The organism is Shouchella phoenicis, from assembly GCF_047238345.1.
Lineage (GTDB): Bacteria > Bacillota > Bacilli > Bacillales > Bacillaceae_D > Shouchella.
Genome location: NZ_JBDFMQ010000001.1, coordinates 852,702 through 967,747 on the forward strand (window position 1 = coordinate 852,702; position 115,046 = coordinate 967,747).

At 40.7% G+C, this 115,046-nt stretch carries 116 protein-coding genes, 2 tRNA genes, 3 rRNA genes and 1 riboswitch (2 of these 122 cut by a window edge); of the genes, 79 read left to right on the forward strand and 42 right to left on the reverse strand.

What is annotated here, in order from left to right; genetic code table 11:
* The 3 genes from ABC361_RS04740 to ABC361_RS04750 all read right to left on the reverse strand — a co-directional run.
* Window positions 1-137, reverse strand: partial view of a hypothetical protein gene (locus ABC361_RS04740; protein ID WP_413072921.1) — the 5' portion only. Its footprint begins 166 nt before the window's first position; 137 of the gene's 303 nt are visible here — the first part of the coding sequence; the start codon lies at window positions 135-137; its stop codon lies beyond the left edge, outside the window.
* 67 nt (window positions 138-204) lie between these two features.
* Window positions 205-462, reverse strand: a complete 258-nt coding sequence (locus tag ABC361_RS04745; protein ID WP_413072922.1) for a hypothetical protein — start codon at window positions 460-462, stop codon at window positions 205-207.
* Between the two features lie 138 nt (window positions 463-600).
* The gene (locus tag ABC361_RS04750; RefSeq protein ID WP_413072923.1) at window positions 601-1,476 is read right to left on the reverse strand and encodes a LysR substrate-binding domain-containing protein; all 876 of its coding nucleotides are present in this window, start codon (window positions 1,474-1,476) and stop codon (window positions 601-603) included.
* Between the two features lie 103 nt (window positions 1,477-1,579).
* Here ABC361_RS04750 and ABC361_RS04755 point away from each other — a divergent pair, with 103 nt between their 5' ends.
* From ABC361_RS04755 to ABC361_RS04780, 6 genes are all read left to right on the forward strand, one after another.
* A complete protein-coding gene (locus ABC361_RS04755; protein ID WP_413072924.1) occupies window positions 1,580-2,569 on the forward strand; it encodes a YeiH family protein in 990 nt (329 codons plus the stop codon).
* 183 nt (window positions 2,570-2,752) lie between these two features.
* Entirely contained in the window at window positions 2,753-3,052 is a 300-nt protein-coding gene (locus ABC361_RS04760) for a lmo0954 family membrane protein (protein WP_099302270.1), read from the forward strand.
* A 24-nt stretch (window positions 3,053-3,076) separates the two neighbouring features.
* Window positions 3,077-3,682, forward strand: a complete 606-nt coding sequence (locus ABC361_RS04765) for a hypothetical protein (protein WP_413072925.1) — start codon at window positions 3,077-3,079, stop codon at window positions 3,680-3,682.
* A gap of 48 nt (window positions 3,683-3,730) precedes the next feature.
* The gene (gene liaF / locus ABC361_RS04770) at window positions 3,731-4,438 is read left to right on the forward strand and encodes a cell wall-active antibiotics response protein LiaF (RefSeq protein ID WP_413072926.1); all 708 of its coding nucleotides are present in this window, start codon (window positions 3,731-3,733) and stop codon (window positions 4,436-4,438) included.
* A complete protein-coding gene (locus ABC361_RS04775; RefSeq protein WP_413072927.1) occupies window positions 4,435-5,481 on the forward strand; it encodes a sensor histidine kinase in 1,047 nt (348 codons plus the stop codon). The genes liaF and ABC361_RS04775 overlap by 4 nt, the downstream gene beginning before the upstream one ends.
* A complete protein-coding gene (locus tag ABC361_RS04780; protein ID WP_413072928.1) occupies window positions 5,478-6,107 on the forward strand; it encodes a response regulator in 630 nt (209 codons plus the stop codon). The genes ABC361_RS04775 and ABC361_RS04780 overlap by 4 nt, the downstream gene beginning before the upstream one ends.
* A 2-nt stretch (window positions 6,108-6,109) precedes the next feature.
* Here ABC361_RS04780 and ABC361_RS04785 read toward each other — a convergent pair whose 3' ends face one another.
* Window positions 6,110-6,739 (reverse strand): copper homeostasis protein CutC, encoded by a 630-nt coding sequence (locus ABC361_RS04785; RefSeq protein ID WP_413072929.1) that lies wholly within the window; start codon window positions 6,737-6,739, stop codon window positions 6,110-6,112.
* Window positions 6,740-6,822: 83 nt separating this feature from the next.
* Here ABC361_RS04785 and ABC361_RS04790 point away from each other — a divergent pair, with 83 nt between their 5' ends.
* From ABC361_RS04790 to ABC361_RS04805, 4 genes are all read left to right on the forward strand, one after another.
* Window positions 6,823-7,623 carry a GNAT family N-acetyltransferase gene (locus ABC361_RS04790; RefSeq protein WP_413072930.1) on the forward strand — a complete coding sequence of 267 codons (801 nt, stop codon included), beginning with the start codon at window positions 6,823-6,825 and terminating at the stop codon, window positions 7,621-7,623.
* 194 nt (window positions 7,624-7,817) lie between these two features.
* Entirely contained in the window at window positions 7,818-8,621 is an 804-nt protein-coding gene (locus ABC361_RS04795; RefSeq protein WP_413072931.1) for an ABC transporter permease, read from the forward strand.
* 14 nt (window positions 8,622-8,635) lie between these two features.
* Window positions 8,636-10,234 carry a teichoic acids export ABC transporter ATP-binding subunit TagH gene (tagH, locus tag ABC361_RS04800; protein ID WP_413072932.1) on the forward strand — a complete coding sequence of 533 codons (1,599 nt, stop codon included), beginning with the start codon at window positions 8,636-8,638 and terminating at the stop codon, window positions 10,232-10,234.
* Between the two features lie 17 nt (window positions 10,235-10,251).
* Window positions 10,252-11,307, forward strand: a complete 1,056-nt coding sequence (locus ABC361_RS04805; protein WP_413072933.1) for a M20/M25/M40 family metallo-hydrolase — start codon at window positions 10,252-10,254, stop codon at window positions 11,305-11,307.
* 41 nt (window positions 11,308-11,348) lie between these two features.
* On the opposite strand, the gene ABC361_RS04810 is transcribed toward ABC361_RS04805, so the two are convergent.
* A complete protein-coding gene (locus tag ABC361_RS04810) occupies window positions 11,349-12,383 on the reverse strand; it encodes a hypothetical protein (protein WP_413072934.1) in 1,035 nt (344 codons plus the stop codon).
* 87 nt (window positions 12,384-12,470) lie between these two features.
* Between ABC361_RS04810 and ABC361_RS04815 the strand changes: the two genes are divergently transcribed.
* The 10 genes from ABC361_RS04815 (at window position 12,471) to ABC361_RS04860 (ending at window position 20,974) form a co-directional block, all read left to right on the forward strand.
* Window positions 12,471-12,947 (forward strand): GNAT family N-acetyltransferase, encoded by a 477-nt coding sequence (locus tag ABC361_RS04815; protein WP_413072935.1) that lies wholly within the window; start codon window positions 12,471-12,473, stop codon window positions 12,945-12,947.
* 13 nt (window positions 12,948-12,960) lie between these two features.
* Window positions 12,961-13,623 (forward strand): GNAT family N-acetyltransferase, encoded by a 663-nt coding sequence (locus ABC361_RS04820; RefSeq protein ID WP_413072936.1) that lies wholly within the window; start codon window positions 12,961-12,963, stop codon window positions 13,621-13,623.
* Window positions 13,624-13,815: 192 nt separating this feature from the next.
* Entirely contained in the window at window positions 13,816-15,882 is a 2,067-nt protein-coding gene (locus tag ABC361_RS04825) for a BglG family transcription antiterminator (RefSeq protein WP_413072937.1), read from the forward strand.
* Window positions 15,872-16,369, forward strand: coding sequence for a PTS sugar transporter subunit IIA (locus tag ABC361_RS04830; RefSeq protein ID WP_413072938.1), 498 nt, complete (start codon window positions 15,872-15,874; stop codon window positions 16,367-16,369). Before ABC361_RS04825 ends, ABC361_RS04830 begins: the two co-directional genes overlap by 11 nt.
* A gap of 13 nt (window positions 16,370-16,382) precedes the next feature.
* Window positions 16,383-16,667, forward strand: coding sequence for a PTS sugar transporter subunit IIB (locus ABC361_RS04835; RefSeq protein WP_413072939.1), 285 nt, complete (start codon window positions 16,383-16,385; stop codon window positions 16,665-16,667).
* A 78-nt stretch (window positions 16,668-16,745) separates the two neighbouring features.
* Window positions 16,746-18,005: a PTS galactitol transporter subunit IIC gene (locus tag ABC361_RS04840; RefSeq protein WP_413072940.1), complete on the forward strand. Its 1,260-nt coding sequence runs from the start codon at window positions 16,746-16,748 to the stop codon at window positions 18,003-18,005.
* 33 nt (window positions 18,006-18,038) lie between these two features.
* On the forward strand, window positions 18,039-19,076 hold the full coding sequence (locus ABC361_RS04845; protein WP_413072941.1) for a zinc-binding dehydrogenase: 1,038 nt from the start codon (window positions 18,039-18,041) through the stop codon (window positions 19,074-19,076).
* Window positions 19,077-19,141: 65 nt separating this feature from the next.
* Window positions 19,142-19,300: a hypothetical protein gene (locus ABC361_RS04850; RefSeq protein WP_413072942.1), complete on the forward strand. Its 159-nt coding sequence runs from the start codon at window positions 19,142-19,144 to the stop codon at window positions 19,298-19,300.
* Window positions 19,301-19,304: 4 nt separating this feature from the next.
* Window positions 19,305-20,360: a galactitol-1-phosphate 5-dehydrogenase gene (locus ABC361_RS04855; protein ID WP_413075719.1), complete on the forward strand. Its 1,056-nt coding sequence runs from the start codon at window positions 19,305-19,307 to the stop codon at window positions 20,358-20,360.
* 68 nt (window positions 20,361-20,428) lie between these two features.
* Window positions 20,429-20,974, forward strand: coding sequence for a GNAT family N-acetyltransferase (locus ABC361_RS04860; protein ID WP_413072943.1), 546 nt, complete (start codon window positions 20,429-20,431; stop codon window positions 20,972-20,974).
* Window positions 20,975-21,009: 35 nt separating this feature from the next.
* On the opposite strand, the gene ABC361_RS04865 is transcribed toward ABC361_RS04860, so the two are convergent.
* Both ABC361_RS04865 and ABC361_RS04870 read right to left on the reverse strand, forming a co-directional pair.
* Window positions 21,010-22,254, reverse strand: a complete 1,245-nt coding sequence (locus ABC361_RS04865; protein ID WP_413072944.1) for an L-lactate MFS transporter — start codon at window positions 22,252-22,254, stop codon at window positions 21,010-21,012.
* Window positions 22,255-22,314: 60 nt separating this feature from the next.
* Window positions 22,315-23,055, reverse strand: coding sequence for an SDR family NAD(P)-dependent oxidoreductase (locus ABC361_RS04870; protein WP_413072945.1), 741 nt, complete (start codon window positions 23,053-23,055; stop codon window positions 22,315-22,317).
* Between the two features lie 168 nt (window positions 23,056-23,223).
* Here ABC361_RS04870 and ABC361_RS04875 point away from each other — a divergent pair, with 168 nt between their 5' ends.
* The 5 genes from ABC361_RS04875 to ABC361_RS04895 all read left to right on the forward strand — a co-directional run bounded on the left by ABC361_RS04875 (window position 23,224) and on the right by ABC361_RS04895 (window position 29,525).
* Window positions 23,224-24,126, forward strand: coding sequence for a LysR family transcriptional regulator (locus ABC361_RS04875; RefSeq protein ID WP_413072946.1), 903 nt, complete (start codon window positions 23,224-23,226; stop codon window positions 24,124-24,126).
* 306 nt (window positions 24,127-24,432) lie between these two features.
* Complete coding sequence (gene abc-f / locus ABC361_RS04880; RefSeq protein WP_413072947.1) at window positions 24,433-26,022, forward strand: ribosomal protection-like ABC-F family protein; 1,590 nt, start codon at window positions 24,433-24,435, stop codon at window positions 26,020-26,022.
* A gap of 319 nt (window positions 26,023-26,341) precedes the next feature.
* Entirely contained in the window at window positions 26,342-27,346 is a 1,005-nt protein-coding gene (locus tag ABC361_RS04885) for an ABC transporter substrate-binding protein (RefSeq protein WP_413072948.1), read from the forward strand.
* A 92-nt stretch (window positions 27,347-27,438) separates the two neighbouring features.
* Window positions 27,439-28,299 carry an ABC transporter permease gene (locus ABC361_RS04890; protein ID WP_413072949.1) on the forward strand — a complete coding sequence of 287 codons (861 nt, stop codon included), beginning with the start codon at window positions 27,439-27,441 and terminating at the stop codon, window positions 28,297-28,299.
* Window positions 28,296-29,525: a quaternary amine ABC transporter ATP-binding protein gene (locus tag ABC361_RS04895; protein WP_413072950.1), complete on the forward strand. Its 1,230-nt coding sequence runs from the start codon at window positions 28,296-28,298 to the stop codon at window positions 29,523-29,525. Before ABC361_RS04890 ends, ABC361_RS04895 begins: the two co-directional genes overlap by 4 nt.
* Before the next feature lie 103 nt (window positions 29,526-29,628).
* Here ABC361_RS04895 and ABC361_RS04900 read toward each other — a convergent pair whose 3' ends face one another.
* The 3 genes from ABC361_RS04900 to ABC361_RS04910 all read right to left on the reverse strand — a co-directional run bounded on the left by ABC361_RS04900 (window position 29,629) and on the right by ABC361_RS04910 (window position 31,792).
* Entirely contained in the window at window positions 29,629-30,054 is a 426-nt protein-coding gene (locus ABC361_RS04900; protein ID WP_413072951.1) for a hotdog fold thioesterase, read from the reverse strand.
* 81 nt (window positions 30,055-30,135) lie between these two features.
* Window positions 30,136-31,059: a S66 peptidase family protein gene (locus tag ABC361_RS04905; RefSeq protein ID WP_413072952.1), complete on the reverse strand. Its 924-nt coding sequence runs from the start codon at window positions 31,057-31,059 to the stop codon at window positions 30,136-30,138.
* An 88-nt stretch (window positions 31,060-31,147) separates the two neighbouring features.
* On the reverse strand, window positions 31,148-31,792 hold the full coding sequence (locus ABC361_RS04910) for a hypothetical protein (RefSeq protein WP_413072953.1): 645 nt from the start codon (window positions 31,790-31,792) through the stop codon (window positions 31,148-31,150).
* 288 nt (window positions 31,793-32,080) lie between these two features.
* On the opposite strand from ABC361_RS04910, the gene ABC361_RS04915 reads away from it, so the two are divergent.
* A complete protein-coding gene (locus ABC361_RS04915; RefSeq protein WP_413072954.1) occupies window positions 32,081-33,352 on the forward strand; it encodes a S41 family peptidase in 1,272 nt (423 codons plus the stop codon).
* Window positions 33,353-33,364: 12 nt separating this feature from the next.
* Here ABC361_RS04915 and ABC361_RS04920 read toward each other — a convergent pair whose 3' ends face one another.
* Window positions 33,365-34,330, reverse strand: a complete 966-nt coding sequence (locus ABC361_RS04920) for an alpha/beta hydrolase (RefSeq protein ID WP_413072955.1) — start codon at window positions 34,328-34,330, stop codon at window positions 33,365-33,367.
* A 230-nt stretch (window positions 34,331-34,560) separates the two neighbouring features.
* Between ABC361_RS04920 and ABC361_RS04925 the strand changes: the two genes are divergently transcribed.
* Complete coding sequence (locus ABC361_RS04925) at window positions 34,561-35,118, forward strand: GNAT family N-acetyltransferase (protein ID WP_413072956.1); 558 nt, start codon at window positions 34,561-34,563, stop codon at window positions 35,116-35,118.
* A 13-nt stretch (window positions 35,119-35,131) separates the two neighbouring features.
* On the opposite strand, the gene ABC361_RS04930 is transcribed toward ABC361_RS04925, so the two are convergent.
* Together ABC361_RS04930 and ABC361_RS04935 are read right to left on the reverse strand one after the other, a co-directional pair.
* Window positions 35,132-35,584 (reverse strand): hypothetical protein, encoded by a 453-nt coding sequence (locus tag ABC361_RS04930; RefSeq protein WP_413072957.1) that lies wholly within the window; start codon window positions 35,582-35,584, stop codon window positions 35,132-35,134.
* A 12-nt stretch (window positions 35,585-35,596) separates the two neighbouring features.
* Window positions 35,597-36,025: a group-specific protein gene (locus ABC361_RS04935; protein WP_413072958.1), complete on the reverse strand. Its 429-nt coding sequence runs from the start codon at window positions 36,023-36,025 to the stop codon at window positions 35,597-35,599.
* A 301-nt stretch (window positions 36,026-36,326) separates the two neighbouring features.
* Between ABC361_RS04935 and ABC361_RS04940 the strand changes: the two genes are divergently transcribed.
* Window positions 36,327-37,193: a protein kinase domain-containing protein gene (locus ABC361_RS04940; protein WP_413072959.1), complete on the forward strand. Its 867-nt coding sequence runs from the start codon at window positions 36,327-36,329 to the stop codon at window positions 37,191-37,193.
* Window positions 37,194-37,209: 16 nt separating this feature from the next.
* On the opposite strand, the gene ABC361_RS04945 is transcribed toward ABC361_RS04940, so the two are convergent.
* Together ABC361_RS04945 and ytvA are read right to left on the reverse strand one after the other, a co-directional pair.
* The gene (locus tag ABC361_RS04945; RefSeq protein WP_413072960.1) at window positions 37,210-37,407 is read right to left on the reverse strand and encodes a hypothetical protein; all 198 of its coding nucleotides are present in this window, start codon (window positions 37,405-37,407) and stop codon (window positions 37,210-37,212) included.
* 63 nt (window positions 37,408-37,470) lie between these two features.
* The gene (ytvA, locus tag ABC361_RS04950) at window positions 37,471-38,247 is read right to left on the reverse strand and encodes a YtvA family blue-light photoreceptor (RefSeq protein WP_413072961.1); all 777 of its coding nucleotides are present in this window, start codon (window positions 38,245-38,247) and stop codon (window positions 37,471-37,473) included.
* Between the two features lie 146 nt (window positions 38,248-38,393).
* Between ytvA and ABC361_RS04955 the strand changes: the two genes are divergently transcribed.
* The 7 genes from ABC361_RS04955 (at window position 38,394) to ABC361_RS04985 (ending at window position 45,610) form a co-directional block, all read left to right on the forward strand.
* Entirely contained in the window at window positions 38,394-38,903 is a 510-nt protein-coding gene (locus tag ABC361_RS04955) for a hypothetical protein (RefSeq protein WP_413072962.1), read from the forward strand.
* Window positions 38,900-39,529 carry an HD domain-containing protein gene (locus ABC361_RS04960; protein WP_413072963.1) on the forward strand — a complete coding sequence of 210 codons (630 nt, stop codon included), beginning with the start codon at window positions 38,900-38,902 and terminating at the stop codon, window positions 39,527-39,529. Before ABC361_RS04955 ends, ABC361_RS04960 begins: the two co-directional genes overlap by 4 nt.
* A 145-nt stretch (window positions 39,530-39,674) precedes the next feature.
* Window positions 39,675-40,979: an ABC transporter substrate-binding protein gene (locus ABC361_RS04965; RefSeq protein WP_413072964.1), complete on the forward strand. Its 1,305-nt coding sequence runs from the start codon at window positions 39,675-39,677 to the stop codon at window positions 40,977-40,979.
* On the forward strand, window positions 40,972-41,889 hold the full coding sequence (locus ABC361_RS04970; RefSeq protein WP_413072965.1) for a carbohydrate ABC transporter permease: 918 nt from the start codon (window positions 40,972-40,974) through the stop codon (window positions 41,887-41,889). Before ABC361_RS04965 ends, ABC361_RS04970 begins: the two co-directional genes overlap by 8 nt.
* Window positions 41,886-42,704 (forward strand): carbohydrate ABC transporter permease, encoded by an 819-nt coding sequence (locus ABC361_RS04975; RefSeq protein ID WP_413072966.1) that lies wholly within the window; start codon window positions 41,886-41,888, stop codon window positions 42,702-42,704. Before ABC361_RS04970 ends, ABC361_RS04975 begins: the two co-directional genes overlap by 4 nt.
* A 124-nt stretch (window positions 42,705-42,828) precedes the next feature.
* Window positions 42,829-43,506 carry a class I SAM-dependent methyltransferase gene (locus tag ABC361_RS04980; protein WP_413072967.1) on the forward strand — a complete coding sequence of 226 codons (678 nt, stop codon included), beginning with the start codon at window positions 42,829-42,831 and terminating at the stop codon, window positions 43,504-43,506.
* 1 nt (window position 43,507) lies between these two features.
* Window positions 43,508-45,610 carry a glycosyltransferase family 2 protein gene (locus ABC361_RS04985; RefSeq protein WP_413072968.1) on the forward strand — a complete coding sequence of 701 codons (2,103 nt, stop codon included), beginning with the start codon at window positions 43,508-43,510 and terminating at the stop codon, window positions 45,608-45,610.
* A gap of 71 nt (window positions 45,611-45,681) precedes the next feature.
* Here ABC361_RS04985 and ABC361_RS04990 read toward each other — a convergent pair whose 3' ends face one another.
* Window positions 45,682-46,374 carry a cytidylyltransferase family protein gene (locus ABC361_RS04990; RefSeq protein WP_413072969.1) on the reverse strand — a complete coding sequence of 231 codons (693 nt, stop codon included), beginning with the start codon at window positions 46,372-46,374 and terminating at the stop codon, window positions 45,682-45,684.
* Window positions 46,375-46,557: 183 nt separating this feature from the next.
* On the opposite strand from ABC361_RS04990, the gene ABC361_RS04995 reads away from it, so the two are divergent.
* The gene (locus ABC361_RS04995; RefSeq protein WP_413072970.1) at window positions 46,558-47,784 is read left to right on the forward strand and encodes a multidrug effflux MFS transporter; all 1,227 of its coding nucleotides are present in this window, start codon (window positions 46,558-46,560) and stop codon (window positions 47,782-47,784) included.
* Between the two features lie 89 nt (window positions 47,785-47,873).
* Here the strand turns inward: ABC361_RS04995 and ABC361_RS05000 are convergent, their stop codons facing one another.
* A complete protein-coding gene (locus ABC361_RS05000; RefSeq protein WP_413072971.1) occupies window positions 47,874-48,011 on the reverse strand; it encodes a hypothetical protein in 138 nt (45 codons plus the stop codon).
* A gap of 176 nt (window positions 48,012-48,187) precedes the next feature.
* Here ABC361_RS05000 and ABC361_RS05005 point away from each other — a divergent pair, with 176 nt between their 5' ends.
* Window positions 48,188-49,039: a methyltransferase domain-containing protein gene (locus ABC361_RS05005; RefSeq protein ID WP_413072972.1), complete on the forward strand. Its 852-nt coding sequence runs from the start codon at window positions 48,188-48,190 to the stop codon at window positions 49,037-49,039.
* Between the two features lie 19 nt (window positions 49,040-49,058).
* Here the strand turns inward: ABC361_RS05005 and ABC361_RS05010 are convergent, their stop codons facing one another.
* The gene (locus ABC361_RS05010; RefSeq protein WP_413072973.1) at window positions 49,059-49,658 is read right to left on the reverse strand and encodes an NUDIX hydrolase; all 600 of its coding nucleotides are present in this window, start codon (window positions 49,656-49,658) and stop codon (window positions 49,059-49,061) included.
* 59 nt (window positions 49,659-49,717) lie between these two features.
* Between ABC361_RS05010 and ABC361_RS05015 the strand changes: the two genes are divergently transcribed.
* The 3 genes from ABC361_RS05015 to htpX all read left to right on the forward strand — a co-directional run bounded on the left by ABC361_RS05015 (window position 49,718) and on the right by htpX (window position 51,715).
* Window positions 49,718-49,993: a hypothetical protein gene (locus ABC361_RS05015; protein WP_413072974.1), complete on the forward strand. Its 276-nt coding sequence runs from the start codon at window positions 49,718-49,720 to the stop codon at window positions 49,991-49,993.
* A 66-nt stretch (window positions 49,994-50,059) separates the two neighbouring features.
* Window positions 50,060-50,701: a pentapeptide repeat-containing protein gene (locus ABC361_RS05020; protein ID WP_413072975.1), complete on the forward strand. Its 642-nt coding sequence runs from the start codon at window positions 50,060-50,062 to the stop codon at window positions 50,699-50,701.
* A 105-nt stretch (window positions 50,702-50,806) separates the two neighbouring features.
* Window positions 50,807-51,715 carry a protease HtpX gene (htpX, locus tag ABC361_RS05025; RefSeq protein ID WP_413072976.1) on the forward strand — a complete coding sequence of 303 codons (909 nt, stop codon included), beginning with the start codon at window positions 50,807-50,809 and terminating at the stop codon, window positions 51,713-51,715.
* A gap of 37 nt (window positions 51,716-51,752) precedes the next feature.
* Here htpX and ABC361_RS05030 read toward each other — a convergent pair whose 3' ends face one another.
* From ABC361_RS05030 to ABC361_RS05050, 5 genes are all read right to left on the reverse strand, one after another.
* Window positions 51,753-52,682 carry an aldo/keto reductase gene (locus ABC361_RS05030; RefSeq protein WP_413072977.1) on the reverse strand — a complete coding sequence of 310 codons (930 nt, stop codon included), beginning with the start codon at window positions 52,680-52,682 and terminating at the stop codon, window positions 51,753-51,755.
* Between the two features lie 60 nt (window positions 52,683-52,742).
* Window positions 52,743-53,573, reverse strand: coding sequence for an N-acetylmuramoyl-L-alanine amidase family protein (locus ABC361_RS05035; protein ID WP_413072978.1), 831 nt, complete (start codon window positions 53,571-53,573; stop codon window positions 52,743-52,745).
* A 109-nt stretch (window positions 53,574-53,682) separates the two neighbouring features.
* Window positions 53,683-55,527 carry an LTA synthase family protein gene (locus ABC361_RS05040; RefSeq protein ID WP_413072979.1) on the reverse strand — a complete coding sequence of 615 codons (1,845 nt, stop codon included), beginning with the start codon at window positions 55,525-55,527 and terminating at the stop codon, window positions 53,683-53,685.
* Window positions 55,524-57,131 (reverse strand): GNAT family N-acetyltransferase, encoded by a 1,608-nt coding sequence (locus ABC361_RS05045; protein WP_413072980.1) that lies wholly within the window; start codon window positions 57,129-57,131, stop codon window positions 55,524-55,526. The genes ABC361_RS05040 and ABC361_RS05045 overlap by 4 nt, the downstream gene beginning before the upstream one ends.
* Window positions 57,132-57,680, reverse strand: coding sequence for a glycerol-3-phosphate acyltransferase (locus tag ABC361_RS05050; protein ID WP_413072981.1), 549 nt, complete (start codon window positions 57,678-57,680; stop codon window positions 57,132-57,134).
* A 117-nt stretch (window positions 57,681-57,797) separates the two neighbouring features.
* Between ABC361_RS05050 and ABC361_RS05055 the strand changes: the two genes are divergently transcribed.
* The 3 genes from ABC361_RS05055 (at window position 57,798) to ABC361_RS05065 (ending at window position 59,941) form a co-directional block, all read left to right on the forward strand.
* Window positions 57,798-58,271 carry a GNAT family N-acetyltransferase gene (locus ABC361_RS05055; protein ID WP_413072982.1) on the forward strand — a complete coding sequence of 158 codons (474 nt, stop codon included), beginning with the start codon at window positions 57,798-57,800 and terminating at the stop codon, window positions 58,269-58,271.
* Window positions 58,272-58,367: 96 nt separating this feature from the next.
* Entirely contained in the window at window positions 58,368-58,940 is a 573-nt protein-coding gene (locus ABC361_RS05060) for a TetR/AcrR family transcriptional regulator (RefSeq protein ID WP_413072983.1), read from the forward strand.
* 68 nt (window positions 58,941-59,008) lie between these two features.
* A complete protein-coding gene (locus ABC361_RS05065) occupies window positions 59,009-59,941 on the forward strand; it encodes an SDR family NAD(P)-dependent oxidoreductase (RefSeq protein ID WP_413072984.1) in 933 nt (310 codons plus the stop codon).
* Between the two features lie 5 nt (window positions 59,942-59,946).
* Here the strand turns inward: ABC361_RS05065 and ABC361_RS05070 are convergent, their stop codons facing one another.
* From ABC361_RS05070 to ABC361_RS05085, 4 genes are all read right to left on the reverse strand, one after another.
* Window positions 59,947-60,582, reverse strand: a complete 636-nt coding sequence (locus ABC361_RS05070) for a DUF6944 family repetitive protein (RefSeq protein WP_413072985.1) — start codon at window positions 60,580-60,582, stop codon at window positions 59,947-59,949.
* Between the two features lie 139 nt (window positions 60,583-60,721).
* Window positions 60,722-61,105, reverse strand: a complete 384-nt coding sequence (locus ABC361_RS05075) for a thiol-disulfide oxidoreductase DCC family protein (RefSeq protein WP_413072986.1) — start codon at window positions 61,103-61,105, stop codon at window positions 60,722-60,724.
* 43 nt (window positions 61,106-61,148) lie between these two features.
* Window positions 61,149-62,162 carry a Gfo/Idh/MocA family protein gene (locus ABC361_RS05080; RefSeq protein WP_413072987.1) on the reverse strand — a complete coding sequence of 338 codons (1,014 nt, stop codon included), beginning with the start codon at window positions 62,160-62,162 and terminating at the stop codon, window positions 61,149-61,151.
* Between the two features lie 77 nt (window positions 62,163-62,239).
* Entirely contained in the window at window positions 62,240-63,142 is a 903-nt protein-coding gene (locus tag ABC361_RS05085; RefSeq protein ID WP_413072988.1) for an AraC family transcriptional regulator, read from the reverse strand.
* Between the two features lie 112 nt (window positions 63,143-63,254).
* Between ABC361_RS05085 and ABC361_RS05090 the strand changes: the two genes are divergently transcribed.
* The 5 genes from ABC361_RS05090 (at window position 63,255) to ABC361_RS05110 (ending at window position 68,203) form a co-directional block, all read left to right on the forward strand.
* On the forward strand, window positions 63,255-64,007 hold the full coding sequence (locus ABC361_RS05090; protein ID WP_413072989.1) for a sugar phosphate isomerase/epimerase family protein: 753 nt from the start codon (window positions 63,255-63,257) through the stop codon (window positions 64,005-64,007).
* Window positions 64,008-64,018: 11 nt separating this feature from the next.
* The gene (locus ABC361_RS05095; RefSeq protein ID WP_413072990.1) at window positions 64,019-65,134 is read left to right on the forward strand and encodes a Gfo/Idh/MocA family protein; all 1,116 of its coding nucleotides are present in this window, start codon (window positions 64,019-64,021) and stop codon (window positions 65,132-65,134) included.
* A 141-nt stretch (window positions 65,135-65,275) separates the two neighbouring features.
* On the forward strand, window positions 65,276-66,844 hold the full coding sequence (locus ABC361_RS05100; protein ID WP_413072991.1) for an acetate--CoA ligase: 1,569 nt from the start codon (window positions 65,276-65,278) through the stop codon (window positions 66,842-66,844).
* 225 nt (window positions 66,845-67,069) lie between these two features.
* A complete protein-coding gene (manA, locus tag ABC361_RS05105) occupies window positions 67,070-68,020 on the forward strand; it encodes a mannose-6-phosphate isomerase, class I (protein ID WP_413072992.1) in 951 nt (316 codons plus the stop codon).
* Window positions 68,021-68,041: 21 nt separating this feature from the next.
* On the forward strand, window positions 68,042-68,203 hold the full coding sequence (locus ABC361_RS05110; protein ID WP_413072993.1) for a hypothetical protein: 162 nt from the start codon (window positions 68,042-68,044) through the stop codon (window positions 68,201-68,203).
* 9 nt (window positions 68,204-68,212) lie between these two features.
* Here the strand turns inward: ABC361_RS05110 and ABC361_RS05115 are convergent, their stop codons facing one another.
* Window positions 68,213-69,730: a BCCT family transporter gene (locus ABC361_RS05115; RefSeq protein WP_413072994.1), complete on the reverse strand. Its 1,518-nt coding sequence runs from the start codon at window positions 69,728-69,730 to the stop codon at window positions 68,213-68,215.
* Window positions 69,731-69,947: 217 nt separating this feature from the next.
* Here ABC361_RS05115 and ABC361_RS05120 point away from each other — a divergent pair, with 217 nt between their 5' ends.
* The 9 genes from ABC361_RS05120 (at window position 69,948) to ABC361_RS05160 (ending at window position 77,138) form a co-directional block, all read left to right on the forward strand.
* A complete protein-coding gene (locus ABC361_RS05120) occupies window positions 69,948-70,790 on the forward strand; it encodes an ABC transporter ATP-binding protein (RefSeq protein WP_413072995.1) in 843 nt (280 codons plus the stop codon).
* Complete coding sequence (locus tag ABC361_RS05125; protein ID WP_413072996.1) at window positions 70,723-71,511, forward strand: ABC transporter permease; 789 nt, start codon at window positions 70,723-70,725, stop codon at window positions 71,509-71,511. The genes ABC361_RS05120 and ABC361_RS05125 overlap by 68 nt, the downstream gene beginning before the upstream one ends.
* Before the next feature lie 15 nt (window positions 71,512-71,526).
* Window positions 71,527-72,498 carry an ABC transporter substrate-binding protein gene (locus tag ABC361_RS05130; protein ID WP_413072997.1) on the forward strand — a complete coding sequence of 324 codons (972 nt, stop codon included), beginning with the start codon at window positions 71,527-71,529 and terminating at the stop codon, window positions 72,496-72,498.
* A gap of 95 nt (window positions 72,499-72,593) precedes the next feature.
* Window positions 72,594-73,118: a hypothetical protein gene (locus ABC361_RS05135; RefSeq protein ID WP_413072998.1), complete on the forward strand. Its 525-nt coding sequence runs from the start codon at window positions 72,594-72,596 to the stop codon at window positions 73,116-73,118.
* Between the two features lie 72 nt (window positions 73,119-73,190).
* Window positions 73,191-74,060, forward strand: coding sequence for a glucose-1-phosphate thymidylyltransferase RfbA (gene rfbA / locus ABC361_RS05140; protein ID WP_413075720.1), 870 nt, complete (start codon window positions 73,191-73,193; stop codon window positions 74,058-74,060).
* Window positions 74,061-74,063: 3 nt separating this feature from the next.
* Complete coding sequence (rfbC, locus tag ABC361_RS05145) at window positions 74,064-74,609, forward strand: dTDP-4-dehydrorhamnose 3,5-epimerase (protein WP_413072999.1); 546 nt, start codon at window positions 74,064-74,066, stop codon at window positions 74,607-74,609.
* A 10-nt stretch (window positions 74,610-74,619) separates the two neighbouring features.
* Window positions 74,620-75,606: a dTDP-glucose 4,6-dehydratase gene (gene rfbB, locus ABC361_RS05150; RefSeq protein ID WP_413073000.1), complete on the forward strand. Its 987-nt coding sequence runs from the start codon at window positions 74,620-74,622 to the stop codon at window positions 75,604-75,606.
* Window positions 75,603-76,463, forward strand: coding sequence for a dTDP-4-dehydrorhamnose reductase (rfbD, locus tag ABC361_RS05155; RefSeq protein WP_413073001.1), 861 nt, complete (start codon window positions 75,603-75,605; stop codon window positions 76,461-76,463). The genes rfbB and rfbD overlap by 4 nt, the downstream gene beginning before the upstream one ends.
* A 105-nt stretch (window positions 76,464-76,568) precedes the next feature.
* Window positions 76,569-77,138 carry a VanZ family protein gene (locus ABC361_RS05160; RefSeq protein ID WP_413073002.1) on the forward strand — a complete coding sequence of 190 codons (570 nt, stop codon included), beginning with the start codon at window positions 76,569-76,571 and terminating at the stop codon, window positions 77,136-77,138.
* A gap of 42 nt (window positions 77,139-77,180) precedes the next feature.
* Here the strand turns inward: ABC361_RS05160 and ABC361_RS05165 are convergent, their stop codons facing one another.
* The gene (locus ABC361_RS05165; RefSeq protein WP_413073003.1) at window positions 77,181-77,762 is read right to left on the reverse strand and encodes a hypothetical protein; all 582 of its coding nucleotides are present in this window, start codon (window positions 77,760-77,762) and stop codon (window positions 77,181-77,183) included.
* 225 nt (window positions 77,763-77,987) lie between these two features.
* Between ABC361_RS05165 and ABC361_RS05170 the strand changes: the two genes are divergently transcribed.
* Window positions 77,988-78,239 (forward strand): HPr family phosphocarrier protein, encoded by a 252-nt coding sequence (locus ABC361_RS05170; protein WP_413073004.1) that lies wholly within the window; start codon window positions 77,988-77,990, stop codon window positions 78,237-78,239.
* 50 nt (window positions 78,240-78,289) lie between these two features.
* On the opposite strand, the gene ABC361_RS05175 is transcribed toward ABC361_RS05170, so the two are convergent.
* Window positions 78,290-79,201 carry a phosphotransferase gene (locus tag ABC361_RS05175; protein WP_413073005.1) on the reverse strand — a complete coding sequence of 304 codons (912 nt, stop codon included), beginning with the start codon at window positions 79,199-79,201 and terminating at the stop codon, window positions 78,290-78,292.
* Window positions 79,202-79,417: 216 nt separating this feature from the next.
* Here ABC361_RS05175 and ABC361_RS05180 point away from each other — a divergent pair, with 216 nt between their 5' ends.
* The 4 genes from ABC361_RS05180 to ABC361_RS05195 all read left to right on the forward strand — a co-directional run bounded on the left by ABC361_RS05180 (window position 79,418) and on the right by ABC361_RS05195 (window position 83,540).
* Entirely contained in the window at window positions 79,418-81,058 is a 1,641-nt protein-coding gene (locus tag ABC361_RS05180; protein ID WP_413073006.1) for a glycosyl hydrolase family 18 protein, read from the forward strand.
* Between the two features lie 330 nt (window positions 81,059-81,388).
* The gene (locus ABC361_RS05185) at window positions 81,389-82,390 is read left to right on the forward strand and encodes a YdcF family protein (RefSeq protein ID WP_413073007.1); all 1,002 of its coding nucleotides are present in this window, start codon (window positions 81,389-81,391) and stop codon (window positions 82,388-82,390) included.
* A 62-nt stretch (window positions 82,391-82,452) separates the two neighbouring features.
* Complete coding sequence (locus tag ABC361_RS05190) at window positions 82,453-83,214, forward strand: CpsB/CapC family capsule biosynthesis tyrosine phosphatase (RefSeq protein WP_413073008.1); 762 nt, start codon at window positions 82,453-82,455, stop codon at window positions 83,212-83,214.
* A gap of 29 nt (window positions 83,215-83,243) precedes the next feature.
* Window positions 83,244-83,540, forward strand: coding sequence for a hypothetical protein (locus ABC361_RS05195; protein WP_413073009.1), 297 nt, complete (start codon window positions 83,244-83,246; stop codon window positions 83,538-83,540).
* 40 nt (window positions 83,541-83,580) lie between these two features.
* Here the strand turns inward: ABC361_RS05195 and ABC361_RS05200 are convergent, their stop codons facing one another.
* From ABC361_RS05200 to ABC361_RS05215, 4 genes are all read right to left on the reverse strand, one after another.
* Window positions 83,581-84,012 carry a DUF948 domain-containing protein gene (locus tag ABC361_RS05200; protein WP_413073010.1) on the reverse strand — a complete coding sequence of 144 codons (432 nt, stop codon included), beginning with the start codon at window positions 84,010-84,012 and terminating at the stop codon, window positions 83,581-83,583.
* 23 nt (window positions 84,013-84,035) lie between these two features.
* On the reverse strand, window positions 84,036-84,386 hold the full coding sequence (locus tag ABC361_RS05205) for a DUF5665 domain-containing protein (protein WP_413073011.1): 351 nt from the start codon (window positions 84,384-84,386) through the stop codon (window positions 84,036-84,038).
* Window positions 84,387-84,458: 72 nt separating this feature from the next.
* Window positions 84,459-85,145, reverse strand: a complete 687-nt coding sequence (locus tag ABC361_RS05210; protein WP_413073012.1) for a class I SAM-dependent methyltransferase — start codon at window positions 85,143-85,145, stop codon at window positions 84,459-84,461.
* 56 nt (window positions 85,146-85,201) lie between these two features.
* The gene (locus tag ABC361_RS05215) at window positions 85,202-86,233 is read right to left on the reverse strand and encodes a DmpA family aminopeptidase (RefSeq protein ID WP_413073013.1); all 1,032 of its coding nucleotides are present in this window, start codon (window positions 86,231-86,233) and stop codon (window positions 85,202-85,204) included.
* Between the two features lie 107 nt (window positions 86,234-86,340).
* Between ABC361_RS05215 and ABC361_RS05220 the strand changes: the two genes are divergently transcribed.
* The 5 genes from ABC361_RS05220 to ABC361_RS05240 all read left to right on the forward strand — a co-directional run bounded on the left by ABC361_RS05220 (window position 86,341) and on the right by ABC361_RS05240 (window position 92,285).
* Window positions 86,341-87,213: an ROK family protein gene (locus tag ABC361_RS05220; RefSeq protein WP_413073014.1), complete on the forward strand. Its 873-nt coding sequence runs from the start codon at window positions 86,341-86,343 to the stop codon at window positions 87,211-87,213.
* Window positions 87,214-87,377: 164 nt separating this feature from the next.
* Entirely contained in the window at window positions 87,378-89,027 is a 1,650-nt protein-coding gene (locus ABC361_RS05225) for a M20/M25/M40 family metallo-hydrolase (protein WP_413073015.1), read from the forward strand.
* Window positions 89,028-89,294: 267 nt separating this feature from the next.
* Window positions 89,295-90,800 carry an MDR family MFS transporter gene (locus ABC361_RS05230; RefSeq protein WP_413073016.1) on the forward strand — a complete coding sequence of 502 codons (1,506 nt, stop codon included), beginning with the start codon at window positions 89,295-89,297 and terminating at the stop codon, window positions 90,798-90,800.
* A gap of 121 nt (window positions 90,801-90,921) precedes the next feature.
* Window positions 90,922-91,929, forward strand: coding sequence for a 3-oxoacyl-ACP synthase III family protein (locus ABC361_RS05235; protein ID WP_413073017.1), 1,008 nt, complete (start codon window positions 90,922-90,924; stop codon window positions 91,927-91,929).
* 17 nt (window positions 91,930-91,946) lie between these two features.
* Window positions 91,947-92,285, forward strand: coding sequence for a hypothetical protein (locus ABC361_RS05240; protein WP_413073018.1), 339 nt, complete (start codon window positions 91,947-91,949; stop codon window positions 92,283-92,285).
* A gap of 202 nt (window positions 92,286-92,487) precedes the next feature.
* Here the strand turns inward: ABC361_RS05240 and ABC361_RS05245 are convergent, their stop codons facing one another.
* Together ABC361_RS05245 and ABC361_RS05250 are read right to left on the reverse strand one after the other, a co-directional pair.
* On the reverse strand, window positions 92,488-94,011 hold the full coding sequence (locus ABC361_RS05245) for a UDP-glucose--hexose-1-phosphate uridylyltransferase (protein WP_413073019.1): 1,524 nt from the start codon (window positions 94,009-94,011) through the stop codon (window positions 92,488-92,490).
* Window positions 94,012-95,187: a galactokinase gene (locus ABC361_RS05250; RefSeq protein WP_413073020.1), complete on the reverse strand. Its 1,176-nt coding sequence runs from the start codon at window positions 95,185-95,187 to the stop codon at window positions 94,012-94,014. It abuts the gene before it with no gap.
* 218 nt (window positions 95,188-95,405) lie between these two features.
* On the opposite strand from ABC361_RS05250, the gene guaC reads away from it, so the two are divergent.
* On the forward strand, window positions 95,406-96,389 hold the full coding sequence (gene guaC, locus ABC361_RS05255) for a GMP reductase (protein WP_413073021.1): 984 nt from the start codon (window positions 95,406-95,408) through the stop codon (window positions 96,387-96,389).
* Between the two features lie 81 nt (window positions 96,390-96,470).
* Here the strand turns inward: guaC and ABC361_RS05260 are convergent, their stop codons facing one another.
* The 3 genes from ABC361_RS05260 to ABC361_RS05270 all read right to left on the reverse strand — a co-directional run bounded on the left by ABC361_RS05260 (window position 96,471) and on the right by ABC361_RS05270 (window position 97,932).
* Window positions 96,471-96,761: a CotD family spore coat protein gene (locus ABC361_RS05260; protein WP_413073022.1), complete on the reverse strand. Its 291-nt coding sequence runs from the start codon at window positions 96,759-96,761 to the stop codon at window positions 96,471-96,473.
* A gap of 281 nt (window positions 96,762-97,042) precedes the next feature.
* Entirely contained in the window at window positions 97,043-97,540 is a 498-nt protein-coding gene (locus ABC361_RS05265; RefSeq protein WP_413073023.1) for a phosphatidylglycerophosphatase A family protein, read from the reverse strand.
* A gap of 29 nt (window positions 97,541-97,569) precedes the next feature.
* The gene (locus ABC361_RS05270; RefSeq protein ID WP_413073024.1) at window positions 97,570-97,932 is read right to left on the reverse strand and encodes a hypothetical protein; all 363 of its coding nucleotides are present in this window, start codon (window positions 97,930-97,932) and stop codon (window positions 97,570-97,572) included.
* Window positions 97,933-98,087: 155 nt separating this feature from the next.
* Window positions 98,088-98,189: riboswitch (purine riboswitch) on the forward strand.
* A 75-nt stretch (window positions 98,190-98,264) separates the two neighbouring features.
* On the opposite strand from ABC361_RS05270, the gene ABC361_RS05275 reads away from it, so the two are divergent.
* The 9 genes from ABC361_RS05275 to ABC361_RS05315 all read left to right on the forward strand — a co-directional run bounded on the left by ABC361_RS05275 (window position 98,265) and on the right by ABC361_RS05315 (window position 108,755).
* A complete protein-coding gene (locus ABC361_RS05275) occupies window positions 98,265-99,569 on the forward strand; it encodes an NCS2 family permease (RefSeq protein ID WP_413073025.1) in 1,305 nt (434 codons plus the stop codon).
* A 393-nt stretch (window positions 99,570-99,962) separates the two neighbouring features.
* Window positions 99,963-101,510: ribosomal RNA gene (locus ABC361_RS05280) — 16S ribosomal RNA — on the forward strand.
* Between the two features lie 99 nt (window positions 101,511-101,609).
* Window positions 101,610-101,686 (forward strand) — tRNA-Ile (locus ABC361_RS05285).
* Window positions 101,687-101,698: 12 nt separating this feature from the next.
* Window positions 101,699-101,774, forward strand: a tRNA-Ala gene (locus tag ABC361_RS05290).
* Window positions 101,775-102,119: 345 nt separating this feature from the next.
* Window positions 102,120-105,055: ribosomal RNA gene (locus ABC361_RS05295) — 23S ribosomal RNA — on the forward strand.
* A 121-nt stretch (window positions 105,056-105,176) separates the two neighbouring features.
* Window positions 105,177-105,292: ribosomal RNA gene (gene rrf, locus ABC361_RS05300) — 5S ribosomal RNA — on the forward strand.
* Together the 16S, 23S and 5S rRNA genes with 2 tRNA genes alongside form the textbook arrangement of a ribosomal RNA operon.
* Window positions 105,293-105,946: 654 nt before the next feature.
* Complete coding sequence (locus tag ABC361_RS05305; RefSeq protein ID WP_413073026.1) at window positions 105,947-108,382, forward strand: heavy metal translocating P-type ATPase; 2,436 nt, start codon at window positions 105,947-105,949, stop codon at window positions 108,380-108,382.
* Window positions 108,372-108,536, forward strand: coding sequence for a hypothetical protein (locus tag ABC361_RS05310; RefSeq protein ID WP_413073027.1), 165 nt, complete (start codon window positions 108,372-108,374; stop codon window positions 108,534-108,536). Before ABC361_RS05305 ends, ABC361_RS05310 begins: the two co-directional genes overlap by 11 nt.
* A 12-nt stretch (window positions 108,537-108,548) precedes the next feature.
* Window positions 108,549-108,755 (forward strand): copper ion binding protein, encoded by a 207-nt coding sequence (locus ABC361_RS05315; RefSeq protein WP_413073028.1) that lies wholly within the window; start codon window positions 108,549-108,551, stop codon window positions 108,753-108,755.
* Between the two features lie 68 nt (window positions 108,756-108,823).
* Here the strand turns inward: ABC361_RS05315 and ABC361_RS05320 are convergent, their stop codons facing one another.
* Window positions 108,824-109,894: an exosporium glycoprotein BclB-related protein gene (locus tag ABC361_RS05320; protein ID WP_413073029.1), complete on the reverse strand. Its 1,071-nt coding sequence runs from the start codon at window positions 109,892-109,894 to the stop codon at window positions 108,824-108,826.
* A gap of 216 nt (window positions 109,895-110,110) precedes the next feature.
* Window positions 110,111-111,034 (reverse strand): proline dehydrogenase family protein, encoded by a 924-nt coding sequence (locus ABC361_RS05325; RefSeq protein WP_413073030.1) that lies wholly within the window; start codon window positions 111,032-111,034, stop codon window positions 110,111-110,113.
* Window positions 111,035-111,199: 165 nt separating this feature from the next.
* Here ABC361_RS05325 and ABC361_RS05330 point away from each other — a divergent pair, with 165 nt between their 5' ends.
* Entirely contained in the window at window positions 111,200-112,732 is a 1,533-nt protein-coding gene (locus ABC361_RS05330) for a sigma-54 interaction domain-containing protein (RefSeq protein ID WP_413073031.1), read from the forward strand.
* A 78-nt stretch (window positions 112,733-112,810) separates the two neighbouring features.
* Here ABC361_RS05330 and pruA read toward each other — a convergent pair whose 3' ends face one another.
* Window positions 112,811-114,361 (reverse strand): L-glutamate gamma-semialdehyde dehydrogenase, encoded by a 1,551-nt coding sequence (gene pruA / locus ABC361_RS05335; RefSeq protein WP_413073032.1) that lies wholly within the window; start codon window positions 114,359-114,361, stop codon window positions 112,811-112,813.
* Between the two features lie 120 nt (window positions 114,362-114,481).
* On the opposite strand from pruA, the gene ABC361_RS05340 reads away from it, so the two are divergent.
* Window positions 114,482-115,046 carry the 5' portion of an NAD(P)-binding domain-containing protein gene (locus ABC361_RS05340; protein WP_413073033.1) on the forward strand. 134 nt of this gene lie beyond the right edge of the window, so the window shows 565 of its 699 coding nt (coding positions 1-565); it begins with the start codon at window positions 114,482-114,484; its stop codon lies beyond the right edge, outside the window.

The following is a 115,046-nucleotide window of genomic DNA, read 5'->3' on the forward strand; positions in this document are numbered from 1 at the left end:
AATACTTTCACGTGCTCGCCACGCGCGATATTTTTGAAGAACGTATCACAGTTACAGTCACCAGATCCATAATTGTTTGAACCATAATCGCCACAACCACAAGAGTCATATCCGTAAGAATTTCTTCCGTAACCCATTAATATTACTCCTCTCAATTTTAAAAAATAGTTTTTTTGGTTTCTATCATGTGGTTCTATTCATTTCTTAAACTTCAACAGCTGCGATATCATCACAACAAATTGTAACGATTCTCGCTTTTTTACACTTATCATCACAATCAACGTTTGCTAGGTTTACAACATTCCCACGAACGTCAATGAATTCTCCAGATACTTTACCGCCGCCTTTAAGAATAACTTTTACGTATTCTCCGCGAGCGATGTGTTTGAAGAAACTTGAACAGTCACAACCATTTGAATAAGAGTAATCAGAGTAGCTTCCTCCGTAACCGTAACCCATCACGTGTCGCCTCCCTTCGCTTTGCTATGTTAATACTGTATGTAGCAAAACCTTTGGTGCATAGGCAATAGAAAGGGGACAAACGCTCGTTTTTGCTAGATTAGGTCATATGCGGACATAGAAGCGTGAAGAATACAGGGTTTAGAATTGTTGTAAAGCGTGATTCATAAACAGCGTGGTGTTTTTGGTCAGAGGAACTCCTTCTCGCTGGATAAAGGTGAATTTCCGCGCGTTGCTAATACGGAGGTGAGTTAAAACATGAAGAGACCCGTGACGTAGTTCTTCTTGTACAGCAGCCTCAGATATTAATGCTAGCCCTAAGCCGTTTTTAACCCCTTCTTTCATTCCTTGAGTTGAACTAATAACCATTGAAGACTGAATCTTTAAATGGTAAGTTTCAACTAATTCCTCAAACGACTGCCTCGTTCCAGATCCTTCTTCGCGAATGATCCATGCTTGATTTTGGAGATCTTCAATGGTGTTAAAGTGTTGAACGTCTTGATCAGAACAAACGACAACTAAGCGATCGTCTTTAAACGGGGTTTGATCGATATTCTTCGCGTGTACGGAACCCTCCACGAGTCCTAAGTCAACATCAAAATGTTGGACTGCATGAAGAACGGCATCAGTGTTAGCGATCATGATGTCAAAGGTTAGGTTTGGATACGATCGTTTCAATGCTGCGATCATTTTTGGTAATAAATATTCGCCAATTGTAAAGCTCGCTCCAATTTTAAGTAAGCCAGAGGCCTCATGGTTGCGGGCATACAAGCTTTCGTGGAGATGTCGATAAATGTTCTGTATTTTCAAGGCTTCCTCATAAAAAAATTGTCCGTCTGGTGTTAATATAATTTGTCGCGTTGTTCTTCGAATAAATTGTGTCTGGAATTGCGTCTCCAAGTTTTTTATTTGCACACTAACAGTTGGTTGAGAGAGGGCTCGTTTTTCCGCGGTTTTTGTGAAGTTTTTTTCTTGTACAAGCGTAATAAATGTCTCGATTTCGTCTATATTCATCATCAATCATCGCCTTTTTATTAAAAGTTTTAATAAATGTTATTATACTTATTCATTTCACAAATAGCGATTTTCTCCTTATGATTGTGAATGAGGAGTGAACATCATGAAAACACATACTTTAACAGGCATAGGCTTAACGGCTTTTTTAGCTCTTATTGCTGTAGGGCTGGGAAAATTGCCGGGATTTGCGCTTGTGGGTCCCCTAATCATCGCGATGTTACTTGGAATGTTAATTGGGAATTGGACGAATCTTGGTAAGGGATTGGATAACGGGATTACATGTTCAACAAAAACATTATTACGGCTCGGGATTGTATTATTAGGGCTGCGCTTAAATTTGGTTGATATCCAAGCGCTGGGATGGAATGGCTTTCTTTATGCTGTCACGTTAACGATTGTTGCATTTTTTTCTGTTTATTTCATTAGTCGGAAATTAAAGATTGACCATACATTATCGCTTCTTATTGCAAGTGGCACAGCTATTTGTGGGGCTGCCGCCATAGCGGCTGTAGCGCCTGTTGTGCAAGCGAAAGATCGTGTTGTTGCGTTAGCCATCGCCACGATTGCTTTAGTAGGAACGTTCTTTACATTGATCTATACAGGGTTGTTTCCGCTTATACAACCGAATCCTGAAATATACGGCATGTTTGCAGGTGGAACGTTGCATGAAATTGCTCATGTGGTGGCGGCATCATCAATTGGTGGGGAAGAGGCTGAAAATCATGCGATTATTATTAAAATGCTCCGTGTGATGCTTCTGATACCGGTAGTGTTCATTCTCTTGTTTGTGTATGAGCGTAAAAAGAATGTGGGTCGACCATCTGTATCTTTAAAAACACTACCGATTCCGTATTTTATAGTGGGTTTCTTGGCGATGAGTCTGATCCAAACGTTCAGCCTCTTACCAGAAAGTCTTGTTTCGATTTTAATTGACTTGGCCTATTTCTTGTTAGCAATGGCGATGGCTGGCTTAGGGATGAAAGTGAAATTTCATTCGTTTAAAGCAGTTGGATCTCGGTTAGTTTTTGCGGGTCTCGGAGGCACAATTATTCTCGTTTTGGCTGGTTGGCTGCTTGTTGGTGTCATCTTTTAATGAAGTGGTCTAAGAAATTTTAGTAGGATTGGTGCTGTTAAGTACCGATCCTTTTTTCATTGCCGTTAACAGTTACAGATAGATATCGGTCTAGAGTCGTAGACGCAAATCATGCTTCAGCTCGTTTCAACAATGTCGTGCACATCGTAAGCTAGAAAGAACAAACCGACAGGAGGTGAAGACATGACGACAAAAGGCTGGATCATTCTTGGTGCGGTAGCTCTATCAATTGTTTTGCTATCGTCTTTAGGTGCGATGCTTGGACTTCTCGCTGGAGCCGGGCTTGCATATTTAGGCTGGAGACAAGCGACATTAAGTGAAACCATTATCATGAAAATTTTATGGTGGATTGTTCTCATTATTGGGGTCTTGCTAGGAATTGGAAGCTTACCAGGAATTATTGGGGTCATTGCGCTTTATTTATTAATAAAGCTTTATGACAAATGGAAAGAAACAAAAGATTACTCGTATGACAAATTTTAAGGAATAGTGTATAGGAGGAGAACGATGTCCATTTTAAAACAAATAAAAGATCAAGTTTCGGCGGATATAGAAGCGGTGCTTGAGAAAAGTAAGAAGAAGCCAGTAACTGAAGACAAACGAAGTCATGAAACAAAACATCTCGACAAGCAAATGAAAATGTGGAAAGAGACCGTTAAAAAACAGCAAGAGCTTGAACAGTATTTTTATACTGAATGGCAAGAAGCTGAAAAAATGTTAGCGAAACGAAAGGAACAACGTGAGGTAGCTGAGCAGGCGCACGCAACTGAATTGATGGAAAGAGCAACCGTAGAAATGAATGGATACGGAGAATTAGCGCGTGAATACAAAGAATCTTATGATGAACAGCGAGAGCGTGTTAATAAGCTTGAAGAAAAAGGCAGATCGCTTTATTTCTTAAAGAAAAAGATGGAGCGAATGAAGTTAACCGATTTTGCACGAGCTGAGGAATCGAAAGCGGAAGAGAGTGCATCAAAATGGACGTACTATGTTGAAGAAAACGGCGATTTACATGAGCAAGAAGAAAAGGATGAAGTGGACACAGTGTCACGTCAAGTCCTAGATTTTGATAAGGAAATTGAAAAACTTGCTGAAAAACATGAGAAGGCATAACGCTTTATAGTATACTAACGGTGATTAAAGAGCGGAGGAGGGCAAAGGATGAAACGAAATCGAACAGATATTGTCGCGTATATCTTCTTTGCCCTACTGGCTGCGACAGCACTTGAATTATTAATTAAAGTAGGGCCATTCATCTTATTAGTAGGGTCTGCTGCAATGATTTATTACGGATTAAAACGAATGAGTAGGCAAAAAGGGAAGTTTTTGTTTTATGGTGGTCTCGGTATTTTTATTTTAACGCTTCTTTCCTCGTCTTTCTTTCTTCTGATCCTGTTCGGTGGAATGTTTTATATGCTGTATTTATTTTGGGAAAAAGCGAGTAAGCCGAATAAGCTGGAAGTCAAAATAAATGAAGATGTTCCAATTGATAGACGAACACCCTTTGTTAAAAATGTCTTACTAGGAGATCAACAGATTGATCATGAAGGTTTTCGAAGTGATGATATCAACATTCACACTGGAATTGGTACGACAGAAATTCATTTTGAAAAGACCGTTCTTCCAAAAGGAGATACAGTCGTTGTTATTCGTGGTTTTATTGGTAGGGTAAAGCTATACGTGCCGTATGATGCTGGTGTATCTGTTGAGCACGCATCTTTATTTGGCCAGTCCGATTTACTCGGAAAGCATAAAATCGGTTTTAATCAAAACGTCAAAATTGAAAATGACTCTTACGAGGATGCACCTCGTCGGCTTCGTATTTATACATCACTTGTAGCTGGAGATATTGAGGTGATGTACCGATGAAGACAATTCGTACAGCTGGACTCATTGTTTTCTTTCTTCCGATCTTTCTAATAGGTACCGTATTATTCTACTTCCAAACAAATGGGTGGTTTGATTGGGAGCAACTTCTTATTCGTAATAGCTTAACGTATCACATCCCTATTTTTGTATGGCTGTTAGCATTTTTCTTCATTGTCGCAATCGTTGTGCATCTGACTTTATCGATGATCTGGAAAAAAGATGTTCGAGCGCTGCATGTGTCACTGAAACACGTCGTCAGCGGCAGTACAAAGGAAAGTAAGCAACAGTTAGGGCAAGTATCAACTGATTTCAAGCAAACGAAAGCGCTGATTCAGGACCTTGAAACAAGGGTACGAAATCAGGCTGAACGTTCTCAACGAGTCTTGGAGCAGTGGACCGAAAATGAAACGAAATTAAAAAATGAACTTGTGTTTAAAGAACGACACCGCATTGCAAGAGAGCTTCATGATTCGGTTTCGCAACAATTATATGCCGCTTCTATGCTATTATCAGCAGCAGTGAACCAGAAAAATGTTGAGGTAAGTGATTTGCAAAAACGATGCGAGAGCATTGAAAAAGTAGTAAACGATGCGCAAAACGATATGCGCGCGCTCCTTTTACAACTACGACCCATTCAACTGGAAAACCAAACGTTTAAAGAAGGTGTCGAACAATTAATTACTGATTTAGCAGAAAAACATCAAATTGATTTTTCGGTTCGTATTAGTTCTTTATCATTAAAACCAGGAGTGGAAGATCAGCTGTTTCGTATCACCCAAGAAGCCATTGCGAATGCGTTGCGGCATGCAGAAGCAAACGAAATCAGTGTGTTTTACGAGCGCTATGATGATTTTGGGTTATTAAAAATCACCGATGATGGCAAAGGATTTAATCAAAGTACCTCTCCCTATGGCTATGGATTACATAGTATGGAGGAGCGAGCGGAGGAAATTGGCGGTACACTAAAAATGATTAGTGTCGAAGGTCAGGGAACGAGTATTGAAGTCAGGGTACCAGTTATAGAAGGGGGGCAACATGTGTGATTTCTGTATTGCTTGTAGATGATCATGAAACGGTGCGGTTAGGGGTATCAGCGTTTTTATCAACGCAAGACGATCTTATGGTTGTGGGAGAAGCAAGTAATGGCAAGGACGGAGTCAGCAAAGCGCTCTCTTTAAAGCCAGATATCATATTGATGGATTTGGTTATGGACGGAATGAACGGCATTGAAGCGACAAGAGACATTCTATCGCAATGGAGAGATGCGAAAGTCATTATCGTAACGAGTTTTCTTGATAATGAAAAATTACGACCAGCTTTAGAAGCAGGTGCAAAGAGCTATGTATTAAAAACATCGACAGCCATGCAAATAGCCGATGCGATTAGGAAGACGGCTCAAGGCATGTCTGTACTAGATGAAAAAGTTCAAACACAAATGATCTCAGCGTTCCAAACTGATGAACCGTTGCACCATACCCTCACAAATCGAGAAAAAGAAATTTTGAAATGGATGAGCGAAGGCAAGACTAATCAACAAATTGCCGAACAGCTCTTTATTACCATAAAAACGGTTAAAACCCATGTGTCGCATATCTTATCAAAATTAGATGTGGCTGACCGGACACAAGCAGTCGTTTATGCGTATCAGCAAGAGCTCTTTAAGGAATAGCCTTACCATAAAATGCGCGTACCGTGAAGCTCAGAGGTTCCGGTGTTTTTAGCAATGCTGGCTACATTTTCTGTTGTGATACCACCACCTGGCATGATAATAATACGACCTGCTGCGTACTCGTTATAAGCTTTTAGGACGGGTATGTTATCGTCAATGGCTTGATGAGGACCGTGAGTAAGGATGCGCTTAACGTGGAGCGAACTTAACTGGTCAATGGCATTGAAGGGGTCCTTGATAGCATCAAAAGCCATATGAAATGTGACCTTCCTAGGATCGATGTTGGATAAGAATGTCTGCAAATGCGGAAGGTCTAGCTTATTGTCCTTTGTTAAGCAACCGACCACGACTCCATCTACTCCTATCTCAGTAAAGGTTTTAATGGTTTGAGCCATCTCCTGCACATCTGCTTCATTATAGACAAAATCTCCTCCTCGTGGTCGAACCATTGCCATTACCCCAACACCAGTCCCTTTACACATTTGAACAACTTTTTCGCACGTGTCTGTTGAGACTGTGGTGCCTCCTACATGAAGGTGATCACATAATTCAATGCGATCTGCTTTGTACGCAATCGCTTTCTGGACGAACAATTCATTTTCTAAACAAACCTCTTTCACGATTGATTTCATAATCTTTCCTCCAAGTTCCAAAAAATGCTCGCAATGTTTACAGAATACTTGTAAACTATAGAATAATTCAAGGGGGGAGCCAGATGATTCGTCAATTGCAGAGAGAAGATCAAGCGACATGCCTTGCGTTTGTGAGGCAAAAGCCTGCCGAAAATCTTTTTATTATTGGAGACATTGAAGCGTTCGGTATGGAAACGGACTTCCAAAAAGTATGGGGACAGTTCAATGAAGCGAATGAGCTTGTTGCAGTGCTGTTAAACTATCATTCAAGTTATCTCCCCTATGCCGAGGGTACATACGATGCTGAAGGGTTTGCGTCCATCATAAACGCAGATCCGAATTTTAAAGCGATGTCAGGATTGAAGGGCGTCACGAGACAACTTGATTTATTCATTAAAAAGCCAATGAAAAAAAAGCAGACGTACTATGCAAAATGTAGCACGATCAAAACAACCGTTCCACCAGCCATCAACGAAGTTCAACCAGCTCAACCTGAAGATGCGAAAGTATTGCTCGATATGTTAAAACAAATTCCAGAGTTCAGCCAGTCGATGGCGACGTCTGTTGAGAAGAAGCAGCAAGATCTTCGAGATGGCTTTTCCCGGTCTAGTATCGTACGTCACAGTGAAATCGTTGTGTCTGCCGCTTCAACCACAGCAGAAAACTCGAGTTCAGCGATGATTGTTGGGGTAGCAACACTTGAAGACTTTAAGCGAAATGGTTATGCATCAGCATGTGTCTATGATGTGTGTAGGCAGTTATTCTCGGAAGGAAAAGAAGCGTGTCTTTTTTACGACAACCCAAGTGCTGGAGTGATTTACAAAAATATCGGTTTTGAAGATATCGGATTATGGATGATGTACAACGAAAAGATTGATTCATAAGTCATTTGTTCGCTTAAGCAATTTTTGCACCAGAACAGGCTTGCCAACAAACATTGTTGCAAGCTTTTTAAATTGTCAACGAACGTTAATAATGTTAAATGGCGATTTGATGAAGGAAGTGATATGATAGACAGGTGCAAAAAATGACGTGCACATGAATGAACGTATTTTTGAACGAATAAGGAGTACGGGTAATGAAAGCCTTATTACAATTGCTTAAAGAGCAATACGAAAATAAGCACTTAATTTGGAGGCTTGCAGCATTTGAACAAAAAAGTAAGTTTCAACTCCATTACTTAGGCGCTTTTTGGCAGTTATTTAGTCCGCTGATGCAAGTCGTGGTCTTTTTTGTTATTTTTGGGCTCGGTATTAGACAGGGACAAGATGTTGGAGATACTCCGTTTTTTGTGTACTTACTTTGTGGATTAATTCCGTGGTTCTTCATAAGCCCTACGGTTCTTCAAGGGTCGAACAGTATTCATAAAAAAATTAAAATGGTTTCAAAAATGAAATTCCCAGTCAGTGTACTACCTACTATAACGATTGCAGGAAACTCAATTAGCTTTTTTGTTATGTTAGGGATCTTATGTGTGGTACTAGCCATTTACTCTGTGTTTTCAGGCGTGTATTTGTTGCAGTTACCGTATTATTTCCTGTGCTTGTATGCTTTTCTCTATGTGTTTACGATTTTTAGTGCAACGCTTGCAACCGTTGTAAGAGACTATTATCAGTTTCTTGAAGCTGGGATGCGAATGATGTTCTTTTTAAGTCCAATTATTTGGGCACCAGATTCAATGGATGATCGCTTGCTTTCCTTTTTACAATTAAATCCGTTCTATTATATTCTAAACGGATTTCGAGATTCCTTTATTGGAGGTACGTGGTTTTTTGAAAATATCACGTATATGATTTATTTCTGGGCATTAATCCTTTTAATTGGATTCCTTGGTGCAACGGTCTTTAAGAAATTTAAAAATAGCTTTGTTGATTATTTATAAAGGGGATTTTGCGAATGAATCCTAAGATGAAATTAGAAGGCGTCACAAAAAAATACACGCTTTTTACCAGCAATAGTGAGAAGTTAAAAGCGATGTTTTTGCCGAAAATGCAAAAAGAAAATCGTGACTTTTATGCATTAAAAGATATTTCCCTGGAAATTTACGAAGGGGAGACAATCGGAATTGTTGGTATAAATGGTTCAGGAAAATCAACCATTTCGAATATACTAGCAGGCGTGATCCCGCCTACAGAAGGAAGTCTAGACGTTCAAGGAGAGACGTCTTTAATTGCAATAAATGTTGGATTAAATAACCAGCTAAATGGATACGAAAACATTGAACAAAAATGTTTGATGCATGGGTTTTCAAAAAATGAAATTGAGCAGCTTCTGCCGTCTATTGAAGAATTTGCGGATATTGGTGATTTTATGAATCAGCCGGTAAAGAACTATTCTTCAGGTATGAAGTCTCGATTAGGGTTTGCGATTTCTGCTCATACAAATCCAGATATTTTAATTGTTGATGAAGCTTTATCTGTTGGTGATAAAACATTCTATCAGAAGTGTAAAGACAAGATTGAAGAATTTAAAGCGCAAAACAAAACGATTATCTTTATCAGTCATAACATCAAAGAAATCAAAAACATGTCGGATCGAGTGTTGTGGCTTCATAACGGTGAAACGCGTTCATTTGGCGATAAAACAAAAGTCGTAGAAGAGTACGAAGCGTACATTAATTGGTTTACGGCGTTATCAAAAGAAGAGCAGAAAGATCATAAAGAAGAATTGAAAATGCAACGTTCAGTGGCAAACGTTGAACTGGCTGAAAATGAAACGTATGGACCGCGAGGAAAGAAAAAGCAGGCCAAGCGTAAAGATCAAGAACAAAAAAAGCACTCAGTCTTATTTTTTAGTCAATTAGTTGTTCTTGTTGCAGTATTTGTCGTTGCGGCATACCTATTAGCTGTACAACCTCTTCTTTCAGCAGATGCTGAAGAAGAACAAGCGTCTACTGAAGAGGAAGTAACGATATCAGAAACCTCTGGAGATGATGAGGATAACGGCTGGCTTGAGTATAGTACTCCAGCTCGTGCTGTGGTTCAAGATGTGGATACGCCACTCTACACATCGAACGACAGCTCCACATCGGTGATGACACTCCCATTTGGATCAGAGGTGGCGGTAACAGGTGAAAATGAAGCGCAAACGATTGTTCAAATTGAGAATGACGGGGACGATTTATTTATTCAAGCAGACGCGATTCTGTATGTAGATGAGGCTGAAAGCGTGAATCGTGACACGGTTGAAGCTGAACTATTGGACAGACATAATGTATCCATTACCGACATTGAAACAACGATGAATCAACCATATGAAGAAGTAATGGGGACGGCTTCGTTTGAAGCTGCCGATGAGTTTGGCTTTGGCTACTATGCATATGTGAATGAAAATCTGTTAAAAATAGATCAGCAGAATGAATTAGCTGCCATTCTCCTCACCGCAAATGAAGAACCATTAATAGAAGAAACACCGTTCTTCTATTTAGAAGAAGACGAGATCTATTTTTTGTGGAATGAAGAAAATGGTGTATTACTCGTAGCGGAAAATGAATAGAAAAGAGCTGGTTACGTTTGGATAAATCCTTTTTGTTTGAATTGCTAAAAACCCCTTCTCCTTCTGGACATGAAGAAGCCATTCAGCATAAATGGCTCTCATACATGAGTGAACACGTGAAGGACCTCGATACAGATCTAGCGGGAAACGCGATTGCAACAATTAATCGGCAAGCGCCGTTTAGTGTGTTGCTAGCAGGTCATTGTGATGAGATTGGATTTATCGTGAAAGCGATTGATGATTCAGGCTTTCTTTACGTGGAAGAATTAGGAAGACTGAGTCCCTTACCAGCGCTCGGAATGGAGGTCACCATTCACGGGAAGCATGGAAACGTGCGAGGGGTTTTTGGAGCAAATGCACAGCATCATGGAGGTGCAAAAGCAGATTTAACAATGGATGACTTATTTATTGATTGCGGCGCACGCTCAGCAGAAGAGGTACAGCAATATGTTGAAATTGGTGATCCAATAACGTATAACATTGAGCCTGCTGAACTTCTCAATGGATGTATCCAAGGAAGAGGACTGGACAATCGCACTGGCGCGTTCATCGTGGCAGAAGTTATGAAGCGTTTGTCCAAAGATTTACCAGAAGTATGTGTACATGGTGTAAGTACGGTTAATGAAGAAACCAACATGGGTGGCGCATATTTTGCTGGTTCACGTTTAAAGCCGAACTTGGCAATTGCTCTTGACGTGACGTTTGCGACAGATTATCCGTCAGCTCAACTTGGAAAAGTTGGAGAAGTCGCACTAGCGGGAGGACCTGTGCTCGCAAAAGGAGCCCCTATTAATAAAAAAGCAAATGAACGATTGCTACAAGCAGCAGAAAAATTGGGGATCTCTGTACAATATGAATTGACGCCAAGAACGACAGGCACCGATGCTGATCAACTAAGATTAACAGGTGACGGCGTACCAATTGTTCTTGTTTCCCTCCCGCTTCGCTACATGCACGCACCTCGTGAAGTGGTGGCATTACAAGATATCGAACAAGAGATTGACTTGCTCGTTACCTTTATAAAAGAGCTAGATAAGGATGTTGATTTACGTCCAACTAGTTGGAAGAACTAGACAATCTAAAACATGGAGCGATGTTTATGCGCTCCGTGTTTTTACTGTTTTATCCGAGGATTTTTTGCAAGGATTTCTTCCGTCTGTTTCCAAAAATGTTCGAGGTTGTCCATTGTTATGGCTGCTAATCTACATAAATCACTACTCGCTTCAACCCCCATTTTTGCCAGAGTCTCGTTAAAATAAGGCAGTCTTTCTTGATGAAGGTGTGTGGCATCTTTTGCTAAAATGATATGACATCGACAATAAGTTGCGATAATCCAAAACAGGCTTTCACGGTGCAGATTTGCATGAATTAAAGCTTCACTTCCATCAATAGCGATTGGCCGGCCAATCTTTGAAATATCTGTGGAAAAGAAAAAGGGTGTTTTCCCATGCTTGGCTGCTAAATCGAATGTGACGGTCAAGTGTTCCAAACTTGATTGTACAAATGATCGAGTGACTTCACTGGCGCATAGGTGGTCAAGCAATTGCTCATAAACATCTGCTTTTCTATAGGAAGTTAAAACCTGTTTCACATCTACATACCGTTTCCGTACAGTCGGGTTTTGCAAGTCTGCTGTTAAAAAGAGATGTGTGAGCACACCTGTAGGAAAAAGCCACTTCATTACCTGCTCATGGAAAGGGAGCGAGGTTGGAAGAGTTGTTAAACCGTCCCGTATTTTATGTTTTACGTGTAAACATCGTTGGTTGACCCACTTTAGCTGAGTAAAATCATCTACGACTTGCTTTTGTAATGGAAGAAGGGTTTTGTCTATATCGGAAAGAATTGTCGTATGTGCAAAGCTATAGCTTAAATGGTAATCGGCCAGAATCGTCCCTTTATCTTGGAAAAGATTGTAGTCAAGATGGGTTACCTCTAGTAAACAATTGTAATATGTGAATTTTCCTAATTTGTAAGGAGGTACATTCGTTGAGACGACCATAATGTCAACATCGGATGATGGTGGCCATGAAGAAGTCGGTGCTTGACCAATAATGGAACCTGCTAGATAGGCACCTTTAAATCCTTGTTCATGAGACGCGATTTGCGTGACCCATTCGTTTGCTAATTGAATCGCTTGTGTTGTATTCAAAATAAAGACCCCCTTTCGCACGGTTTAGCTACATTCAACAAATTATGACGGCTTCCTGCTAAAATGACAAAAAAAGGAGCATGCAAATTGAATATTCGGTTGTTAAGAGAAAGCGATTTTGAATTTATCAATGGATCGATCAATGAATGGTGGGGAGGGAGACAGATGCAAGGGCTGCTGCCACGTTTGTTTTTTACTCATTTTTCAAATACTAGTTATGTTGTGGAAGAAAACAATGAATTAGTTGGTTTTCTCGTAGGGTTTCAGTCACCTGCTCAACCTGAGCGTGGTTACATCCATTTTGTTGGGATTGCGCCCGACGCCCGTCGTTCTGGAATTGGTTCTTTTCTGTATAAGGCGTTTTTTGAAAAAATGATCTCCCTTAAGGTGAGAGAAGTGTACGGCATTACATCGCCTGTAAATAAAAAGTCGATTGCCTATCATCAACAAATGGGTTTCTCAATTGTCAAAGGTACAAAAGAGATAGATGGGGTCTCCATTCACGAGAACTATGATGGAGCAGGTGTTGATCGCGTTGTCTTTAAAAAGGATTTGTTGGAATAGGAAGGACATTATCATGGAAAAACTGCACTTTTTAAAATTAGAAGCACAACAGGTTGAAGAGCTTTATACGTTACAACAACTTGTCTACGACCAGCTGGAGCACAAAGATCAACTGTCGACGTTAAATCGAAAAGAAATCGAGCACATTCTAGCAGGGAATGGCATGATTGTTGGCGTCTTTACTAACAATCATTTAGTTGCTGCGAGGGCACTCCTTGTGCCAGATGTCGATGAAGACGAGCATTTAGGGAAAGACGCTGGTCTATCAAGCGATCAATTGAAAGAAGTCATCTATCAAGAAATCTCTCTGGTTCATCCTGATTACAGGGGGCGGCGGTTGCAACAACAAATGGGCGAATGGTTAAATCGTAGACTGAGTAAAGAGGATCAGCCCTATCAATATGTATGCGCAACCGTTGCACCAATGAATTTGCCTAGTATGCTAGATAAACTGAAGCAAGGAATGGAGATTGTTGCACTTAAAGAGAAGTATGGAGGAAAACTTCGCTATATTTTCATAAAAGACATAAAAAATCCGTCTCCATCGTCCTATAAAACAAACAATAACGTTAGGTTAGACGATCTTGAAAAACAAAAAAATCTAATACGTCTTGGGTACAAAGGGGTTTCTCTTAAGAGGGAAAATGATACGTATTTCATGGTGTATGGAATGTAGAAAGTTGTCGAAAACAGCTGCTTTTTAGGGCTGTTTTTTTATTTTGGAAGGAATAGAAGAAAAATGGTTAAACTTGGAATGAGGAATGTAAAACACAATGATGTACAAAAGATGTTCGATAAGTTGGGATGAAAGCGCATTCTTTCATAAGAATATTGATGTTACAATCAAATCAAGAAGGGAGGGATTGCATTGGCATTGAATGATCGAAGCCAAAAAATTCTCAATGAGATCATCAGTAATCGACAAATTACGAGCGGCGTTATTGAAAATAAATACGAGTTAAGCCGTCGCCAGCTTGGATACACCATTCAAAAAATTAACGAATGGCTCCAATCCGAAGATCTCCCTGAGATAGAACGAACGAGGCAAGGTCATTTCATTGTTGATCAGTCTGTTTTTTCAAAATTATCTCGTCAACCAGCGGACGCAACAGCTGTAACCCAAGAACAAGGGTTTCTGACAGAAGAGCAGCGAAGTCATTACATTCTGTTTATGCTTCTAGCGAACAAAGAGGAATTATCGTTGTTTCATTTCCAATCCGAGTTAGGCTATAGCAAAAATACAATATTAAATGATTTAAAGCGTGTGCAGGAGCGGTTAAACGAATTTAACCTGGATATTCATTATTCAAGGCGAGACGGTTACTTGCTTCAGGGCAAAGAACTTCATATTCGAAAGCTTCTCATTCACCTTGTTGATCTAGCAATTCAATCGAATCAAGAGACGATGTGGTTAGAAGAAGTTGCAAGTATTCAAAAAGACGAGATAGACGATTTGCAGAAGCGAATTGAAAAGGTAGAACAACGATTAGGTATTCGTTTTACTGATGAGAAAATGTTGGCGATGCCATATATCTTTCTGCTCGTTTTAAAAAGAATCGCAAGTGGTTCTGTACTCGAACCATTCCCAATTGAATATGAAGAGTTGTCCGATACGAAAGAATATCAGGCAACGGAGTACATTTTTCAAAACATGGATAATGTACCTAAGCAAGAACGACTTTTTATAACTCTGCATTTACTTGCGGCTAATGTCCACTGGTCCGATTTACTAACAGAGGATGACTCGATTCCTGATTTAATTCCAGCCCTTTCAAATATGCTGCGGTCGTTTGAAAAGAGTGCCTGTATCTATTTACAAGAGCGGGAGTTGCTATTAAAGAAACTAGTGCAACATACAAAGCCGGCATATTATCGCATTCGTTATCAGTTAACAGAAATGGAAACGGTCCAAAATCCATTTAGCAAAGAATACCGAGAACTTCATCACTTAGTGAAAAGAAGTCTAGGGCCATTGGAAGAACTGTTTGGAAAAGAGATCCCGGAAACGGAAGCGATCTACTTAACGATGCTCATTGGTTCTTGGATGACTCGACAAGGTGAAAGTATAGACAAAAAAATAAAAGCCATTGTTGTGTGTCCACAAGGTGTGTCCGTTTCGCGATTAATGTTAAAGGAACTGAAGGAATTGTTTCCTGAATTTATCTTTCTTGATTCTCTATCTGTTCGACAGTTCAACTCCTATGAATTGTCTTATGATCTCATTTTCTCACAAACGTCTTTAGCAACAGAGAAACTGCTATATGTCACGAAAGCCTTTCTCAGTCGAGAAGAAAAGTATCGTTTAAAACAGCAAGTCATGCAAGATATTCATGGTTATAAGCCAACAGCGATTAATATTGATCACTTAATGGATATGATCAGTGGTTACGCGAAAGTTGAAAATGAAAACGATTTAAGAAAAGCCTTACATGGATATTTCTTTCCAGCTGAAAGCAATACGTACGCTGATGAGGCACTACAAGACAGTCTTAGTACTTTTTTGAAAAAAGGGGTCATGCAACAGCAAGAGTCTGTTCGAGATTGGGATGAGGCATTAAGGCAAGCCTCAAAACCTTTGGTAGACCAAGGGATTGTCGAGCCAAGATATGTTGATGCGCTTGTCGCGAATAAAGATCGTGATCCTTATATCGTTATAGGACCAGGTCTAGCGATCCCGCATGCTGCACCAGAAGAAGGTGCGATTCAAACTGGAATGAGTTTGTTGCAGCTAAAGAAGCCTGTTCATTTTACAGAAGAAGAACAGATTCAAGTCATCATTGTGATCGCTGCCAAAGACAAACATCAACATATTCGTGCATTAAGGCAATTAATAAAGTTAGCGGGTTCGACCAAGGATCGTCAAGCATTTTTACAAGCACCATCAATAGAGAAAATGGAAAATATCATCATGGCCTATTCGATGGATGAGGAGTAGAGAGAATAGAGGTGAAACCACATTGCGTCTAGATGAGTCAACGATCTTATTAGATATAAACGCGGAAAACAAAGAGAGCGTTTTAAAGCAAATGTCAGACAATCTGGTTAAAGAAGGTCTCGTTAAAACGAGTTTTGTCGATGCCATTATTGCCAGAGAAAACGAATATCCAACTGGTTTACCTACTGCTGGAGTGGCGGTAGCAATCCCACATACGGATGTTGAACATGTCAATGAGAAGACCATAAGTATTGGTCGCCTAAAAGAGCCTGTGCCTTTTGGCATGATGGGGGGCGATCCGTCTGAGCAAGTGGAAGTGAAAGTGGTCTTTATGCTTGCGATGAAGGAAGCGCATGCACAGTTAACGTTATTACAGCAACTGATGCAACTCTTTCAAAATGAAAGCAAGTTAATGCAAATTGTAAACGCAACATCTAAAGAAGAAGTAAAACTATTAATCGATGACAGTCTTGAACTGACTGTATAAGGAGGAACTAATCATGGCAAAGAAAAAAGTATTAGTCGCATGTGGAGCAGGAATCGCAACATCAACGGTGGTAAACAACGCAATCGAAGAAATGGCAAAAGAACACAAAATCGCCGTCGATTTAGTACAAATTAAAATTTCAGAAGTAGGCGGACACCGTGATACTGCAGACCTACTTGTCACTACAGCAATGACGCAAACAGAATACCCTTTCCCAGTTATCAATGCGCGCTCTTTCTTAACAGGAATTGGTACAGATAAGACAAAGCAAGAAATTTTGGATGCATTAAAAGCATAATTGTATAAAGACCAATATGAATATAGACGGAATTTCTAGGTTGACTAGGAATTCCGTTTCAATAAAGGGGGATCAACCATGGATGGATTTGTTGATTTCATTCAAGGATTCTTAGATCTAGGAGCTACGGTTATTTTACCGGTAGCAATCTTTATTCTAGGATTAGTATTTGGACAAAAACCAGGAAAAGCATTTCGTTCAGGTCTGACAATTGGAATTGCCTTTGTCGGTATATTCCTTGTTGTCGACTTGCTTGTTAATAACTTAGGACCAGCCGCTCAAGGGATGGTCGATCGATTAGGCGTTGAGCTAAACGTCATTGATGTTGGGTGGCCTGCATCGTCATCAATTGCGTGGGCTTCCGTTGTGGCAGCATTTATCATCCCGTTAGGACTTGCTGTTAACGTCATTATGTTATTAACAAAGACAACAAAAACAATGAACGTCGATATATGGAACTTCTGGCATTATACCTTTACAGCAGCAATGGTATATGTCGTATCGGGCAACATCTTCATCTCATTGCTTGCCGCAATCATCTTCCAAGTTGTTTGTCTAAAAGTTGCTGACTGGACTGCACCAATGATTAGTAAATTCTATGACTTACCAGGTGTATCCATTGCTACAGGTAGTACAATCTCTTATGCACCAGGAATTTTCTTAGTAAAAGGGTTGCAAAAAATTCCTAAAGTAAAAGACTGGAATGCTGATCCAGAGTCGATTGAAAAGCGTTTTGGTATTTTAGGTGAATCGATGTTTATTGGCCTTGTACTAGGTGCAACCATTGGGGCATTAGCAGGATATAGTGTAGGTGAAATTGTTGAAATTGGGATTGCCATGGCCGCTGTTATGGTTCTAATGCCAAGAATGGTAAAGATCTTAATGGAAGGATTACTACCAGTATCTGAATCTGCTCGTGAATGGTTAAATAAACGCTTCGGTGATCGTGAAATCTACATTGGTCTTGATGCGGCTGTTGCCCTTGGACATCCAGCGGTTATTTCAACAGCACTAATTCTTGTACCGATTACGGTTGCAATGGCGGTATTACTACCAGGAAATGCGCTTCTACCATTCGGAGATTTAGCGACTATTCCATTTATCGTTGCGTTCATCGTCGGTGCTGCTCGCGGGAATATTGTACATTCCGTTATCGTTGGTACGGTCATGATTGGGATTTCCTTATACGTCGCAACAGACATGGCACCTATTTTCACGACGATGGCACAAGAAGCAAGCTTCAACATGCCAGCAGACTCAGCTATGATTTCAAGTATCGACCAAGGTGGGAACATCGTGAACTGGGTTATTGTAAGATTCTTCGGTCTATTTTACTAAATGAACGGAATGCAATGAGGAGGATGAATCACCATGAAGGCACTGGTTAAAACAGACTATGGATTTGGACACTTAGAGATACAAGACAAACCAGAACCTATACCAGCAGCGGAGCAAGTTAAGATTAAAGTAAGGTACGCCGGTATTTGTGGAACGGATCTTCATACGTATGAAGGACATTATAAAGTAGGTGTACCTGTAACACTCGGACATGAATTTTCTGGCGATGTGGTTGAAATAGGTGAAGCAGTAACTTCTGTAGCTGTAGGGGATCGGGTAACATCTGAAACAACGTATTCAATTTGTGGTGAGTGCGAATATTGTCAAACGAAGGATTATAACTTGTGCAGCCAGCGTAAAGGTCTTGGCACGCAACAAGACGGTGGTTTCACAAACTATTTAATCGCAAGAGAAGCAAGTGTGCACAAATTACCTGATGGAGTCGATTACAAAGCGGCTTCCATGACGGAGCCATTGGCATGTACGTATCATGCTGTTGAGAAAACGGAAGTCAATCAAGGGGACATCGTTGTGGTGCTTGGACCCGGTGCGATTGGTCTTTTAACCGCTCAAGTGGCGAAAAGTAAAGGTGCCAAGGTCATCATCACTGGTTTGAATAGCGACAAGATTCGCCTTGAGAAAGCGAAGGAGCTTGGCATTGATTACGTGATCAATATTCAAGAGGAGAACCTGAAAGACGTTGTTGATGGGATTACAGGTGGTTATGGAGCAGATATCGTGTATGAATGCTCAGGAGCAGTACCAGCCGCCAAACAAGGATTAGACCTTCTTCGGAAAAAAGGACAATATTGCCAAGTTGGGATTTTTGCTACACCAGAAATTCCGTTTGACTTAGAAAAAATTGTTCAAAAAGAAATTCGCGTGGTTGGCACAAGAAGCCAAAAGCATGCTGATTGGCAGCCATCTCTTGAACTATTAAATCGCGGAGATGTCAATGCGAAAGCCCTTGTTACCCATGAGTATGACATTACACAGTGGGAAGAAGCGTATCAAGCAATAAAAAGTGGGGAAGCAATTAAAGTGTTGCTCACTCCTGTAAACGAAGGATAACAACCATATGGGAAAGAAGGAAGAGATCGCTCTTCCTTCTCCCATACTTGATGGAGGGAACAAAGATGACAGACATGTTTTTAGATTTTATGCTTGGACCAATACGAGGAATCGGTGATTTTTATTTTGAACATCAAATGATTTTTAACACGTTAGTCGTAGGGATTGCGTTTGTTGCTTTAATTCGTAAACGTAAAGGAAAGCAAGCAAAGGAGCAGTCGTAACGTGATGGAATCGCTGAAATTATATGGAGTTCAAGATATTCGTTATGAGGAAGCGGTAGTACCGAGGCTTGTTCATAACGATGATGTGCGCATTAAAATCTCTACCGTTGGGATTTGTGGATCGGACTTGTCTCGCTTTAAAAAGCTCGGCCCATACGTGCCAGGGACAATATTTGGTCATGAATGTACAGGCGTAATTATCGAAACAGGCTCATCTGTTACTCATCTTCAAGAAGGGATGCGTGTGGCGGTGTGCCCGACGTTTCATTGTGGTACGTGTCAACACTGTCTATCTGGTGAGCCAAGCAGGTGCAGTTCACTACATGTTGTTGGAGCAAAACAAGACGGCGCATTTGCAGAATACATCGTTTTGCCATCATCTCAAGTGTTGCCGTTGCCCGACGAAGTAGATGAGGAAAGTGCTGCACTTATTGAACCGTCTGCAGTAGTAGCCCATGGATTTTACCGCACAAAGATTAAGCCTGGAGCAACCGTAGCAATTATGGGATGCGGGAGTATTGGTTTGTTGGCCATCCAATGGGCAAAAATCTTTGGCGCTAGCCACATTTTTGCGATTGATATTGATGAAGAAAAATTGGACATCGCAAAGGAGATGGGTGCAGACGTTGCTGTTAATTCAAAAGATCGCCCGGCTTATGAGCAAATTCGAGAAATAACGAATGGATTAGGCGTAGATGTTGCAATCGAATCAGCTGGTTCACCAATCACGTCAGCACAAGTGCTTGCCTTACCTAAAAAAGGCGGCGAAGTGGTGTATTTAGGCATTCCATATGGAGATGTTCCGATTGAGCGGTTTTACTTTGAACAAATTGTTCGAAATGAATTAAGTATACATGGATCATGGAACGCGCTTTCAACACCGTTTCCTGGACGAGAATGGGAAGCCACAATTCACTATATGAAAACCGGGGCTCTGAACGTGGCGCCAATGATTAGCCACCGGCTCCCATTGGAGCAAGGACCAGACGTATTTAAACGAATGACGTCAGGAGAAAAAGGATTCGTGAAAGTCCTTTTTTATCCACAAGCCAGAGGATAAAAGATCATAAAGTCGAATGAGTATCTTATCGAAGGGTAAGGTACTTTTTTATGTGTGGAGGGACTAACTTGGAATTTAAGCCACTGGCTACATCACGATTAGATTTAATTCGTATCACGGAATCTTATACGGAAGACTTTTTCGCGATTATGTCGAGAGAAGAGGTTACAACATACTATGGATTAGAAGCGTTAACTTCAGTAAACGATGCGAAAAAAATCGTTCAATCGTTTGAAAAAACAAGGCAAATTGGGAAAGGAATGAGATGGGGAATAATAGTAAAGGAAAGCAATACGTTTATTGGGACAATTGGATTGAATCAGCTTAATATGGCGCATAAGCGTGCCGAAGTAGGGTTTGAGTTACATCCTGATTATTGGCGAAAACGCTATATGACAGAGGCGCTTCATGCAATAATTGATTACTCATTTCGCGACCTTGACTTACATAGACTAGGTGCTGTCACATTTTTAGAGAACAAAGCCTCTATTCAATTGTTAGTAAGTCTTGGCTTTCAGAAAGAAGGAATTCTTAGAGATTATCTTTTTCAGCGGAAACAATCCCATGATGCTAATGTCTTCTCGCTTATACAGAAAGAATGGGCGCATAAATAAAAACTTGCCAACGCACTGTTGGCAAGTTTTTTTGTTTAAGAAGATGCCTGTACGCGACGGGCTTTTCTTCTGTTCAGGTGAAGGATAAGTGCTACGAGAGCGAGTCCAATTCCACCTAAGATTGCAGCAATGACGTATGCTGTGGTGAATGACCCTGTTGTTTCCTGGAAATAGGTGGCGATTCGTGGACCCACAAAGGCACCGCCAGAATAGCCAAGAAAAACAATTGCATAATTCATGCCAAAATTCTTATCACCAAACGTGGTTTTTGTAAGTGGTGGAAAGACAACAAGCAAACCACCAAAAGCAAATCCAAGCAAGATGATACAGATGGTAAAGAATACCGTATTGCTAGCCATTGTCATCAATAAAAGGGCCGCAATCGTCATAATTAAATTGAGCGATAGAGAGGCATAGGAGCCGAAACGGTCATAAATAAAACCAAAGCTCAATCGTCCAACAAAGTTTGATAAGGTGCTAACACTTACAATAATGGCACCAGAAGCTGCGGTCATACCGACTTGAACTTGGGCAATAACGGAAGCTGAACTCACGAGCATGGTCCCCGCTGTACTTGCAAACACAAGCGTTAAAAATAAGAGATAAAAAATAGGTGAACGAAGCATTTCTTTCCAATTTAAATTAATGATATTCGTTGATCCATTCGTCTGCTGCGGAGGCGTGTAGCCAGGTGGCTGATAGCCTTTTGGCGCACTGTGCATTAACCAACCCACTGCAAAAATTCCTACTGCAAAGATGATTCCTAGAATTCGAAAAGCGCTTGTTACACCGACTTGCTCAATAAGCCAAGCGGAAAACGGCGAGAGCAAGAAAGGACCAATGGCAGCACTAGATAGTAAGAAGCCAGATACTTTTCCGCCTTTATCTGGAAACCAGCGCATAGCCGTTACGAGTGCAGAGTTGTACATCATTCCCGCACCTGTACCAGCAATTAAACTGAAAGTAACATAAAGCATGGGGATGGTTGTAACTGAACCAGTTAAAAACCAACCTAGCCCAAAGAGGAAACCCCCAACATACATGAGTGGTCTTGCTCCGTATTTATCAACAATGATCCCAGCAAAAATGGCTACGATCGCAAAAATTAGTGTATAAAGCGAATAAGCTAAGCTATAGTCACTTGGTGACCAACCATGTAAAGAAGTCATTGGTTCAGAAAATACGCTGAAAATCGCGATGGAAGCGACTAAAAAGATAATCAGCCATGCCGCACTAAAAATGAGCCAGCGATTTGGATGTGTGTCTTGGTTGTTTTTCATCGTTATCTCTCCTAACAAGAAACAGCCGATAAGACGAACTTATTGGCTGTTTTTAAACATTTATACGATCGTATACCCACCATCAATTGGTACAACAGCACCATTCATAAATTGAGAGTCATCAGAAGCTAAAAAGACTGCTAGTTCTGCAACTTCATAATCATTCCCGAAACGATCCAACGGAATTTTGTTGGTCGGACGTGTTTTTAACATTTCCTCTGTAAGAGGCGTACGAATCGTTCCAGGTGCAATCGCGTTAATTTTGACGCCTTTTGAAGAATAAACGGCAGCTAAATGTTTCGTATAGCCAACGACCCCGTGTTTTGATGCTGTATAAGCTGCGCCACCCATTTGCGCAACAAGACCAGCAATAGACGCGATGTTCACGATATTTCCTTTTCCACGCTCAATCATATGAGGTAAGACTAGGTTGGAAATTTGGAAAATCGCTTTTAAGTTGATGTTGAAAATCAGATCCCACTGCTCATCTGTTGTATCTAAGCTTGCAGTATATTTGTCGAAAATGCCTGCGTTGTTGATAACGATATCAATTTGCTTGTATTCAGCAATGGTTTTAGAAACCATCTCTTCTAAGTCGCTTTTCTTCGTGACGTCGACTTGAATGGCTAGTCCTTTTCCACCGTTTGCCTCGATCTGCTGAACAACTTCTTCAGCACCTTCTTTATTTAAATCTGCAACGACTACAGTCGCGCCTTCTTCAGCGAACTTAAGTGCTTCCGCTTTACCCATTCCTGAAGCTGCACCTGTAATAATGGCGATTTTATCTTGAAGTTTTCCCATGATGTTGTCCTCCTTTAAAATCTTGATACCTACTTCGTAACCGCTTACTTTTTCGGCAAGTGGCGAAAGTCATGTATCGTTACTTAAATCGTAACCGTTTCGACACATTCTGTATAATACATAAATAAGTATAATACGATAACATTAATGTTATAACGGAGCGTGATGATGATGGAACTTTTACAATTAACCTACTTTAAAGTTGTGGCAGAACTTGAGCATATGACGAAAGCTGCAAAAGTTCTTCATGTGTCTCAACCAGCTTTAAGCAAAGTGATTCAACGGTTAGAAAGTGATTTAGGTGTTACGTTATTTGAACGTACGCAAAAAGGATTACGTTTAAATGAAAATGGCAAGGTATTTCTTCACCGTGTTGAACGAATTTTTCTAGAAATGCAAGAAGGAAGAAAAGAAGTTCGTGACTTAGCAGAGTTATCGGAACGAACAATTTCGGTATCGATGGCGTTGCCTCATATCCTGCCTCATTTTCTTGATGACTATTTAAAAAAACACAAAGATGTGCATATCTTGCATTATTCAGCCTCTGCCCCTGAAATGGTGAAACAGCTTGAAGAAGGAGAAGTAGACCTTTGCATTAGTACAAGTCCAATTGAAGGAAAAGGGTTAAAGTGGCAAGTATTAATGGAAGAAGAAGTCTATTTATCGGTCCCTCTTAATCATCCACTCGCTCATCGTAAGCGTATTGAATTAGTTGACGTACAGGGAGAGAAAGTGATTAATCGAAATAAAGGGTACCACTTTCGCGAGTTAATTGATGATTTTTGTAGACAAGCAGGGTTTGAACCGACAACAACAATTGAACTTGAGGAAGCTGGAGCGATTTTACGAATGGTTGAACTTGGTCAAGGGGTGTCGTTTACTCCTCAATTGTCTTTACTTAGGGAGACGCTGCCAAAAACAGTTCAGCTTGAAATCACCAATCCAGTTTGCAAACGAGAGATCGGTATCGCTTGGAATGAAGATCGCTACCTCACACGAGCTGCTCAGGAATTCAAAGCGTTTGCCATTACATTTTTTGAGAAGGCGGCAAAGCAATATTACCAGTTGTGAGCACAAGGGTATAGTTGACAAGCGCAAACCTCTATGGCATGATTATAGCCAATATAGAAGAAAGGAAATTGGTGCCTAATACAATGAAGCAGTAATCGAATCGACCCAACGTAATTGAACAACGATTGATTCACTCGAATTCGAGTTGAATATCTTTTTTCATGAACGTTAGAGTAGGGATTCGTCTGTCTTCATAGATTAGGAAAAAATACGACCACCTTAACAAACCTGTAGGTGGAGTGTCTTTTTGTTGACTAATTTCTTACGGGCGAACTCTCTCTAACTGAACTAGAGGGGGTTTTTTGTATGCTATTGCTACAAACGACAAAATTAGAAAAACATTTCGGTGCAAGAGTAATGATAAATTGTGAACCTTTGGCCCTATACAAAGGGGATCGGATTGGACTAGTTGGAAAGAATGGAGCAGGAAAAACAACGTTGTTAAATGTGCTTGCGAAAGAAGATCAGCCAGATTATGGTCAAGTAACCTTTTACGACAAAGCTACCTACATCCAGCAACTTGATGAAGGGCCTAATCATGTGTCTGCAAAAGAAGGCAGTCAATGGCATGTACCATTGCATAATGAGAAAAGCGGTGGGGAAAAAACACGGGCAAAGATTGCACAAGCCTTTGAAGCACGTGCGGCAATTATATTAGCAGATGAGCCGACAAGTCACTTAGATATGGCTGGCATTCAACAGCTTGAAAAAACACTCAGCCAATTTTCAGGAGCGCTTCTCATCACATCTCATGACAAAGCTTTCCTCAATAAAGTCTGTACGACGATTTGGGAGATTGAAGATGGAGACGTGAAGGCATACGAAGGAAATTATGATGCCTATCAAGCACAAAAACAAATCGAGTTGGATCAAGCACAAAAGGCATATCAATCGTACCAGGCCGAAAAAAATAGGCTATTACAAGCTGCCAAACAAGCGCAACAACGCTCGGATGCGATTAAAAAAGCACCGTCACGAATGGGAAATTCGGAAGCGCGCTTGCACAAACGAAGTAGCGGTGTGCAGAAAGCAAAAATAAATCGCGCAGCTGAAGCGATGTTCACACGAGCAGCCCAATTAGAAAAGAAAGAAAAACCAAAGGAAGAAACAAACATTCAATTTGATTTAAGCCGTTTTCCAGTTATTCATAGTAAACGAATTATGCAGTTTGAAGGGTTTCAAGTAGAAATAGATGGGCGGTTGTTTAAAGAAGTTGATGGCGTGGTTCCCGCAGGTAGTCGTGTGGCTATAATAGGCAAAAATGGATCTGGGAAATCAACACTATTACAACAGATTGTCGCGCAAGCCGTGTCTATTGCTAAACCAGCGAAAATCGGTTATTTTTCTCAACATCAACAAGATATTTTAGACGAAGAGTCCATCCTCGAAAATGTAGGGAAGAATAGCCCTTATTCAGAAACGTTTATACGAACGGTCTTATCTCGGCTTGCTTTTAAAAAAGATGACGTTTTTAAAAAAGGATCTGACTTAAGTGGGGGAGAACGCGTTCGAACAGCGCTAGCAAAAGTGTTTTTGAGCGATGTGAACGTTTGGCTATTAGATGAACCAACAAATTATTTGGATTTAGCTACAAAAGAGTCTTTAAAGGATGTTATGCGTCAATTTCCAGGAACAATCTTATTCGTTACGCACGATCGGATGCTTGTGGAGGAAGTGGCGACACATCTGTTATCCTTTGAAGAGGAACGAGCAAAAGTAAAATCGGTTGAGCAAGAAAAAGAGCAAACGGAAAAACCGGATGAGTCGTTATTAACGATTGAGTTTAAATTATCAGCGCTATTGTCCCGCTTATCGACAGCTGTAGATGAAACGGAAAAAGCGGCGTTAGATAAAGAATTTCAAGAGTTAATTAAGAAGAAACGCACGCTCATGTAGAGAATGAATGCAGACAAAACAGCCATTGCTGTTTTGTCTTTTTTGGGGTTTAAAGTCGACAGAATACGGGAATGGGAATTCACATCTTAATTTGGGGAATTTTAAGAAAAATGAAGAATAATATCGGATCGTGTTGAGATTACTCGAATTTTAGATGATTTTTGAGGATTGAAGCCATCGTTTATCGTAAAGGGTCTCTCATGAAAGGATACACATGTATACTCTGTCATTTCGAGTTTGTGGATAAGAAACCGCTTTATTATAATAAAAGTTGGTCAAATTGCAAGTTGAAGAAAAAATAAGAAAAAGGGGTAATTCAATGAAAAAGAAGCGATTTGGTGTAAGTTTAGTAGCGACGATCGCCCTGCTGTCGGCATGCGGAAGTGATTCTGACAATGGCGGTGGAGATGAGATCTCAGTCATTACGTTTGCCGATGCAGGGTGGGAAAGTTTGCGGATTCATAACGCGATTGCCCAATTTATTGTTGAAGAAGGGTATGGGTATGATACGGAAACAACGATGGGTTCAACCCCCATTACCGTTCAAGGTCTTCGAGATGGTGATATTAACGTGTATATGGAAATTTGGACCGATAACATTCGTGAATTATATGATGAATCGATTGATTCCGGTGAGATTATTGAAGTATCAATGAATTTTGATGATAACGAACAAGGGTTTTACGTACCAACCTATGTGATTGAAGGAGATCCTGATCGAGATATTGAACCGATGGCTCCAGACTTACAGAGGGTTGAAGATCTTGTGAATTACCCTGATGTTTTTCCTGATCCAGAAGACTCAAGCATGGGAAGAATCTTAAATGCGCCAAGTGATTGGGCTGTTTATGAAGATATAGCTATGAAATTTGATTCTTATGGATTGGAAGAAACATTTAATTTATTTGCCCCTGGTTCAGATGCTGGCATGGTGACAGATTTGGTTCGGGCTTATGAAGATGGTGAAGGCTGGGTCGGCTACTACTGGGAGCCTACAGGGATTACAGCTCAGTATGACTTAACGTTGCTGGAAGAAGATGATTACGACGAAGAACAGTGGGAAGAAAATCGTACAACCGCATTCCCACCTAATGATGTGACAGTTGCTGTTAATCAGCATTTGCCTGATCAAGCACCGGAAGTAGTGGAATTTCTAGAAAACTATGAAACAAGCAGTGAATTAACCGAAGCAGCGCTTGCTTATATGGAAGAAGACGGTTTAAGTGAGCAAGAAGCAGCGATGCGCTGGATGGAAGAATATCAAGATATTTGGACAAGTTGGTTACCGGATGATATTGCTCAGGATGTTCTAGATGCATTGTAATAAGGAGTGCGGCTAGCAGTGCGCTAGCCTCCTTGTTGTTCAAAAATAGTATAAAGTGAGGTGAATAGGTACACAAGCGTGTATCTTAACGGATGTTTGATTTTCCTGATATTCGGATTCGTCTAGGTGATTATGCAGAAGCCGTTGTGCAGTGGCTTAGAGAAACATTTTCAGCATTTTTTGATTTTATTTTTCAAATCGGTGTGAGCACCATTAATGGAATCAATGATGTTCTTGAATTTTTCCCATGGTGGTTATTTATTCTGATTGTGGTTGCCCTTGGCTGGTATTTGCAAAAATGGAGTTCGGGTCTGTTGTATGGATTGTTTATTTTTATTATAGGAACCTTTAATTATTGGTCAGAAATGATGACGACACTCGCAATTATTATGAGCGCCGTCATTGTCTGTTTAATTATAGGAGTACCAATAGGAATTTTAATGGCGTTTAGTAAATGGTTTTCCATTATTATGCGTCCTATCCTTGATGCGATGCAAACAATGCCAAGTTTTATTTACTTAATTCCGGCGATCTTTTTCTTTGGCCTTGGAAACGTATCGGCTATTTTTGCCACGATTATTTATGCCGTTCCACCGGTTATTCGTTTAACTGAACTTGCGATTCGAGGTGTAAGTTCTTCCATGGTTGAATCAGCACAATCATTTGGTTCTTCAAAAGGGCAAACGTTGTGGAAGGTCCAACTTCCTCAAGCGATACCGACTATTATGGCTGGTGTAAACCAAACGACGATGATGGCATTAGCAATGGTTGTAATCGCCTCAATGGTAGGTGCGAGAGGTCTAGGGGAAGACGTATTAATTGCAATTAATACGGTGAATTTTTCTCTAGGGTTTGAAGCTGGACTGAGCATTGTGTTTATTGCAATTATTATTGATCGCCTAACGAGCGGTGTAGCAAATAAAATTCAACGACATAGGAGAGTGACGTCATGACCACACAAATCTCACTTAAAAATGTCTCTAAAATTTTTGGGCCGAAACCGAAGTCCGTCATCCCGATGATTAAAGACGGTATGACGAAAGAAGAAATCTTAGCGAAGACTAACCACACAGTTGGCGTATACGATGCATCGATGGATATAAAAAAAGGCGAAACGTTCGTTATTATGGGGCTGTCAGGAAGTGGGAAATCAACGTTAATTCGTTGTTTTAACTTGCTAAATAAGCCGACAGACGGTGAAATTATTTTAGATGGAGAGAATATCGTAAAATATTCAAACCAGCAGCTTAAGAAAGTTCGTCAAAATAAGATCGCTATGGTTTTTCAACATTTTGGCTTGTTTACCCATCGTACAATCTTGTCTAATGTTGAATATGGTCTAGAAATTAAGCAGATGCCAAAAGCAAAGCGCCGTGAAATTGCGATGAAAAACATTGAGATTGTAGGCTTAAAGGGTTATGAAGACAAGTATCCCGATGAGCTTTCAGGTGGGATGCAGCAGCGAGTCGGTCTTGCTCGAGCGCTGACAAATGATCCAGACATTCTTTTAATGGACGAGCCATTCAGTGCACTTGACCCTTTAATTCGTCGGGAAATGCAGTTAGAGCTGTTAGATATCCAAGAGCGTCTCCAAAAGACAATTATCTTTATCACTCATGATGTGAATGAAGCCTTTAAAATTGGCGATCGTGTTGCGGTTATGCGTGACGGAAAAGTCGTTCAAATTGGTACGCCAGAAGAAATTATGGAATCACCTGCTAACGACTACATTTCCGAATTTATTAAAGATATTGATCGATCGAAAGTTTTTCAAGCATCTCATATTATGATGAAACCAAATGCCATTGTGTCACTAAAAGACGGCTTAAACGTCGCAGTGAAAGAAATGCAGCAAAACGGGTTATCTAGCGTGTTCGTTGTGGATCGAGGTCGCATTTTAAAAGGCATTCTGACCATTGATCAAGCGATAAAAGGGATAAAAGAAAAACGAACATTAGCGGAAGTAATTTCCGAGGACATTCAACGAGTAAAAGCGGATTGCTATGTGACGGATTTAATTCCAAAAGCGCTTGAATCTGCTTTTCCATTGGCAGTTGTTAATGATGAGGGGCGTTTAGAAGGGATTATTCTCCGTGTTCATGTCTTATCTGGTTTAATCTCGGAAGAAGTTAAGGAGACGGAGGAATACCATCCTAAAGAAGAGTTAAGTCCTGTTTAAGATGTACATTCGTTTCAGAGCAGCTAAAATAAACGTCATGAATGGAATATGACCATTCATGACATTTTTTGCTGTTTTCTTTTACTATTGTATTCACGTAACGTTACTGTCTTTTTTCCATCACACTAACGGTACAGCGAGAGATACAGATGGTTTTTCCTTCTTCATTTGTTAAGTCAATATGCCACACCATTGTCGATCTTCCTTTATGAAAAGGCGTCGCCGTCGCAATTAGCGTACCTTCAGACATGGTTCGAATATGGTTTGCATTAATCTCCATCCCAAAACAAACGTGGGTCTCAGGATTAATGTTTACAGCTGTGGCGATTGAAGCGGCGGTTTCGGCTAACACAACTGAAGCGCCACCGTGTAGAACGCCATATGGTTGGTGGACGGGTGGACCGACCGGCATTGTCATAACGACTTTATCGGTTGACAGTTCTTGATATTCGATTCCAAGCGTTTCGATTAATGTGTTTCGAGCGTTTTCCTTTAACTGAACAAGCTGATCTTCTGTAAACTGTGTCATATGTACCTCCATCTATATATTAAGCGCTTACATTTAGTATACAGAAAAAATAGAAAAGAAAAAAGAGTGATTCATTCACTCTCATGATTGGACGGTATTTTCGACTATGGTAATCGTTCCATTAGTTCCATCTACTCGAACGTTTGCGCCAATCGGTAAGGTCGCTTTGTAATAATTATGTGCGGATTGGACATTTGTAATTAAAGGTTTTCCCAAAGGAACAATAAAAGAATTGATGACATCTTCATAGCTCGTGCTATAAGAAACGGGACAATCTGTACACGTTCCCATTAAAATTGCAGCACAATCATTAAATTTACCTGCTGCTTCTAACTGAGCCAAATAGCGATAAACAGTATTCGTAGGTTCATGAGTGTCTTCCAAAAATAGTACTTTTCCAGCTGTATCGATTTCATAAGCTGTCCCAAGGGAACCAACAAAAGAAGTTAAATTTCCGCCCATTAATTCCCCTATAGCGACACCAGAAACTCTGCCTTGTAAGGGGATAGAAGCAGGATTAGTAAAAGGATAAGGAGCAAAACCATTCATTGTAGTGGAGAAAAATTGTTCAACATTATAAGGAGGGGTATTTTCACGAAAATCAATAAGAAGCAACCCTTGATACGTAATTAAATCTGAAAACTGTGCAAGCACATTTAAGAGAATCGTAATGTCGCTATAACCAGAAATGATTTTAGGATTAGCTCGAATCTCTGCAAAGTTTAAGTAGGGAATTATTCCTGCAACACCGACTCCTCCTCTTGTAGGTAAAATCCATTTCACTTCGGGATTTCGTATCATGTTCATAAAATCGTTTGCCCGACTTTCAGCAGAACCAGCTAGAAAGCCAGTCCGTTCATACACACTATCTCCAACGATTACCGAAAACCCTAACTGTTCTAAGAATCGTATTCGCTCATTGATGGTATCGGCGGCGAGAGGACTGCCTAAGGTGACAATCCCAACTGTATCTCCTTGGTGCAGTCGAGGTGGAGCAATACTCACGTAGAATCCCTCCCTTTTTCTCATTGCTACTATGTATATGGACTCATTGTTAGATTAGACGAGAAAAAGCGTGCTGGTGAGCGGTTTTTTATGTGGATTCTTTTTTAGGGAAAAAGGTGTAAGACCATGAATAAATTGTATCGATTATGAAGACAATCCCCCAAACCATACTAATTTGATGTATCGAGTTATTGGGATATGGCGTAGATTCATATGAATCCTCGTTGAACCATGACCAGTCACTAAGGTACATAAGAGCATGGTCGAAGCTATTTGTACCGAAATAAAAAGCAGTGATTTGAAAGGCTAGAAAAAGAGTGGCGTGAACAATTGAGTAATAACGATAGTGTCTCGCTTGATAATAAGGATCTTTTTGCTTTTTCATTTTTCTATAGTCTTCTTCTGTTAAAAGTTCAATATTACGCCACTGCCCAATTTTTTGTTTCATCCAGCGATCTAGTTTAAGAAAATCTTGAATGCCAAACGTTACCGCATATAATACAAATATAGTTATAATAATTTGCAGTGTAGAAATTTCTCCTGTTTGACTATAGAGGATCCAAGCAAGAATGGCTTCAAGTGCAGTTATGACGATGAAAAGAAGGATAAACCAAATACTTAGTCTGTAGTGGTCGAACCAATACCGTGTTATACCAAACAAAATTAAGCAAATAAGAGATATAATTTCTAACGTAACAAATAAAAAAGTTCCAGATTGAACGATCCAATCCAATCGAATCCCTCCCTGTTTTCATCCGATCCAGCTTTTTTTAGTAAGTTATCCACACAGAGTCTGGTGAAAGTTCGGCAGGATCATAATATATGCCATTATCAGACTATTTAGTATAGCATAAATATAGTTTATGACGTAAGAAGAACTTAAATTAGACAGGAATATCATCAGAAAACTATGAAACCTGACTTTTTGTTAGAAGAGAAATGACAACAATAGATTCCCAACCATTCCATTCTATACTAGAATAGAAGAGTATCTTTTGTAGATAGGTGGGAGGTCATGCAGATGGAACAAGTGTTTAGCAACATTGTAAATGTCATGCATCAAGACTATGCAGGTTGTGAAGATAAAAAAGGCTGGGATCAACCTAAAGCATGTACAAGTAAAGTCCGAAAAGTAGAGAATCGAGAAGACTTTGTTGAGGCTGTACGGGATTACCTGCTCGATTTTAATGATCAGAATTTGCTCTTTTTAGATGAAAAGCAATCAAAAATCGAAACAAAAAAAGATGTTGGGTTTCGCGTACGCCGGTATGAGGATCGTCTCTACGTAACGAGTGTATATGAAGCGAATATCTTGAAAATTGGTACATATTTTCGCTCGTTGGATGGAGATCGGATCTTAGATAGTCGAAACAAATACGAACGTTATTTAAATGAACACCACCCTGAGCGAGAAGATTGGACGTTTATTTTGCAACAGTGTAAAACGGCAGAGGCCGTGACACCTGATGGAGAAGTATTTCAATATAAATTTAAGCATTATGAACAAAACCATCGACACCCTACTTACGCTGTTCAAGAAGTCATGAATGATCTCGTATTGCTGACTTTTACTGATTTTATGAACGCTGAAAGCATCGCTCAACTAGTAGAAAACCAGCGCGAGTTACTTGAACGTTCGAATAATTGGATTATTGATGTGCGCACGAATGGTGGTGGATCAACATCAAGCTTTGCACCCTTACTACCGTACATGTTGCCTGAAAAAGGCATAACGATCGACTCGACTTTTCACGAGATGAGCTTTAATTTTACTGAAGCTTCTGCCAAGAGACAGTTGGCTAGTATAGAACAGATGCTGGTTCAAGAAAAAAATGTAGAAACCATTGAACTGTTAAAACGGTACGATGCGATGTGGCAGGAACATAGAGGAACAGGCTTTGCTATATCTTCCTTAAACGTGGAGCCGGACTTATTCAAAAAAGGAACCGCTACACCAAAGCAGATCTTTGTTCTTACCGATGTGTATTGTGGAAGTGCAGGCGATGCATTTGTCGAGCTGGCAAAATTATCGCCAAAAGTGACGGTAGTGGGTCGTCCAACAAAAGGGTTAAATGATTATGCCAATGTTGTTCGAGCAGAGTGGGATGATTTTGCTTTATATTACCCTACCTCACGTTTAACGCGGATTGATAACGGTCAAGGAATGTCTAAAGTAGGGATTCATCCTAATCACTATATTCCATGGACGCCACAACATTTATATGAAGACGTTGATTTAACCCATGTGTTTAACCTACTAACAACCAATAAGAAAAACCTTGTTAAGCAATAACGTTAACAAGGTTTATGAATAATGAACGGGATCGGAAATAAACGGCTCATGGCGAATAAAATGACGATCAAGAAACTGTAAAACACGTTCTTCATATTCTGATTCAAAGTGAAAGTAGCTACGTATATGGCCACCTTTTTCTGGAAGCCAGAGCTCACTTCCTGCTGCGCTATTATGGATGGCTTCTGATTCAGAATATGGTATCGCACCGTCATGCATAGAATGAATTAAAAACAACCCTTTGTCATCAGGATAGGACTGTGCTGCATAAAGTGGCGTGACATCTGTTGGGTTAAAGCCAGGAACCATGACGCCAATAGCGCGGGTTGTACCTGTTGCAAATGATTTTGGTAGTCCGGTCCAATATTGAAAACTATCAGCAGCATATTCACTTAAGTTCGCAAAAGGTGAGTCAGCGATAACGGCCTTGACTTCTTCAGACTCAGCCCCTGCCATAATGGACGTGACAGCGCCCATTGACCAACCCATTAAAGCAATATCGTCAACATCGTGCGTTTCGCTAACGTAATCAATAGCGCTTAAAAGATCTGTTTTCTCATTTCCACCAAACGTTGTCGGTGCTTGTTCAGACATACCGGAGTTACGAAAATCAAACATAAACACATGGTAGCCTTCTTCGCTTAAACGGCTTGCCAATTGCAAGGGACTAAAAGGCATTTCCGTCCGGTTATACCCATACCCATGAGCGAAAATAACGGCTTTATCGGTATTGAAAATGGAATTATGTTCAGAAGGAATCCACCAACCACTTAAAGAGATATGATCAAATTTATTTGAAAACTGAACTTCCTCGTACTCAAGGTCGTAATGACTAGGATTACTCTCAAGGAGCCGAATAGCCGGGTTTGTGGCTTTATAGCCAACAAACATTAGTGCAGCGGTTAAAAGGACAAGTAAAGCCGCAAACGTTGTAACAGCATTCATTAGCCAGCTTTTCATGTTGAGTTGCTTCTTCATCCCTTCCACTCCTTATGCGTCGTTCGAAGATTCATAGATCATGCACATCGACTTCCTAAGCATCATGTTAGCATTATTATACGATCTTCATAAATTCTTTACAATTGGTATACCTCAAGTTTAACGTCAGAAAACCTTGCTCTCTCTATACATATAAAGAAGGTTACATTCTGGTAACAAATTTGAACGAAATGCTTTAAGAAAGTCTGAAAAAGAGGAGTCTGAACAGGGTGAAAAAAACGACAGAGCTGATTCAAGTACCGACTAATCGTTCACAGAAACCACAAATCATATTCGTTTCATTAAGCATGGCGCACGAAGTTGTACTTCATCAGTTTGAATTAGAAAACCGAACCTACTTTGAATCCATGGTGCCGAGCAGAGGCGATGCATTTTATAACAAAAATGAATTTAGACATAGATTAATGAGTTTATTAAAGGAAGAAGAGGAAGGGAAAGGAATCTTTTATCTTCTATTTGATGATGCAGATAATCTTGTAGGTCGATTCAATCTACTAATCGATGGGAAGAGCGCTGAGATTGGTTATCGAATTGGAGAGGCATTTTCAGGAAGAGGTTATGCAAAACAAGCACTTGGATTAGCGATTGAAGAAGTACGCGCGGCTAATCGAATAAACGAACTAACCGCGAAAACGACGTCCGCTCATCGAGCATCGCAGCAGATTTTGCTGAAGAATGGTTTCACAGAAGTTAAAGGAGACTCCGAGCCATTTATGTGGAAAGGGCAAAAGCAGTGGTTCGTTTACTATCAAATGAAGCTCAGTTAGCGAATTCAGTTGCTCACCTATTCATAAAGTTGTGAAGGCTATTCACTTCATAAATGTAGAGAGCGCCATAAAGGAAAAGCTGAACTGTGAAGAGGGAAATCGCGAAAATGTAATGGTTTTTCACGATCTTTTCTTTCCGTTTATGTAAGATATAAGAGCCGATGGATGTGCAACTGCCAGCTAACGATATGGACATAAATAGTAAGAAGCGATCGAGCCTCGTCAGAAAGTTATTCGTCATGGCAACCATTAGTTCAGAACCTGTCTTGTCCAACTCTCGATCAGAAAAGTCAATCGTAGTCTGTTGATTTAGAATGCGTGTTTCTAACACAATGGCATTTTGATCGGCCTCAACGAGTTGGTAATTATAAGGAAATAAACCTAACGTGACAAAAACAAACGAAAAGCCGAGAAACAACACGGTAAGGATTAATAATAATGATATGAGGCGTAAAAATACAGACATACTATTCTCCTTCTATATAGATAAAGGTGGTCTTGATCGCTCGTTAGAAAAAGAGGAGTGTTGTTGAACCCACTCTTTAATCGACAAGGCCAATTCGTTTAACGTTGATTGGACAGAGGTAATCGTATCTAGATAATAGAAAGTAGAGGGATCTATTTCATAGCCAGATAGCGAGTGAATGAAAATTTTTGTATTCGACGCTATGGCTAACCCTAATTCAACATGGCTCCCTTTTCCTCCAGGTAATAAAAGTATGAATGCATCTGCATCTTGTACAGCTTGTTTTTCCCTCTCGCCAATTGCTTTTAATTGCTGTACAGAGGTTGCTCGTTCATTTTTCGTCCAGTCGTAGGTTTGAACGTATCCTTCGTTTTGCAAAGACGAAGATAGCGCTCGAACAGAATCGATGTTTGTAAAAGATGAAGCAATATAAAAATTCAAAAAAATCACTCCTTTAACCCGATTATAAATGAAATCACTCGATTTCACTATAAAAAGGGAAGGGAGTGAGCGTTGTTTTTTAAAAAGTTTAGGGAGATGACCAAAAAATCGACCGAGGTACAAAGTCATTTGAATTTCTGTTAATAAGGATTCAAGAAATTGCTTAATCGAGCCAGTGCTCAGGGACAACTACGAAAACTGACTTGACTCTTAAATTACTAAATATCTCTTGAACATTTACACTACCACATTGCGTACGGGGAGCCGCTACGGAAATTAGTAAAAAGGGAGAGAAACGCTAATGGAAGGGAATTTTGTCACGCAAAGTATAGATGGACAAACGTTTCAACTTAAAGAACTGCATGATTTTCAGTGGCTTCAATCCTATGGAACTGTATTTAACGTTTTTGATCAACAAGATTCAGGAAATCTGAGTTTTGGTGTGAAAAAAGGAGCAGAGCGATATTTCATCAAGTATGCTGGTGCTAAAACCATCTACTATAACAACACACCTTTGGAGTCGATACAGAGGTTGAAAGAGGCTGAAAAGGTCTATCGTGATTTGCAGCATCCATCGTTAATTCAATTTATAGAGGCTATTGAGACACCAAATGGTTATGGGCTTGTTTTTGCTTGGACAAATGGAGAGAATTTGCATCCACACTGGGAATTCCCACCGCCGGAAAAATACACGCATCTGGATTCTCCTTTTTATCGTTTTAGACAGCTTCCATTTGAGAAAAAATCAAAAGCGTTTAAACAAATCCTTTCTTTTCATAGGTATGTAGAAGAGGAAGGCTATGTCTTAATTGATTTTTATGATGGGAGTTTATTGTATGATTTTTCATCTGATAGAATGACGATTTGTGATATCGACATGCATGCGAAAGTCCCGTACACCAATGAAGTGGGGCGGATGTGGGGGTCGTCTCGTTTTATGGCTCCTGAGGAATTTAAAAAAGGGTCTACAATTGACGGTCAGACGATGGTTTATACAATGGGGGCGATGGCATTTGCTTTATTTGGTGGGGAAACCGACCGTTCTATTGATAAGTGGCAGGCCCCAGAACGTTTTTATTCGATTTCGCTAAAAGCTGTTCAAACGGATAAACGTGCGCGATACGGTTCTGTAGGGGAATTTTTAGAAAAATGGCTTGAACAAGAATAAGAGGGGTCGTACCCTCTTATTCTTTTGTTTTTTCCATTGTATCAAGCCGTTCAAGGATTTGATCAAGCTTTTTGTCGATATCCTCGAACTCAGGTCCTATCCCTTGGCGCATTTCTAATTCTTTTAAATGAGCGCGGTTGCTAATTAATAGCGTAATAACGGGATATAAAATGGCAGCTAGCGGGATAAGCACCCACCACGGGAAATCAGCCATATTCCATCCTCCTCTTCTACATCTTTCCTACGTATACGTTCAGAAAAGAGAGAAGTTTCACTCCTATTCAAAATGATTTCGGAGAAAGTCCTGTACCGAACTAGCTGTTTTCATTCCTTTTAACTTGGTTTCGTTTAAGCTAATCGATTGTTTTGCAAGAATTGGCGATATCCCTGTTAGCACGGTGTCCGTTCCGACGAGTTGTAAAATATCTCGTAATCGAAAAATGCCCTTAACGACATATTCATCAAAATCTTCTAATCCTGAAACATCGACAATTAATGTTGATAGATCGAGTTTGGATGTCTCTTTTGTGACGGTATTGAACATATGGTCAAATCGTTCTTTACCAAACTCCCCTACGAGTGGAATAACTGCAATCCCGTTTACTAGTGGAACAATGGGTGTGGAAATCGTGTCAATTCGCTGTACGGTATCAAAATAGCTTAATTCTACTTCTTTTTGTACGGAAACATCTTTTTGAATGCCAATAAAGTATTTTATTTCCGGGTGATCAAGGGTGACACATTCAATGTTTAATTCATTCCAAAAAAAACTTCCGTCTTTGCGATAATTAATAATTTCAACTGAAATGGATTCATCGTTGCGAATAGCTTCTCTAATTTGATCGACTTTTTCTCTATCTGTATCTTCTCCTTGGAGAAAACGACAGTTTGTCCCAATGACTTCCGATTCTTCGTATCCAGTCATATCCGTAAATCCCTGGTTAGCATAGACAATGGGATTATCTTCTTGAGACGGATCTGTGACAAGAACACCTACCTTTGTTCGGTCTAGGAGTCGTGTTAAAAGTTGAGACTTATTGAACAACTGTTCCATATTAACACCTCGAATGTATTCATATTCAATAAAGATGTTTTCCCAACAAATCAATGAATTAAACAAATGCTTTCGTAGATTTAGACGCATCTTCATTCAAATTCATGTAAAATGGTACAGAATGATAATAGAGTGAGGGACTTAAGATGAGAGATTTTATGGAGCAAGCAAAGTTAAGTGTTCAACTACCTAAAAAGAAAGCCGTCTTTCAATTAAATCGGACTCGAATCGGTGTCCCGTTTTTTTACGTTGGCATTTGGCTTGTCTTTATTTGTATACCTTTATCGGTTCAATCGTATTGGAATGCGGAAGGTTTGCTAGGAGAGTTGGCAATACCTATTTATTTTGTTTATTTTTTGTTTGTTTTCTTCCCAATTTTCGCTGGTGCCATTTACTTTTTACTTGCCGCAATTGCCGCAATAGCACTGACACTAGCAAAATTGTTAGAACGAAAACTAACTTTTTTAATGATGTTTAAACTTGCATCATTTGCAGCAACTTTTCCGCTCATTGGATATGGAGTCTTTCTTTTTATTGACGAAGGGATTGCAACGCTATGGATATGGCCAAGCGTGGCGTTTCTATTCTTTGTTTTAGTTCGATCCATTTTCCATTATCCGAAGCAAAAAAATAAACGACAGGGACTGAGAAAATGATAATTGAACGAACAGAACATTGGGTGAAAGAACGTTTAGCCCACGATACGACGGGGCACGATTGGTACCATATTGATCGTGTGAGAAAAGTAGCAGTCATGTTGGCAGAAAAAGAGAATGCTGATCAACAAATTGTGGAACTATCGGCATTGCTACACGACATCATTGACGATAAAATTGTCGAAAATGAACAAGAAGCGGTTGAAGAGGTGGAGAAATTTTTAAATGAACAAGGGCTACTAGAACATTCCATACATCAAGTGGTTTCCATTATTCAGTCCATTTCCTTTAGCAAGGGGCATCAGCTTTCGCTACTTGAAGCCAAAATTGTGCAAGATGCTGATCGACTTGATGCAATTGGTGCGATAGGGATTGCGCGAACGTTTCAATACTCTGGGGCAAGGAACCAACCAATCTATGATCCTACTCTATCCGTGCGCGGACAAATGACAAAGGAAGAATACCGCCATGGAAAATCTTCAGCCATTAATCATTTTTATGAAAAGCTCTTACAATTAAAAGATGGACTACATACCCAAACGGCAAAAGAAGTCGCTGAAAAACGCCATGCACTTATGGAGCAATTTTTAGATCAATTTTTTCAAGAGTGGGAAGGAAACGCCTAGAACACTAGCTTATCGATGCATTCGATGAGCTATTTTTATATTGAAAAGGCAAATTGACAGGTATTAGAAGTTATGCAAAAATGAAAGCGATATCAATAGATTAAATTATTTTACTTTTTTTCATAATCAGACAGGAGGGGGTAAAATGAGAAATCGATTTGGATGGATGAGCGTTTGTGTTTCATCAATAATGCTAACAAGTTGTTTAGCACAAACGGAAACTGTAAGTGAGACAGACGTACCTGAAGGAGATGTCACGGTTTGGGCTTGGAACTTAGAAGCTGATTATTTAATTGATATAGTACCAGCATTTGAAGAGCAGTATCCAGACATTAATGTGAATGTGATGAAACTTAGTGGCGAGCAAGTATATCAGCGGCTTACGACAGGACTGGCGGCTGGAGTAGAGAGTCAGTTACCTGATCTAGTACAAGTTGAAAACCAACGGATCGATTTGTATATGGACAATTTTGCTGAGAGTTTTGTCAATCTTTCAGAAATGGGCTTTGACGAACATCGAGATAAATTTGTGGAAGGGAAAATTGCTCCGTTAATCAATGATAATGGAGGTGTGATGGCCTTTCCTCGAGACACTGGACCAATGGCAATCTTCTATCGTCACGATTTATTTGAAGAAGCTGGGATCGATCCCGCATCAATTGTGACATGGGATGACTACATTCAAACGGGAAAAGAAATGCGTGAAGACACGGGGATGTTCATGACCGGGATTCAGTTAAATGGCGACACCAGTTTTTATCGCGCAATGCTACAACAGCACGATTTGTTTTATTTTGATTTGGATGGCAACGTAACAGCGAATACCGAAGCCGCTCATAAATCAATGCACATATTAAAAGAAATGGATGATGTGAATATGCTGTTACACGCAGCTACTGGTGAAGAGATCAATGCGGCCATAAAGAATGATGCGGTTGCTTCCGTTATTAGTGGATCCTGGCAAAAAGGAATTATAGAAGACCAAATGCCAGAACAAGAAGGGTTATGGAGGGTGATGCATCTACCAGCATTTGAAGAGGGGGGAAGTACAGCGGCAAATGATGGTGGGTCAAATTTAGCGATAACGGAAGTGTCCACGAACAAAGAAGCGGCTTACTTATTCGGAGAATTTGCGAGTGTTCATGTGGACAATCAAGTTTATGGAGCTTTGGCTTATGGTGCTTATCCAGCTTTAATTGAGGCGATCGACCGTCCTGAAATGCGTGAAGGGATTGACTTTTATGGCGGACAAGAGATCTTTGATGTTTTTGCTGAAGAAGCACTGAATCTGCCTGTTGTGAATTTCACCGATGATTATTTAAGAGGACAGAACAATTTTAATGATGCAATTGGTCGGGTGATTTTACAAGATGTCGCAATAGAAGAGGCGCTTAATACGACAGCAAATCGGTTAGAGTCTGCAACAGGGCGGGGGTCGAGTAATGAGTGAGCGAGCATTATCAAACAAACCTACACCTATTCGTAAAAAGAAGAAAAACAACCGTTCAACAGGCGGGCTTGCGCCTTATGTCTTTATTGCGCCAGCAGTTATTTTATTTGTTTTATTCACAGGGTATCCGATTGTTTACTCGTTGATTTTAAGTTTTACGACAAATGAGGCAGGCGTCAATGTGTTTGCCGGATTTGATAACTACATTAGGCTCTTTCAAGACACGTTGTTTTATGAGTCGTTATTCAATACATTTATTATTTTGATTGTTCAAGTACCTGTTATGACGATGCTTGCAGTCATTCTTGCAAATGTTTTGCATAGTGGCATTCATAAGTATAAAGGGGTTTTACGAGTTGCATTTTTCACCCCTACGGTAACATCGCTAGTCGCTGCGGCGATTATCTTCCTACTTATATTAAATCAAGATTTTGGGATTTTGAATTATATGCTTGGCTTTGTCGGTGTGGATCAAATTCCTTGGCTTAATGACCCTTTTTGGGCAAAGGTGTCTTTGATCATGGTAACGATTTGGCGTTGGACAGGATACAATATGATTATTATTTTGGCAGGATTACAAGTGATTCCAAAAGATTTGTATGAAGCGGCAAGCATTGATGGTGCAAGTACAGTGCGTAAGTTTTTTTCTGTCACATTGCCACAGTTAAAACCGGTTTTATTATTTGCTGTTGTGATGTCAACGATTGGTACCTTCCAATTGTTTGATGAAGCATTTAATCTCACAGGTGGTGGACCAATTAACGCAACGACTACAGTTACGATGTATTTGTATGAAAATGGTTTTGAATACTTTGATTTTGGCTATGCATCTGCTATTGCCTACGTCGTCGTGATTATCATAGCGATTCTATCGTTTATTCAGTTTAGAGTGGCAGGTGATCGTGAATGAAGCTAGTTGGGAAGCTATTAAAATATCTTGTTTTACTCATAGGTCTTTTTATTACGTTAGGGCCTTTTTATTGGATGGTTGTTGGAGCGACTAATTCTTCAGGTGCGCTGCTGTCGGTACCGCCGAACTTAATTCCAGGAGATCAGCTTGTACAAAACTTTCAAAATCTAGTTGCGAATATCGATATCTTTCAAGCTCTGTGGAATTCAACGGTTATTACCGTTATCTTTACGAGTGTAGCGGGCATCATAAGTGCGGCAGCAGGCTATGCATTTGCAAAGTTTGAATTTAAAGGTAGAGGTCCGATCTTTGCGCTTTTGTTAGCTTCTATGATGATTCCTTATCAAGCGCTCATCATTCCACAATTTGAGTTGTTTGCAAATTTAGGTATCTTAAATACGTATAGCGCAATTATTTTACCTCAACTTGCTTATCCATTTGCCATTTTTCTTATGCGGCAAAGTATGAAGTCTATTCCAGATTCCCTTCTTGAATCTGCAAGAATTGATGGTTGCGGAGAGTACCGAATGTTTTTTCGGATTGCATTGCCGATGATGTTGCCGGCAATAGGCGCGGTCTCGATCTTTTTATTTACTCACCAGTGGAACAATTTCTTATGGCCTCTTGTGGCAATCGTGACGGAAGATATGTATACACTTCCGATTGTGTTGTCTATTCTAGGCGGGCAAGATAATCTTGATTATGGGCAGCTTATGCTAGCAGCAACCATTTCTGTACTGCCTATCTTTATCATGTTTTTGTTTTTACAACGGTACTTTATTGCGGGCATTGCAAGCGGCGCTGTAAAAGAATAATCCTTGAGGAAAGGCTGGATCAAAAGCGACATTTGCTTTAGGTCCAGTTCTTTTTTTGACGCACATGTATACAAGCGTTTGGCGCATATACTGAAGGATGTTGTCAGAGAAAGGAGCCAATAGGATGACTCAATCGGAGCGGAAAGAAATTGCTTATTATCGAGTGCTAAACCATGCGCTTTTACACTTAATTCAACCTACCGATGTAGCGGTGCTCGATATCGGTTGTGCGGCAGGGTATTTGGGTGAAGCAATCAAGGCGAAGACAGGAGGACTTGTCTCAGGGGTTGAAATTATATCAGAGGCTGCTGAAGAAGCGAAAGCGAGGCTCGATCAAGTCGTATGTGCAAACATTGAAACAGACAGACTTCCTTTTCACGACCAACAATTTGATGCTGTTGTGTTTGGGGATGTGCTAGAACATATGCTAGACCCTTGGCGTGTAGTGAGAAAAACAGCAACGTTACTTAAGCCTGCAGGTTCCATCTATGCAAGCATCCCAAACGTTGGACATATCACAATCATTGAACAGTTGTTGAAAGGGACATGGACATACGCGGAATCAGGCTTACTCGATAAGACTCATTTTCGATTTTTTACGAAAGAAGAAATTCGAAAGCTGTTTGAAGAGAATGGTTTTGCTATAGAATCAATCACCCAACTGATGAACACTGGGCAAAGAGAAGATCAATTCATTGAGGGTTTACGTTCTCTAGCGACAGCTTTTCAAATACCAGTAGATGATCTTCAAGAGCGGGCAACAGCTTATCAATACATCGTTCATGCTAGGAAGAAGGGATAAAATGAAGGCAACGTTTAGCCATGTCACTTCAAATAACCATGTCTTTTATCATGTTGAGGGGGACATTCCTTCTGGCTGGTATTATCTATCTTTTACCTACAAAGGCAATTATTCTGTACCGATTAGGCTTTACTGGGAGTTAAATCAAGCCGGTACTAAGCAGGTGTGGAGTGAAGAAATAGGCTTATTAGATAGCAGACTCGCAAACCAGCACCTGTTCTCTTGTTATCTTTCTCCTAATCTAACCAAGCTCCAAATTTCATTAGAATTTGAAGAAGAGTCGCCACATGAACTTACAATCACACAAGTGACGCCAATGTTGCTTGATACGTTTTTATCTCTCGCCTGGTCCAAAAAACATCAATATTTTAACGTTGAATGGGACGGCACAAACTATTTGATGAACTATAGGCGATATCGAGCATGCAAATTACTTGAAAATAAACGAGATCTAACCCCTCTCTTAACGGCTATGAGATATGATGTACCTGATGAACATGCATGTTATCTTATGCAAGAAAAAGAACCTCCACTTCGTTTAAGCGATGGGCCAATCGTCTCCATTGTTATTCCAGTGTTTGATGTGAATATAAGGTATTTATTAGAAGCCGTTCGTTCTATTCAAAACCAATCGTATCAAGCTGTTGATTGCATTGTTGTGATACATGAGAGTATCCCAGATAACCTAATTAATCGGTTTACAGAAGAAGTGAATGATCAAAGTCTTCGTATTGTTATAGGAAGCGGAATTGGTACGAGGGCTTCCTTAATAAATCAAGGTTTATCGGTTATTCGAGGAGAATACGTATTAATTCTACAGCCTGATGATCGTTTAGCGGAAAATGGAATTGCGTGGTTGGTGCAAATCGAGGCAGACGTTGTTTACAGTCATGATGCGTATATAAACGAAACCGGGACGTTTGTTAATGTGTATGAGAAGCCTGTATGGTCGCCTGAACTTCTTTTAGCACACAATTATTTAGGAAGTGGCGTAATGACTTCTACGAATCTACTTAAAAGAGCGGGTGCATTTCGTGCTCATTATGGGCAGGCAAGTGATTATGATTTCTACTTAAGAATAACGGAGGCAGCAGCTTCAATTCAAAGAGTGGATAAGTATGCCTATCATAAGCGCTTGGCTTCTGATTTGTGTGAATGGGAAAGCGACGAAATCGATCAACAAGGAACCGTTCAGCTTGGGAAAAAAGCGTTAGAGGAGGCGCTGGTAAGAAGAACGTTAAGTGGCAAAGTATTGATAAAAGACGAAGCGTCCAATCTTTATGCCGTACGTATGAACGTACCGGATCAAGTGAAAATAAGCATTCTTATATGTACTCGAGACCAAGCAGAGTTACTAGAACGTTGTTTAGTATCCATTTTTGAAAAAACGACCTATCAACATTTTGAAGTCCTTGTTGTTGATAATGGATCTGTTGAAAACGAGACAGCTGCTTTGTTTGAAAGATGGAAGCAGCAAGAGTCAGGTAGGTTTCGTGTGATTCGAGATGACCAACCATTTAATTTCTCTGCTTTAAATAACGAAGCAGTAAAGAAATCAACTGGTGAATTAATCGTCTTACTAAATAACGACATCGAAGTTCGATCTCCCATGTGGCTTGAAAATATGGCGGGGTATGCTATTCAAGAAGAGATTGGTGCGGTCGGGGCGTTGCTTTACTATCAAAGTGGCCATGTTCAACATGCTGGAGCCATCTTTAATGATGTGGCGCCTATTCACTCGTTCTATAAAGGGATGCTGGGCGACGATGCGGTTTCAAAACTTGTGCAGTTACAAAGGAACTTTTTAGCTGTAACAGGAGCATGTCTGATGGTAAAGCGATCGCTTTATGAAGAAGTTGGTGGACTGGACGAAGCATTTGAATCGTCTTACAACGATATGCATTTTTGTATGGAACTTTATGCCCGCGGCAAACGAAATGTATTGATACCAGAAGCTAAACTATATCATCATGAATCGATTTCAAGAGGGCGCTTGCAAACGATCGACAAGCAAGAAGAGTGGATGCGGGAACTGGGGCGATTTCGGTCATTATGGGGATACTATTTTCAAAAAGATCCTTTTGTTAGTAGCCACACGTTTTGAGTGTTCATTGAACAGAAACCTAGCGGAATCGCACGAAAAGAATCTTCATGATCATTCATGAAGATTCTTTTTTAGTTATCGTTTCTAGTATGGTCAGAAAAGTCCTCTTCTTTTTCATCGCTATTTTCCATTGTTTCTTCTTGTTCTTTTGTATAACTCTTTTCATTGTCGTCTTTGTTTGGATTTGAATGGTCGTCTCGCTCTTGTCGATCTTTGTCCCTATTTTTCATCGTTTCCTCCTGTGAATCGGTATACGAGCGCTCTTCATTTTCTTCCTGCTTCTTTTTTAAGTAATCGGACCGTTCACCGTGCCAAATTAAATCAAATAGCGCACGACCATTCGTCGGTTGACCATCTGGTAAATAAACGGGAATAATATCGAAGAACACAAAGTAAAAAATGTAAAACATAAATGTACTCCAAAACATGTTCTCAGGCAAGATGGATGCGGATAAGAGTGAATTAATGATAATGGCAACAATCATACAAGATAAGATTGGCGATGCATAAATAAAGCCGTGCCAAAAACGATTTTTCGGATTTACTTCATCATAATCCATCCAGCTATACATAAAAAAATAACGACGAACTTCAATCGTTTTTAATGAAAAAAGTTTGGGGCCACTACCAACAACTAAATTTTTATTTGATGCTCCAAGTAATACAGCTGTTAAATAATAGCCAGACTCTCGAATAACTGTAACAATAGGTAAGATGACTAACGCAGACATAATGAGTCTTCCTAAATCAATGAGTGTAAACAACGGCATATAGCTCCTTTCGTACGTTCCTCTACTAACGTACCCGATTTATATAGACAACAATCCACATTTTTAAATCCGAAATACATCTTTCTTTTCCCTTAAAAGCGTGGCAAAATAGGAAAGAAGCGATAAAAACAGACTTTTATGAGAACGATTTCACATTATTGGGAGAGAAGGGGTAATTTGGAGCAAACAGCAATTACGGGTAAAAGAAGGTTTGGTTTAGCCTTATTACTCGGGACGTTGGCAGCTTTTGGACCACTAACGATTGATATGTATTTACCTAGCTTTCCGTCTATTGCATCGGATTTAGGCTCACCAGCTTCGTTGGTACAGCTAAGCTTAACGGCATGTTTGTTAGGGCTAGGTGCAGGTCAACTAGTCGTTGGACCGATGAGTGACTCGAAAGGGAGGAAAAAACCGCTTGTCATATCAATCTTTTTGTATGTGCTCGCGTCTTTAGCTTGCGCGATGGCACCAAATATTACAACACTGATCGTGGCGAGGTTTATGCAAGGCTTCACAGCAGCAGCAGGAATTGTCATTTCAAGAGCGATTGTTCGTGATTTATTTAATGGAAGAGAATTAACGAAATTTTTCTCGTTATTAATGCTTATTAATGGGTTAGCGCCAATTTTAGCTCCTGTTTTTGGAAGTGCGGTATTGTTATTACCAGGTGCTAATTGGAACTGGATTTTTATTACACTAGCTATACTTGGTCTTGTTATTGTTCTTATTGTGATAAATCGCTTAAAAGAGACGTTACCTGAAGAGAATCGAACGCAAAGCAGTATCGGTCATACATTACGGACATTTAAGAGCTTACTATTAGACCGGACATTTATGGGTTTTGCATTTACTCAAGGTTTAATGATGGGGGGGATTTTTGCATACGTGTCAGGAACTCCTTTTGTCTATCAAGGCATTTACAATGTATCGCCTCAGGTATTTAGTCTCTTGTTTGCAGTAAATGGGTTAGGGATTATTGTTGGTACCCATTTAGTCGGACGTTATGCAGGAATTATACCGGAGCGTTCGTTTCTTCGTTTTGGGCTAATAACAGCTAGCATTGCCAGTAGCGTGTTGCTCATTATGACGATTCTGAATGGGCCATTATTTACGATTGTCATCCCCATTTTCTTATTTGTTTCCATGATCGGTATGATTGGAACGACTTCATTCTCATTGGCAATGGAAGCACAAGGGGGAAGAGCGGGTAGTGCCTCAGCGCTACTTGGGTTATTGCCGTTTGTAATTGGAGCGATAACAGCGCCACTTGTCGGTATTGCAGGTGAAGATACAGCTGTCCCAATGGGATTAATCATGTTCCTATCAAGCATTGCGGCTTTAGCAGCGTTTTATTTCCTTGCAAAAGGCGGAAAAGACGTTCAGGAGGCAAAGGATCTTTAAAGTGGGAAGACAAAAAGCGCTAGCGACAACTCTCTTTAAATGGAGAGGCTTGTCGTAAAGCGCTTTTTCTGATCTTTTTCATAGATGATCTATTGCATCGTTTGACTATGTTTTTTAGATATTTCTTTTAAAAATTGTTGTTCTTCTATTGTTAGTTCTCGACTTAACTTCGATTCCATCTCTTTTTTTAATGATATAAATAATAAATTTGCTGTTTGATCGAGCATAAAAGGCCTCTTTTCATTCATGCTTTACAGTATATTCGTACTAATTTTAACAGATTGCAACGAAAATAGGAAGATCTTCCGGGGCATTTTCGATAGAACAACTGGGCAATAAAGGAAGTGAGTACCTTCTTTTATGATAAAGCCTATGTTAGAGTAAAGGGGAAAGAAGGTGACATATGGGGGAGTTAAAGAGTAAACGCGATGCTGCTGCAGCATTAATTGGACAGCTAGACAAACAGTTAAGGTGCCCCTTCTGTCAGCAAGTTTTAGAGTGGGATCAATCGTATCGCTTCACATGTGTGGAAAACCATTCATTTGATTTATCGAAACAAGGATCGCTGTTCTTAGTGAAACAAGCTGCAAATAGTCAATATGATGAACCGTTATTTCAGGCGAGGCATAGGATCATCCAGCAATTTCAGCTGTATGCGCCAATCTATGAAATCATCTCTTTAGAATTAAGAGATAAAGACGTGATATTAGATGCTGGAACTGGTGAAGGATCTCACTTGAATGAATTTAAGAAAAGATTTCCGGAAATTGTTCCAATTGGATTAGACTTATCAAAAGATGGAATTAACCAAGCGGGAAAACTTTATCGTGATAGCTTATGGATAGTAGGAGACTTAGCCAATCTTCCGTTTCAAAATGAATCAGTCGATGTCATACTAAACATCTTGTCTCCTTCAAATTACGCTGAGTTTAAAAGGGTATTAAAACAAGATGGGAAACTGATTAAAGTGATACCAAGAGCGAACTATCTACAGGAACTAAGAAAATATACGAGCGAAACGACAAACGAAACATATTCAAATCATCAAACCGTAGCCTTATTTAATCAGCATTTTTCTGAGGTGCAGGTAAAGACGATTCAGTATAAGAAAGAATTAACTCAAGCAGAGCGTCAAGCGATTATCAACATGTCGCCGCTTGGGTGGTCTGTTTCGGCAGAGGCGAGGCAAATGTATATTGAAGAAGGTCAATCGACAATCACAATCGACTTGGATCTTTTAATCGCAAAAATGTAACGAAGAACATCCAGCTTGTTTACTCATGCTTGGATGTTCTTTGATTTTGGATAATTGAAGAGTAATATGGCAGTATATAATCTTTATATTCATCTTTTAAATCACGAGGAAGGGTCTTGAAGAATTTCACATCCAAAGATTCATTGCTGTCATGCTTTAACTTGCCACTATACTGATTCGTCCAATAAACAGCGGTAACGGAATAAATTTCATCCCCATTTTGAAAGGTGTAATGGTAGTCTTCGCCTGAAAAAATGCCGAGTAATTGAAGGGATGTGATCACGAGTCCCGTTTCTTCTAAAACTTCGCGAGTAGCTGTTCCTTCAATAGTCTCACCAAGTTCCATCAGACCACCGGGAAGTCCCCACCCACCATCTTTACGATGTTCAAGTAACAGTTCTTCCTGATCATTAAATATAAGCACGACTGCTCCAGGCAACAGTAAAGGATCGTTCCCTACTTTTTGGCGTAAAGCATTTACATAATCCAAAATCATCGCTCCTTTAAGGTAAGTGTGGAGAGGTTTGTTGCAACAATTATATATGCAGAATGAATTATTTAAAAGAAAATTAAAAAAGTAGTCAATTAAATAGGTGAAAGGCTCAGGAACTTTGTCCATGCAACCAACTCCCTTCATGCATAAGGTATATAAGACCTTAAGTTTGGGAGGTGAATGGAATGAGTTACTATGGAACTGGTGGTTATGGACACTATAGACCTGCAAAAGGCTTCTCAGCACGTATCTGTCCTGGTTGTCGCTGCAAAAAGCGATGCAATTCTTGTAACGAACGTCCAAAAGAGCGCAAAGAAGATCGTAAAGACGATTGTGGTTGCAAAGAAGACCGTAAAGAAGATCACAAAGAAGATCGTAAAGAGAATCGAAAAGAAGAGCACCCTGTAGAGCATAAGATCTATTATTCAAATGAAGATTCGAAACCATGTGAAGACTGTTAACTCTCTATACAAGGCTAAGCCATTGTGCAACAATAGGCTTAGCTTGTTTTAATTAGGGGTGTAAACATGAGAATTGAGTCACCAAAAATACCAGAGTCTTTAACAGAAAAAAAGCTGTTACAAATGATAGAGGAAGAAGAGAACGAAGCTGTCTACATATCGATAAATGAAGAAGATGCACGTAATGTAATACTTGAGCGATTCGTTCTCTCAAACGCTCGTGTGTCACGTACGACGTTTACAGGCGCACAGATGCCTCGTGCGGATTTTACAGACGTGCAATTTGTTAATTGTGATTTTTCAAATGTGGATTTTTCAGAAAGTATTTTTCATCGTGTGGAATTTATTGATTGTAAGTTGATTGGTAGTCACTTTTCAAATGCTCATCTTGCACAAACAACCTTTTCAAATAGCATGTTGAATCTAAGTAACTTTATTGATGTTCGAATCAAGCAAGTTCAGTTTTTACAGTCATCGATGAAACAAATGAATGTAGCAAATGGCAAGATTAAAGGGTTATACCTCAATGAGTGTGATATAGATGATATTAGTTTTTTTGAAACGCCGTTAATGGGTGTTGATATAAGTACGTGTACATATAACCGAATAGAGGCGTCACAGCAGGTGATCGCTGGGTTGATTGTGTCGCGAGATCAAGCGGTTGGCTTTGCACGATTATTAGGTTTAAGAATAAAGGAAGAAATGTAACAGATATGTGAACTTCTATGAAAACAGAGAGATTCTCGCTATCATTCTATTTAGCAACAAAAGAACCCATGGTACACTAAGAAAAAGGATTTATGGAGGGGTATAATGGGGAAACGAATTATGTTGTTTATTGGAACGAATATTCTTGTTCTAACAACAATTTTTCTTGTGTGGTCATTGATCATTCAGTTTACAGGCATTGATGGTTCATTCGTATCGAGTGATGGTTCCATTCAATTTGCTGTTATTTTATTATTTAGTGCGATTGTTGGGTTTGCAGGTTCCTTTATTTCATTAGCGATGTCTCGTTGGATCGCAAAAACGATGATGAAGGTAAAAGTAATTGATCCTGAAGGCCCAATGTCTAGAGATGAGAAAGCAATTGTAGAGAAAGTTCATCGCTTGTCGAGAGCAGCTGGCTTAGCGCATATGCCAGAGGTTGGCATCTATCAAAGTAATGAAGTAAATGCATTTGCAACAGGTCCCTCTAAAAAACGATCGTTAGTAGCGGTCTCGTCAGGATTATTAGACACGATGGATGACGATGCTGTTGAAGGTGTTATTGCGCATGAGGTTGCTCACGTTGCGAATGGCGATATGGTTACAATGACGCTATTGCAAGGAATTGTTAATACATTTGTTGTATTCTTCTCCCGTGTGATTGCAATTGTGCTATCACGCTTTGTGCGCCCGGAATTTCAGTTTATTGTGCAATTCGCTTCCATTATTATTTTACAAATTCTCTTTTCGTTACTAGGAAGCCTTGTTATTAGTGCCTATTCACGTCATCGTGAATTCCACGCAGATCGTGGTGGTGCAGACTTGGCAGGCAGAGATAAAATGGTTCATGCGCTACGTTCATTGCAACAGTATGTAAATCGTGCGAAAGCAGGGGATCATTTAGATGACACTGCTGTACAAACGATGAAGATCAATGGTGGAAAAACAATGATGAAATTAATGTCGACTCACCCTGATTTAAACGATCGAATTGCACGATTAGAACAACGTTAAGAAGTAACTTCCGTCGAGACATTCGACGGAAGTTTTTTTATGGGATTAGGTTACCAGCAGCTGCGTAAAGTTCTGTCCATTCTTCCCTTGATAACGGAATGGCGGAACCAGCACAAGCTTCTTTTACTCTACTTGGTTTTGTTGATCCTACCACAACTTGGATATTAGCTGGATGCCTTGTAATCCATGCGGTAGCGATTGCTGTAGCAGAGACATTATACTGTTTTGCTAAACGCTCAAGTACATCATTAAGCTCTGGGAATTCTTTGTGATTGCCAATAAACGTGCCTGCAAAAAATCCATTTTGATAAGGAGACCAAGCTTGTAAAGTAATCTCATTCAAACGACTATAATCAAGCGTTCCAGCATCTCGATTGACAGATTCATCTGTCTTCATGTTTAGCGACATACTTGAGTCAATTAACGGTGTATGGGCAAGGCTGTATTGTACTTGGTTCACAATGAGTTTCTGATCAACCGAACGTTGCAACAATTCGATTTGTTGTGGCGTGTGATTCGATACACCAAAATGACGAACTTTTCCACTATCATGGAGCTGTTGAAATGCTGCAGCGACTTCATCAGGCTCCATTAATGGATCAGGTCTGTGCAATAATAAGATATCCAAATACTCGGTGTTCAAACGCTGCAAAATAGCGTCGACGGACGTGAGGATATGGTCTTTTGAAAAGTCATAATAACCCGTTGCCCCTTTTCGAATGCCGCATTTGCTTTGTAAAACAATCTTTTCCCGGGAAATGTCTGTATGAGAAAGCGCTTTTGCAAATAATGATTCACATTCACCGCCGCCATAAATATCGGCGTGATCATAAAAATTAATGCCTTCTTCATAAGCGGTTTGAAGCAATTCTTGAATGGAAGCATCGTCTAATCCATTTATTCGCATATTGCCTAAGATAATATTGGAAACGTTTAAATCCGTTCCTGGTAACACAAATGTTTTCATAATAGCCTCCTTTTCTTACTATATTCATAGTTTAAAAGGAGATGGAACAAGAGTACAGTATTATTGTTCGACAATCCCTTTTGCAATCGCATGAGCAATCGTCTCTTGATAAGAATCATCTGACAGCTTTGCGGCTTCTTCTGCATTTGTAATAAACCCAACTTCTACAAGAATGGCTGGGACAGGGCTGTTACGTAACACATGAAACGTTTCTTGTTTGACACTTCGATCTACGGCACCGGTATCAGCAAGTAGGGATTGTTGTGTGGATTGTGCCATTGCTTTACCGGTCGTACTAGACGGATGGTAAAAAGTTTCAATCCCAGCTGCTTCTACGTTCGTATGCCCATTCGCATGGATGCTAACAAATTGGTCTGCGCCCCATGCTGAGGTCACAGCTACTCGTTCTTCTAAGGAAAGAAAGACATCTGTTTCCCTCGTCATATTCACAACATAGCCTAATTCTTCTAAACGTTTCTTTGTTTTATGTGCAATATCTAATACAACATCTTTCTCCATTAATCCATTTGCAGCAGCACCACTGTCATGAGCACCATGACCTGGATCGAGCATAATTCGTTTTGGCTCTGGGTTGTTTACAGGAGGTGGGGGAGTTACGTCAATTCGTTTGACCCACTCCAGACTAACGTAGCCTGTTCCATCCGCAAGACGTCCCCAACCTTGACCTTCATCAATAAATTCAACCATGTCACCATTATATTTTACCCCCACGACCTCTGCTGACGTGCTAGGGGCATTCCGTACATTTAACGTTGTGTTTACTGTTACTTCTCCTTGTTCGACTGCATATGCCGGCATAACAGCAAGCAACAAGCAGGCAAGAGTTACGATTAAAATAAAACCATTGATTTGCAATTTATTATTGTTCATGTGAATGTCCTCCTCACCAACGGTATAAGAGACATTCTGACCATGCTAGTAATCTTTTAAACACGAAGAAAGAAAAAGATTTTTAGAATGAGAGATTCTCAAGAAATTTTCATTCCATAAAGCGAAGTAAATCGCCTAACAGAAAATCATCCGAGAGCTGAAGTTGTTCTCGAACAATTGCTTGTTTGGCTGAACAAGATTGTATTGGAATCATGGTGTTGCTTGAACGCTCATAACAGGCATGGTCGGCAAAAAGAAAATCTTGCGCAATAAAATGGCCATCTCGAAAAATGATTGGCATGTCGCTTGGGCGAGTAAATAAATCATAGCTAAAAGATAAGTTTGCTTTTGTTGAGATGCCAAGAAGATGAAGAACCGTTGAATGAATATCAATTTGTCCACCTTCTGTTTCAATTGTGCGTCCTGTTTGTCCTGGGATATGGATAATCAACGGCACCTTCTGTAAATCAATATGAGAGAACGTTGTTTCTTCTTGATCTAAAAATTGATGGACACCTTTTTCATATTGACGAGAAATACCGTAGTGATCTCCATATAAAACAAACATCGTGTCCTCATACATGTCTTCGTCTTTTAATTGCTGAAAAAACTGTTCGACCGCCGCATCTAAATAACGAACGGTCGTAAAGTAGCGATTCACAACACCTACATCTGTATCGCCCTCTTCAATCAACTGATCTTCCTCTTCCAAAAGAAACGGAAAATGATTCGTTAATGTAATAAATTTTGCAGAATACGGTTCTTCTAATTCTTTTAAAAGTGGGATAGATTGTTCAAAAAAAGGTTTATCTTTTAAACCATAATTTACACTTTCCTCTTCTGTAACGTCGTACATCTCTTTTGAAAAGAAGTGATGATACCCAAGTGCCTCGTACATTAACTCGCGATTCCAAAAAGTAGCATCGTTAGCATGAAAGGCTGCAGATGTATACCCATTATGTTGTTCAAGGATCCGTGGCAGTGACTGAAATGTATTTGTATAGCTCCTCACAAAAGCAGAACCGCTTGATAGAGGATAAAAACCTGTATCAAGCATGAACTCCATATCTGATGATTTTCCTTGTGCTGTTTGATCATAAATGTTTGGAAAGTAAAAGCTCTCGGCAAGTAATCGGTTTAAAAAAGGGGTTAGTTCCTCGCCGTTATTTTCTTGTTGAATGACAAAATTTTGTACAGACTCTAAGCTAATAAAAACAACATTCTTTCCAGAAGCTAGTCCAAACGTAGAAGTGTCAGGTGGAGGAGGATCGACCATTTCCCCTTTAATCTCTGATGCAACCGTTTGGTTTGCAACCATCCCTTTTAAAGGCGCTTGTACGGATTGAGCGACGTTAATAATTTGATAATTGTAAATTCCGAGTGATGAAACCATTTGATCGCGTGCATAATCATGTTGTAGCACATACGGGTTTTGAATCAAACTTAAGCCAACGGTGAGAGCTAAAAAAGAGCTAGCTGTTATGAAATAAGGCTTTCCTTTTGGCCGACTAATAGGTGCCTCTTGTTTACTATAAAACCAAGCAAGCGTACAGAAGAACAAGACATCAATAAGGAGGAGTAGATCATAGGGAGAAAAGAGCTCAACTGTACTCGAACCGAGTCCACCTACATTATTAAGCTGAAGTAAAACGGATGACGTTAGAAAATCAATATAAAAGCGATAGTAAAGCAAATTACCTATTAATAATGCTGTAGATAATAGGTAGATTAAACAAAAAACAAGTGGACGAATATGATGTCGACCAACAAAACTTAAACTAAAAAGAAGAAGCAAACTGCCAATTGGACTTATCAAAAAAAGAAGCCAGTCCATAAAGTTATGTAGAGGTAATGAAAAACCAAGAAAACTTGTTACTAATGTTTTAAATGTAAGAATTAAAAGGGCAATAGGTAAAAAATGAGCCTTCACCACATGATGAGGAAAAGCTTTCATAAGGTCGACGCCTGCTTTCGTAATGTTTGAATGGTTTTGATTAATACCTCTACTATAGCTAAAACATTTTTTTCTTTCATTACGCCCATTAATGCAAGCTGGATGACGTTTCGCTTAAGTAAGTAATGGCTTTCATAGCTGACAAGAATAGATGCTTTCTTTAAAGAGTCGCCGACTATTCTTGAAGATAGATCTTGAGGAAGGTTAATCGATAGAATGGCTGGCGAGTAAGAATCATGTTTCAGCACATCTATCTTTTCTTCGCATAGTATTTTTAGCAAGCGTTTATAGAGATTTTCTGAGCAATGATGATGTGTCAACGCTTGTTGCAGAGCCAATAGTAAGTTTGATGAATATGTAAAAGGAACGCCCTCATTCTTTTGATAATACCCAGCATCTAAATATGCGGGTAAATGTTTAGAAGGTTCGATAGATTCTTGATGAAAGAGCAGCGCAAGTCCAGGGTAAGAAGCTAGTCCTTTGCCACTGACGCTACTTGCCAAGTAAACGTTCGCAAGGTTAATTGGTAATGTACCTAAGCTTGAGCATGCATCAAGACATAGTTTGAAGTTATATTGAGAGCAAAGCATGGTTAGTCCCTCAATTGGAAACAGATACCCAGTTGATGTTTCGCAGTGAACGGTCCATAACCATTTAATAGGGCCTATTTGTTCGATTCTTCGTTGTATTTGTGTAATAGAAATTGACGACCAATCCTCGTGCTGGATGGTATCAAAATCCAACCCCCAACGAGTCCCTTGTGCAATTAAACGTTCACCAAACTCCCCGCAAGCAAGGATAAGTCCTTTGCCTCCAAGTTTTGAAAGTTGTGCCGCAACCATTTCATTTGCCATAGTCCCTGTCCCCATTGCAATCTGAACTTGTTTCGCATTCGTTCGACGAAGAAGTTCCAGTTTGACTCGCTTCATTGTAGTCACAAACTGTCGATCTCGATGGGAAATCGGTTCAGCATTAAATGCTTCTTTTACATCGCTCGGAATGGAGACAGGTCCAGGGAGAAAAGACTGTTTTTCGTAAGATAAGCGCTCATGCTTTTCGATAATCCGCTTATAAACGAGCGATTGTTTACTGAAATTTTCCTCATTTAAGAACATGGGCTGAAATTGTGCATCCTTCTGACCAAGAAGCGGTCCAAATGGGAGAAAACCCATCTTTTTGTATAATTTGCTTTGTCTTGTAGTGCCAGAAATAAGTGCCATCGTATACTGTTGAGCAAGGCAATAGGAAACGAGTTTGTGCACGAGCCGATAAAAAATTGTCCCACGACGATATTTCTCGCAAACGGCTAGTAAGCGAATTTCGCATGGTTTTCCACTTAAATCAACGATAGCGTCTAAGCAACCTAGTTTTTGATCTAAGGAAAATGGACGTTTTTCTCGAACACAGATCATACCAATCACAGCTTCATCTATTTTAGCAATTACATAGACGTTTTCAGAATCAAAGCGATCGATTAATTTTTCTTGCGAATTAGGTCGATGTTGAGGAATTTCCTTCACAAATGTTTGATAGTTTAACTGATAAATTTGTTCAAACTCGTTATTCTCATCAGCAATTTTAACGTATAGGTCTGAGCCAGTCACTTAAGTTCTCTCCTTTTTGTAAACAAACAGAATAATGCCTGTTAAAATAAAGAAAAGGAATGCATAGTCTATTGCAGATTCATAGAGAAATAGAAACGGCAGGAGGAAAAAAGCGATTGGTGCAGATGTTCTTGTCTTTATACCACAAAGTTTACTCGCCCCAATAAACATACCTACTATAAGGAGTAGGATTGGAGAAAAGACGAGTGCGCAGGCTAAATAAACGACAATGCCTTTTCCACCGTGTCCATTTAATTGGACTGGGTAAAGGTGGCCAAGCAAAATGCCAATAGCAATAACACATAACGCCCATCCTTGTAATCCAAGAATATGAATGGCGAAAAGTATTGGTACAATGGTTTTTAGCGAGTCAATGGCGACGGTGGAAAGAAAAGCGATTGTTCCGAATAATCGACCTATATTTCGCGCACCTGCATTTTTACTTCCTAACGTTCGAATATCTTTTTTGAAAAAAAGTTTTCCAATATAGTATGCGCCGTTTAAACAGCCGAAGGCATAGGCAACACAAAAGATTAACAACATGTCCATTAAACATTTGTCTCCAAGTCAAGATCATAAGGCTGATAATCTTGTATATCGTACCACAAATTGTAAATATAATTAAGCGTATTTTTTTTGTAAAATGTTGATAAGGAGGTATCAGAAATGATTACAGCATTAAATCTAGCAAATAACGATTTAACGAAAGATCTATATAGACTTCAAAAAGTTGCCTATCAAATTGAAGCCGATATGCTCGAATTTTATGAGATTCCGCCTCTTATGGAGTCGTTTGAACAATTCCTTAAATCGAATGAAACGTTTTATGCTTATCTAGAAGATGATGATGTCGTAGGGGCAGTGTCGATTGCGGTCGATAATGATCTTGTTGAAGTGACAAGAATGATGGTCGATCCTAACCATTTTCGAAAAGGAATTGCAAAAGCATTGTTACACTATGTTGAAAGGAAAACGAGACCATCGCAAATGTTAAAAGTTGCAACAGGAGCTAAAAATACGCCAGCGATTTGTTTGTATCAATCATTAGGGTATCAGTTTGTCGAGAGGAAAGTTGTAAAAGGAAGCGTCGAGTTGGTCTTTTTTCAAAAAGAGCAACGGACCAGCGAGGAGAATGTGTAGAGAATAAATAATTTTCTGTTTTTTATTTGACAATACTTAGTTGTACTAGTAAAGTATTAATTAACCAATGGTCAATTAAATTTAGTGAGGATACATATGACGCCAAGACGTAAGACAGAAAATGAATTAACAAAAGAAGCAATTGTGTCAGCCGCAAGTATTCAATTTCAGGCAAACGGATATCGACATGTCTCCATGCGCTCGCTTGCAAAAGTTCTTCAATGTAGTCATGGTGCTTTATATTACCACTTTAACAATAAAGCTGAGCTATTTTATGAAGTCGTTTCTTTTTATTTTGATAAGTTAAATGAACAAATGAATAGGGCCGCGGCACAGTCGTTAAGCCAAGATGAAAAGTTAACTAAACTGCTTCTTATATATATTGAATTTGGTTTAAATCATCAAGAATATTATGAGTTCATGTTTATGGTCAAAGAGAAAGAAATTGATGCGCTATCGAAGCGAGCAGCGAATGAAAGTTATGACCAATTTTCTATTATGTTGAATAAGTTATCGAATCAGCAGGCATCAATAGCTGATATTTACTCAACCTTTATTGCCCTACATGGATTTGTAGCGCACTATCTTTACAGAGTAAAGGGTTTCGCAGAGGTACAAGATGCTGCGCAAAAACACGTGCAATTTTTGAAGCGGGCAATCATGAATTAAACGAGCCGAATTACTCGGCTTTTTTAATAAAAATTAATTGACCACTGGTCAAATGGAGGGTGTTAACAATGAAACGAGTAACTGTGCTAGGAGCAACAGGCGGGGTAGGATATGCATTAACGAAAGAACTACTATCAAGAGGCGTACACGTAAACGCATTTGCACGTAACGAAAGCAAGTTGTCCGCAATGTTTGGGATGGAACAGAATGTGGAAATCTTCATTGGCGATGCTTTAAACGAAAACGATGTTCGACATGCAGTTGCTCAAGCCGACGCGATTTACCATGCACTAAATTTTCCCTATGATAAATGGGAAATCAAACAGCTACGTTGCATCGACCTTCTTATAAAGGTTGCTAAGGAAGAAAATAAGAAGCTAATTCTTGCCGACAATATTTACGCGTATGGCAACAAAGGCATGCACGTTTCAGAAAAGACAGTCAAACAGCCGAATACAAAGAAGGGCAAGATTCGTTTACAGATGGAGCAGCGATTGTTTCAAAGTGGCTTGCCTGTATTAATTGTACATTTACCAGATCTATACGGTCCGTATGCTGAAAATACGCTAATTCACGAGACGTTACGACTAGCCATTCAATCTAAAAAAGCAAATTATATAGGCTGTTCATCTCAACATAGAGAGTATCTTTTTACAATGGATGCAGCAAAGGCAATCGCTGATCTGTCGTTACAAGATGATTCCTATAATCAAAACTGGAATGTTAGTGGGAGCGTGATAAAAGGAGATGAGCTCCTGAAGCACATTCGTGATGAAACAAACACAACGAAAGGGTTTCGCATTGTTAAGAGGCCAATGATTCGATTTCTAGGCTTGTTTTCAAAGCAAATGAAGGAATTGGTAGAGATGATGTATTTAATGGAAACACCAGTTTATTTGGATAGTAGCAAGCTACGAGATTATCTTGGCGGTTGGGAGCCTACTCCTTATGAAATAGGGGTGAGAGAGACAATTTTATGGTTGAAACATGAATCGAAGTGAGAATCTTAATTAAAACGGTTGCCTCCCTCATAAAATAAACCAGTAAGAATCGCACCAATGGCTTGCAAAATCGTTCCAATTTCATAAAGTGGTTCCCCGTCTCCACCTTGAAGCTCTGTAATTCCGCCAACAGCTTCAAAGCCGTTGCCAAATAGCTGTAGAAGAGCTGAATAAATCGTGTAAATTTCAAAATCTGTAGGGTCTTCTGGAGGCTCAACCCCAAATAAGGCATAAGATGTTCCTAACCCTTCAATGAGTGCACCTCTAAGAGCAGTTCGAATAACCTCTTCGTCAGTGAGATTACCAATATCTGCGTAGAGTGCGGTTAGAGATCCGATTGTAATGATATAACTGCCATATTTATCAGGTCCATAAGTTCCGAACCCTTCTGCTACAAGGGCATTGCCAGCTGTTTCAAGTGTGTTTCCATAGATAGAAAAGTTAGAACGTAACGCATCTTCTAAATCGGTTCGAGTCGTCGCAGCAATGGCGTTAAAAATCGTTCCGACGGCTGTAACCCAGAGGCCAAAGAATATTAAGGAATGATTGTCTTCGCCTTCTGTATCCAGATCCCCATTTTCGTTGCGTAATGGTTGATTGGGGTAGCGTCTTTTTTTATCTTCTCGAAGCCGGTCAAACATTGTAGGTGAAGCTTCTTTTTTAAATAAGGATGGGTTCCTCCTTGTGTATATAGACTCTAGACTATCTTATGCGATCAACTTGAAAATGTAACGTAAAAAAACGGTTTACCATTTGTGGAGAAACCGTTTTTCCGACTGATTAGACTGAGACAGGTCGGATGTAGTCGGTCTGTCCAAACCAAGCATGTCTTCGATGAGAGATAAATTGATAAATCGGTTGACCAATTGCTTCAATAAATTGAGGCTGCATAAGAAAAGCGAGCCATGTTAAAGCGGGTAACTGTGCAAGAATGTCTCGTATCGCCGCAAAGCCTACCCGTACACGCTCATCTTTTGTCAACACGTAAATTTCTTTTTCCATATCAGCAAATAATTGACGTGCCTTTAGTCTTGTGGAAGCGCGAACTTCTTGAACTGGAATCCATCGTAACTGATTGTGTGTATCAAAAAAACGCAAACTTTTCTTGACTTTTTGACAGAGAGGACAGCGCGCGTCGTAAAAGACTGTGAGTTGATTGTTCATGTGTATCACCTCTTACGAATACTATCCCCTCGTAGACGTTCCGTTAAACAGAAGCGTGCGTTTCGCTATTTAAGTTGACGCGTTTTGCCGTTTCAGAGGAAGTGATCGCTGCTTCATTAATACGAGTCAATACACGCATATCCTCTTTTGTAATACGAGGTTCTGTTCCTGTAAGAATCTCGTCAACCCATTGATCCATTGCACTTGGTGCTTGTTCTGGTAAATTAGGCGTGATCCAGCCTTCTTCCTCTAGCTCCGTTGACTGAATTCGTAAGGCCCGTTCTTCCACTAAAATGGACCCTTTTGTACCGTGTAATTCCAGAATAAACGGACTTTTTGAAGCGATAAAGCCAGCTTCAATTGTAGCAGTTGCGCCAGATGCATAACGGACAATAACGGTAGAATGATCATCAACAGCACGATTTGTAAAGGCGTTCATTTCTGCATAGACAGAGACAGCACGACCACCAAATCGATTCGTTAAATAAATGGGATGTGCACCTAAATCAATTAACGCACCACCGCCACATTGTTCTTTATTAAAAAAATGGGCTGGAAGCCAGCCGTTGGGATGGGATTCAGTTTCGAGTGCTCCCCCATGTTCAAGGCGACAACGAATGGACGTAATATCTCCGAGTAGTCCATCTTGAACTGCTTTTTCAGCATACAGATAAGTCGGGTCATTTAATCGAGGTAATGAAAGCATCAACGATACGTTATTTTCTTCTACTGCAGAAAAAATAACTTCGCAATCCTTTTCCGTAAGCGCTAACACTTTTTCAGAGAAAATATGTTTTTTAGCTTTTGCGGCAGCCAAGATAATCTCTTTATGCATAGCCGTTGGTGTATCAACAATTACTGCGTCCACATCATCACGAGCCAGGGTGAATTCGAGACTGTTTTCGAAGTCTACGTTTAACTCATCTGCCCATCGCTTTCCTCTAGCTGGGTCCTCGTCCCAAATAGTTGTTAGTTGAATCGAAGGGTGTTCACTTGCTTCTCTCGCATAATCATCCGCGTGCACATGCCAGCGGCTTAATAAAGCAACACGTATCATGAATCTTCCTCCTTCGTTTGAATTAGTATTCATACTAGCTAGCAAGATTAAAACTGTCAAGACAAAAATGTTTTATTTTATATGGACTTACTTGTTGCTTTTTTAAATCGTAACGGTGATATATGCTTTGCTTGTTTAAATTGCGAAATAAAATAACTTGTGTTTGTATAACCGACAGAAACCGCAATATCTGTAATGGATAAATCAGTCGTTGTTAGCAGCTTCTCAGCCTCCGTAATGCGGACGTAATTCAGCAGTTCCGTGAAGGAACGGCCAGTTATCGCTTTAATTTTCCTTGAGAAATAACTATAGCTCAGATTACACGCGTCTGCAGCTTCTTTTGCTGTGAGAGGGAAACTGTATTGATTTTCAATCATTTGAAAGGTTTGTCGCATCAGTACCAGGTCGTCTTCACTTAAGTCATCGTTCATACCAACTGTTATACCAACATGGCGCCAGTGTCGTAAAACAGCTAAAAAAATGGAGCAGATGTGGATACGAATGGCAAAATCGAACCCATAGTCCTGTTTTGAAAACTCTGCCATAATGTTGTTTATTGTTTCAGGTATACTCGTATTTGCTACTTCTATTTGTTGTAAAAGTGTTTGTGGACTTGATTTTGCCATTGTAAAAGGCAGAACATATTTTGATTCAAATAAGGAGCGGGACGTAGAATAAAGAACTTCTGGTTCAAGTTTAATGACTAAATACTGGACATCGTTTCCTTTTTCGGCAAAGATGCCGTGCACCTCTTGAGAATTAATAATAATTAAATCGCCGGGACCCATACGAAACGATTGTCCGCTAACAAACACATAAGCTGAGCCTGAAAAGCCGTACAGAAGCTCAATTGCATCGTGAAAGTGAGGACTAGCAATACGACGATCTGGAATGCTTTGTTCGATGTGACAGTGAATCGGTTGTTTAATTTCGTTGCCTAAAACCTTTTTTTCTTTGTATGCCTGACTCTGATCAAACATGAAGAAGCACCTCCATGACAAAAATTTTATATAATTGAATAGTTTTAGTATATAATCAATTTTAGAGTCATGATAGTCTTAAGATTAGATTCAGTACAATGGAGGTGGATGGATGCCAAAGATTGGGTTGCAACTTTATTCAATAAAGGAACGTTGTGCAGAAGATTTTTTTGGTGCGCTGGAAAGGGTAGCGGAAGCAGGCTATGAAGGCGTAGAATTTGCTGGATATTATGAGAAAACAAGTACAGAAGTAGCACGTAAATTAAAGGACGTTGGTTTAAGCGCCGCAGGGAGTCATATTGGAATAGACCAACTAGAGAATCAATTAGAAGAGGTTATTGAATACTCACATAAAATTGAAAGCCCTTACATCGTATGTCCAGGACTACCCGATTCTTATCGAGATTCTGCAGATGCTTATAAGCGAACGGCTGAGTTGTTTACAAAAATAGGTGAAAAAACAGCAGAAGCGAACATCGCATTTGGTTATCATAATCATGATATTGAATTAAAGAAATTTGACGGTCATTATGGCTTAGACTTGTTGTTTCAGTATGCTGATCCAAAAGCTGTTTTTATGGAATTGGATACATTTTGGTTAGAAGCGACAGGACTTAAATCTGTTGATTGGCTTCATAAATATAAAGAGCGAGTAAAGCTACTTCATATGAAAGACATGAACAATCCGACAGAATTACGTAATGTTGAGGTGGGTTCAGGTGCAATGGATTTTAATGCGATTCATCAAGCGGCAAAAGTATACGCTGTGGAATGGTATACGGTCGAGCAAGAAGAGTTTGACCAAGATGAGTTCGCATCAATTAAAGAAAGTGCAGCGTATTTACAGCAATTACTTAAAAAATAGAGGTGAGCAAAATGAACGATCGGACCATTCGAATTGGAATCATTGGTTGTGGAGGAATTGCAAACGGCAAGCAAATGCCCAGTCTTGTTAAACAAAAAGGGGTAGAGCTCGTTGCTTTCTGTGACATTGTTAAAGATAAAGCCGTTAAAGCTGCAGCAACATTCGGAGTGGAAGGGGCAGATGTGTACACCGATTATCACGAATTACTAAAAGATACGTCGATTGAAGTTATTCATGTTTGTACACCAAATAAGTCCCATGCTCCGATTTCCATTGCTTCTTTAGAAGCTGGGAAGCATGTTTTGTGTGAAAAACCGATGGCAAAAACAGCAGCGGAAGCGCGTGAAATGGTAGAAACAGCCAAGCGAACTGGAAAAAAATTGACGATTGGTTACGACAATCGCTATCGGACAGATTCGCAATATCTAAAGCAACTTGCTGAAGAAGGCGAGTTTGGCGACATTTATTTCGCAAAAGCACACGCTGTACGTCGAAGAGCTGTTCCAACGTGGGGCGTTTTCTTAAATGAAGAAGAGCAAGGAGGCGGCCCTTTAATTGATATCGGAACCCATGCGCTAGATCTAACCTTATGGACGCTTGATAACTACAAAGTGAAGAGTGTGGTTGGGAACGTTTATTATAAACTGTCAGATACTGAAAACGCTGCGAATGCATTTGGACCGTGGGACCCTAAGGAATTCACAGTAGAAGACTCAGCATTTGCGTTTATTACAATGGAGAATGGCGCAACGGTGACGCTAGAGGCGAGCTGGGCGTTAAATACACTTGATGTTGATGAAGCGAAAACAACGCTTTGTGGTACGAAAGCTGGGGCAGATATGCGTGATGGTTTGAGAATTAACGGGGAAAAATTGAGCCGTTTGTATGTCACGAAGCCAGATTTACAAGCCGGTGGCGTGGCGTATTATGATGGGGGAAGTGAGACCCAAGCGGATAAAGAAGCACGATTATGGATTGATGCCGTCCGTAATGATACAGAGCCTGTCGTTAAAGCTGAGCAAGCCCTTGTCGTAAGCGAAATATTAGAAGCGATTTACGAATCAGCGAAATCCGGTAAAGCTGTTTATTTTAATGAACAGAATCAAGCGTTAGTAAACGAACGTTAAGTCATCATTTAAGTATAAAGAACCCACGTTAAGATGCGTGGGTTTTCCCATTGCTTTGTTTCTATCTAAAGGAATAAAAGAGGAATCGCTTTAAAAAAGACAGAATTATCTATATAATGGAATGCAGAGAGGAGTGATTGAATGGTTCAAGGAACATACGTAATTCCAGAGCAGTACAACCTTGCTGTTGATGTAGAGCAACAAGTAGACCGTGCGCAAAAAGCGTTGCTATGGCAGGACAAAGAGGGGAATAAAGTTGAATGGACATATGGGCAATTACTAAATGCGATGAACCAATATGCACATGTATTTCGCTCATTGGGCTTACAAAAAGGGGACAGGGTACTGCTTTTATTCCCGCGGGTGCCAGAAGCATATGCAACCTATTTAGCATGTATAAAAGCAGGATTGGTCATTATTCCTTGCTCGGGAATGTTACGTTCAAAAGATTTATCTTTTAGAATCCGCCATGCCGAAGCGTCAGCCGTTATTGCATATGCAGGCTTAACAGAAGAAGTGGATAAGATGGAGTCCCTGCCAACTTTGAAGGCCAAAATCATTGTCAATGGTCAAGAAAAAGGATGGGAGGATTTACTTCATAAAGCGAAAAATGAAAGCGTTTCCTTCGAGTGTGAAACCGATAAAGATGAAGTTGCCTTTTTGCCTTACACGTCAGGTACAACAGGAAATCCAAAAGCGGTTGTACATACCCATGCTTGGGCATACGCGCATTTACAGACCGCCGCTACGGAATGGCTTGGAGTTGAAAAAGAAGATACGGTTTGGGCAACAGCCGCTCCTGGCTGGCAAAAATGGGTTTGGAGCCCGTTTTTATCTGTCATTGGTAAAGGTGCAACGGCGTTTATTTATGATGGACCGTTCGATGCACAAACATACTTATCGCTTTTACAAGAACATCAGGTAACGGTTTTTTGCGCAACTCCGACTGAATATCGAATGCTCGCGAAGGAAAAAACATTGGATACTTATGAGCTTCGTTCAATTCGACAAGCCGTTTCTGCAGGCGAGCCGCTAAATCGGGCAGTAATCTCGACCTTTCAAGAACAATTTGGTTTTACAGTAAGGGACGGGTATGGCCAAACGGAAAACACCTTACTCATTGGAACCATGATTGGAATGAAAGCACGACCAGGCTCTATGGGAATGCCTACACCTGGAAATGGCGTGTGTATTATTAATGAGGATGGACAAGAAACAACTGTAGGTGAAATTGGAATGATCGCTGTACACAAAGACTCACCAGCGCTTTTTAAACGATACGATAAAGATGAAGAGCGAACAAAGGCATCGTATATCGGTGATTATTATGTAACGGGAGATCAAGCGAAACGTGATGAAGACGGTTATTTTTGGTTTGAAGGTAGAGGCGATGATATCATTATTTCATCTGGGTATACAATTGGCCCTTTTGAGGTTGAGGATGCATTGACTAAACACGCCGCTGTGAAAGAGTGTGCGGTTGTCGCAAGCCCAGATGAAGTGAGAGGAAGCATTGTTAAAGCATATGTTGTGCTTAATTTGGAGCCTGAATCAAAGGATGAATTAACGAAGGAACTTCAAGAATTTGTTAAACAAGAAACGGCTCCTTATAAATACCCAAGGAAAATTGAATACATTAAAGAACTACCGAAGACAATTTCTGGAAAAACAAGACGAATTGATCTCCGAAAACGAGAGCAGGAGCAATAACCAAATGAAATGAAGCAACGAAAAGAATCTTCATGAGTGTGTTATCATTCATGAAGGTTTTTTTATTTAGCTAACCTTACAATGACTGATTAAGATCATTTTCTAAAATGATAACAGTTATTTTTCATCGTATCGTTCTTTTGCAATCATCCCTTTCGTATTGCCTTGTGGTGTGGATATGGTACGCTTATCACGAGGGAAGAGGAAGAGGAGTGAAAGATGTTAATGAAAAGGCCAATTTTTTTTAAGCCCGTTTTACAAGAAAGAATTTGGGGAGGACAAAAGCTAGCACAATTTGGTTATGAGTTACCGAGTAACCAAACAGGTGAGTGTTGGGGAATATCTGCACACCAAAATGGATTAAGTGTTGTACGTGAAGGTGAGTTTGAAGGAAATTCACTACGTGAACTCTGGGACAGTCGACCAGAGCTTTTTGGTGGCGAAACCTCAGGGGAATTCCCTTTACTTGTGAAAATTTTGGATGCTGCAGCGGATCTTTCTGTTCAGGTTCACCCAAATGATGAGCAAGCCGCTGCGCTAGAAAAAAATGAAGCTTATGGGAAAACAGAATGTTGGTACGTCATTGATGCAGAAGAGGGGGCAGAGTTGATCCTCGGCCATACTGCCCAGACAGTAGAAGCATTTTCACAAAAAGTGGAGCAAAATGAATGGGCGACATTACTAAATCGTGTGCCAATCAAAGCGGGTGATTTTTTCCATGTGCCAAGCGGTACTATTCATGCAATTGGAGCAGGAACGATTATTTTAGAAACCCAGCAAAGTTCGGATACAACCTATCGTGTCTATGATTTTGATCGAACAGATGATAGCGGACAGAAACGTGAACTTCATCTTGAAAAAGCCATGCAGGTCACACAAATTCCTGATATTCGCTATAAAACGAAAACGAAAACAATAACAGAAAATGACGGATGTAAAGTGACCGAGCTTGTGACAACCAACGAATTTACCGTTTATCATGGAAAAGTGAGATCGTATTGGAACGCTGCTTTTGATGCAAACTATCTATTACTTTCTATTGTTCAAGGAACAGGTGAACTGACGGTAGCGAATGCATCCTATCGTGTAATGAAAGGCGACCATCTTCTGTTGCCAGTGGATGCAACAACATTTGAAGTAAAGGGAGAGCTAGAACTAATCGTCAGTCATACATAAGAGTTGGAGGGAGCAGCAGAAATGAATGGTTCGCTTATTGGTTCTATGTTGGTGGGTGTTTTGCTAGGATTTATTGCCGCAGGATCTCTTGGCGCAATCATTGGATTGTGCGCAGGTATTCTGTTTCAAATTGCAAATGAATTAGAATCAATTCGTAAGCAGATAAAAAAAAGAAGCGAGTGAGGATCACCCTCACTTCGCTTCTTCTTTTTCTTGTAAACGTAATAATCGTTTTGCTGTAACAGGTGCTAACCAAAGTGTTGGTAGCATAACCAGAGACACTGGTACGGCTGTTATAACGATAAACGATTGAAGGGAATCAATACTACCTTCACCGATATATAAGAGAACGGCTGCAACTGCACCAAAAATGAGTGCCCAGAAAATTCGAATGTAGCGGTCAGGCGTTTCTTTTCCGGTAATAATCATGGAAATGGAATAAGAAATGGAATCCGCTGTAGTTGCGACGAATACGCACGTAACAAATATAAATAAGAACGCAAATACGGCTCCTAATGGTAGCTGGTTAACAATCGCAAAGATGGAAGCAGGTAAGCCACCTTCATTCAATGGATTACTTACTGAGCCAGGATCGTTCATTTCGTAGAAGATTCCAGTTCCGCCTACAACAGTAAACCAGAAGTTCGTTACGACAGGTGCGAGAAACGCAACCGTTAAGAATAGCTCACGAATGGTTCTTCCATCTGAAATTCTTGAAATAAAGATCGACATAATCGGTCCGTACCCAATAAACCAACCCCAGAAAAAGATTGTCCAGCCAGAAAGCCAGCCTTCATCACCACGATAAAAACTCATCGGTAAGAAGTTTTGTAAATATGAGCCATAGCTTGTTACAAATGAATCAATAATAAAGCGTGCTGGTCCAAGAATGATGATCGCAGCGGCAAGAATAACAGTCACAATGACGTTAAAACGACTTAACCACTGAATTCCTTTATTAATCCCTGTAGCTGCCGATACAGCAGCAATTCCGACTAAGAAAAAGATCATAGCGAGTTGAATTGCGAATGTATCTGGTAAACCGAACAACATATTTAATCCGTAGCCTGCTTGGAGTCCTAAGAAACCAATTGGTCCGATTGTCCCTGCACAAGCTGCTAAGATGGAAAAAACGTCAATAAATGTACCAAGGGCGCTTTTGTGCATGATTTTCTCACCGAAAATTGGATAAAGTAAAGCTCTTGGTTTAAGGGGTTGTCCTTTTTTCTTCGCATACATGAGTACGACAACACCGAGAGTTCCTAAAATACTCCATGCAAGAAAGCCCCAGTGCAAGAAACCTGTAGATAGTCCAGCTTGAATATCTGTAGCTGCACCGCCAGTTTCTGAAAACATAGGAGGAGTATCGAGATAGTGATACATTGGTTCAGCTGCTGCCCAAAACACGCCACCACCTGCTAAAAGGGTGATCATAATCATGGCAAACCATTTAAAGAAAGAGAATTTAGGTTTAAGAGAATCACCTAAACGTACCTTACCGAGCTCGGTAAGGCTCATAAATATTGCAATGATAAAAGTTAGTATCATAAGTACTTGCCAAAACGCCCCGAAATTTAAAGACGACCAAGCAAATCCTGTGTTAACAAGGTTGCCGACAAACTCTGCATTTACAAGTGAAGCAATAACGAATAAAAGTAAGAAGCCACCAGAAATTGCAAATACAGGCCAGTCTAGTTTAAGATTTTTCAATTGTTCCTCCTGATTTCAGTCATAAGTTTCGAATGATAACACACATCTATATATGTGACAAGTCGACCTCTATATATCCCCGTTATTTTATGTATAAAACATCTTTTTATCCAAAGAAGTTAATTCTGATTGACGATTCACACAACATCGCTTACACTAAAAAAAACTATAATTCTTATTATAATAGTAGGATTTATTGGGATTCGAGGTGGAAGACATGCAAATACAATTAAATAAGGTAGAGAAATCATTTAAAAAAGATAAAAAGCAGTCTTTGCACGTATTAAATGACATTAATCTCACCATTAATGAAGGAGATTTTATTTCGTTATTGGGTCCTTCAGGATGTGGGAAATCAACCATCTTAAATTTAATCGCTGGGCTCGATTCACCTTCAGAAGGGGAAGTCATTGCTGGTGGGAAGCAAGTGAAGAAACCAGGAAATGATCGGGTTGTCGTCTTCCAAGAAGCTGGTCTTTTTCCATGGATGAACGTACTTGATAATGTGACGTACGGTCTAAAATTAAAAGGGATGTCGAAAGATGAAAGCGAGAAAAAAGCGCTTGAAGGATTAAAAACCGTTCATCTTGGAAATTTCACAAAATCATTTCCTCATGAACTGTCTGGCGGCATGAAACAACGGGTGGCAATTGCCCGTGCGCTCGTAATGGATCCCGATATCTTGTTAATGGATGAACCTTTTGCTGCATTAGATGAACAAACGAGAATGGTGTTGCATAAAGAATTGCTTGAAATTTGGGCAAATACAGGGAAGACGATTTTATTTATTACTCATAATATTCGGGAAGCGGTTATGCTGTCCAATCGTATTGTCTTAATGGGGACGCGCCCAGGAAAAATTAAACGCGAATTCCCGGTGCAAGCAGCGTTACCAAGAGACCCTGCAGATAGTAATGTCGTTGATTTAGAGCGCCGTATTTTAGCCGAGCTTGAAGAAGAAATGGAGAAAGTGTTGAAGGAGGAGTTTGGAGATGACTACAGCTATAAGACGGATCGTATTCATCGCGATAATCGTGGCTATATGGGAGATAACATCTAGAGTCGGAAATTTTCCTCCAGGCTCTTTTCCACCACTTTTATTTCCACTCGAGTCCGGTGGAACAACGGTAATTAGCACATTTGTTAATGGGCTAATATCTGGTCAAATTCTTACAGCAACAGGAATTACGTTAGGACGATTATTAATAGGCTTCGTAATTGCTATTATTCTTGGTTTGACATTAGGGTATCTAATCGCTCGCTACAAACTTGTTGATGATACACTCGGGTTTTTAGTCACAGCTCTTCAGTCCATTCCAAGTATCGTTTGGCTACCACTAGCGATCATTTGGTTTGGATACGGAAATGCTTCATTGCTGTTTATTGTGACGATTGGCGCGACATGGACGGTAACGGTTAGTTCGAGTACAGGTTTTAAAAATGTGCCAAGTCTCTATATGAATGTTGCGAAAACACTCGGGTCAGGTGGGAGCCATTTATTAAGAACGGTCATTTTACCTGCTTCTGTTCCTCACTTAATTTCTGGCGTTCGAACCGCATGGGCGTTTGCATGGCGTGCCATTATGGCTGGTGAGCTGTTTGTTGCAGCTGGTGGACTCGGTTACTTATTAACAGTCGGGCGCTCCCTCGGACAGATGGATTTAGTCTTATCTGTAATGATCGTCATCGGGATTATCGGAACAATTGTCGACAATCTTGTGTTTTTACGTATGGAGCGTTCGGTTCAGAAAAAATGGGGACTTAAACCTGGTTTAAATTAAAGGAGAGAAGATCGAATGAAAAAGTTTTTACAAGGCTCAATAGTAGCAGTAGGAGCAGGGGTTGCTCTTGCTGCTTGCGGAAATAGCACCACGGAAGGTGAATTGCGGATTGCTTATTTTCCAAACTTGACGCATATTTCTACGATTGTCGCAATAGAAAATGGCTATTTTGACGATGAATTTGGAGATGACGCAAGCTTTACAACGATGACGGTTCCAGATGGTGCGCAGTTTATGGAGGCGATGTCGGCAAACGAGATTGATATTGGAACGGTCGGACCAGTTCCAGCAATGAACACGTATACGCGAAATCAAGCTCATTCCATTATAGCAGGTGCTGTAAATGGTGGTGCCGTGATTATGGCACGTGATGGTTCAGGTGTAGAGTCAGTGTCCGATCTAGTTGGATCAAATGTAGCAATCCCAACGATTGGGTCAACACAAGATATTATGTTACGAAAAGAATTAGCTGATGCTGGCGTTGATGCGGACGATATTAATTTTGTTCCTCAAGCACCAGCAGATACGTCCATTCTTTTTTCACAAGGTGATGCTGACGCAGCGGCAACACAAGAGCCTTGGGGAAGTTTCTTAGCGGATAATTTAGACGCAACGTTCCTCGTTGATGCGGATGAGTTTGCATGGGGAGAAGAATCAACGAATACAGTCGTTACTGCGAGTCATGAGTTTTTAGAAGTAAATGATGACTTGGCAAGAGCATACTTGCGTGCGCACGAACAAGCGGTTGAATTTGTGGCTGAAAACCCAGATGAAGCTGCACAACTGTTTGTTGACCACATCCAAGAAGAGACAGGAAATGAACTCGATTTTGATGAAATTCGTTTATCATTGGATCGTCTTTTTCCAACAACGGACGTAAATGAACAAGTTTTACAAGAGATGGCTCAGATCAGTGAAGAAGCTGGACAAATGTCAAATACAGATATTGACGGCCTTGTAGATTTACAATATCTTGAGAGTGAATAATAAAACCAAACGTCTCCGATTCTAATACGGGGACGTTTTTCAATTAGGTTGAAACTTTCTGTGAGAGAATGACGTAGAGCTGTCAGGAGGTGCTTATGATTGACTTTGACATACCACAAGTCCAGGCAACGTTGTTGGAAAAAGGGTTAAATCTACTTGTTGCTGTTGTGTTAATTGGATTTTGGGTATCTTTTTTCATTCTATTCCCGCAGATGCCTGCAGAAGTGCCGATTCACTCTGCTTCGTTCGCGTCGGGTTCGTATACATACGGAAACAAAACAGCTATTGTTTTATTGCCAATTATCGCAACGTTGCTAGCGGTAATGCTGTTTGCAATACGTTTTGCCACATCCATGTTGAACTACCCAGTGAAAGTGACAAGAGCCAATGTGGAAGTGCTTATCCAGCTAACCCGTAACCTGCTAGCGCAAATGAATCTGCTCATTCTTCTCCTGTTTCTCGGAATTTTTATTGAGTTTGCCTTTATGGCGTTTGAGCAACCAATCCCTTACATCGGGTTTTTTCATATCGGGTTTCTTCTCTATCTAGTTGGCATATTAATGTTTTATGTTGTGAAGATCATTAAAAAAGGAAAAGCGTTAAACGGAAAATCTGCATAAATGATGCAGGTTTTTTGTTTTGCTTGCATAGATTCATTTATATGGACTTTTTTATAAGGGGTGGTGGTTAACCTGAAGGGCATTATTCTAGCAGGTGGAAGCGGCACAAGGTTATACCCAATTACAAAAGCGACATCGAAGCAATTGCTTCCGATCTATGATAAACCAATGATTTATTACACATTATCGTTACTCATGTTGGCTGAGATTCGTGAATTCTTGATCATTTCAACGCCTGAAGATACGGAACGGTATGAGCAAGTCCTCGGAAATGGTTCTCAACTGGGCATTTCCATTCAATATGCGATACAACCGGAGCCTGGTGGATTGGCGCAAGCTTTTTTGATTGGGGAATCGTTTATTGGCAACTCAAGCGTAACACTCGTTTTAGGAGACAATTTGTTTTATGGGCATGGGTTACCTGAGCGTTTAAAACAAGCAATTGATCGAAACGAAGGCGCAACCGTTTTCGGATACTATGTGCGTGATCCGGAGCGGTTTGGTGTCGTTGAATTTAATGAGAATGATGAAGCCATATCGATTGAAGAAAAGCCGGCTAGTCCAAAGTCTCATTACGCGGTAACAGGCTTGTATATATTCGATCATCATGTTGTTCAATATGCTAAAGAGATTAAACCTTCAGCACGTGGTGAATTAGAAATTACAGATATTAATGTTACGTATTTAACTCAAGGAAAACTCCGGGTTGAAAAGTTAGGCAGAGGCATGGCATGGCTAGACACTGGAACGCATGAATCTTTACTAGAGGCGTCTCAATTTATTCATACTGTTGAAAAACGACAAAGTTTAAAAATTGCCTGCATAGAAGAAATTGCATTTCGGATGAACTATATTTCAAAAGCCGACTTAATTGAATTAGCTCAGCCGTTAAAGAAAAATGAATATGGTCAATATCTGCTTAGGATGGCAGAGGGAGGATAAGCAATGGATGTACACCAAACCAAATTAGAAGGCGTTTATTTACTTGAACCAAATGTATTTGCTGATGATCGAGGCTATTTTGTTGAGACATTTAATCATGATGTCTACGAAAAAGCAGGGATTCAAGCGACGTATTTACAGGATAATCAATCTCTTTCTAAACAAGCAGGGACACTAAGAGGTTTACATTACCAACTTGCTCCAGAGGCACAATTAAAAGTTGTGCGCTGCGTAACGGGCGCTATTTTTGATGTTGCGGTAGATATACGGATTGACTCACCAACGTATAAGCAATGGGTGGGTGTCATCTTAAGTGAGCATAATCAACGACAGCTTGTTGTGCCAAAAGGATTTGCTCATGGATTTTGTACATTAGTGGATCAAACCATCGTTGCTTACAAAGTCGATCAACTGTACTCGCCTTCAAAGGATCGCGGCATTCGTTGGAACGATCCAGAGATTGCGATTGAATGGCCTTGTAATCAACCAATTTTATCAAAAAAAGATCGTGCGCACCCGCTACTACATAAAGCGGAAAATAATTTTTGAGGAGGATGCTATGAACATCGTTGTCACTGGAGGAGCAGGTTTTATAGGAAGTGCATTTGTTCGTTTACTGTGCAAAGAACATCCAGAAGATACGATTATTGTATTTGATAAATTAACGTATGCAGGAAATGTCAATAATTTAAGGCGAGTGCAATCGTCGATTGAGTTTGTGCAAGGCGACATTTGCAGTGGAGCCGACTTAGAGAATCTTTTCTTAAAGTATGATGTTCATGCAGTTGTTCATTTTGCAGCAGAATCACATGTAGATCGGAGTATTATTAATCCAGGCGCGTTTGTACAAACGAACGTTTACGGGACGCAAATGCTTTTACATGCGGCCAAAAAAGCTGACGTTGAAAAGTATGTACAAGTTTCAACGGATGAAGTCTATGGAAGTTTAGGAGAAACGGGCCTATTTACAGAACAATCACCACTAGAACCGAACAGTCCCTATTCTGCGAGTAAAGCAGGGGCAGATTTACTTGCTCGTGCTTATTATGAAACATACGGGATGAATATTAATATTACTCGTTGCTCAAACAACTATGGCCCTTACCATTTTCCAGAAAAACTGATTCCGCTTATGGTTACAAATGCCTTGCAAAATAAATCTTTGCCAATCTATGGAGATGGCAAACAAATTCGTGATTGGCTTCACGTTGATGACCACTGTCGCGGGATTAATCTCGTTTTGCGAACTGGCCAACCAGGTGAAGTGTATAACATCGGTGGACGGAACGAGCGAACAAATGAGGAAATCGTTCGGCGGATTGTGCAGACATTGGGGGTGTCAGAAGAGTTAATCACTCATGTTGAAGACCGGCTTGGACATGATTTTCGCTATGCAATTGATGCAACAAAAATTGAAAGAGAGTTAGGTTGGAAAGCGATGTATACATTTAATGAGGGTTTAGCAGAAACAATCGATTGGTACATTCAAAACAAGGAGTGGTGGCAGGATGTCCTTTCTGGTACTTACAGGAGAAGAAGTCTATGAAAATTCTAGTCACAGGAGCTAACGGACAACTCGGGTCTGCCGTTCTGCGTGTCCCAGTGGAAGAAGGGGTTCAACTGATCGGTATGAGCCGAGCAGAACTTGATATTACCAATGAAGAACATGTGAAAACAGTCTTGGAAACGATTGAGCCTGACGTTATTTTGCATTGCGCTGCTTATACGAAAGTAGATCAAGCGGAAAAAGACGAGATGGAGGCATATCGCGTGAATGCTATAGGAACGCGTAACCTCTGTGTCGTTGCGGAGCAATTAGGAGCGTTATTTTTGTATGTAAGCACTGATTATGTTTTTGACGGTCGTGCAACTGAGCCTATCGATGAATGGACACCCCCTTCGCCAATTGGCGTGTACGGACGTTCAAAACTTGCAGGTGAACAAGCCGTCCAACAGTTTCATTCTAAGTTTTTTATTGTGCGAACTTCGTGGGTGTTTGGTCATACTGGTAGTAATTTTGTGAAGACGATGCTCCGGCTAGCGGAGAAAAAGACCGAGCTTCGCGTTGTTGATGACCAAATTGGCTCGCCCACCTATGCAAATGATCTTGCTGAAGCAATCGTTTCGTTAGTGAAGACGAAGCGCTACGGTATTTACCACATTTCAAATAGCGGAACGTGTAGCTGGTATGAATTTGCTAAAGGAATATTTGCTTTAAAACAGACACCTCCATCGATTCAACCATGCACGACGGCTGAATTTCCTACACTTGCTCAGCGTCCTAAATACTCAGTCTTGTCACATAAGGGCTTACATTTAAACCATTTTGCACCAATGCGTCATTGGAAAGAAGCTATTCAAGCATTCTTAGAAATAGAAAAGGAGGACAGTCATAGCGAGTGAATGTGAGGGCTTGATCTCTATTCATTTGTGAGGAAATATACATTTCTAGACGATTTTTATTAAAAACAGCGTATAATGGACGGAACATTAAATGAGGTGAGGCACTTGTCACGTTCCGTTAAAATTACCATATTTAGCTTGTTTCTACTTGCCGCCGTGTCAATTATTGCTTTCTCAAGTTCTACGCCATATGGAAGCCAAGATATCCGTGGGTACCTTAGCGTTCTTCCTATACATTGGATTGAGGATACGAGGATTGCGCAAATCTCTTTTCCGTATGGGAATCGTGAAATTAGTTTAGATTATTTATCGGTAGAATCGTTTATCGAGTTCTTTCTACGAAAAGCTGCCCATTTTTTCTCCTTTTTGTTAATTGGCTTAATTGGCTCTCGGTTACTTGCTTATATCGTCCGCTTGCGCTATGCGGTAATGATGTCGTTCATATTCGTAGTGTTTTATGCATGTTTCGATGAATATCGACAGTCGTTTACCCCAGGGCGTTCACCAATGATTGAGGATGTGGTCGTCGATACAATGGGTGGCATGTTAGGCATCACAATCACGGTATTTTGGGTCTTATACATACGCTCAAAAAAACCATGTGAGGTATGTGGAAACAAGGGATCATCGACACATGTTCATAGAAAATGGGACGATATTAAGAAGCAAGCATAAAAAACTCTATCCACCATATGGCGGGATAGAGTTTTTTAGTCGTTATGTCACTTGATTTTCGAATTCTGCTGCTTTTTCATACATAGCAGAAAATCGTTTTTCTCCGTGATAGCGATAAAAACGATATTGCTGTAAAACATGTTGCTGCTCTACTTCAAATAAATTGATTGCTTCTTTAAGCGAATCAGCGCGTTGATGAAGAAAGTACGTTTCAAACTTATTGAGCGCATACGTTTTTAAGTAATACATTGGAATGGACGTTTGTTCGGACAACCGATTTTTTAATGTGGTTTGTGCTTTTGTCATTTCTTCTAGTGCAAGTGATGTTTCGTTTTCTTTTGCTTCATTGTTCATCCACCGCTTCAAAAGGTAATTGATCCCGATCATAAGCAGAAAATAAAGCGTTATTGGAATGATAAGAAATAGGACGAGCACAAGAATCATCCGAAAAAGAAAGAAATCAACTACAGTAAATAAATGGTAAAGATGAATCAGCGTTGAGGAAAATAGGATATGAAAGAAGAAAAGATAGGCCAAAATCGCAACTGCAAATAGACTATTAAGCTCCTTGTAATGATAAACATGACGGAGCGGACCGCGTTTAAGTTGGTCTTTCTTGTTCATTTGTTCAAGCCGCTCCTTTTTCAGAGATTCTGTGTCTCTTACTAAAGGTTGTATGCTGCGAATATGAGAGAGGCATTCTGTTTGATTCAAAGTCGCCACCTTCCTTCTTGTCCTTATTTAGTCTATAGATATGTGCAACATAAACGCGCCATGACTGAAAAAAAACATTCATAACAGAATCTTTTTTGCATATAAATGGAAAGTCACGAGAGAGGAGGCGTCTTAATGGAAAAGACAATTAAAGTAGGATTGCCTAATGGTCTACATGCTTCGAATGCAGCGTCGTTCGTTGAAAAGGCTAGTCAGTTCCAAGCTGATGTTCATCTAAAAAAAGGGAATTCAGTCATTAATGTGAAAAGTATTCTTGGACTGATGAGTATTGTTCTTAAACCAAATGATGAAGTATTATTAACTGCTACCGGAGCAGACGAGGAACAGGCGTTAACGGTATTAGGGGAGTTTTTAGAACACAATTAACTAAGAAAGAAGCTATGAGTGTTAATCCGTCATAGCTTCTTTCTTTTTTATTATCTGAGGTGAATGAGTTCATCAATCATTTGCTTATTTTCATAAAGCCAGTAGAACATTGCTCGATTTTTTTCCATACGTTCTTGGTCGTGGCTAAAGAAAGCAATCATAACAGCTTCAATACTTAAAAATGTATACCAAAGTGCTTTTCTCTCTTGAATGGTAAAAGGGTTTTCTTGATGGTAAGCGCGGAAAAAAACCTTCATTGCAGGAAACCAGCGCTCGATATCATCAGGATTTGAGAACACGTCACTTAACACACTTGTCGCAAAGTAACATGGATCTAAAACCCTCACATTTTCTTCAACTAATTCTAAATCGATTATTCCACTTACTTGATGATCGTCAAAAAGAAAATGAAGATAGTGGGGGTCGCGATGAATCAGCTGTGTTGGTAGGTGTTCTAAACATTGCATCCCCTCGGATAGTTCAGTTAAAAGATGAACAACATCAAGTGCTATTTCCTCTTTTTGCATAAATGGAACAATGTTGCTGTACAGTGACGTTAGCACTTGCCGTTTTTTAAAAGATGTATGGCGGTCACTGACTTCAAGAAGCGCGTTATCCAGTTTTGCTAGGGAGGAACCGATTTGACTAGAAACATTGTGCGTATGTTCAAGCAACTGATCAATGGCTACGTGCTTCCCTTGTAAATGCTCGTACACCACATAATAAGATTGGTGCGTTTGAACGATATATTCGTTTGACTTCGTTTTTATAGGAGAAGGGACTGGCTGATTTTTTTGAATGAGATCTTGCAGCAGTTGTGCTTCCAATTGTGCGCGCTCTCTATCAGATTTCTTTTTTAAAATAAATTGTTTTTCATCTCGGGTATAAATTCTGTCCACGCGGTTCGTTAACTTATCAGTGTATCGGATGGACAACTGAAACGCTTCATCAATCGTGCGCATTAAAAAATCCCTCACTTCTTATAGACGCATACCTGTTAAGAAAATAGTGACTATTCTATCACTATAGTTTTATTACAGTAAAGAAGCAATAGCTAAAAAGACGCATTTGAGTGCAAAAAAAGGCGCAAATAGTAGTTATTTCAGATTATTTAGAAATATTTTGCAGGATTATTTCCTTTTATCGGGAATGTCAAAGAGGTAAAAGGAGGAATGAACATGAATAAAAAACGATTTTCTGTATGTTTAATCATTATAACGTTATTATTATTTAGTAGTTCAGATCAAGCTAAGGCAGAACAAGCTGAAAAGAAAATTGTTGGGTATTACCCATCATGGGTTGCTGAAGAAAGAGGCTATGAAGTTACGGATCTTCCAGCTGAAAACATGACACATATTATGTATGCGTTTGCGAATGTCTGCTGGGATGGGGTGCATGGAAATCTAGACCCGACAGGACCTAACCCACAAGAATGGGCGTGTGAAGATGAAAACGGAATAATTGATGTACCGAACGGGACGATTGTGTTAGGGGACCCCGAACAAGATGTGCATAAAATGTACCCTGGAGATCGTGAAGATGAGGCGATCAAAGGAAACGTGAAGCAACTTCAAAAACTAAAAGAAGAACACCCGCATCTTAAAACAGTGATATCGGTTGGTGGCTATACATGGTCCAATCGCTTATCCCTTGTTGCCGCTACAGAAGAAACGCGAGAAACCTTTGCACAATCTGCAGTGGATTTTGTACGAGCATACGGGTTTGACGGATTGGATCTAGATTGGGAATATCCAGTGAGCGGCGGAATGCCAGAAAATGAACGTAGTCCTGAAGATAAGCAAAATCACACAAAGCTTTTAGAAGCAACTAGGAATGCATTAGATCAAGCAGGAGAGGAAGATGGCAAACAGTACTTATTGACCATCGCGTCTTCAGCCTCCCCTAGCTATTTACAAAACAATGAAATGGAAAAGCTCGCACACATTTTAGACTGGATTCAAATTATGACGTATGACTTAAACGGCACATGGCAAATTCAAAATGGACATAATGCACCTTTATTTTATGACGAAGAAGCAACTGTTCCCTGGGCAGATGCACTCAATGTGGATGCTGCTATTCAAGGACATTTAAACGCAGGTGTTCCTGAAGAGAAGCTCTTAATGGGTATGCCTTTCTACGGGTATGGGTGGAAAGGTTGCGACAGTGAAAATAATGGGGAGTATGCTTTTTGTGACGGCCCAGCTGATGTAGGAACGTGGACAAACGCTACGTTTGATTATCAAGATTTAAAAGAAAACTATATTAATCAAAATGGCTACAAGCGATACTGGAATGACAAATCCAAGGTGCCATTTCTCTATAACGAAGAAAATGGAACCTTTATCACGTACGACGACCCTGAATCGATTACGCATAAAGCCCAGTATGTAGTTGATCACGGGCTAGCTGGTGCTATGTTTTGGGAAACGAGCAATAATCGCGATGGAGAACTTGTCCAGTCTATCGCAGATGTATTTTCTGAAGATGATGAGCAGCACATATGTCAAGTCGAGCAATGGTCCAAAGATACGGTATATGTGAAGGGTGATCAAGTAAAGAAGGATGGACTTGTTTATGAAGCAAAATGGTGGACGCGAGGAGAAGATCCAAACCGCTCAGGCGAGTGGGATGTATGGAAAAAAGTTGATCAGTGTAACGATGATGTAGATACCACTAGTTGGTTAAAAGATAAGATTTATACGAAAGGCGATCAAGTCGAACATCGTGGCGTTTGGTATGAAGCGAAATGGTGGACAAGAGGAGAAGATCCAAGTCGATCAGGTGAGTGGGATGTGTGGAAAAAAATCACTCCTTAAGTAGTAGAATAGAAGTGCAGTGAGCATTTCTTATGCACGGTACATGTGCCAAACGTGTGCCGTGTTTTTGTGCTGTATTATAGATAATATAAATTAATTAATTTCATAAAAAAGTAGTAGTCTTTTTCATGAATGTTAACAGTATTATTGTTTGTGGTCTTGTTAAATGGCGACGACTCCCGCGGAATGCGTTCGCCATTTTAAATAGAGTGTACGTCATTTTAGCGTCTAGCTCAAATGATGATATTGACTCAAGTAATAAGGCTTTTTAACTAGTTTCGCATCATCGTAAAACAGGAATAATACGAAAAATAGGCAAGGGTGAAGAACATGAATATCTTTTTATTATGTGCCATCATGTGTGCAATTGTTTTTTTCTTTAGTATGCGCATTGAAAAGCGAAGTATTTTTAACGGAATGTTCTTAACGGCAAGTCTATTATTATTTCTTGCAGGTGGTATAGCAGTTGCAACCACAGGGCCGATGAGCAGATACGATTATGTTATCTTAATTTTATCTGCATTGTTCGCCCTTATGAGCATGCTTTTTTTACTCTTCGTAGTAGGATACATTATCCGAAATACGTGGAAGCTTGTGAAGAAAGAAGGTAGAAAATGGAATAATTTTTTTTCGTTACTCATTAGCTTGTTTGTTATGGTGCTATTTATACTTATCCCGACCGCATTGTTTACGATTGAACCTCTTGCGTTAACAACAACGGTTTATATTGGGCTATATGGTTTTTGGTTTTTATCATTTCTAATCTCCTCTCTACTATATCGGCAGGTCCGACCTTATTACAATCAAGATTATCTTTTGATACTGGGAGCAGGATTATTAAAAGGGAAGCGGGTTTCCCCGATATTAGCAAGTCGATTAGATAGAGGTGTCTATTTCTATGAAATGCAAAAAAACGTTGCGCCTCCTCCTAAAATCATTGTGTCAGGAGGGAGAGGAGAAGATGAGTTAATCAGTGAAGCGGAAGCGATGAAAGCGTATCTCATCAAGAAAAACATTCCTCCTCAGCAAATTATTTTAGAAGACCGAGCTCGTAATACCCATGAGAATTTCCTGTTCTCAAAGAAATTGATGAGGCAATCCGAATCGTTAAAAATGGTATTTGTCACGAATCACTTTCATGTTTTCCGATCGAGTTTAATTGCAAAACAACTCGCAATGCCTGCTGAAGGGATTGGATCACCAACAGCATGGTATTTTCAACCAAACGCATATACTCGTGAGTTTATTGGGGTTTTGTACATGAATAAAAAAACGCATCTCGCTTTTTTTATTCTCTATGTTCTTGTTTCAGCCTATTTTTATTTAAGGTAGTGCAGGAAAACCATTTTAGGTTGTCAAATAGAGTAGGTTAACCGAAAAAAGGAGGAATGAAAATGTTTGATGTATGGAATCATGGACTTCCAGAAATTAGTGGTGTTTCCCGATCGCGATCAAAGATTATTGAGCAAATCCATTTCGTTCGTGACCAAGACATGCATTCACTTTGCTATATTCCACTTTTTAATCGAGAACAGCCTGCGACGTGGGGAGAGGACATCCAGCGTATAGTGGATGATTACAATGAGCAATTAAATGGGATCACGCTTTTAACTGGTCATACGTTACCTTTATACGATGAGCTCCTTTTAGATTTAGAGAGCGGACAGGCACTTACGTTGAACAAGACACGCTTTGTCTTTATTACGCTTGATGGTGCAGATTTAGAGTTAGCGGCAAATAAGCTTTATCATTTAGCTGTTGCTGGCTATTATCCTGTTCTTTTATATCCAGAAACCGACAAACGGGTACAAAGAAATCCAGACTTATTGTATAAGTTCGTCAAGAATGGCGCGTATACAATGGTAAATGCGATGAGTCTTTTGCAAACAAATGACAAAGCGTTAAAAAAGTGTATTCGAACATTACTAAACGGAAACTTAATTCATATGATTGGCAACTATACAGAAACCCTCCTTTCAGAGCGTGATGAACGAGATGAGGTAACGGGAATCCTCACGAAATATAGCCCGGAACAGAGTGAGCAAATTCAAAAAAATTTCAGTAATTTACTAAATCGCTCGCAAATTATCATTGAAGAACCGCTTCATGTAGACAAACGCTCATTTTCCTCCTTTTTTAGTAAATCAAGAGCATGATACACTAAGGAAGCAAGGAGGCGTTAAAAGTGGAAGAAGTAGCAGAGCGTATTATCATATCTATACAAAGCAAGGAAATGGATTGGCTCACAGCGTGGAACGTGAAAGGCTATATTCCTATGGATCATGGTGTTTTGCTTTATGTAACGCGTAAGGATGGTCAGGATGTTGTGGTAAGCGTTCAAACAAAAGATCAATCTATTTACCAGTTGGAATTACTACGTAACAATGATAAGTTTGATCGAATTGTGTTAGGTGGTCGCTATGACGTGGAACAGGTGGAATTAGCGGAAGCGATTGATCAACTTTTAACAGTCTACCATTAAAAAAGACGGTCGCCCTCTTGAGAGGACGCCCCGTCTTTTTTTAAACATCTGGTTGTTGTTGTTTCTTTGCTTTTCGGAAGTAATAAAGAAATGCAATACTTTTAATAATTCCCGAAACTTGGTCTGGTTGAGCCGTAACAGCTTCTTGTTTCGCAGCATTCACACGCGTCAGCGTATAGGTAGAAAGTGCAGCGGAAGCACGATGTGCAGCTTCTCCAGAATCATGAATCATGTCAAAAAGTGGGTTTAATTTTGTAACCTTTTCATTCACGTCCATAATTGTTTCATTCGTGTTATGTAGCGTGACTTTTACCTCACCAGTTATTTCGTCTAAACTTTTTTCAAGTTGTGCAACAGTTGTTGCAGTCTTGTCTAATGTTTTTGCTAAATTACGCATTGCTGGAAGTAAAGAAAAAACAGCAATTAAAAAAGCTATTGCAAAAACAAGTACGCCTATACCTAACCAATCCATGTTCAAAAACCTCCTTCTTAAAATTATCGATTTGCTTCAATGAGATTCGCTAAATCTGCAAGCCATTCACCTACAATCGGCAAAGGTTCGAATAAGCTAATAATGGCGAGGAGAAGAGAAACAAAAAGTGCGACTCCGATTGTCAATCCTACGCCTCTTGCGATACCAGCGATTAAATTTGATTTTACCACTTGTTTCGTATCTGTAAAATGAAAAGCCATATCTTTTAGACGTCCATTCGTTGTCACGTCTTCCAGTTTGTTTAATAATTCCTCAAAACGATCGTTTTCATCCGCTTGTTTCTCAATTTCGCGCTGGCGATGCTTTGATGGAAGCATCCTGTTTTTTTGATCCTCTGTAAGTGGCAACGTCATCCCTCCCAACCATTCAGTATCTCTATCCTATAACCGATTTAGGTGGGGACTAAACCAAAAAGCCACCGGGCATTATGCGGTGACAACAGGTTTGGCTTTTAGCATGTATTGATACGCAACCGATCGTTCAATAAACGTGTCAACATTTATACCTATAGATTGACCAGCTTCAACAATTTTATGAATGAGCTGATGGTGGTGTGGAAAAAGCACTTGATTATTAACAATCAGCTCAACTTCATATCCGCTCGATATAAACAATTTTTCAATCTCGCTCTTTGTAAAAAAACGAAAATGGGTTTTATCAAGAAGTCCAGCATCTACATAATTCCATGTACCTCGAATCAGCTCTTCGATGATAGAAATGTGACCAACATTCGGTATGCTTGCATAAATGGCTCCTGATTTTTTTAAGTAAGGTCTTACTTTCTCAAGTGTCGCCCATGGATCTAACGTGTGTTCAAGAACGTCTGCAAAGATGATTCCATCAAAATGTTCATGTGCAAACGGGAGTGAGTCTTGTTCAATGTTTCCTACAGTTACAGAATCGAGCTTTTTTCGTGCTTGATCAGCCGCATGTTGGAAAAGCTCAAAGCCATGTACCTCTGCCTCATAAGTGTCCTTAATCGCCGCACCTAACGCACCTTCTCCACAGCCAACATCCAAGATAACCTTACTTTCTGGATCGATTAATGAAAAAAGCTGTTGATTGATTCCTTGATAATACGTACTAGCTTTATTTTCATACTCTTTTTTCATGCCAAACGCCTCCATTCTCGCAACAGTCTATGCAACGAATTAGGCATTTGTGCAGATTACGTTTGTTCAAGCAAACCCTGTCGCGTATGACCATTAAAGCCTGTCATCGTTGTTGCGGCACATAACGAATTCAAGATTGCCTCTTCTACTACTTCTGCAGTAGCGGCGAATAGCTTAGACATGTCCTCATGTTGATCATGTAAAAACGAAACCTGTTGAAGGGAAGAAGGTGGCTCATGAGGTATTCGATTTGCGGTAGAAAATGCTAGGACGATATCGCCACTTCCATTGGCTGCGAATGACGCTGTACGACCTAATCCAAGAGTTCCGCGTTTTGCGACACGTTTTAATTGGCGGGCATCGAGAGGCGCATCGGTAGCAAGAACAATAATAATGGAACCATCTGGAGGTGGCGCATCGTCGTTTTCTGAAGCAATGAAAATTTGGTTAGCGTGACGACTATACATCCAATCCCCTTTCTTTCCGTAATTTGTTAACACTAGACAGCCCAATGTATAGGTGGAAACAACGCGAGAACTTGTGCCAACTCCGCCTTTAAAGCCTAAGCATGACATTCCTGTTCCAGCACCGATCGCACCTTCTTGAGTAGGTGCAGATGATGCTGACTTAATTGCTTGAACGGCATCACTTGGTTTTACATGCATACGACGGATGTCGTTTAAGTACCCATCGTTACATTCCGTCGTTACGACGTTTACAGTACCTGTTCTCGCACCAATTTGAGGATTTTGCGTTAGGAGGTAGGAAAGGGTTCCTTCGGTTACAGCTGGAACGGAGAACGTGTTTGTAAGCATGATAGGACTTTCAAGTAAGCCTAATTCTTCAAGCTGAATGAGCCCTGTTGTTTTTCCGAAGCCATTTAATACATAGGACCCTGCCTGTGCTTTTTCTTCAAACAGATTTCGACGATGAGGCAAAATCGCCGTTACACCTGTTCGGATGTGTTCTCCTTCAATAAGCGTAGAATGCCCCACTTGGACACCTTCTACATCTGTTATGCAGTTATGCTTACCGGTAGCGAATCCTGGGAAAGAAAATCCTGCTTGCCTAGCGGAAGAATGAAGCATGAAAAACCTCCTTTTTATCTATTTTACAAAAAACAATCAGAACGTAAAGCAAAATAGGAGGATGGATGCTATACTTTTTACTAGTTTACTGGGTAGGAGGAAAAGGAATGAACAACGTTCGCTATGGTGGTTTGGAAGCTGGAGGCACAAAAATGATTTGTGTGGCAACAGATGAGGAAGGGGTTTGGTTGGATCAACTTACAATCCCAACATTAACGCCAGAAGAAACCGTCCCACCTATTGTTGCTTTTTTTAAAAAGAATGGAATTACAAGTCTAGGGATTGGTAGTTTTGGTCCTCTAGACCTAAAAGAAGGTTCCGATACATATGGTTCTTTAGCGAGTACGCCCAAAAAAGGCTGGAAAGGCTATCCGTTGTTAGATGCATTTAATGAACTAAATGTTCCGATCGAAATAACGACAGATGTAAACGGTGCGGCATTGGCGGAAGCAACAAAAGGAGCTGCTAAAGGGTTAGATAGCTGTATGTACATAACTGTTGGAACCGGAATTGGCGCTGGAGCAGTTGTAAATGGAAACGTATTAGAGGGATTATCCCATCCTGAAATGGGGCATGTACCAGTCAAACCACATAAGGATGATTCGTTTCAAGGTCACTGTCCGTATCATGGGACATGTGCAGAAGGGATGGCTGCAGGCCCAGCGATTGAAGCGCGTTGGGGTAAAGCCGGAATAGAGTTAGCGGAAGACGATAAGGTATGGCAGCTAGAAGCCTATTATCTTGCTCAAGCGATTGCGGCATATACGTACGTATTATCCCCGAAAAAAGTCATTATCGGTGGTGGAGTCATGAAGCAAAAACAGCTTTATGCCCTCATACGAGAAGAACTTGTCCAACAGCTAAATGGCTATATGGATATAGGAAATCCAGACGACTATATTGTTGCTCCTGGACTTCATGAACACGCTGGGATTGAAGGGGCATTGTTACTTGCCCGTCAAGCAGAAAGAAAACGTTAAATCCAAAAGCTATGATGGCTACATCCGTACCCATCATAGCTTTTTTATATGGAGAAGAAGGATTTTGTCGAATGGAACACGTATTTGTTAAAGGAGAGAAGAGGAGGAACAGCGAAAGAAGCGATACATACGATAGATTAGCATAGATAAGGGAGGTCTTTTCGATGTCTTATTCTCACTTTCAAGCTTATCCACATTCTGACCGTGTCTTAGAATTAACAAAAGAACTTGTTCATCAGCCGAGTATTTCTGGAACGACCCAAGAAAATCAAATGGCTGATTTAATTCATTCAATTTTGTTGCGCAACCCTTATTTTCAAAAGCATCCAGAAAAAGTGAAACAGGTTCCTTTAAAAGGAGATCCTCTAAATCGAATCGCCATTGTAGCGATGCTCGACAAAAACGCTTCATCAAGAAGAGCGACGATATTACTTAGTCATTTTGATGTTGTTGGTGTGGATGATTTCGGTCTCTATAAAGAGGAAGCTTTTAAACCGGTTGAATTACAACATCGACTCTTACAAGAGCAAGAAGGATTTTTAGACGAAGATGCTAGGAAAGATTTGCATTCCAATGACTACTTGTTTGGCAGAGGTTCAATGGATATGAAAGCAGGTCTAGCTATGCAGTTATCCATTATGGAAGACATTGCGAACGATGACCACTCAAAAGAAAATATTTGTCTAGTTGCGGTTCCAGATGAAGAAAAATTGTCGCTGGGTATGTTTGCTGCTGTAGAAGAACTTGAACGCTACCAACAAGCTGGCTGGGAATTTTCCGCGTGCATTTGCTCAGAACCGAATTTTTCAGCTTATCCAAACGATTTTAATAAATATATTTATACTGGTTCAACCGGTAAACTGTTACCGTTCATCTATTGTTTAGGAAGAGAGACACATGTCGGTCAACCCTTGGAAGGCATTAATGCTTCTGTCATGGCCGCACAGCTTGCAGTTGAAATGGAATGGTCGGATAGCTTCTCTGATCAACTAGATGGAGAGTCATCCCCTTCTCCAACGTGCTTGCGAATTCGTGATTTAAAAGAAACCTATGATGTTCAGACGCCTAATGAATCCTACTTGTTTTATAACGTACTCACCTTACATTCTAGCCCTGAGGCAGTCATGGAAAAAGTAAAACAGGCCTGTCTCCATGCAAGCGAAGCGATTTACGAACGATTGGTCAATCATCGACTTGCTTTTGGTACAGATGCTTTAGCTGCTGCTGTCCCGCAGCCAAAAGTGTACACGATTACAGAACTTTATGAGCGAGGAATCAAGAAGTATGGCGTTTCTTTTAAAAAATCTTATGAAACCATTATCGAAGAAAGTATCGCAGAGAATGACAATTTTACTGATCAAACATTGACTGTCGCAAGGAACTTATCATCCTATTTCTTAGATCTCGCACCCTTTTATTTATTGTTGTTACAGCCACCTTATTACCCGCACGTCAAGCTGGATGAAACGCAAGATGATGCGATTCTCCAGCTGACAAAATCGTTGCAACACATTGGAACCGAATCGTTTCAAGAATCCATTGTATTAAAGACATTTTTTCCAGGGCTGTCTGATGTGAGTTACCTCCGCTCTAAAGGCGACGAGCGAGCAGAAACAACGCTCACAACCTTTATGCCGCTCTATAATAAGAATTATCTAATCCCTATCCAGGCCATTCAAAAGCTTAATGTGCCAACGATTAACGTAGGTCCTTTTGGAAAGGATGCGCATAAACGAACAGAGCGATTACAGCTGTCTTATTCAACAAAAGTAGCCCCAGTTTTGTTACGTTATGCGACAAAACATTTAGCGTAGGCTTGAGGGGATTGAGTGAGAGATGATAGACACGATCTAAAAAACTTCACAAAGTTCTAGCTTAGATGCTCTTTTAAGAACCTAGTCGGTCAAGAGGGTTCTGCTAGAACTTTTTTTTCATTTATCATACCAACTGTCGTTACGAGAACGTGTCGTTTTGATGCAAAACAATAAAACAGAAAAATTGTAAATTTTATAGGTAGAGGGTGAATTCGTAGTGTAAACTAGGAAGAGGGTTTGAAGTGTGAACAAGTAAGGAGTATACATATGAAAACATCATCATTGGTAACGGCTGGTCTCTTGCTCGGAATTTTTATGGCTGCGATCGATAATACCATTGTTGCAACGGCAATGGGCACGATTGTAGGAGACTTGGGGAATTATGATCAGTTTGTCTGGGTCACCGCAGCATATATGGTTGCGATGATGGCAGGTATGCCGATCTATGGCAAATTGTCTGACATGTATGGAAGAAAACGGTTCTTTTTATTTGGTTTAATTGTTTTTTTAATTGGCTCTATATTATGTGGGTTGGCTGACTCTATGAATCAACTTATTGTGTTCCGAGTGATTCAAGGAATTGGTGGCGGCGCATTAATGCCAATCGCATTTACGATTATTTTTGATATTTTCCCACCTGAAAAGAGAGGCAAGATGACAGGGTTAATTGGCGCAGTTTTTGGCGTTTCTAGTGTGTTTGGCCCGTTAATGGGTGCGTTTATTACGGAAACGTTAAGCTGGCATTGGATTTTCTATATTAATGTACCAATCGGTGCAGTGGCACTGTATTTAATAGGTCGTCATTATAAAGAAACGTTGGAAACGAGAAAACAGAAAATTGATTGGCTTGGGGCTTCCACCCTTGTCATTGCGGTTGTTTGTTTAATGTTTGCGTTGGAATTAGGTGGAGAAGCCTATGGTTGGTCTTCACCAGAACTTTTGGCATTATTTGCTTTAGCGTTGGTCGCTTTCATTGTTTTTGTTTTTGCGGAACGTCGTGCAGAGGAACCAATTATATCGTTTTGGATGTTTAAAAAGAGATTATTTGCGACATCGCAAATCATTGCGTTTATTTACGGTGGGACATTTGTTGTGCTAGCCATTTTCATTCCTATTTTTGTGCAAGCCGTTTTTGGAGGATCTGCGTCAAGTGCTGGAACGACGTTAATGCCGATGATGATTGGTTCAGTCGTTGGTAGTATGACAGGAGGAATGCTGCAAACAAAAATACCGTTTCGGACGATGATGATTTTTTCCGGTGTATGCTTTTTGACCGGAATGATCTTGCTCTCGACGATGACACCTGACATTTCGCGTATCATGCTAGGGGTCTATATGTTTTTAGCAGGATTAGGTGTCGGGTTTTCCTTTTCATTATTACCAGCTGCCTCTATTAATGATTTACCAAAGCGCTATCGAGGATCAGCAAATTCAACGAACTCGTTTCTGCGTTCATTCGGAATGACCGTAGGAATTGCAATATTTGGGACCGTGCAAACCATGTCTTTTTCAAACCGTATGACTGAGGCATTTGCCGATAGGGTGAACGAAAACTTGATAGCTGATCCACAAGAGTTGTTCACGCCAGAAGGTCGGGCACAAATACCAGACGATGTTCTGGCAGTCATTACAACAACGATGTCGGACTCCATCACGTTTATTTTCAGTCTGGCAATTATTCCGATAAGCTTAGCGCTGCTAACATCCTTTTTTATGGGCGGAGAAAAAGTAGAAACGAACGAGGACTTAAAGATGAAAGGGTCACCTGAATAAATGAGAACCTGTAGCTAAAGCTACAGGTTCTTTTTATAAAATTTAAAGAGACAGCTATTAAAAATTGGCGGAACTTGTCGATATGTATAATGTACGTTAGATAGAGAGAGGAGAACTGCGCTTGAGTAGTATTATTGTTAAAAATGCAGCGAAATACTTGCCAGAATCCATAAAAAACCGTGAAGACATGCGCACCCATTTTGCGGCTGTTGGTGCACAGGTTGATTCACTTTTTGATATAGGTGGGAGAGAAAATCATCCATATATTAGCGATTATCGACAAGAGACGTCGGTTACGATGGCAACAAAGGCATGCCAAGCGGTTTTAGATAAAGAGGGACTTACGTTAGCAGATATACACGGTTTGTTTTTTGTGTCGGATGCACCTGAGTATACGGTTCCTTCGAATGCAATTACTATTGTAAATGCACTTGGAGAGGGCAATGATGGAGCTGTAAAATTTGTGATGGACTTAAATCAAAATTGTACAGGGTTGCTGTCTTCTTTTGATATGGTAAGTGCGTATATGAAGACGCGCAATGACTTAAAGCGATGTCTACTTGTTAGTGTCTTTAACTCCACCCATGTGTCACATCAAGACGATCCCGTCACATTTGGCTTTTTAACGGATGGTTCAAGTGCGCTTCTGCTAGAAAAAACCGAACAAGATGGAAAAGGAATTGTTGATTCTGATACGTTAATTGGTTCTGATGGTTGGGAATTAATGAGTTTTCCTGCCGCTGGTTACTCAAAAGTGTTTAAAGAAGAAACGACATTAAGAGAGCGGACGCTACGATGGGAAGTTGGTCCAGCTGGCTGGATTCCCGATAAATATATGGAAGTCCTGCCACAATTACTTGAACGGAATGGCTTAACAGAGAAAGACATCGATTACTTTATTTGCTCGCAATTCCACGAAGGTTTAGTGAAAAAAACGTGTGAATTAATGGAGTCGTCGATGGATAAATGGTTGTTCGTCAGTCGTGACTACGGATACGCAGGCAATGCTTCACCAGGGTTTGCTTTTGAATCAGGTTTAGAGTCAGGTAAGTTTACAGAGGGGAAAACCATTGTTTGGTTTTCATTCGGCGCAGGTTATACGCTGTCGGCATTATTATATAAATTTTAAAAAAGGAATGATGTTTGATGTATTCAATGAATCTCGACAAAAACAAAAAACGCTTCACGATCGTAGTAAGTGGATTTATTACGGAAGAGGAGGCGGAAGCATATACAAACGACTATGTTAAGCATGCTTCTTCTATTGACTGTGCGCAATACACGCTCGTATTAGATGGTAGCGACATTATTGCCTCTAAACAGAGCATGCTAGATGGCCTTAAGGCGCTTATTCAATCTTATATTGACCACGGCTACAAAGAAATTTTATTCGTTCAAGCAAAATCACCTTCAGCTCGAGCGCAGTTGCGTCGAATCGATGTACTCATGAACAATGTACGTTTAATTGAAGTAAACGAAGTATGAGGAAAATATGAACATGTTGAAAAGGCGACTAATTCAGTGGATTAATCGTCTTTTCTTTGTTCTCTATTATGTTGTTATAAGAACTGGAGACTCCTGCGGGACAGCGCGTGTCTGAAGACACTGTAGCGAGGGGATCCTCTTATAAAGGATCATAATTGTTCTTGTCTCAAATTGAACCTTGCTTTTTTCCTGGCCACTTTTCTTATTGGCCATTTCTTTCACAATACGCCCAAAAGCGATTGAATCCCTCTAATCCGTCTTTAGAATCTTTAAAAACACCAGCATGATGAAGAACGTTCATAAAAATATGCCCTACTTCTTTTTTTAATTCATCGTCAATATTGTCTTTTGTCAGTTTTTGTCCTAATCGTCTTTTCAGTTCGGTTGCCCAATGACGATGCTTTTGCGTATAGGGAGACTGAGAGAGTGAAGTTTCTGCATGTTCATTTAGTAGAACAGCTGCAATCTCTTCTAACTCCTTTTTTAACCGACCTGGCAAAATGGCTAGTCCCATGACTTCAATAAGACCAATGTTTTCTTTTTTTATCGCATGAGCTTCTTGGTGAGGATGAAACAAACCGAGAGGGTGCTCATCTGTTGTTCGATTGTTTCGGAGAACTAAGTCAAGTTCGTAATGATCGTTGGTCATACGTAGTACAGGCGTTATGGTGTTGTGTTGTTCATTTTCCGTAAAAGCAACTAGATCAAGCGAATGATCAGAATAAGATCGCCAGCTTTTTAAAATGAGAGAGGAGGCAGCAATTAAGTCGCTTCGATTCGTTCCACTTAAACGAATTACTGACATAGGCCACTTTACAACACCTGCTTCAATCGTAGGAAAGCCTAGGTTTGAAAGCTTTTGTTTAAGCGGAGCATGAGCCATTGGGAATGAGTGCATCCCGCCTTGATAGTGGTCGTGTTCAAGAATAGAACCACCGACTATAGGTAAATCTGCGTTTGAACCAATAAAATAGTGCGGGTATTGATCAATAAAATCGAATAATCGTTCAAACGTTGTTTCGTTTATCACCATCGGTTTTTGCTCGCCAGAAAAGATGATCGCATGCTCGTTGTAGTATACATAAGGGGAAAACTGAAAATACCACTCTTCACCAGCTAATGTAACAGGAATATAGCGTAAATTGTGTCTGGCAGGATGGTTAAGTGAACCTTTGAAACCTATATTTTCTTTGGCAAGTGGCCCGTTTGGATAGTGTTTAAGTTGTACCTGCTTTCGAGCCGCTGCAAGTGCTGTCGGGTCTTTTTCAGGCTTTGACAAGTTAATCGTTATGTCTAATGGACCATAAGATGTGTCGACATGCCAACTCTCATTTAATTGAATCCGATCCATTCGTATGTAATTGGAATGTTTGTTGAACTGGTAGAAGGATTTAGTCGCTGTTTCAGGACCATAGTTGTTTTCCTTATGTCTAAACCAGTTCGTCACGTCACTTGGTCGAGGAAGTAGAAGATTCATAATGGCCGTGTCGAATAAATCACGATGTGTGACTGTGTTATGAGAGATTAAGCCTTGAGAAAACGCCCAGTCAAGTAAAGGGGGCAGAATGTTTTCAAGCTGTTCTTCCTCTATGACGTGAACTTCTTCAGGATAGTCGAGATGTAAGAATTCAAGAAGGCGATTATGAAGATAGTGTTTATCTTCCGGTAAGAATAAGTTCTTTCTTAGACCGTAAAGCAATAACTGTTCAATATAAATATGAACCATTTACAGCCCTCCTTCATAAATTTTTTTGACCCCGTCTCCAGCTAAACTTGTATAAAAATCCGGTTGGATCTTTGTATGCTGATGATACTGTTTCGCCACATTTTCTTTAAATTGGTCAATATATTCTTGATGAACAAGGCTCACGGTGCATCCTCCAAAGCCTGCACCGGTCATCCGAGTGCCGATACAGCCTCTTTGATCTTTTTGAATAGCGTAAAGGAGGTCTAGTTCAGCTCCGGTCACTTCATAGTCTTCAGCCAGCGAATGATGTGATTCACACATATAATGACCGAATCTATGAATATCGTGCGCTTTTAAGTGTTTGACAGCTAGCTTGACGCGATGATTTTCAGTGACAATATGATTGATTCGTTTTTCTAAGACGGGGTGCTGGATGGTCGCTCTTGCCTTTTGCCATTCCTCAACGGTTAGATCGCTTAATGATTCCAATTGATAACCGGTATTCTGCAAGAGTTTTAACCCTTGTTCACACTCTGCGCGACGCTCATTATACTTTGAATCTGCTAAGCCACGCTTTTTATTTGAGTTTGTTAGAACAAGTGCATACTCACCTAATTCAAGCGGGACAAGCTCGTGGTGAAGGGTATTCGTATCAATAAAAAGCGCATGTGCTTCTTTTCCAAGGCCTACCGCGTATTGATCCATAATGCCGCTATTTACACCAATATAATGATTTTCAACACGTTGACAAAGTTGAGCAAGGGTTGTTCGATTCAACGTCGATTGGAGGGCATCATTTAGGAAAAAAGCGGTCACCATTTCAATGGAAGCTGAGGACGATAACCCTGCTCCGTTTGGTAAATCCCCGAAAAAATAAAGGTTCATACCTGGAAGGCGGTAACCGAGCTGTTGATATTCATAAAGCACTCCTTTTGGATAGTTGCTCCAATCGTCTTTTGCAGAGTACGTAAGGTTATCAATTGAATACTGATAGGTCGTTTGAAAATTAGCGCTTTGCATGTAAATCATCTCATCGTTTCTAAAGCTTACTGCTAAATAGGTACCCATCTCTAAAGCTGCAGGAAATACATAGCCATTGTTATAATCTGTATGTTCACCAATAAGGTTTACACGCCCTGGAGAAAAATAAATTCGTTGAGGGTGTTCATTTGTAAACGAGTAAAAGGCTTGTTTTAATGAGTAAAGAATTGTCATGTAATCACGCTCCTAACTCTAATGTTACCGTTTTCTAAATGAAAAGATATAGAGAAAATTGCGATTTTCTCACCTATAATTGTGGAACTTTTTTCGTAACCGTTTTCTTTTAATTGTAAGAAAGCTTTGACTTATACAAGGAAATCATGTATATTACGGAATGGGCGAACAATTAAACGCCCTTTGTGTTTTAATATTCGTTTTTAGGGGTGTCTTAGATGGAAAATGTATTTGATTACGAAGATATTCAATTAATTCCTGCAAAGTGCGTAGTGAATAGTAGATCGGAATGTGACACGAGCGTTGAATTAGGTGGACGCACATTTAAGTTACCAGTGGTTCCGGCAAATATGCAAACCATTATAGATGAAAAGATTGCACTTTATTTAGCAGAAAACGGATATTTTTATGTCATGCATCGATTCCAACCGGAAAAACGCTATGCTTTTATACAAGATATGCAGGCAAAAGATCTTTTTGCTTCGATCAGTGTTGGTGTGAAAGAAGAGGAGTATCGCTTTGTTGAGCAACTAGCAGCAGAGGGTGTGATTCCTGATTATATTACAATTGATATTGCCCACGGTCACTCTAATGCCGTGATTGAAATGATTCAACATATAAAAGGAAAGCTGCCTACTAGCTTTGTAATCGCAGGAAATGTGGGTACACCAGAAGCTGTTAGAGAGCTAGAAAATGCTGGTGCTGATGCAACAAAAGTAGGAATTGGACCTGGGAAAGTATGTATCACAAAAATAAAAACAGGTTTTGGAACAGGTGGATGGCAACTAGCAGCGCTTCGCTGGTGCGCGAAAGCGGCAAGTAAACCAATTATTGCAGATGGTGGTATACGAACCAATGGGGATATTGCAAAATCCGTTCGTTTTGGTGCGACGATGGTTATGATTGGCTCCCTTTTTGCAGGTCATGAAGAATCGCCAGGCGAAACAACAGAAAAAGATGGCAAATTGGTCAAAGAATATTTTGGTTCCGCTTCTGAGTTTCAAAAAGGCGAAAAGAAGAATGTAGAAGGTAAAAAGATGTTTGTTGAACATAAAGGATCATTGATTGATACATTAGAAGAAATGGAGCAAGATTTACAATCATCCATTTCTTACGCAGGTGGGTCAAAACTTGAATCGATCCGAAATGTTGATTACGTGGTTGTGAAGAACTCGATTTTTAATGGCGATAAGGTCTATTAATTGACTGAATAGAAAAGCTTTATGAGCAAATTTTGCTCATAAAGCTTTTTGTGTAAGAAACGGTATAGACATACTTATCTATTATAAAAACCAATCCCAGCCTTGTCTTGGTCGTCTTGTTCGTTGTTGATCGTGACAGGCTACATTCTCAACTTCTTGATCTTCTTCAATAATAACTTTCTCAGGGTAATGATGGACGTGACGGTAGATTTTTTTGCGTTTTACAACGGTTTCAATCGGGTGAACTTCCGGAATGATGACAACTTCTACTTCTTCGACGACTCTTTTTCTAGGAGTGTGTACGATTGGGTCCGTTTCAGTGATATGAACGTTATCCTTCTTTTTCCCACATTTAGAGCAACGATGTTCCATGAGATCACCTCCTTAATAAAGATCTTATTTATAAGCTATGTGTTCGATTCTTATTGGACTCGTTATAAGCCCTGAAAGTCGAAGAAAAAGGCGGTTATACATGAATGAACTTTATAATAAGTAGTAATAGTTTTTTCACGAATGATAACAGCAATAATTTTTGTAGCTTTTGTCTTATTAAATGGCGACAATAGATTGTGCGTCATTTTCACATCTAAATTGAATGAAGAAAATTGACTCACATAAAAAAAGAGAAGCGGGTTAACCCGCTTCTCTTATCGTTAATCTCGAACGCCTGCCCCTTCTTCTGAGTGGGCTAGTCGACTTGATGCAGCTGCAGCAATTGCGCCGACAATGTCATCAAGAAATGTGTGACATTTTTCTTGATTATGATCATTTAGTTTGGCGAGTATACCGGGCTTAATTTTATCCACATAGCCAAAATTTGTTAACCCGATCGATCCATAAACATTGACAATGGACAAGGCGATAATCTCGTCAATTCCGTATAAGCCTTCATCAGATTCTATAATCTCTTGTATAGGAGATGAAAGTTTCTTTTGCTCTGCTAATCGATCAAGCTCAATGCCTGTTAATAAAGCGTTTTGAACTTCACGTTTAGCAAGTACTTTCATGACATGGTTTCTGCACATCTCTTTCGTTAAATTAGGGACGTAGGGTGTTTGTAAATCATAGACAAGGTCCATAATATCCTCAATTGTCACTCCACGGTCCTCTAGGTTCTCAATTGCTAAGTCAATTGTTATTTTGTGAATCAATGTAAGTGCCCCTCTCTGTTTTTAACCATTTATTTCTTACTATACCCTTTTTTTCGTTGTGGAAATAACCATTCACTCGAAATAATTTGGATGCCAGAACCTTTTGTGGGTAATAATCTTCTTACAGTACGACAAGCCATTGATTCATAATCTTCTATATAGCGGCTAAATGTTAATTGAGGAACGAGAATCTCAATCGTTGCCGTTGCTGCTACTTCATTGTAATGGTTTCGCCAGTACTTAAAATTCTCGAACTGTAAGACTTTAACTGAGTCTGTCATGGTTTTTTTATATTGTTGCTCAAATAATTGTTTGGTTTGTGGCAAATCGAGGTTTTTGTCACCAACATGAATGTATAAAGTTGTTTTGCATCTTGCCTTACAAATGTACATCAATGGCCTCCATCTGATCTTGTACGGCAAGTATACAAGAAAAGGGTCGTCTTGAAAATAATTGGATAAATAACGAATGTTTTTTAATTATACTCTTTTAATGTTCGTATTTTATATTGACAACTTGCTTTACTATTGCTAAACTAATTTCGTACTAAATCGTATAGCATTTCGATCGTATATCCGCAGAAATAAGGTCTGCAAGTTTCTACCGAGCTACCGTAAATAGCTTGACTACGATATGAGAAGCGCTGTTTGCATAAAACAACCTTGTCATGTCGACTCTAGGTAGAACATCCTAGAGTTATTTTATTTTGGGGGGAAAGAAAAGAATGGATCGGTTCTTTCAATTAAGTGCAAACAAAACATCTATACGACAAGAAGCAGTAGCAGGATTAACGACATTCCTGGCAATGGCTTATATCTTGTTCGTCAATCCAGATATATTGGGTGCAGCAGGGATGGACCAAGGTGCAGTGTTTGTTGCGACGGCGTTAGCTGCAATGGTTGGTTCTATTATAATGGGATTAATCGCAAACTATCCAATTGCCCTTGCTCCTGGAATGGGCTTAAATGCCTTTTTTGCTTACACGGTTGTTATAAACTATGGTATGTCCTGGCAAGCTGCATTATTTGCTGTTTTTGCATCCGGTGTAATCTTTATCTTTATTACAATTTTTAAACTTAGAGAAAAAATTATAAATGCAATACCAGAAGAACTTAAATACGCGGCAGGGGCCGGAATTGGATTATTTATTGCTTTTATTGGTCTTAAAAATGCTGGGATTGTAGTAGGGGATGAAGCAACACTTGTCACAATGGGGAATCTACAATCTCCTGGAACGTTGCTTGCCATCTTTGGAATTGTGATTACGATTGTCCTTGTAGTGATGAACATTAAAGGCGCAGTGTTTTATGGTCTTGCATTAACGGCTCTGGCTGGTATTTTAACAGGGATGAATAGCCTAGATGGCGGAATCCTTTCTATGCCACCAAGCTTAACGACTTTCGGAGCAGCGTTTCAATTTGAAAGCTGGACTGATGAGATTTTTACTTTACAGATGCTCATTGTCATTTTAACGTTCTTATTTATCGTCTTTTTTGATACAGCAGGTACATTGTTTGCTGTTGCGACACAAGCTGGTTTTGTTAAAGATAATCGCTTACCTCGTGCTGGAAGAGCGTTATTTGCAGATGCTAGTGCAACGACAGTTGGGGCCGTTTTTGGTACATCAACTACAACAGCTTACGTAGAATCGACATCAGGCGTAGCGGTTGGTGGTCGAACAGGGCTAACCGCAATTTTTACGGGTCTGTTTTTCTTAGTAGCGCTATTCTTTTCTCCACTTTTGTCTGTTATTACGGAGCAAGTAACGGCACCAGCACTTATCGTTGTCGGGGTTATGATGGCTACATCTCTACGTCATATTGATTGGAACAAGATGGAGATTGCCGTTCCAGTATTTTTTACTGTCGTTACAATGCCGTTAACTTATAGCATTGCTACAGGGATTGCACTTGGTTTTGTTCTTTATCCATTAACGATGGTTGTTAAAGGACGCGGTAAAGAATTACATCCACTTATGTATTTATTATTTGTAGCATTTGTGTTGTTTTTATTCTTCTTACCTCATTAATATCTTCTAAAAAGCAATTCGCCTTAAGGTGAGTTGCTTTTTTATTTTCGTAGAAAGAAACAATGTTGTACGACATGATGTTCTTTATTTATATAGGAAGAAATACGGTTTTTTTGGCATGTATAATTGTTTGGAATTAATTTTTATTATTTTTTTATGAAATAGTATTGACGATACACGTTAAATCTTGTTATTATATCTAAGTCGCCAACAGATGGCGCAAACGAGTTCTTTGAAAACTGAACAAAAGCCAAGCGTAAAAGAGATACAAGGTATCTCGTCAATGAAGTTAGACACAGCTTTAAAATGTGCAACAGCTTAGGATCTTCGACTAAGACCGCAACATCGTGTTGCGACGTCGAAGTCAACACATCCGTGTGTAAGAAAACACTTTTAACGGAGAGTTTGATCCTGGCTCAGGACGAACGCTGGCGGCGTGCCTAATACATGCAAGTCGAGCGGATAGAAGGGAGCTTGCTCCCGGAAGTTAGCGGCGGACGGGTGAGTAACACGTAGGTAACCTGCCCCTTAGACTGGGATAACTCCGGGAAACCGGAGCTAATACGGGATAATAAAGAGAATCGCCTGATTTTCTTTTGAAAGACGGTTTCGGCTGTCACTAAGGGATGGACCTGCGGCGCATTAGCTAGTTGGTAAGGTAACGGCTTACCAAGGCGACGATGCGTAGCCGACCTGAGAGGGTGATCGGCCACACTGGGACTGAGACACGGCCCAGACTCCTACGGGAGGCAGCAGTAGGGAATCTTCCGCAATGGACGAAAGTCTGACGGAGCAACGCCGCGTGAGTGAGGAAGGCCTTCGGGTCGTAAAGCTCTGTTGTGAGGGAAGAACAAGTGCCGGCGTAACTACCGGCACCTTGACGGTACCTCACCAGAAAGCCACGGCTAACTACGTGCCAGCAGCCGCGGTAATACGTAGGTGGCAAGCGTTGTCCGGAATTATTGGGCGTAAAGCGCGCGCAGGCGGCTTCTTAAGTCTGATGTGAAATCTCGGGGCTCAACCCCGAGCGGCCATTGGAAACTGGGGAGCTTGAGTGCAGAAGAGGAGAGTGGAATTCCACGTGTAGCGGTGAAATGCGTAGATATGTGGAGGAACACCAGTGGCGAAGGCGACTCTCTGGTCTGTAACTGACGCTGAGGCGCGAAAGCGTGGGGAGCAAACAGGATTAGATACCCTGGTAGTCCACGCCGTAAACGATGAGTGCTAGGTGTTAGGGGTTTCGATGCCCGTAGTGCCGAAGTAAACACATTAAGCACTCCGCCTGGGGAGTACGGCCGCAAGGCTGAAACTCAAAGGAATTGACGGGGACCCGCACAAGCAGTGGAGCATGTGGTTTAATTCGAAGCAACGCGAAGAACCTTACCAGGTCTTGACATCCTTTGACCACTCTGGAGACAGAGCTTCCCCTTCGGGGGCAAAGTGACAGGTGGTGCATGGTTGTCGTCAGCTCGTGTCGTGAGATGTTGGGTTAAGTCCCGCAACGAGCGCAACCCTTGATTTTAGTTGCCAGCATTTAGTTGGGCACTCTAAGGTGACTGCCGGTGACAAACCGGAGGAAGGTGGGGACGACGTCAAATCATCATGCCCCTTATGACCTGGGCTACACACGTGCTACAATGGATGGTACAAAGGGCAGCGAAGCCGTGAGGTGGAGCCAATCCCATAAAGCCATTCTCAGTTCGGATTGCAGGCTGCAACTCGCCTGCATGAAGCCGGAATTGCTAGTAATCGCGGATCAGCATGCCGCGGTGAATACGTTCCCGGGTCTTGTACACACCGCCCGTCACACCACGAGAGTTTGTAACACCCGAAGTCGGTGAGGTAACCTTTTGGAGCCAGCCGCCTAAGGTGGGACAAATGATTGGGGTGAAGTCGTAACAAGGTAGCCGTATCGGAAGGTGCGGCTGGATCACCTCCTTTCTATGGAGTATTTACTCTAGTCGATATATGACCGTTGGTCATATAACGCTTCGGATCTTTTGTTCAGTTTTGAAAGAACTCTTTCTTTCTTATTAAAATGGGCCTGTAGCTCAGCTGGTTAGAGCGCACGCCTGATAAGCGTGAGGTCGGTGGTTCGAGTCCACTCAGGCCCACCATTTTAATGAAACGGGGCCTTAGCTCAGCTGGGAGAGCGCCTGCTTTGCACGCAGGAGGTCAGCGGTTCGATCCCGCTAGGCTCCACCAAACGAATATTAACCCCCTGATAAGGGTTTTATTTATGTCTGAATGAATGATTCAGAAAATGCGATGGGTATAGAACCAAGCTAGATGCCTGGTACCTACATCCTGTAGGCATGGTTCTTTGAAAACTAAATCTAAAATCAACTCAAATAAAGTTTTGTTCATCGGTTTTAAACTGTTTGAACGAGACGTCAAGAATTCATAAACCTTTTAGGTTAACTGTTTTACAAAGAGACCCGAGTAGATCAAGGATGGGAAATGCTTGATGGAAGAAGCGTAGTTGTCTACGTGACTGACAGAAAGACATGAACCAGACGAAGAGATGCGAAGGGAATCTGATGTAAAAATGGATAAGTTAGAAAGGGCGCACGGTGAATGCCTTGGCACTAGGAGCCGATGAAGGACGCGACGAACAGCGATATGCTTCGGGGAGCTGTAAGTAAGCTTTGATCCGGAGATTTCCGAATGGGGGAACCCACCATCCGTAATGGGATGGTACTCCTACCTGAACACATAGGGTAGGTAGAGGCAGACCCGGGGAACTGAAACATCTAAGTACCCGGAGGAAGAGAAAGCAAATGCGATTTCCTGAGTAGCGGCGAGCGAAACGGAATCAGCCCAAACCAAGAGGCTTGCCTCTTGGGGTTGTAGGACACTCTATACGGAGTTACAAAGAAACGGAGTAGGTGAACTGTCTGGAAAGACAGGCCGAAGAAGGTAACAGCCCTGTAGCTGAAACTTCGTTTCCTCCAGAGTGGATCCTGAGTACGGCGGGACACGTGAAACCCCGTCGGAATCCGGGAGGACCATCTCCCAAGGCTAAATACTCCCTAGTGACCGATAGTGAACCAGTACCGTGAGGGAAAGGTGAAAAGCACCCCGGAAGGGGAGTGAAAGAGATCCTGAAACCGTGTGCCTACAACTAGTCAGAGCCCGTTAATGGGTGATGGCGTGCCTTTTGTAGAATGAACCGGCGAGTTACGATAACGTGCAAGGTTAAGCTGATGAGGCGGAGCCGCAGCGAAAGCGAGTCTGAATAGGGCGAGTGAGTACGTTGTCGTAGACCCGAAACCGGGTGATCTACCCATGTCCAGGGTGAAGGTCGGGTAACACCGACTGGAGGCCCGAACCCACGCATGTTGAAAAATGCGGGGATGAGGTGTGGGTAGGGGTGAAATGCCAATCGAACTCGGAAATAGCTGGTTCTCCCCGAAATAGCTTTAGGGCTAGCCTCGAGTGATGAGTTTTGGAGGTAGAGCACTGATTGGACGAGGGGTCCCCACAGGATTACCGAATTCAGTCAAACTCCGAATGCCAAAAACTTTAACTCGGGAGTCAGACTGCGAGTGCTAAGATCCGTAGTCAAGAGGGAAACAGCCCAGACCATCAGCTAAGGTCCCCAAGTATACGTTAAGTGGAAAAGGATGTGGAGTTGCTTAGACAACCAGGATGTTGGCTTAGAAGCAGCCATCATTGAAAGAGTGCGTAATAGCTCACTGGTCGAGTGACTCTGCGCCGAAAATGTACCGGGGCTAAACGTATCACCGAAGCTATGGCAATCCCAATAGGGATTGGGTAGGGGAGCGTTCCAAGGACTGTGAAGCTAGATCGTGAGGACTAGTGGAGTGCTTGGAAGTGAGAATGCCGGTATGAGTAGCGAAAAGAGGGGTGAGAATCCCCTCCGTCGAAAGCCCAAGGTTTCCTGAGGAAGGCTCGTCCGCTCAGGGTTAGTCGGGACCTAAGCCGAGGCTGAAAAGCGTAGGCGATGGACAACAGGTTGATATTCCTGTACCACCTCGTATTTGTTTGAACGATGGGGGGACGCAGAAAGGTAGGGTGAGCGCGCCGCTGGCTGTGCGCGTCGAAGCATGCAAGGCTGGAGCATAGGCAAATCCGTGTTCCGTGAAGGCTGAGCTGTGACCGTGAAGGACCCAAGGGTCCGAAATCCCTGATCCTCCGCTGCCGAGAAAAGCCTCTAGTTAGAATACAGGTGCCCGTACCGCAAACCGACACAGGTAGGCGAGAAGAGAATTCTAAGACGCTCGGGAGAACTCTCGTTAAGGAACTCGGCAAAATGACCCCGTAACTTCGGGAGAAGGGGTGCTCTATTAAGGTGAATAGCCTGAGAGAGCCGCAGTGAATAGATCCAAGCGACTGTTTAGCAAAAACACAGGTCTCTGCCAAGCCGCAAGGCGAAGTATAGGGGCTGACACCTGCCCGGTGCTGGAAGGTTAAGAGGAGGGGTTATCCCGAAAGGGAGAAGCTCTGAATTGAAGCCCCAGTAAACGGCGGCCGTAACTATAACGGTCCTAAGGTAGCGAAATTCCTTGTCGGGTAAGTTCCGACCCGCACGAATGGTGCAACGACTTGGATACTGTCTCAACGAGAGACCCGGTGAAATTATAGTACCTGTGAAGATGCAGGTTACCCGCGACAGGACGGAAAGACCCCATGGAGCTTTACTGTAGCTTGATAGTGAGTGTTGGTACCATTTGTACAGGATAGGTAGGAGCCTAGGAAACCGGAGCGCTAGCTTCGGTGGAGGCGTCGGTGGGATACTACCCTGATGGTGCTGACATTCTAACCTCGACCCGTGATCCGGGTCAGGGACATTGTCAGGTGGGCAGTTTGACTGGGGCGGTCGCCTCCTAAACAGTAACGGAGGCGCCCAAAGGTTCCCTCAGAATGGTTGGAAATCATTCGTAGAGTGCAAAGGCATAAGGGAGCTTGACTGCGAGACCTACAAGTCGAGCAGGGACGAAAGTCGGGCTTAGTGATCCGGCGGTGCCGTATGGAAGGGCCGTCGCTCAACGGATAAAAGCTACCCTGGGGATAACAGGCTTATCTCCCCCAAGAGTCCACATCGACGGGGAGGTTTGGCACCTCGATGTCGGCTCGTCGCATCCTGGGGCTGAAGTAGGTCCCAAGGGTTGGGCTGTTCGCCCATTAAAGCGGCACGCGAGCTGGGTTCAGAACGTCGTGAGACAGTTCGGTCCCTATCCGTCGCGGGCGTAGGAAATTTGAGAGGAGCTGTCCTTAGTACGAGAGGACCGGGATGGACATACCGCTGGTGTACCAGTTGTTCCGCCAGGAGCATCGCTGGGTAGCTACGTATGGACGGGATAAGTGCTGAAAGCATCTAAGCATGAAGCCCCCCTCAAGATGAGATTTCCCATGGCGTAAGCCAGTAAGACCCCTTAGAGATGATGAGGTTGATAGGTCAGAAGTGGAAGTGTGGCGACACATGGAGCGGACTGATACTAATCGGTCGAGGGCTTATCCTAATTTTTTCTTGACTTGAGTTTGATTTCTAGATTTAGTTTTGAAAGAATCAACAATTCTTTTAACTTTGACAACGAGGAACAAGACGAAGAGATTCGAACTGTTAATCGGACGTCAACATAGTCTGGTGGCAATAGCAAAGAGGTCACACCCGTTCCCATGCCGAACACGGTCGTTAAGCTCTTTTGCGCCGATGGTAGTTGGGGGCTTCCCCCTGTGAGAGTAGGACGTTGCCAGGCAAGCAGAGAGACACCTAAAAAGGTGTCTTTTTTTTGTATAGAGAAACGGAAAAGAGCTGCGCTTCGAAGAAGCGAATGTAAAAAGAACGTACCCAGCTCGAAAAAGGCATCAATCCAAACCCATCACGAAGGATCAACGAAGAAGAGGCACCATGCTCCCCTCTGTGAGACGAAAGGGTCGAATTCGTAGAACGTCATGAAGAAACCATCGTAAAAAGAGCGTGTTAAACGGCCCCGTAGGAATCGACCCTGAAGCACAAAGTCGTGAATTTCGTAAGCTTCCATGGAACGCATCCTTGAAACAGCTTCATGCGAAACGTCCCCGTAGGAAATCATGACGGAGCAAAAGGACGTTGCCAGGCAAGCAGAGAGACACCTGAAAAGGTGTCTTTTTTTGTATAGAGAAACGCAAAAGAGCTGCGCTGCGAAGAAAAATATAAAAGATCTAACAATATGGAATAAGGCTATTTCTTAAACCAGTTTTAGGGAAGATTAGAAGGGTTGTTCGTTATAGAATAAAAAAATCAAGCTCCATACTTGAATACTATAGGGGGGTATAGTATAGTGAGTGTAACAGAATAAAATGTGCAATAAGTTGTCATACACTCAATGTTAATGAAGAAAGTATGAAATGGCAATTAAGGAGGCTCGACTATGGCTGATAAAGAGGTATATATCCCGATAGAAGGTATGACCTGTGCTGCGTGTGCTAATCGCATTGAGAAGGGTTTAACAAAGCTTGATGGTGTGCACGATGTTACCGTAAACTTTGCAACGGAAAAAGCCAAAGTTCACTACAACTCGCAAGAAACAGATATAAAGACAGTTGAGGAAAAAATCAACCATCTTGGTTATAAAGTGTTTAAAGAAAAGGTCGTTTATGATGTAGCAGGAATGACTTGTGCTGCGTGTGCTAATCGAGTTGAAAAAAAACTGTCGCGCACGGATGGTGTTTCAAGTGCAAATGTTAATTTTGCCCTTGAAAACGTTACGGTTGAATATAATTCGAATCAAGTGACTGCAGATCACTTAAAAGAAGCGGTTAAAAAAATTGGGTATACGTTAAATGAGCAGGGATCTAAAGAAACAACAGCAGGTCAGAGGGAGAGAGAAATTCAAAACCAAACTGGAAAGTTTATTTTTGCAGCGATTCTTACCTTTCCGCTCTTATGGACAATGGTGACGCATTTTGAATTTACCTCGTTTCTTTATATGCCCGATATGTTTATGAATCCTTGGGTTCAACTTGCGCTGGCTACACCAGTTCAATTTATTGCCGGTGCTCAGTTTTATAAAGGAGCTTACAAGGCATTGCGAAGCAAAAGTGCCAACATGGATGTTTTAATTGCTTTAGGTACGACTGTCGCATTTTTTTATAGTATCTTTTTAGGGTGGGAATGGCACGTTGGCGGTCAGGTTGGCATGCCAGAGCTTTATTTTGAAGCTGCCGCAGTTATCATAACGTTAGTTATTTTAGGTAAATTATTTGAAGTGCGCGCAAAAGGTCGAACGGGAAAAGCAATCGAAAAGCTCCTAGGGATGCAAGCAAAAACAGCACGTGTTCTACGAAATGGGGAAGAAATAGAAATCCCAGTAGAACAAGTAGTGGTCGGGGACTCCTTTATTGTTCGACCAGGCGAGAAAATCCCAGTAGATGGAAAAATCGTAAAGGGTGAATCAGCAGTTGATGAGTCAATGATTACTGGTGAGAGCATTCCGGTTGATAAAAAGCTCAAAGATGAAGTCATAGGCGCAACAATTAATAAAAACGGAACATTAACGATAAAAGCAACAAAGGTTGGTAAAGATACGGCTCTAGCTCAAATTGTTCGTGTTGTAGAAGAAGCACAAGGAAGTAAAGCGGATATACAGCGTGTTGCAGATAAAGTATCAGGTGTTTTTGTACCTATTGTTGTTTTAATTGCTATCGGCTCGTTTCTTGTTTGGTATTTCCTCATTGAACCAGGCGATGTACGTTCAGCCCTTGTTCCTTTAATTACTGTTTTGGTTATTGCTTGTCCTTGTGCGTTAGGTCTGGCAACCCCGACATCGATAATGGCAGGATCGGGTCGTGCAGCAGAAATGGGAATCCTGTTTAAAGGTGGTGAGCATCTAGAGAATACTCGCACCATTGAAACGGTTGTTTTAGATAAGACAGGGACGGTTACGAAGGGCGAGCCTGAACTAACAGATCTTGTAATTTTGAACGGCTTGGAAGAAGAAATCCTTCCTTTTGTTGGAGCAGCTGAAAAACACTCGGAGCATCCACTTGCACATGCAATTGTAAAAGGAATTCAAACAAAAGGATATGTGCCAAAGGAACCTGAAAATTTTCAAGCACTACCTGGTTTTGGCGTTGAGGCAAAAGTAAATGGGAAGACAGTGTTTGTTGGAACGAGAAAACTAATGCATCAGCAAGGTATTAAAATCGTTGATGCGGAAGATATATTGACAGCTTTTGAAGAAGATGGAAAAACCGCCATGTTAATTGCAATTGATAGAGAATTAATAGGCGTAATTGCTGTAGCTGACACGATAAAAGAAACATCGCGAGCGGGCATTCAGCGTATGAAAGATTTAGGGCTGGAAGTCATTATGTTAACTGGGGATAACAAAAAGACCGCCGCAGCCATTGGCAATCAAGTAGGAATTGATCGTGTTATTGCAGAGGTTGTGCCGGAGCAGAAAGCTGATGCGATAAAAGAATTACAGCTTGAAGGCAAGAAAGTAGCAATGGTCGGAGACGGAATCAATGATGCTCCTGCGCTCGCTGTAGCAGATATCGGAATGGCGATAGGAACAGGAACAGATGTGGCAATAGAAGCTGCAGATGTCACATTAATGCGGGGAGATTTACAAAGTGTGGCTGACAGTATTCAAATGAGTAGTAAAACGATGCGCAATATTAAGCAAAACTTATTTTTTGCATTCGTGTATAACTCTGCGGGTATCCCTATTGCTGCAGCTGGCTTATTAGCTCCTTGGGTTGCAGGTGCAGCGATGGCATTTAGTTCGGTATCCGTAGTGTTAAACGCGCTACGTCTACAGCGAATGCGTTTTAAAAAAGAAGGTGTGCCAAATGAAGATTAAGACTTGGGTAACGATTGCTGTCGTCTATTTAGTTATCGTGATAAGTGCTTATGGAATTGTGACTGGAGAGAATATTTTTCAGAGTGGAGATATTCATGAAAATCACGAGTCCTTGATGAATCACCATGATGAGAAATCTTTAGATTTTAAATAGGAGGGGTAGGAATTGGAGAGGGCTGAGTTACGTGTAACAGGAATGTCGTGTGGTCATTGTGTATCTTCAATTGAAAGTGGTTTAGGTGAAAAGAATGGAATTGAGCATGTATTGGTGAATCTTCAAGAAGGGGTTGTAACGGTAACCTTTGTTCAAGAAAAATGGACGATTGACCAGTTGAAAGAGGTCATTGAAGATTTAGGCTATGAGGTAAATTGAGATTCTGGTAAAGAAAAATGGAGCTCCTATTATATGGGGCTCTATTTTTTAGCGTCATTTCGTGAAAGTTAGCTCATTGCAATTCCTGCACTGGCGTAGCCAGCTACTGCATTAACTAATGTGAGTCCTTCTGCAGTGGCGGAAAATACCATTAATAATCGATCTCCTGCCGCTACTGGAATAGACAGGCCGGAAGCAATACCGCTTGAAATTGTACCTAATTCTAAAACTCCTGTTAAAGGTGGTGCTAACGTAACGCTTGCTCCTGGAATCGCAGTAAACGTATTATCTGGCGTTGGGCCGGCTGAGCGGAAGACTTGAGCTGTAATCGTAACGGTAGACCCTATTAATGATAAAGCAGCGGTTGTACTGAAATAGCCACTGAGGGACGTAATGGTACCATCGCGAGGGACAGAGAAGCCGAAGTTAAGCAACGTGCCTCCTGCTCCAGTCAAATCAATGGTATCTCCTCCTAGTAAACTGACTCCTGCTAGCGCGGTACCAAAGCCAATTAAACTTGTCGTACCGATTAATCCACCTGCAATTGTAGTCAAAGCCGCTGGAAGTCCGGATGCAAATGGCATAATAGCACCCCCACCTGCTACGCCAGTAGGACCTGTAACTCCTGGAAGTCCAGTGACGCCAGTGGGACCTGTAGCTCCTGGAAGTCCAGTGACGCCAGTAGGACCCGTAACTCCTGGAAGTCCAGTGACGCCAGTAGGACCTGTAACTCCTGGAAGTCCAGTGACGCCAGTGGGACCTGTAACCCCTGTTACTCCTGTATCGCCAGTGACGCCAGTCGGGCCCGTACTTCCTGAAAGCCCGGTTGGCCCAGTAATTCCAGTTGAACCTGTAACCCCAGTTGCTCCGGTAGGTCCAGTGGCACCAGTCGGGCCCGTTGCACCAGTCGGTCCAGGGGGATTAATAATTGTTGGCCCAGTAATTCCAGTAATACCTGTAATACCACTACCAGATCCAGTGGGTCCCGTCGGCCCAGGAGGTCCTGGGACACCGGTAGGTCCAGTAATTCCCAAACATGGTGGACAGCGGTCTCTTCCATTATTTGGGGTACAGGTAAACCGCTGAATATTTGTACATTGACAATAGCTTGATTGACAGTTTTGACAATCGTTACTCATGATACACATTCCTCTAAAGGTATGGTTTGATATACCCTATGCTCATGCCTAAAAAAATGCGCATCATAATGGAGTGAATGTCATTACTCAATTATGGTTTGGAAAAGAAGAAGAGGTCTAAGTGCGACATCTTTTAGGATTTGCGCTCTTTAATGATGTGGGCCTAGTGACAAATAAAAAACATCTCCATAAAAGGAGATGCTAGCAAAAAATCGTTTATTTTCCAAAAAATCCGCGAATCGCAAAGGCAATATTTTGTGGTCTCTCAGCAAGGCGTCTCATGAAATAGCCGAACCAATCAGTTCCAAATGGCACGTAAGAACGCACTTTATAGCCTTCATCAATTAACTCTTTTTGCAGCTGTTCTCTAAATCCATAAAGCATTTGGAATTCAAATTGATCTTTATGAATTTGATTTTCGCTCGCGTACGTTTTTACATTGGCGATAATGTTGTGATCATGGGAAGCAATTGCTGTGTAACTTCCATTATCTAAATGTGTTTTAATAAGGTTCATATAGTTTTTATCGATTGTTCCCTTATCTTGGTAGGCAATCGTTTCAGATTCTTTATAAGCGCCTTTTACAAGTCGTAATGGGACACCTTTTAATTGTTTTACATCATGTTCTGCTCGATGGAGGTATGCTTGGATGACGGTTCCAACGTTATCAAATTGGTGTTCTGTTCGCAAGATTGATAGGATGCGTAACGTTTGTTCACAATGAGAATAATCCTCCATATCGATACGAATAAAAATATTAAAGGCTTGCGCCACTTCACAAATGCGCTTCATGTTGTATAAGCAAAAACTTTCATCAATGTCTAAGCCAAGCTGTGTCATTTTTAGAGACAGGTTGCAGTCTACTTTTGTTTCATTGATCGCACGCAATACAGAAAGACAGGCTTCTGTGGATTCAATCGCTTCTTCTCGTTCCGTAACGAACTCTCCTAAATGGTCAAGTGTACAAGCGACACCTTTTTCATTTAATAACTGAACATTTTTAATGGCATCTTCTAATGTTGCACCAGCAACAACTTGAGAAGCGCCGAACTTCAATCCCCATTTTTTTGCGGCTTTATTAAGAGATTTATTTTTAGCTAGCTGCATAAATACTGAACGAAGTGGTTGTTCTAGGACCATAATTCATTCCTCCTACAAATGATGTAAACGCTATATTAAAAGATATGCAAAAAGTGTGCCAACTTTAAAAAGAGTTAAATGTAGAGTTTTTTAGGCAAATCGTCTAAAATATAGACAGAAAGTGACACAATTGTCTAATGTGTCTAACAGCTGAGGGGGGAGATTGTGCAAACATCATTGAAGGATGTAGCCGTTCCGTATAAAGGGAAAGTAGAAGAAGCTAGTTTTCAGTTGCCAGAATCTACATTATTAAAGGATATACCGTCATTTAGCGATCAGGCTAAGACGATTTATACAGTAAATGAAGCAAATGAAGTTGTAGGAATGATTTGTCAAAACATTCTTCCCTCTATTCTTTTGAATGAATTAAAGCGCTATCATTCGTTTCATGAAACGTTGTTAACTGCGATGAATGATGCTGTCACGATTGTGAATGATGAGAGTGAAATTTTAGCGATCAACCATCGATCGGAAGAGCTTTACCAAATTAAAAATGAAAACGTCAAAAAGAAACCACTCCAACAATATTTTGAAGAGGATGCGCTCGTTTTATGGTCGGTTTTACGAGATAAGCAACCAGTGATGAACCAATATAATCAGCCAAAGGTAGGGTTGCATGTTATTGTAAATACCGTTCCGGTTTTTTTAGGTGTGCAATGTATCGGCGGTATCTCAATTGAACGAGATATTACGGATGTCGTTAAGCTGAATGAAAAGCTATCAACGACAACGGCGAGTTTAGTTGATTTGAATGGTAAAGTAGCTGATGAGCCTTTTCAGAAAATTATTGGCAGTAGTAAACCCATTACTCAAGCTGTTGATATGGCGCGAAAAGTAGCTAAAACGGAAGCGAATCTATTAATAACAGGTGAAAGTGGTGTTGGAAAAGAGTTGTTTGCAGAGGGCGTTCATCACTCAAGTAAACGAGATCAAGAACCGTTTGTCGCAATAAATTGTGGAGCAATTCCTTCGGCTTTATTTGAAAGCGAATTATTTGGTTATGTACCTGGAGCGTTTACAGGGGCAGTAAAAGGTGGAAAAAAAGGAAAGTTAGATGTAGCGAAAGGTGGTACACTTTTTCTGGATGAAGTTGCGGAAATGCCACTCGAATTGCAAGTGAAGCTATTAAGAGTGTTACAAGAGCGAGTTTTCTATCGCGTTGGGGATCACAAACCGATTCCTCTTGATGTTCGAATTATTGCAGCAACCAATCGGAATTTAGAGGAAATGATTCGAGAAGGGCGGTTTCGTGAAGACCTTTATTATCGACTCCATGTCATTCAAATTCATGTCCCTCCATTACGAGAGCGTTTGGATGATTTGCCTGAACTCATTCAACGTTTTGCGCATGAATTTGCTGTTCGATATGAAAAAGTCGTCCCGACATTTGATCCAGAAGTGATGTATATGTTGATGAATCATCGCTGGGAAGGAAATGTGCGGCAATTAAGAAACTTAGTGGAACGGGTAGTAATTTTAACGAATGACTCGGAAGATCGTGTACATTGGTATCATCTGCCAGAGTCCTTTCAACAGCGAATTAATCATGTTTCGTCTGCTACCCATTCTAGAAACGACGAAAGAAGTGAAATCTTGGCGGCACTAGAAAAAACATTTGGAAACAAGTCGGCAGCAGCAAAAATGTTAGGCGTGTCAAGAGCAACGTTGTACAACAAGTTAAAACACTATAATCTGTAAAATCGACTGTCTAGTTAGACAGTTTTGTCTAGACAAAAAAAGACACGCTTCTCGGCGTGTCTTTTCCTGTTCATTCGTTTAGTACATTTCAGAAATGGTCTTTGCTTGCATGTGTAGAACTAAGTAGTCTGGTCCGCCTGCTTTTGAATCGGTACCTGACATTTTGAAGCCGCCGAATGGGTGGTAGCCGACGATTGCTCCTGTACAGTTTCTGTTGAAATAAAGGTTTCCAACGTGGAAATCGTATTTTGCTTGTTCAATCTTCTCACGGTTATTTGTGATGACCGCACCAGTCAAACCATATTCAGTATTATTAGCAATTGCTAACGCTTCATCATAGGAAGAGGCTTTGCTAATCGCAAGAACCGGTCCAAAGATTTCCTCTTGCATAATACGTGCTTGAGGATCAACATCAACAAACACAGTTGGGTGAATAAAGTAACCTGTAGCATCGTCGCTTTGACCACCTGCAGCAAGTTTTCCTTCTTCTTTGCCAATTTCAATGTAGTTCGTAATCTTGTCAAAAGCCGCTTGATCAATAACAGGTCCCATATAGTTATTTGTTGACTCCGCGGGGTTTCCAACAGTTAGCTCATTCGTACGCGCGACAATTTTTTCAACAACTTCATCATATACGTCTTCGTGAATGACGGCACGGGAGCCCGCTGAACATTTTTGTCCAGAGAAACCGAATGCAGACACGACAATCGCTTCAACTGCTGTCTCAATATCTGCTTCATTATCAACGACAACGGTGTCTTTTCCACCCATTTCAACAATTACACGTTTTAAATGATTTTGTTGTTTTTGGACAATCGCTGCTTTTTCATATAAACGTACACCAACATCGCGAGAACCAGTGAACGAAATTAGTGATGTTTTTGGATGTTCAATTAAGTAATCACCAATCTCGCTTCCGCTACCTGGGACGAAGTTAATGACTCCTTTTGGAATTCCTGCTTCTTCAAGCACTTCAACAAATTTCGCTGCAATAACAGGCGTTGTACTTGCTGGCTTAAGTAAAACCGTGTTTCCAGTAACGAGGGGTGCTACCGTTGTTCCTGCCATAATCGCAAAAGCAAAATTCCATGGCGAAATGACAACCGTTACGCCTGTTGGTGTATAAATGTAGTTATTTTGCTCGCCAACACGGCTGTTAACTGGCTTACCGTTAGCTAGCTCGATCATTTGGCGTGCATAATACTCGAGAAAATCGATTCCTTCCGCTGTATCGCCGTCAGCCTCTTTCCAAGGCTTCCCACCTTCTTTAACAAGCATAGCTGTAAATTCATGCTTGCGACGACGAACAATGGCTGCTGCGCGTACAAGCACATTTGCCCGTTCTTGAGGTGTGACTTTTCTCCACGATTCGAAAGCTACACTTGCTGCTTCAATTGCTTGTTCAGCATGTTCTTTTGTTGCTTTACCGGTTGTTCCGATCACTTCAGATTTATTCGAAGGGTTATAAGATGTGAGTTTGTCAGTTGTATCTACGCGCTCTCCGTTAATAAGCAGTGGGTAATGCCCACCTAATTGTGCTTCGACTTGCTCAATCGCAGCTAATAGTTCTTTTTTATTTTCTTCAACGGTGAAATCAGTAAATGGTTCATGTGTGTAAGGTTGTAACATATAAATCCTCCTCCAAAATCAGTATCACAATATTTAATGCAAGAAGTATGCCAAGTTTTTTGGATTGTGGGACAAAGGAAAAAAACGGTATACTTTTTTTAGGAAAAGGGGGAAGCTGAAGTGAAGAAAGTTGCGATTATCGGAACAGGTCGAATGGGTGAGGCGATTGCTACACACATACATTCAGGTGTTGAGTTAACGCTTTTAAATAGTGGGTCCAGGCAGGGAGAAGAGTTGGCCCAAACATTACACGCACACTATTCAACGGATTTCAGCGTCTTGAATCAAGTTGATATCATTTTTAGCTGTGTTCCTCAAGCCAATACCAGTGAAGTATTAGAAGCAGCCAGTTTGCATGCAGAGGCACAAACACTCATGATTAATTGTTCAACAAAAGCGTGGATTGCAACTGAACTAAAAAATAACTATTGTGATCTTCATTATGTTGAAGCAAAGATCATCGGTCATGCAGGTTCTATTAAAGCAGGGAAGCGAGCGTATGTTATAGCAGAGGCAGACGAAGATGTACGAGACAAGGTTACTGATATTTTTTCCCCTTTGGCAGAAGTGGTGTTTGATGATCCAGCTCTTGTCGAAGAGCTAAATAAAGTTGCAACAGAGGTAGGAATTAAAGCCGCTGTTCAATTAGATCAGCAGGTAAGAGATAAAAAACTTTCTGCACAAA

Coding starts and splice junctions, on each gene's coding strand:
- liaF (WP_413072926.1), top strand. CDS start 3,731: ATGAAACGAAATCGAACAGATATTGTCGCGTATATCTTCTTTGCCCTA.
- ABC361_RS05020 (WP_413072975.1), top strand. CDS start 50,060: ATGAGAATTGAGTCACCAAAAATACCAGAGTCTTTAACAGAAAAAAAG.
- ABC361_RS04755 (WP_413072924.1), top strand. CDS start 1,580: ATGAAAACACATACTTTAACAGGCATAGGCTTAACGGCTTTTTTAGCT.
- ABC361_RS04875 (WP_413072946.1), top strand. CDS start 23,224: ATGATGGAACTTTTACAATTAACCTACTTTAAAGTTGTGGCAGAACTT.
- rfbC (WP_413072999.1), top strand. CDS start 74,064: ATGGATGTACACCAAACCAAATTAGAAGGCGTTTATTTACTTGAACCA.
- ABC361_RS05320 (WP_413073029.1), bottom strand. CDS start 109,894: ATGAGTAACGATTGTCAAAACTGTCAATCAAGCTATTGTCAATGTACA.
- ABC361_RS04970 (WP_413072965.1), top strand. CDS start 40,972: ATGAGTGAGCGAGCATTATCAAACAAACCTACACCTATTCGTAAAAAG.
- ABC361_RS04940 (WP_413072959.1), top strand. CDS start 36,327: ATGGAAGGGAATTTTGTCACGCAAAGTATAGATGGACAAACGTTTCAA.
- ABC361_RS05180 (WP_413073006.1), top strand. CDS start 79,418: ATGAATAAAAAACGATTTTCTGTATGTTTAATCATTATAACGTTATTA.
- ABC361_RS04900 (WP_413072951.1), bottom strand. CDS start 30,054: ATGACACAGTTTACAGAAGATCAGCTTGTTCAGTTAAAGGAAAACGCT.
- ABC361_RS05100 (WP_413072991.1), top strand. CDS start 65,276: ATGGTTCAAGGAACATACGTAATTCCAGAGCAGTACAACCTTGCTGTT.
- ABC361_RS05270 (WP_413073024.1), bottom strand. CDS start 97,932: ATGTACATTTGTAAGGCAAGATGCAAAACAACTTTATACATTCATGTT.
- ABC361_RS04885 (WP_413072948.1), top strand. CDS start 26,342: ATGAAAAAGAAGCGATTTGGTGTAAGTTTAGTAGCGACGATCGCCCTG.
- ABC361_RS04830 (WP_413072938.1), top strand. CDS start 15,872: ATGAGGAGTAGAGAGAATAGAGGTGAAACCACATTGCGTCTAGATGAG.
- ABC361_RS04985 (WP_413072968.1), top strand. CDS start 43,508: ATGAAGGCAACGTTTAGCCATGTCACTTCAAATAACCATGTCTTTTAT.
- ABC361_RS05170 (WP_413073004.1), top strand. CDS start 77,988: ATGGAAAAGACAATTAAAGTAGGATTGCCTAATGGTCTACATGCTTCG.
- ABC361_RS05055 (WP_413072982.1), top strand. CDS start 57,798: ATGATTACAGCATTAAATCTAGCAAATAACGATTTAACGAAAGATCTA.
- ABC361_RS05200 (WP_413073010.1), bottom strand. CDS start 84,012: ATGGATTGGTTAGGTATAGGCGTACTTGTTTTTGCAATAGCTTTTTTA.
- ABC361_RS05030 (WP_413072977.1), bottom strand. CDS start 52,682: ATGAAAACATTTGTGTTACCAGGAACGGATTTAAACGTTTCCAATATT.
- ABC361_RS05125 (WP_413072996.1), top strand. CDS start 70,723: ATGACTACAGCTATAAGACGGATCGTATTCATCGCGATAATCGTGGCT.
- ABC361_RS05130 (WP_413072997.1), top strand. CDS start 71,527: ATGAAAAAGTTTTTACAAGGCTCAATAGTAGCAGTAGGAGCAGGGGTT.
- ABC361_RS05240 (WP_413073018.1), top strand. CDS start 91,947: ATGTATTCAATGAATCTCGACAAAAACAAAAAACGCTTCACGATCGTA.
- ABC361_RS04965 (WP_413072964.1), top strand. CDS start 39,675: ATGAGAAATCGATTTGGATGGATGAGCGTTTGTGTTTCATCAATAATG.
- ABC361_RS04980 (WP_413072967.1), top strand. CDS start 42,829: ATGACTCAATCGGAGCGGAAAGAAATTGCTTATTATCGAGTGCTAAAC.
- ytvA (WP_413072961.1), bottom strand. CDS start 38,247: ATGGAACAGTTGTTCAATAAGTCTCAACTTTTAACACGACTCCTAGAC.
- rfbB (WP_413073000.1), top strand. CDS start 74,620: ATGAACATCGTTGTCACTGGAGGAGCAGGTTTTATAGGAAGTGCATTT.
- ABC361_RS05220 (WP_413073014.1), top strand. CDS start 86,341: ATGAACAACGTTCGCTATGGTGGTTTGGAAGCTGGAGGCACAAAAATG.
- ABC361_RS04835 (WP_413072939.1), top strand. CDS start 16,383: ATGGCAAAGAAAAAAGTATTAGTCGCATGTGGAGCAGGAATCGCAACA.
- ABC361_RS04760 (WP_099302270.1), top strand. CDS start 2,753: ATGACGACAAAAGGCTGGATCATTCTTGGTGCGGTAGCTCTATCAATT.
- ABC361_RS05090 (WP_413072989.1), top strand. CDS start 63,255: ATGCCAAAGATTGGGTTGCAACTTTATTCAATAAAGGAACGTTGTGCA.
- manA (WP_413072992.1), top strand. CDS start 67,070: ATGAAAAGGCCAATTTTTTTTAAGCCCGTTTTACAAGAAAGAATTTGG.
- ABC361_RS05060 (WP_413072983.1), top strand. CDS start 58,368: ATGACGCCAAGACGTAAGACAGAAAATGAATTAACAAAAGAAGCAATT.
- tagH (WP_413072932.1), top strand. CDS start 8,636: ATGAATCCTAAGATGAAATTAGAAGGCGTCACAAAAAAATACACGCTT.
- ABC361_RS05000 (WP_413072971.1), bottom strand. CDS start 48,011: ATGCTCGATCAAACAGCAAATTTATTATTTATATCATTAAAAAAAGAG.
- ABC361_RS04765 (WP_413072925.1), top strand. CDS start 3,077: ATGTCCATTTTAAAACAAATAAAAGATCAAGTTTCGGCGGATATAGAA.
- ABC361_RS05260 (WP_413073022.1), bottom strand. CDS start 96,761: ATGGAACATCGTTGCTCTAAATGTGGGAAAAAGAAGGATAACGTTCAT.
- ABC361_RS05275 (WP_413073025.1), top strand. CDS start 98,265: ATGGATCGGTTCTTTCAATTAAGTGCAAACAAAACATCTATACGACAA.
- ABC361_RS04865 (WP_413072944.1), bottom strand. CDS start 22,254: ATGAAAAACAACCAAGACACACATCCAAATCGCTGGCTCATTTTTAGT.
- ABC361_RS05190 (WP_413073008.1), top strand. CDS start 82,453: ATGTTTGATGTATGGAATCATGGACTTCCAGAAATTAGTGGTGTTTCC.
- ABC361_RS05175 (WP_413073005.1), bottom strand. CDS start 79,201: ATGCGCACGATTGATGAAGCGTTTCAGTTGTCCATCCGATACACTGAT.
- ABC361_RS05050 (WP_413072981.1), bottom strand. CDS start 57,680: ATGGACATGTTGTTAATCTTTTGTGTTGCCTATGCCTTCGGCTGTTTA.
- ABC361_RS05215 (WP_413073013.1), bottom strand. CDS start 86,233: ATGCTTCATTCTTCCGCTAGGCAAGCAGGATTTTCTTTCCCAGGATTC.
- ABC361_RS04820 (WP_413072936.1), top strand. CDS start 12,961: ATGGAAAAACTGCACTTTTTAAAATTAGAAGCACAACAGGTTGAAGAG.
- ABC361_RS04955 (WP_413072962.1), top strand. CDS start 38,394: ATGAGAGATTTTATGGAGCAAGCAAAGTTAAGTGTTCAACTACCTAAA.
- ABC361_RS04855 (WP_413075719.1), top strand. CDS start 19,305: ATGGAATCGCTGAAATTATATGGAGTTCAAGATATTCGTTATGAGGAA.
- ABC361_RS05225 (WP_413073015.1), top strand. CDS start 87,378: ATGTCTTATTCTCACTTTCAAGCTTATCCACATTCTGACCGTGTCTTA.
- ABC361_RS04850 (WP_413072942.1), top strand. CDS start 19,142: ATGACAGACATGTTTTTAGATTTTATGCTTGGACCAATACGAGGAATC.
- ABC361_RS05075 (WP_413072986.1), bottom strand. CDS start 61,105: ATGAACAATCAACTCACAGTCTTTTACGACGCGCGCTGTCCTCTCTGT.
- ABC361_RS05250 (WP_413073020.1), bottom strand. CDS start 95,187: ATGACAATTCTTTACTCATTAAAACAAGCCTTTTACTCGTTTACAAAT.
- ABC361_RS04975 (WP_413072966.1), top strand. CDS start 41,886: ATGAAGCTAGTTGGGAAGCTATTAAAATATCTTGTTTTACTCATAGGT.
- ABC361_RS04920 (WP_413072955.1), bottom strand. CDS start 34,330: ATGAAGAAGCAACTCAACATGAAAAGCTGGCTAATGAATGCTGTTACA.
- ABC361_RS05040 (WP_413072979.1), bottom strand. CDS start 55,527: ATGAAAGCTTTTCCTCATCATGTGGTGAAGGCTCATTTTTTACCTATT.
- ABC361_RS05010 (WP_413072973.1), bottom strand. CDS start 49,658: ATGGACAAAGTTCCTGAGCCTTTCACCTATTTAATTGACTACTTTTTT.
- ABC361_RS04890 (WP_413072949.1), top strand. CDS start 27,439: ATGTTTGATTTTCCTGATATTCGGATTCGTCTAGGTGATTATGCAGAA.
- ABC361_RS04960 (WP_413072963.1), top strand. CDS start 38,900: ATGATAATTGAACGAACAGAACATTGGGTGAAAGAACGTTTAGCCCAC.
- ABC361_RS05165 (WP_413073003.1), bottom strand. CDS start 77,762: ATGAACAAGAAAGACCAACTTAAACGCGGTCCGCTCCGTCATGTTTAT.
- ABC361_RS04845 (WP_413072941.1), top strand. CDS start 18,039: ATGAAGGCACTGGTTAAAACAGACTATGGATTTGGACACTTAGAGATA.
- ABC361_RS05205 (WP_413073011.1), bottom strand. CDS start 84,386: ATGACGTTGCCACTTACAGAGGATCAAAAAAACAGGATGCTTCCATCA.
- ABC361_RS04895 (WP_413072950.1), top strand. CDS start 28,296: ATGACCACACAAATCTCACTTAAAAATGTCTCTAAAATTTTTGGGCCG.
- htpX (WP_413072976.1), top strand. CDS start 50,807: ATGGGGAAACGAATTATGTTGTTTATTGGAACGAATATTCTTGTTCTA.
- ABC361_RS05310 (WP_413073027.1), top strand. CDS start 108,372: ATGAAGATTAAGACTTGGGTAACGATTGCTGTCGTCTATTTAGTTATC.
- ABC361_RS04750 (WP_413072923.1), bottom strand. CDS start 1,476: ATGATGAATATAGACGAAATCGAGACATTTATTACGCTTGTACAAGAA.
- guaC (WP_413073021.1), top strand. CDS start 95,406: ATGGAAAATGTATTTGATTACGAAGATATTCAATTAATTCCTGCAAAG.
- ABC361_RS05110 (WP_413072993.1), top strand. CDS start 68,042: ATGAATGGTTCGCTTATTGGTTCTATGTTGGTGGGTGTTTTGCTAGGA.
- abc-f (WP_413072947.1), top strand. CDS start 24,433: ATGCTATTGCTACAAACGACAAAATTAGAAAAACATTTCGGTGCAAGA.
- ABC361_RS05120 (WP_413072995.1), top strand. CDS start 69,948: ATGCAAATACAATTAAATAAGGTAGAGAAATCATTTAAAAAAGATAAA.
- ABC361_RS04775 (WP_413072927.1), top strand. CDS start 4,435: ATGAAGACAATTCGTACAGCTGGACTCATTGTTTTCTTTCTTCCGATC.
- ABC361_RS05185 (WP_413073007.1), top strand. CDS start 81,389: ATGAATATCTTTTTATTATGTGCCATCATGTGTGCAATTGTTTTTTTC.
- ABC361_RS04870 (WP_413072945.1), bottom strand. CDS start 23,055: ATGGGAAAACTTCAAGATAAAATCGCCATTATTACAGGTGCAGCTTCA.
- ABC361_RS05095 (WP_413072990.1), top strand. CDS start 64,019: ATGAACGATCGGACCATTCGAATTGGAATCATTGGTTGTGGAGGAATT.
- ABC361_RS05070 (WP_413072985.1), bottom strand. CDS start 60,582: ATGTTTGACCGGCTTCGAGAAGATAAAAAAAGACGCTACCCCAATCAA.
- ABC361_RS05210 (WP_413073012.1), bottom strand. CDS start 85,145: ATGAAAAAAGAGTATGAAAATAAAGCTAGTACGTATTATCAAGGAATC.
- ABC361_RS05035 (WP_413072978.1), bottom strand. CDS start 53,573: ATGAACAATAATAAATTGCAAATCAATGGTTTTATTTTAATCGTAACT.
- ABC361_RS05135 (WP_413072998.1), top strand. CDS start 72,594: ATGATTGACTTTGACATACCACAAGTCCAGGCAACGTTGTTGGAAAAA.
- ABC361_RS05085 (WP_413072988.1), bottom strand. CDS start 63,142: ATGTTTGATCAGAGTCAGGCATACAAAGAAAAAAAGGTTTTAGGCAAC.
- ABC361_RS05230 (WP_413073016.1), top strand. CDS start 89,295: ATGAAAACATCATCATTGGTAACGGCTGGTCTCTTGCTCGGAATTTTT.
- pruA (WP_413073032.1), bottom strand. CDS start 114,361: ATGTTACAACCTTACACACATGAACCATTTACTGATTTCACCGTTGAA.
- ABC361_RS04840 (WP_413072940.1), top strand. CDS start 16,746: ATGGATGGATTTGTTGATTTCATTCAAGGATTCTTAGATCTAGGAGCT.
- ABC361_RS05080 (WP_413072987.1), bottom strand. CDS start 62,162: ATGATACGTGTTGCTTTATTAAGCCGCTGGCATGTGCACGCGGATGAT.
- ABC361_RS04795 (WP_413072931.1), top strand. CDS start 7,818: ATGAAAGCCTTATTACAATTGCTTAAAGAGCAATACGAAAATAAGCAC.
- ABC361_RS05305 (WP_413073026.1), top strand. CDS start 105,947: ATGGCTGATAAAGAGGTATATATCCCGATAGAAGGTATGACCTGTGCT.
- ABC361_RS05245 (WP_413073019.1), bottom strand. CDS start 94,011: ATGGTTCATATTTATATTGAACAGTTATTGCTTTACGGTCTAAGAAAG.
- ABC361_RS05005 (WP_413072972.1), top strand. CDS start 48,188: ATGGGGGAGTTAAAGAGTAAACGCGATGCTGCTGCAGCATTAATTGGA.
- ABC361_RS04930 (WP_413072957.1), bottom strand. CDS start 35,584: ATGTCTGTATTTTTACGCCTCATATCATTATTATTAATCCTTACCGTG.
- rfbD (WP_413073001.1), top strand. CDS start 75,603: ATGAAAATTCTAGTCACAGGAGCTAACGGACAACTCGGGTCTGCCGTT.
- ABC361_RS04915 (WP_413072954.1), top strand. CDS start 32,081: ATGGAACAAGTGTTTAGCAACATTGTAAATGTCATGCATCAAGACTAT.
- ABC361_RS04785 (WP_413072929.1), bottom strand. CDS start 6,739: ATGAAATCAATCGTGAAAGAGGTTTGTTTAGAAAATGAATTGTTCGTC.
- ABC361_RS05065 (WP_413072984.1), top strand. CDS start 59,009: ATGAAACGAGTAACTGTGCTAGGAGCAACAGGCGGGGTAGGATATGCA.
- ABC361_RS04790 (WP_413072930.1), top strand. CDS start 6,823: ATGATTCGTCAATTGCAGAGAGAAGATCAAGCGACATGCCTTGCGTTT.
- ABC361_RS04945 (WP_413072960.1), bottom strand. CDS start 37,407: ATGGCTGATTTCCCGTGGTGGGTGCTTATCCCGCTAGCTGCCATTTTA.
- ABC361_RS05325 (WP_413073030.1), bottom strand. CDS start 111,034: ATGGTCCTAGAACAACCACTTCGTTCAGTATTTATGCAGCTAGCTAAA.
- ABC361_RS05015 (WP_413072974.1), top strand. CDS start 49,718: ATGAGTTACTATGGAACTGGTGGTTATGGACACTATAGACCTGCAAAA.